Below are 115,343 nucleotides of genomic sequence, written 5' to 3' on the forward strand. Positions count from 1 at the left end.
CCGGTGGAGGGCCTGCCCTGGTTGCCCCGGGCCGAGATGCTCACCGACGCAGAGATCGTCCGGCTGATCACGGTGGCGGTCGAGCGGCTCGGGGTGACGGAGATCCGGTTCACCGGGGGTGAGCCGCTGCTGCGCCCAGGCCTGACCGAGATCGTGGCCGCCACGGCCCGTCTGCACCCCCGGCCACACCTCGCGCTCACGACCAACGGCATCGGGCTCGACCGGCTGGCCGATGGATTGGCCGCGGCCGGGCTCGACCGGGTCAACGTCTCGATCGACACGCTCCGGGCCGATCGGTTCGCCCAGATCACCCATCGCGACCGGCACGCGGCGGTGCTGGCCGGGATCACCGGCGCGGCCGAGGCCGGGCTGACCCCCGTCAAGCTCAACGCCGTCCTGCTGCGCGGGATCAACGACGACGAGGCGCCCGACCTGCTCCGATTCGCCGTCGCCCACGGCTACGAGCTGCGGTTCATCGAGCAGATGCCGCTCGATGCCCAGCACGGCTGGTCGCGGGAGCAGATGATCACCGCCGACGAGATCCAGGCCTCGCTGGCCGCTCAGTTCGACCTGACGCCGGACCCGAGCCCACGCGCGGGCGCGCCGGCGGAGACCTTCCTGGTCGACGGCGGACCGGCGAAGGTCGGCATCATCGCCAGCGTCACCCGCCCGTTCTGCGGTGACTGTGACCGCACACGGCTCACCGCCGACGGGCAGATCCGCAATTGCTTGTTCGCGACCGAGGAGAGCGACCTCCGGAGCGCGCTGCGGAGCGGGGCGGACGACGCCGACCTGGCCGAGCGGTGGCGCGCCGCGATGTGGGGCAAGCGCGCCGGGCACGGCATCGACAATCCAGATTTCCTGCAGCCCGCGCGGGGCATGTCAGCGATCGGAGGCTGAGTGATCACGGTTCGCTACTTCGCCGGGGCCCGGGCAGCGGCCGGGGCGACCGAGGCCGAGTTGCCCGACGGGAGCAGCGTCGCGGAGTTGACCGCGAGCGCCCGTCCGCAACTCGCCAAGGTGCTCTCGGCGGCCAGCTTCCTCGTCGACGGCACCGCCTGGCGGGACCGGGACGAGCCGCTCCCGGCCGGATGCACGCTCGACGTGCTGCCCCCGTTCGCGGGCGGCTGAGCGTGGCGCAGATGGCGTTCTTCCTGATCTTCGCCCTCGGTGTCGCCGCCGCAATCCACTACTACCTCTGGTTCCGGCTGGTACGCAGCACCACCCGGCCCGGCCGGGCCCGCCGGATCGGCACCGGACTCGTGGTGGCGGCCCTCGTCGTCCTCATCGGAGCCCTTGTGCTCACCCGGCTGGACGCGAACCTCGAATGGTTGGCGGTCGTCGGCTACCTGTGGCTCGCCGTGATGTTCTACCTGCTGGTCACGCTCGCCGTCCTGGAGATACCGGCGTTCATCGCCAAGCGGTTGTCGGCGCGGACCGGCCGGGCAGCCCCCGACGCGGGCGCAATCGCCGCCGCACCCGCCCCGGCGGAAGAAGTCACCGATGACGACCGCCCCGCTGGGCGTACCCCTTCGGGCGAAAGCCGGAGGTTGTTCGTGGCGCGCACGGTCGCGATCACCGCTGGGGTCGTCGCGGCCGGGACCGTGGGTTTCGGCGTGACCCAGGCGCTGGGCCGGCCGGTGCTGAAGCGCCGCCAGATCGCGCTGGCCAAGCTGCCGCGCGCGATGGACGGCTATCGCGTCGCGCTGGTCTCCGACATCCACCTCGGACCGCTGGCCGGGCGGAAGCACATCGAGCGGATCGTGGAAATCATCAACGGCCTCGACGCCGACATCGTCACCGTGGTCGGCGACCTGGTCGACGGCACGGTCGCCCAGCTCGGCGACGACGCCGCGCCGCTCCGGATGTTGCGGAGCAAGCACGGCGCCTACTTCGTGACCGGCAACCACGAGTACTACTCGGGCTACGAGGAGTGGATCCAGGAGGTCACCGAACTGGGTTTGAAGCCGTTGCGCAACGAGCGGGTGGCGTTGCCCGGCGGGCTGGACCTGGCGGGGGTCAACGACGTCACCGGGGCGGGCTTCGACGACGGGCCCGACTTCGCGAAGGCGCTCGACGGGCGCGACCCGGCCAAGCCGGTCGTCCTGCTCGCGCACCAGCCGATCCAGGTGCACGACGCGGCCAAGCACGGCGTCGACCTGCAACTGTCGGGGCACACCCACGGCGGCCAGATGGCGCCCTTCAATCTCGCGGTCAAGCTGCAGCAACCGGTGGTGAGCGGCTACGACACCATCGACGGCACGCAGATCTACGTGACCAACGGTGCGGGATTCTGGGGGCCACCGGTGCGCGTCGGGGCACCGCCGGACATCACGCTGGTCGAGTTGCGCGCTCCCTGACGCCTCGCCCAAGCGGTGGACGCCGGGCAGCCAGACTGGAGTCAGACATCTCACGAGCCGGTGTGGCGGCGAGCGCGGCACCGCGCGCGCATGCCAGGATTCACCGCGTGCCCCCGCTCGCGACAGACCCCATCACCCCCTCGTGGGTCGCGGATCTGCACATCCACTCCCGCTACTCCCGCGCCTGCAGCCGCGACCTCGACCTTCCGAATCTCTCGTGGTGGGCGCGACGTAAGGGAATCGCGCTGCTCGGCACCGGTGACATCACCCATCCGGCCTGGCGCGAACACCTGCACGAGGCGCTGGTCGAGGCCGAGCCGGGGCTCTACCAGCTGAAGCCCGACCTCGAGGCGGACGTGAATCGGCGGCTGGCCCCGGTGCTCGCGGCGCGGCCGAGCGCACGGTTCCTGCTCAGCGTCGAGATCTCCACGATCTACAAGGCCGGCGAGCGTACGCGCAAGGTCCACCACCTGATCTACCTGCCGTCGCTGGCGGCGGCCGAACGGTTCGCCACCCGCCTCGGCCGGGTCGGGAACCTGGCCAGCGACGGCCGGCCCATCCTCGGGCTGCCCAGCCGTGACCTGCTGGAGATCACGCTGGAGGCCGACCCGGACGCGTACCTGGTCCCGGCGCACATCTGGACGCCGTGGTTCTCCGCCTTGGGTTCCAAAAGCGGATATGACCGGATCGCCGACTGCTACGAGGACCTCGCCGAGCACATCTTCGCCGTCGAGACCGGGCTGAGCAGCGATCCGGAGATGAACTGGCGGGTCTCCTCGCTCGACCGGTACGCCCTCGTCTCCAATTCGGACGCTCATTCGCCGCAGGCCCTGGGCCGGGAGGCGACCGTCCTGCGGGGTGCGATGGACTACTTCGCGGTCCGGGACGGCCTCCGCGATCGCAGCGCGCTCCTCGGCACGATCGAGTTCTTCCCCGAGGAGGGCAAGTACCACGGGGACGGCCACCGGGCGTGTGGCGTGAACTGGACGCCGGAGCAGACGCGCGCGGCCGACGGCAAGTGCAGCGTCTGCGGAAAGGCCGTCACGGTCGGCGTCCTGGCCCGGGTCGAGGAACTGGCCGACCGGACTCCGGGCGCCTTCGAGGGAGCGCCCGCCGTCGAGCACCTCGTGCAGCTGCCCGAGATCCTGGGCGAGATCGCCGGCGTCGGACCGAAGACCCGCACGGTCGAGACGAAGGCGTCGTCGCTGGTCGCCACGATCGGACCGGAGCTGCACATCCTTCGGCAAGCGCCGCTGGACCAGATCGGCGCCGCCGGGGGATCCGACCTCCAGGAGGCGATCCGGCGGCTGCGAGCCGGCGAGGTACGCCGCATCCCCGGCTACGACGGCGAGTACGGCGTGATCCGGCTCTTCGACCCGGGTGAGCTGGGCGCCGCCGACGCCCTCTTTGAGGTGCCCGTGGTGCCCGCATCCCGGGTGCCGGCGCCGAAGCAGCGTACGCCCCGGGCCGGTCGCGAACCCGTGTCCCGGCCGGTCTCCAGCCCGCCGCCGGTCGTGTCCCCGCCACCACCGCCGCCCGTCTCGCCGCACGAGCCGTTCGAGCCGATGCTGGCCGGGATGGAGGAGGTCGGCACCGGACTGCTCGACCGCCTCGACGCCATGCAACGGGTGGCCGCCTCCGCTCCCGGGGGTCCGCTGCTCATCGTGGCCGGTCCAGGCACCGGCAAGACGCGTACGCTGACCCACCGGATCGCGTACCTGTGCGCCGAGATGCACGTCTTCCCGGAGCAGTGCCTCGCGATCACGTTCACCCGGCGGGCCGCCGAGGAATTGCGCGAACGCCTGAAGGCGCTGCTCGGCCCGGTCTCGGGCGACGTCACCGTCTCGACCTTCCACGCGCTCGCCTTGTCGGTGCTCCGCGAGCAGGACCGTTCGCTGGTGATCGCGGAAACGCCGGACGCACCCGGCGTCACCCTGGACGAGCTCGTCCCGCGCCTCGTCACACTGCTGCGGAGCAAGCCCGAACTCGCCCGGTCGCTGCGGCACCGCTGGCGGTGGGTCTTCGTCGACGAGTACCAAGACGTCGACGAAGATCAGTACGAGCTGCTGCGGCTGCTCGTCCCGGCCGACGGGAACCTCTGCGCCATCGGCGACCCCGACCAGGCGATCTACTCCTTCCGCGGGGCCGACGTGCAGTACTTCCTGCGGTTCGCCAAGGACTTCACCGACGCCCGGCTCGTCCGCCTCACCCGCAACTACCGGTCGTCCGCGCCGATCATCGCGGCGGCCGTGCAGGCGATCGCGCCGACCTCCCTGGTGCCGGGCCGCCGACTCGACCCGGCCAAGGTCGATCCCGAGGCCTCGCTCATCGGCCGGTACGCCGCCGGTTCGGCCGCCGAAGAGGCCGAGTTCATCGCGCGTACGGTGGACGAACTGGTCGGCGGCGTGTCGCACCGGTCGAAGGCCGACACCCGTGGCGTCCAGTCCGTCAGCGTCTCCTTCACCGACATCGCCGTCCTCTACCGGACCGACGCCCAGGCGGCGATCATCGTCGAGACGTTGCACCGCGCGGGGATCCCGGTGCAGAAGCGATCGCACGACCGGCTGCGAGACCGGCCCGCGGTGAGCGCCATCGCGGCCGAGATGCGACTGGCCCCGGCCGGTGAACAGGCCGGACTCATCTCGCGAATGAAGCAGGCCGCCCAGGTTCTGGCCGAACGCCCGGCGCTGGACAGCACGCTCAGCCCAGAGGATCTGTGGGCCGCGGTCGACCTGCTTACACCACTGGCCCGGCGATGTGAGAAGGCCGGCTTGGAGACCTTCCTCACTGAATTGGCGACCGGTGCCGAAGTCGACGCGCTGGACCCCCGCGCCGAGGCGGTCACGCTGCTTACCCTGCACGCCGCCAAAGGGCTGGAGTTCCCGGTCGTCTTCCTCGCCGGCTGCGAGAACGGATTGCTGCCCCTCCGGCTACCGGGCGCCGCCACCCGGCTGACCCCAGACGAGCAGGCCGCGGCGGAAGCGGAGGAACGCCGGCTGTTCTTCGTCGGCATCACCCGCGCGCAGCGGCGACTGTATCTCACACACGCGGCGAAGCGATTCCGCTACGGAGCCGAGCGTGAGGCCAGCCCAACGCCGTTCCTCGATACGATCGACGCCGGCCTGCTCGAATGGCTGGGCGACACCGCCCCCGTACGCCGACGAGATCAGCAGTTGCGGCTGCTTTAACGCACTTGTCCGATCCGGTCAGGACTGGCGTAACCGCACCGGATGAGGCAGGGTGTTCCCAGGATTTCATGATGCGCACTAGGCATCGACCTGGAGGGACGTGGGGATGTCGGTCCGACTGGTCACCGTCGACGCCGTAACGCTGACTCGTCTCGGCTACGCCGCCGCGGTCTCGGCGTACCCGGACATTTCTCTGGTGGGCCAGGCGACCAGCGCGGACGAAGCGGTGGAGCTGGTCAACGCGCTGTCGCCCAACGTCGTCGCGGTCGACACGCACCTGCCGGACGGCGACGGCGTTCAACTCGCCGTCAAACTACGCTCGGAGCACCCGCAGCTGGGCATCGTCCTGACCGGCCCGGCCGAGGACGACTACATCTTCCGGGCCCTCGAAGCCGGGCTGTCGGCGTTCCTGCCCCGCACCGCCACCGTCGAGCTGCTGATGTCGGCAGTACGCCATGCGGCGGTCGCGCCGGCCTCGTTCACCGCGCCCAACCTGGCCGCGGCCCTGGCCCGCCGGCGCGCCCGCGCCGCCGCGCTGAGCCCGCGCGAGGAGGAGATCCTCCGGCACCTCAACACCGGCTCGTCGCTCGCCTCGATCGCGAGCCAGCTGCGGTTGACCGAGTCGACGGTACGGACCTACGTCGCACGGCTCTACGACAAGCTGGGCGTGCACAACCGGGCGCAGGCGCTGATCGTGGCCGCCCAGCACGACCTGCTCTGACCGGTCGCCGGAGGAAGACTGTCCGCGAGGGCGGTGCCTGACCGCATCGACGTTGTCAGGCTGACCGGGTGGGGTTCGCACGACGGTGGGGCTGGGTCCCGCTGGCTCTCCTTCCGCTGGCGCTGCTCCGTTCCGGGACGCTCGCCGAGTCCGACACGTTCTGGCAAATCCGCATCGGGCTGGACGTTCTGCGGACACGCTCCGTCCCGGACGCCGACACGTATTCGTGGACGGCCACCGGAGCGGAGTGGCATCCGAACTCCTGGGGCTTCGACGTGCTGCTCGGGCTGGCGTACCGCTGGGGCGGGCTTGCCTTGGTCGCTCTTCTCTCGGCCGCCTTCATCCCGATCATCTGCGCGGCCCTGGCCACCCTGGCCCGGGCGATGGGTGCCCGCCCTGGGGTCACCGTGTGGGTCGCCGCGACCGGGTTGATGCTGCTCACGGGCTGGCTGTCCGCCCGCCCACAGCTCGTCGACTACGTAGCTGCGCCTCTCGTCCTGGTCTTGTTGGAGACGGCGTTGACGGCCGATCGCCGACAACACCCGATCTTCGCCATCGCGGGTCTAGGCGCGATTCATGCGGTCTGGGTGAACCTGCACAACGCCGCACCGATCGGCGTGATCCTTCTGACCTGTGCCGGGCTGAGCCACATCGTGATGGCACGGACGCTGCGGGTCGGTGCCCTCGTCGCCGGTGCGATCGCGGCAGCGGCGCTCGGCTGCCTCGCCAACCCGCTCGGCTGGACGCTGGTGCAGCAGGCCTGGTCCGTCCGAGCGGCATCGGCCGACATCACCGAATGGCGAAGCATCCTCGACGGAGGACCAGCGGAGATCGCGGCTTTGCTGACGGCGCTGGCCGGAGCCGCCGCAGCGGCTGGTCTACGAAGGTGGCCCGTAGCTGTCGCGGTGGCCGCGATGGCGGCTGCCGGGGCATACACGATCCGCTTGCTACCCATTGCGTGCGTCCTCGGCCTCGCCGCGTCCGCCGCCTGGCTGTCGTCGTGGGCGCCGTCGGCACAGTACTTCTTCCGTCGCCGTAAGTTCTTCAGCGTGTGGTTCGGTGTCCTGCTGGCAGGGCAGGCAGTCGTGGCCGCGAGCATCGGAATGCACCCGGGGCGGAGCACTTATCCGCTGGCGGCGATCGCGCGGCTGCCCGCCGCTTGCCGCCTCTTCAACAGCTACCTGCTCGGCGGTCCGGTGATTCTTCTCCGGCCAGACGTTCCCGTCAGCCAAGACTCACGCAACGACCTTTACGGCGCGGCGGCGTTGGACGAGGCCGCCGCCGTCGAGTTCGGTGACGGCGGAACGTCCTGGCTGGACGAGCAACAGGTCACCTGCGTCCTCACACCCTCGGCGTCGCCGCTCGCTCGGCGGCTGACCACCGATGAGCGTTGGCACATTCTGACCACAGACGGCGACAGCACGGCGTTTGTCCGCCGCACGCCGCCGGCCAGGGCTGTCAACGGCTGAACGCGGCCATGATGTTCATGACGCCGGGACCGAGAATGACGATGAAGAGGGCCGGCAGGAGGCAGAAGACGAGGGGGAACAGTACCTTCACAGGAACCTTGGCGGCAGCTTCCTCAGCGGTCTGCCGTCGTTTGATCCGCATCTCGCGGGACTGCTCACGAAGCACGTCCGCGATCGGCACGCCGAGCTCGGCCGCCTGCACTACCGACGTGGCGAGCGTACGCAGTTCGATGACGGTGGTCCGTCCCGCAAGCGCGCGCATTGCGTCGGCGCGCCGCTGACCCATTTGCATCTCGTGCAACAGCCGCGAGAATTCGCGCGACAAAGCACCCGGCATTTGCTGAGCGACCTGCGAGATCGCGGCGTCGAACCCGAGACCGGCCTCGACGGAGAGAGTGAGAAGATCGAGAGCGTCCGGCAGCTGGCGCCGAATCTCCTGCTGCCGCCGCAGGCCTAGGTTGAGGACGAGGATGAAGGGCAACCAGAAACCGAACGCGGCGGCCAGGACCGTCACGACCACGAGGGCCAGGACCGGCACCCCCAGGCTTAGGCTGGCGACCAAGCCGACGGCCGCAAAGACCAGGAGTCCGAGACCCTGCATCTCCATCAGGCGTTCGGGCGGCCACGCGGCCGGATTTCCGGCGTAGTCCAACCATTTCTGTAGTTTGGTGACCGCCCCTTGCGGCGTCAGTATCCGCCCGAGAGCCGACACACGCTCGACGGCCGGCCCGACTGCCCGCTCGCGCAGATTGTCGTCCGCCGTCCCGCCGGGTGCGTATACGGCGTCGATCGACGCAAGCGCCTTCGCCACACCCGTACGACCCACACTCGCGGAAACGACCGTGAACACGGCGACCACGATGGCGAGAAAGACTGCGCCCAGCCCGGTGAAGAACAGGATCGTAGGCATCGTCTCAAACCTCTACCTTCACAAGCCGGATGAGCCAGAACGCGCCGACGACCATCTCGAGGACCGCTATCACCGACAGCATTACGCCCATCGGCGTTGTGAACAGCGGCGCCATGTACTCCGCTCGGGCCACCAGCATGAAAGCGGCGACGAAAATCGGCAGGCCGAGCAGGATGTACGCCGACAGCCGGCCCTCCGCCGACAGCGACTTGACCTGACGCTTGATCATGGATCGTTCGCGCATCGTCGCGACCGTGGTCTGGAGGACTTCCGCCAGGTTTCCGCCGACCTCGCGTTGGACCCGAATCGCCACGACCGCCCAGCTGAGGTCCTTGCTGTTCATGCGCGCCGCGACCCGGTTGAGCGCGTCCTCGACGTCGACGCCGAGCCTCGTCTCGCCCAGAGCCCGGCCGAACTCCGACGAGATGGGATCGGGGAATTCCCGGACCATCGCGTCCAGCGACTGGGGAAGCGAGAAGCCGGAGCGCATCGAACCGATCACCAGCTGCAACGCGTCTGGCAGTTGCGTCGCGAATGCATCGATCCGCCGGGACGCGCGGATCCGGTGATACAGCGCTGTCCCGACCGCACCCAGCAGTATGCCCAGGATGAGGCCCAGAATCGGATCAAGGAGGACGGCCAGGACAAGTCCCAGCGCAATGCAGATCAACGCCCGTATCAGCAACCACTCGTGCGGGCGAAGCCGCATGCCCGCCCGATCGAGCTGCATGGCGATCCGGCCCTCGACCTTGGCCTGCTTCATCACCTGCTCGGACAAGGCCAGCGCGGCTTGAGCGACGGCATTGTCCGACTCACTTTGGTGCGTGTTCGTGCGGCGTACCGGCGCGGCGAACTGGTTCACCTGCGCCAGCCGACGGCGACGCTCGGCTGCTCCGAACAGCGGCGACAGAATGAGTAAGCCCAACGCCAGCAGACCGAGAAAGACGGCGGCCAGCATGCCGAGACGCACTGGGAGGGGCCACCCCGGCATGGCGGACCCTTGCAGTGGCGTGCCTCCAGTGTCTGGCAGCAGGGTGAGCGCAAGGTCGGTCGAGACAGACGTGGTGCCCAAGCGGACCGCCACCGTCATCGTTACGGACTTGCCCGCCAACTCCCGCGGAATGGCGACCTTGACCAGAGACTGGGCCGAGAACGATCCGGCCGCCTGTGAAAACGCACCGGTCAGCGAGGCTGCGTCGACCGCCGCGAAGAACCGCCCGCCCGTGCCGGCGGACAATCCCGAAAGTACGCCCTTCGTCTGTTCTTCGGTCTTGAAGGCGACGGTGTCGACCGGGATACCCTTGAGATCTTCGGTCGATTTGGGCAGCGTATGCGTGGAGGCGGTGTCCGCACCGTCGGACAGCACCAGCATCCGGCGCTCTCGGTAGTTGCCGCTCTTCAGAAGTTCGGCGGCGGAGCTGATGCCGTCGTACAGAGCCGTCTCGCCGGCCGCGTTGAGCCCCGCGACCGCGTTCTTCGCCTGTGTACGGTCGCCCGTCAGCCGAAGCTTGACGGTGGCCGGTGCACCCGCGGTAACCACACCGACTTGAACGTCCGACGGCAGCGCCGAGAGAAACGCCGCGGCGGCGGCCTTGGCCGCCGTCAGCGGCTCGCCACGCATCGAGCCCGAAGTGTCCAGCACCAGCACGACAGCACGGGTGTTGGTCGGCTTTCCCTCACCGGCCTTCACCGGCGTGACCGTCGCCTGGAGTGCGGTGCCGTCCATCGTGACCTTGAGATTTTCGGCATCGATGGCATTGCCGGTCGGCAGACCCTGCCCCGAAAGGTAGAACTCGACGATCCCGGCGTCCTGCGCGACGCTTGAGATCACGATGGTCGCATCGGCCGCCGACGCCGGAGACGCCAGGACCGCGACACAAGATGCTGCCGCGATGAGACCGAACAGGCGCGTGCGCATCAGGCCCCCAGCCCGGAACGACCGAAGATCTCCGGCGTAATCGCGATGCCTTGATCGGCTAGGACGTCCAGGAACTTCGGTCGCAAACCAGTGCTGCGCAGCTGGCCCTGGTGCCGCCCGTACTGGTCTTGACCCGCGCGGAAGTCGAAGGTGAACAGATCCTGCATGGTGACGACGTCGCCTTCCATGCCGGTGACCTCGGTAATGCTTGTGATCCGCCGCGAACCGTCCCGAAGCCGGGTCAGCTGGATGACGACGTCGACTGCCGAGGAGATCTGCTCGCGAATCGCTCGGACAGGAAGATCCATGCCGGCCATCAACACCATCGTCTCCATCCGGGCGATGGAGTCGCGTGGCGAATTGGCGTGCACCGTCGTCAGAGATCCGTCGTGACCGGTGTTCATCGCCTGAAGCATGTCCAGCGCGGCGCCGTCTCGAACCTCGCCGACGACGATTCGATCCGGCCGCATCCGCAGCGCGTTGCGAACGAGGTCTCGGACCGTGATCTCGCCACGGCCCTCGATGTTCGGCGGTCGCGATTCGAGCCGGACGACGTGTTCCTGGGCGAGCCGGAGTTCAGCGGAGTCCTCGATCGTCACGATTCGCTCGTCGGACGGCAGGAAACTCGACACGACGTTGAGCAAGGTGGTCTTTCCGGTGCCCGTTCCGCCCGAGACGATCACGTCGAGCCGACCCTGGACGCACGCCCGCAGCAGCTCGGCGATGGGCTGCGTCATCGTCCCGAAACGGATCAAGTCGTCGACCCCGTAAGGCTCGGCGGCGAACTTCCGAATGGTCAGAGCGGCGCCGTCGAGGGCGATCGGGGGCACGACGGCGTTCACCCGCGATCCGTCGGGCAGTCGCGCGTCGACCATCGGGCTGGACTCGTCGACCCGTCGGCCCACTCGCGAGACAATCTTGTCGATGACGCGGCGAAGATGCTGCTCGTCCATGAAGGCGGCGTCGACCTCGTGGATGTGACCGTAACGTTCGACGTATATCCGGTCCCAGGCGTTCACCATGATTTCGGTGACCTCGGCGTCCCGGAGCATCGGCTCGATCGGCCCGTGGCCCAGGATCTCGTCGATGATCTGCTGGTAGGCCAGGGCACGGTCACCCGCGCTGAGGACCACCTCCTCCCGGGCGAGCACCTCGGGAAGCGCCTCGCGTACACGCCGCGCAAGCTCGTCGTCGTCGTTCACCGTCTCGTAGAGCTGCGGTCCAAGCAACTCGAGCAACGCCTCGTGCGCCCGGCGCCGCACAGCCGCGAGCGGGTCGTACGCCCTCCGGTGATTACGCCGTACGTTGGACAACACCGACGTGACCGGCACCGACGACACCGGGGCGGCGTACGCCGATCCCGCTTCCTGGGCGGCGACGATGCGTTCCTGCAGCACACCGGCGCCAGCAATGCCCACGGCACGCTGCCCAAGCCGATCTTGCAAGCTCATAGCCGGTTACCTCGATCCCTTGCTGAACAGACCGCGTTTGACCTTGACATCCGGCGCGGTTCGGCGGAACTTCTTCGCGGCCAGTTCCTTGATGGCGAGCGTCACCGGGTGGCTGGCGTGTGAGACCGCCAGTGGGACGCCGACGTTCGCCGACACGGGAACGTCGCGGCTGGACGGGATGTGCGCGTTGATGGGCACTCGGATGACCTTCTCGATGTCGGTATGCGAAAGGCCGACCTTCGAATCAGCCCGGTTCAGCACCACGGTGCGGGCCTCTCGCCGGTAGTCCAGCAGGTCGAACATGTCCAGGACCACCCTGGTGTTCTTCAGCGCCGGGATTTCCGGCGTGGTCACGAGAAGGTAGTGATGGGCGGCATCCAGCGCGGCCAGCATCTGCTCGCTGAACACGCTCGCCGTGTCGATCACGACGTAGTCGAACGAGTCCCGCGCGAGCTGGATCAGATCGCTGATGAGTCCGCGGCCGATGTCCTCGGCCAGCGCCGGCTGCACCGGGGCGAGGAGGACGTCGAGTCCGCTCCGATAGGGGGTGAGCAGTGTCCGGAACCCGGTCTCGTCGATCCGGTCCGCCACCGGCACCGCGTCGGCGATGGTCCGTTCAGGGGCGAGTTGGGTCAGGATGGCTACGTCACCGAAGGCGAGGTCCAGGTCCATCAGGCAGACCTTCCGCTTTCCGCCTTCGGCCAGCAGGATCGCCAGGTTGAGCGCAGTCATCGTCTTGCCGACGCCGCCCTTCGCCGAGAAGACGGTGATGACCTGCCCATCCCGCAGGTCACCCGCCCCGTTCCCGCTCGTCGGCATGACGGCGTGCCCATTGGCATGAGTGTGCTGATTCAGCTGACGAGAGATGTCCTGAGATCTCGCGCAGGCCCCGAGGATGGCGGCTGAGTCGGCGACGTCCACCACCTCGCGTACGCCTGCCCGAAGCGCCTCCGCCATGACGTTGACATCCAGATACTGCCGAAGAAGCACCACCCCGAGCGCCGGCCGGCGTACGCGGCACTGCTCGGCGAAGCCGACCGCCTCCGCAAGCGGGGTGCTGGGGCCGAGGATCACCAGGATCTCGTCCCGGCGGACGTTGACCTCCTCGACGAGCGCATCGGCCGAGCCGACGATCAAGATGTCCTCGCCCAGCAGGGTCGCGAGCTTCTCGGCCTGCTGTTGCCATTGTTCATAGAGGATCGTCATCGGAGGCCCCTCGTCGTGCTCCATGGTTGTTCTGAGCAACTTCACTGCAACGAGGTGCCGTTGTCTATCCCGCCGCCGACTTGCACGACGGAGGAATCAGTCAGGAGGGCAAGCGTCAGCTTGCAGTTGAGGTCGGTCGCGTGCACGAACTTCTCGGCGTCCTGCTGGCTGGCCGCGATCGTCACGATCAAGGTCACCCGGCCTTGGGCGTCGGCTTTCGCGCGGTCGTCGGCCGACTGAGCCGAGGTCTGTCCATCCTCGCCGTACGCGCCGACCGCCAGAACCTCCATCTTCGGCAGGAGCACGAAGGTTGCCATCCGGTCCGTCTCGTTCTTCTTCTTGAATGCCGGGTCGATGACCTTGCACGTCGAGAACACCGCGATCTTGGAGCCCGGCCGGACGAACCCGCCGACTTCGCGCTCGACCTCGAACTTGCCGCTGAGCGCCATCAGCTTCTCCGGTACCGCTATGCCGCCGGAGAGCTTCGTCTGGGAACCGAACATGCCCTTGAGAAGAAGTTGACGCGGCTGCACATCCGAGGTGACCACGAGCTTGTCGAACTCGATGCCGATGTTGATCATTACGTCGTCCGGCAAGGAGCTCTGCGGCATGACCACCTCTTCGGTGAGCCCGCCCGAACGGATGCTGGTGCCGCTGGTGCCAGCGGGGATTCGCGCCCTGGCGACCAGGACGGTGACGCCCTTCTGCCCCTCCTCGACGGTCGTCTTCAGCGAGGTGACATATACCAGCACCGCTGCCGTGCCGACGACTGCCAGCACGATGGCGAGCACGACGCCGATGATTCGCCGAGTCATGATGAGGTGATCCTCTACTTTCCTTCAGCCGATGGTCTTGATGACGGAGAGCTTCAGGTCGCCGTCGACTGCCTCGCCGACCTCGTCCTGAATGGGGGCGTCGAACGGCAGGACGAAGCCGTAGATGCAGGTGTCGTTGCCACTGCAGGGGTCGTCGCCGGTCACGATCGACGGGTCGCTCAGACCCGGCAGGTGATAGCCGGTCACCACGAAAGGCATGTAATGATCGATTTGATACTCGATGTTCGAGCCGGTGCCCCGCTCCCAGCGGTAGACGGGGATCGCGACGATTCGTGCGCTGTCTCGCAAGTCGTCGAGAGCGTCCTTGCAGTCCTGTGAGGGCGGGCTACCGCTGCCCCCGCCGTAGATTCCGTCGTCGCCCAGGACGAACTGACACAGGGAGACTTCGTCCAGCCAGTCGTAACCACCGGGCAGGCTCCACCCGGACGGCGGAGTGCCGGGGTTGCAGGTCCGTCCGGCTGGGCCGTGCACACCGAGGTAGACCTCGCGGCCCCAATCGGAACTCGACGGAGGCCACGGCGAGTAAGGAACGACCTTGTTCTCCGCCGCCAGCGCTTCGCACACATTGATGGTGAAGGCCAAGCCATGCTTCGGCGGTCCATATGCGACACGCGCGCAGGCGCCCACGCCCTTGGCCGTGGTCCCGCCAAGAAGCGTCTGGGCGAACGACGGCGGAAGAATGTAGCGGTCGCTGCTCACGGGACGTTCGGTCCGGACGTAGACCTCGACGTAGTTGATCCCGGAGGCGGGTCTGGAGCCGATGCAGGCCGTCGCGTTGCGCTCGAGATTCATCGCCGAGCAGGGCGGGAGCCAGCCCGTACGATCCTGGCCACAGACCCGAGTCGGGTCCGCCTGACCGTCACGGGCCGTGCGGTTGGCGTAGTCCTCGGCGGTTGCCGAGGCGGCCTGACATTCGCTCACGCGTTTGTGGCTGCAGTCCAAGGCGATCGCCATCGCGGCCGCGTCCGCGCCGTTCTGGAGATCCTCGCGTTCGGCGTACAGCTGGCCGACATCGACGGTGAGCGCCGCCGTGGCCAACAGGACGCCGGTCGCCGCCAGAATCCCGACGATCGAGGCGACTCCGCCGTCGTCTCGCCGGGCGAACCACCACGGTCGGTATCTCAAGCGCGACATGGCATGACTCCTGTGGCCGACAAGTCGAGATTGGCGCCGTAGCCGCCGCCGCCGAAGAAGCTCCCCAGGGCTCCGACCGGCGTGACCCACTTGAACTGGTGGGAGAGGACGACCTTGGCGTCGTCCCCTGCACCGGCCGACGGCGTGCAGAAGGAGCTGGCACCCGAGTTCACCGTCACCGTGCCGATGTTCTGAGCCAGCAGGTTGGCCCGAGACTGGGCCGTACTGGCATTGGTCGCCCGGTTGTCGGTGGGATTGAGCGTCTGCGACCGAGCCGCCTCTCGAGCGGCCTCGGTCAGCGTGATCTGCGCGTTCAAGAGACGCCCGAAGTCGATGACGCCAAAGAGGATGAGGAGCAACACGGGCACCAGAAGTGCCGTCTCGACGGCGGCGGCCCCGCGGTCGGAGTGCCGGCTCCGCCGCATCTTCTTCGGATTCATTCCTGTCCTCTCCTGTCCTTGGCGCGATTCCGGCAGGCATCAGCAGCTGGCTGATGCCTGCCGGAATCGGATCAGCAGGACGTCGTGCCGTTGGTGACGCAGTCCTTGACGCTGTTGAACCGGCTGTTGATCGCGCCGCCGAGGGCGTACGCGCCAACCGCCAGGACAACCGCGATCAACGCCACGATCAACGCGTACTCGACCGCGGTCGCGCCCTCGTCCCGCCGTGACTGGAGCTTGGTGATGAGCTTGCTCATGTCGCGGCTCAGCAGCTCGACGCCGGGGTGGCGACGCACTGCTTGACGCTGTTGAACCGGCTGTTGATCGCGCCGCCGAGGGCGTATGCGCCAACCGCCAGGACAACCGCGATCAACGCCACGATCAACGCGTACTCGACCGCGGTCGCGCCCTCGTCCCGTCGAGACTGGAGCTTGGTGATGAGCTTCTTCATTCGGGTGCACCCCCTGGAACCGCCGGTTCGGGAGGCCCGACCGGTCACTGTGGAGATCTCACCGGCTTGCGCCGACTGCCACGGAGCTTGCGCTTCCGCCGGCTCTTCCGTCAGTCAGTCGTCTCGTTATGGCGTGGCTCCGCACAGCGAGTGGGGGGAGACGGAACGGATGACGCGGTGTCGTACGTCACATCGGCCGATCATCTGAGGAAACGTTTCCCTACGGCCGACCAAAACCACTGGAAACGGGCAATCCCTGCGGCGCCGCGGGTCTCGTATGGCCTTGTTCGGAGCCGGAGTCGGCTTGACGACAGCGCTCCCACAAATGGGCGTACCTGCGCAAACGGACGACAGTTCGGCAGCCGTCTCGGGCGGCCGGGATTCCCCGACCGGTCAGGTCGCGTCTCCGTCCGGTACGCGAGGTCGGCCGAGCCGTCGGCTCAGGACGCCTGATACGCGGCGAGGACCACGGCGACGAGCCAGCCGATCAGCAATGCCGGGCCGAACGGCGATCGTGCTTTGCGGCCTCGGCGGATCAGGGCGATCACTGCGAACGGCCCGTTCACGAGGAACGGCAGGATCGCGCCGAACACTACGGCCGGCCAGCCGAAGTAGCCGAGCACCAAGCCCAGTACGCCCGCCAGTTTGACGTCGCCGAGTCCCATCGGAGCGCCGGGTAGCAGCGCGAAGACCAGGTACGCCAGGAGCAGTGCCACGCCGCCGAGCCAGCCCCTGGCGTACTCGGGCCAGGTGCCGGTGCTGAAAGCGTGCAGCGTGAGCAGCACGGCGGTGCCGACGAAGGTGGTGAGCATGAGGGGATCGGGCAGCCGTTGGACCTTCAGGTCGATCACCGACATCAGGAGGCCCAGGCCCGCCACGTAGAGGCAGGCGAGCAGCAGGAGCGAGGCCGGCAGTGCCCAGGCGAGGAGGGCGAAGGCGGTCGCGCCCGCGATGGCGGTCCACACTGGATGGACGGCCGATGCCGTGTCGCATCCGGCGCACCGATGCTTCAGGCGTACCCAGGTGGTGATGCCGGAACCGCACGTGGCGCAGGCGGCGAGCGGCGGCTCTCCCCAGGCGACGCTGAACCGGTACGCGGGCCAGGCGGTGAGCAGACCGACGATGCCGCCGGCGAACCCGCTCAGCGCGACCGAGGTGGAGGACACGGCGGCACGATACTGTCTGCGCGACGGCGTGCCTAGGGAGGAGGAACGGCCGTGAACGGACCGAACCGGCCGCTGATGATCGTGGCGGTGGTTCTCGCGGCGCTGGGAGCGGGCGCGCTCGCGGTGGTGGCGCTGACGCCGGACGACGAAGCGGTCCCACCGATCGCCGCCACCGGTACGCACGCCGTCACGGCCGGAGCGGTCGGCGCGAGATTCGCCCGAGCGGGGGACTGTCTGATCAACGACGGGACGGAGGCCGAGCCCGTCCTGCGTCTGGTGAGCTGCGGCGCCGGGGCGTATACCGTCCTCGCCCGCTTCGAGGGAGTGACCGACGCGGATCGGGTCTGCGCCCAGGTTCAGGGGTACGAGTACAACTACTCCTACGACAGCCCACTCGACACGGAGCTGGACTTCGTGTTGTGCCTCCGCCCGGTCTGACGTCGCTCGGCGCTGGACGCCACGAAAGCCGCGAACGCCGGGGACGGGCTTGGCACGTTATCCGGCATAACGCGGTGTCCGCGTCACGCAAAGCCGCGCTATCCCGGATAACGCGAGCGAGCAGCCGGAACAGCGCAAGCCGGCAAGGGCGAGAAGCCGCGCGCGACTGCCCGAATTGGGGCAAGATAGCACCATGGCACCCGTACGCGGCATCGCCCGAGCCCTGCTGGGCGGAGTCTTCATCTTCTCCGGCGCGAAGGCGGTCTTGCGGCCGGAGCGCTTCGTGCAGCGGGCTCGCCCGGTGACCGACCGGGTGACGCCGCTGCTCAACAAGGTCGACGAGCGCATTCCCGCCAGTGCGGAGACGCTCGTCCGGGTCAACGGCGCCGCGCAGGTGACCGGCGGCCTCCTGCTGGCCTCGGGCACCGCCCCTCGGCCGGCCGCGGCGCTGCTCGCCGGGACGTTGATCCCGACGACGGTGGCCGCTCATCCGTTCTGGGCGGCTCAGACCAAGGCCCAGTACGACACGGACGTCGTGCAGTTCGCGAAGAACCTGGCGATCTTCGGCGGCCTGCTGTTGGCCGCGGTCGACACCGCCGGGTCGCCCAGCGTCGGCTGGCGGGTCCGGCACTATTTGGACAGCCGCAGGTCCGACGACTGAGGGGCACGACAAGGCCGCCATAACCATCGATGAGTGGCGGGAATCACCTTATCCGGCCAGGCCCCGTTAACCAGCTAGAAATGTCGCTAAACGGCGTGGGATCGGACACAGGCTGATAACGCGGGAGGTACGGGAGTGGCTCGGGGTTTTAGGCTGCTCTACGGACCTGGGAAGAACGTGCCATCACCGGACGGGAGAGCCGCCGCCATGCCTACCGGCCTGCGCGACCGCCTCCGCCTGTTCCAGGGCCACCGGAGCTTGATCCCGGACCGCCGGAGTCTTTCGGCGCGCCATGTCACGGGGACGCTCGTTCGACTCGGCATCGTCGCCGCCGTCTGGGTGGCGGCCTGGTACGCGGTGCAAGAGTTCGGACGGCCGTATGTGTTCTTCGATCTGAAGATCTATCACGGCGCGGTGGCCTTCTGGGCCGACGGCGGAAGCCTGTACGACTACCTCGACCCCGACGTGCCGCTCGGCTTCACGTATCCGCCGTTCGCGGCGCTCGTGATGCTGCCCATGGGTTACCTGCCCATGCTGGACGCGGCCTGGGTCAACGTGGGCGCCAGCCTGCTCGTGCTGACCGCGGTCATGGCCGCGTTGCTGGCCCCGATCGCCGAACGCTGCGGTTGGAAGCACCGCTGGTTCGCCGTGGCGCTCGCGGTGCCGATCGCGGCCGCGCTGGAACCGATGCGGGAGACCTTCGGCTACGGCCAGGTCAACATCCTGCTCTTCGGTTTGATCATCGCCGACCTCGTCGCGCTGCGCTGGATCAGCCGGCCGAAGGACACCTCCGGCCGTTCGCCGCTCGTGCGGCGCTTCCTGAGCGGCAAGTGGGCCGGCGTCGGCATCGGCCTGGCCGCCGCGATCAAGCTGACGCCCGCGCTGTTCATCGTCTACCTGCTGATCAGCCGGCAGTGGCGGGCGGCGTGGACGGCGATCGGCACGCTCGTCGGCGTCACCGCCGTCGGCTTCCTGTTCGCCCGCACGGAGTCGGTGGCGTACTGGACTCGGGTGATCTTCGAGACGAACCGGGTCGGTCAGGCTGACCAGACGCCGAACGCGTCGTTGGCCGGGCTGCTGGCCCGCCTCTACGACCAGTTCACCGCGCCGTCCCTGCTGTGGATCACGTTTACGCTGGTCATCCTGGTCGTCGGGCTGTCCCGGGCGACGCACGCGCACGGCGAGGGCGACGAGCTGACCGCGTTCACTCTGATCGGCCTGACCGCCAATGTGGTCAGCCCCATCTCGTGGACGCACCACCTGGTCTTCGTGATCCCGGCGATCGTCGTGCTCGGGGACGCCGCGCTGCGCCGCCGCGCCGCCAGCCGCGGGATGAAACGCCGCAACGGCTTCTCCCCGTCCGGCCTGGTCACGACCCGGCTCCGCGAACCCATCTGGTTCCCGACCATGGTCGGCTTCCGGCACGCGGCCGCCGCCCTCGGGCTCTTCGTGCTGTTCCTGGTCTCGCCGATCTGGCCGTACGAGCACCAGCTCCCGGCCGTCTCGCACTATGCCGACGGGATGATCGGCGTACTCGCCGAGAACTCGTTCACGATCGCGCTGATCGTGCTGGTCGCGGCGCTGCCGTGGCGTCCGGGCGCGGAACCGGTCTACCCGGGCGAGACGCTCGCGGTGCCCACGTCTCGCCGGCCGGTCACGCTCGCGGTCCGTCCCGCTCAGGTCGAAGGGGTACGCCAGGAGCCGGTTCCGGCGCATGCCGACGACCACGCATAAGGCCCGGCCGACGGCCCGATAGGCTCAGTACGTGGACAAGCCGCCTCAGTTGACGCACGTGGACGCCGCCGGGTCGGCGCGCATGGTCGACGTCTCCGCCAAGGAGATCTCGGTCCGGAGCGCCACCGCGGCGGGCCACGTGCGGACGACCCCGGAGGTGCTGGCCCTGCTGAGCCAGGGCGGTCTGCCGAAGGGCGACGCGCTGGGGGTCGCCCGGCTGGCCGGGATCATGGCCGCGAAGCGTACGCCGGACCTGGTCCCGCTGTGCCATCCGATCGCGATTCACGGCGTCGCCGTCGAGCTGACTCCGGGAGACGACCGCGTCGAGATCACCGCCACGGTGCGTACCGCCGACCGCACGGGCGTCGAGATGGAGGCGCTGACCTGTGTCGCCACGGCCGGCTTGGCGCTCATCGACATGATCAAGGCCGTGGATCCGGGCGCGAGCATCGAGAACGTCCGCGTCCTGCGCAAGGAGGGCGGCAAGACCGGGCTGTGGAGCCGGGAGCAGCCGCTGGCCGGGGTGTCCGCGACCGTGGTCGTCGCCTCGACACGGGCCGCCACCGGGGTGTACGCCGACCGCAGCGGCCCGATCCTCACCGACGGACTCCGGGAGCTGGGCGCTCAGGTGCCCGATCCCATCGTCGTGGCCGACGGCGAGCCGTTGCGTACGGCGCTCGTCGAAGCCCTCGCCGCTCAGCCGGACGTCATCGTGACCAGCGGCGGCACCGGCATCTCGCCGACCGATCGCACTCCGGAGATCACCCGGGAGCTGGTCGACCGCGAGGTCCCGGGGCTGGCCCAAGCCGTACGCACCAATCCGGCGGTGCCGACGGCCGCACTGTCCCGGGGGATCGCCGGCGTCGCCGGGCGGACCCTCGTGGTGAACCTGCCCGGCTCCACCGGTGGGGCCAAAGACGGCCTAGCCGTGCTCGGCCGGGTGCTGCGCCATGCCGTCGACCAGATCCAGGGAGGTGACCACGGGTGACTGCGCTTCCCGTCGACTGGGCATCCGCCCGGCGTACCGTCTATGCCCGCGCCGCCGCCCGGTCGGCCCCCGTCGCCGAGGTCGGCCTGGCCGACGCCGACGGGCTGACGCTGGCCGAGCCGCTCGTCGCGCGTACCCCTTTGCCGGCCTTCACCACCGCGAGCGTCGACGGCTGGGTGCTGCGCGGCGAGGGTCCGTGGCGCTTGGTGGGCCGGGTGCTCGCCGGGCAGCGTGCCCCGGAACTGGCCACGGACGGCACCGCGATGGAGATCGCGACCGGCGCAATGGTGCCGGTCGGCTCGACCTCGATCCTGCGCCTGGAGCACGGTGAGCTGCGCGAGGACGTCGTGAGCGGGACCCCGAAGGCCGAGCCCGAGTGGCGCGTGCCGGGGGAGGAGTGCGCGCAGGGTGACGAGCTGCTGCCCGCCGGTACGCCGATCACCCCGGGCGTGGTCGGGCTGGCCGCCAGCTGCGGGTACGACACGTTGCTGACCCGGCGGGCTCCGCGCGCGGCGTTGCTGGTGTTCGGCGACGAACTGCTCGACGCGGGTCTGCCCGGCGACGGGCGAGTACGCGACGCGCTCGGCCCCTCGCTCCCCGCCGCGCTGCGGCGGCTCGGCGCCCACCTCGACGGCTTCACCCGGGTCCCCGACACGTTGGCGGCGCATGTGGACGGTCTCCGCCGCGCGGTCGACGCGGGCAACGACCTGATCTGCACGACCGGCGGGACGATGCACGGCCCGGTCGACTACCTGCACGGCGCCCTGACCGAGCTCGGCGCGGAATACGTGGTCAACACCGTCGCCGTCCGGCCCGGGTTCCCGATGCTGGTCGCGCAGCTGCCCGGCGGCCAGTTCGTGGCCGGCCTCCCGGGCAATCCGCAGTCGGCGCTGGTGGCGTTGGTGTCCCTCGTCGTGCCGGTGCTGGCCGGGCTGACCGGGCGGCCGTTCCCGGCCCCGGCGCAGGCCGTGCTCGCCGAGGACGTTCCGGGACGCGGCGACTTCACCCACCTCGCCCTCGTACGCCAGGACCATCCCGGCGGCCCGGCGTACCCGGTGTCTCATGTGGGCTCCGCGATGCTCCGCGGATTGGCACAGTCCGCAGGTTTCGCCGTCGTGCCGCCCGGGGAAAGCGGCCGCCGTGGCGACCAGGTCGAGCTGGTGGAGCTGCCGTGATCAGGCTCATCGCCGTGAGCGACAGCCCGTTGAGCATCGCCGAGCACGAGGCGGCGGTCGCCGATCCGCGGGCCGGCGCTGTCGTGTCCTTCGTCGGCGTCGTCCGCGATCACGACCATGGCAGAGCCGTGGTACGACTCGATTACGAAGGCCATCCGTCCGCTGAGGACGTCCTGCGCGAGGTGGCCGAGGAGATCGCCGCGGATCCGGAGGTCATCGCCGTCGCGGTGTCCCACCGGATCGGCCCGCTCGAGATCGGGGACGTGGCACTGGCCGCCGCCGTCGCCACGGCGCATCGGGCCGCCGCGTTCGCGGCGTGCGCCCGGCTGGTCGACCGAGTGAAGGAGAAGCTTCCCATCTGGAAGCACCAGGTCTTCACTGACGGTTCGGACGAGTGGGTCAACTGTCCGTAGGTCAACCGACCGGTCACTACTCTGCGTCATTACAGTTACGCGTGTTGAGCGTACCGAGGCGCGCGTTGCACGATGAAAGATGCACAGCGCGTGATGATCAACTCACATATGGTGATATTTCGGACTATCCCTGCCTAATTTGGGCTTCACCCCTTTTCCCGAGAACTGCCGGAGAATACAGTCGCTTCAACAGCAAGACAAGAGCGACGCGAAGTAGCAGTTACTCATAGCGGAGGTGAACCCGATGTTCCGGACCAAGAAGAACATGCGCGGCTTCGACTGGGGCTGATCCCCTGTTTTCAGTACGCTGGCCTCACCCATCCGCATCGGATTCGGAGACCAGCGTGACGCCCACCCCGACTCGCGAGACCGACTGGCGGCTCAGGCCGATCGTCGGTCTCCTGTCGTTTCTGGCGGCGATCAGCGTCTTCACCGCGGCCGCACATCTCAGCCCGGTCAGTCCGTTCGCCTGGCTGACCCTGGTGACCCTGATGGTCCTCATCGGACTGTCGAATCTGCTGACGCTGCGCATCCGCTCAAACTTCTTCGTCCACTGGACCGACGCCGCCACCTTGGTGGCCGCCGTCGCCCTCCCGGTCCCTTGGCTGATCGTTTTGGTGGCCGTCAGCGTGACGCTGGCCAAGATCATCCAGCGGAGGGAGCCGATCAAGGCGATCTTCGCGGTGGCCAAGGAAACCCTCGTGGCCACCACGGCGGGGCTCATCCTCGCGTCGGCGGACATCGAGACGCTCACCACGACCAGCCAGCTCGCGAACTTCCCGCCGATTCAGACGGTGGGGCTCGCGTTCCTCGCCATGATCGTCATCGACGACCTGGTCTCGGTGCCGGTGATCGCGATCTCCATGGGCATGCCGGTCCTCCAGATGTACCGCGAGAGCCTCAAGCGCCATCTGTCGTTGTCGGTGATCCGCTTCGGCATCGCCCTCGCCGCGCTCGTCCTCCTGCTCTGGGACTCCCGGCTGCTCATCGCCATTCCACCGCTCGTCCTGAGCCTGCACTTCATGCACATGAACCGGCTGCGGCAGCAGGCCGAGCGGGAGGCCTGGCAACGCCTGGCCCGGGCGACCGACGCCCTCAACGAAGTCGACCTCGACAAGGTCCTGCGCGCCGCCGTCGACACCGGCGTGAACATGTTCGGCGCGGCCTGGGTCGAGGTGGACTTCCGAGTCCCGGCCGAACTGGGCCAGGCGGCCGACGTGCGGCATGTGTTCGGCGACTCGTCCGGCATCCTTGAGGAGCGGCCCGACATCGCGGACTCGGAAGGCGAACCGACCGTGGTGGCGTTGGAGGGTCAACGCGACACCGAGGACGTCGGCGAACTCCGGTTGTATTTCGCCCGCCCGACCATCCTCCCCGAGCGGGAGGGGTTCCTGCTGCGTACCTTCGCGGCGTCGCTGGCCACGGCGATCCGGAACGCGTCGGCGTACGGCCTGCTCATCAACGTCGCCGATCAGCACGCGCACGAGGCTCAGCACGATCCCCTGACCGGCCTCGCCAACCGCCGGTTCCTGGTGGAGGAGGGCAAGCAGGCCCTGGAACACCGCCCGACCACCGGCGCGATCGCCCTGCTGACCCTGGACATGGTGCAGTTCAAGGAGATCAACGACGGCCTCGGCTACACCGCCGGCGACGCCGTCCTGGTCGAGATCGGCCGGCGGATGCTCGCGACGGCCGGCGCCGACGCGATCGTAGCCCGGCAGGACGGCGACGAGTTCGCAGTGCTCTTCACCGCGCTGCCCACGCCGGCGCTCGCGATGCACCGGTCACGGGACATCCTGCAGCAGGTCGCCGAGGAGTACGAGGTGGACGGCGTACCGATCACCCTCGTTCCACGGGCCGGACTCGCGGTCGCTCCCGCCGACGGCGACATGACGGAATTGTTGCGGCGCGCCAGCCTCGCCCTCACCGAGGCCAAGCGGACCGGCCAGCGCATCGTGCCCTACTCGCGCAGCCTCGACATCACCGACCTGGATCGCCTGGAGCTGGGCGGCCAGATCTCCCGGGCCGTCGCCGCCAGCGAGTTCACCTTGGAGTTCCAGCCCATCGTCGACCTCGCGACCGGCGAGATCGTCTCGGCCGAGGCGCTGGCCCGGTGGCATCACCCCGATCGGGGCAACCTCGATCCCCGCCGGTTCCTCGACGCGGTCGAACGCTCGGGGCAGCTGACTGCGTTCACCGAGGCGATCCTCGACCAGGCGCTGCAGGCGGCCGGGACGTGGGCCGCCGCCGGTCACCCGATCCCGGTCGCGGTCAACATCTCCCCGCGCAGCCTGCTCGACCGGCGCTTCCCCGCTCTGGTGGAGCAGTTGCTCGACGAGCGCGGCATGAGGTCGGAGTCGCTGGTCCTCGAACTGACCGAGTCGCTCACGTTGTCCTCGATGGAGATCGTCGACCAGGTGCTCGCCGGGCTCGGCCGGCTCGGTGTGGCCATCGCCCTGGACGACTTCGGCACCGGATTCTCCTCGCTGAGCGCGCTGGCTCGCGTACCGGTCCGGGAACTCAAGATCGACCGCAGCTTCGTCACCGACATGGACGCCTCGGCGGAGGCGATGGCGGTCGTCCGGTCGACCATCGAACTCGGTCGCGCATTGGGACTGGCCGTGGTCGCCGAAGGCATCGAACGGGTCGACCAACGCCAGACGCTGTGGAACCTCGGATGCGGGCTCGGCCAGGGACACCTGTTCGCCCGGCCGTTGTCCCACCAGCGTTTCCTCGCCTCGCTCGGCAAGAGCGCGTTCGGCGAGGCGATGGAGGGCCGGCAAGCGCCCGTCGTCCGGCTACCCCGGACAGGTGAGCATTTCGGGTTGCGACGGCGGCCTCGGTCCAGCAACGAGTGACGGAGTCTACCGACGTCGAGTCGGGAATGTACTAAGTCGGTGATTCGCCCGAATTCGTGGCGATTTCCGGGCAGACTTCGGATGTGTTCGTTCGGCGGCTCAGCACCCGCGTGCTCAGCATCGGGCGCCCCGTCGATGTGACGGCGTACGCGCTCGCGGCGCTCTTCTGCGCGTACACCTCGCATTGGTCGAGCCTGGCCCCCCACCGCGCGTGGGCGGCCGTCGCGATCTGGGGCTACCTGGGCGCCGCGAGCATCGCTCTCCTCCTGACCAGCCACCGTGCGCGGACCTGGCTCACCGCCGCGGCCTGGGGCGCGACCGCCCTGCTCCCACTGATCCTCCAGGCGCGCGAGCGAGCCGGCGGACGACTGGACCGGGCCCAGGAGGAAGTCCTCGTCATCGAGGCGGCCGGGGCGCGAATGCTCCACACCGGAACGCCCTACCTGGATCGCGACGCCATCGCTGCGGTGCCGAGCCCCCTGCGCCTGCTCGACTACCTGCCCTATCAGCCCGGCATGGCCATCGCGGGATTGCCCCGCGCCCTCGGCGGCATCGCCTGGTGGACCGACGCCCGAGTCATAATGGCCCTGCTGAGCAGCGCCGCCGTCGCCGCCGCCTGGCTGCTGCTCGACCGCCAGGGCATCACCCGCTTCGGAACCGAGGCCCCGCTGCGGGCGCTCCAAGCGGTCACGATCCTGCCGCTCGCCGCCCTCACCCTGGCCACCGGCGGCGACGACGTCCCCGTCCTGGCCCTGTCCCTCCTCGCCTGCGCCCTCGCCAGCCGCAACCGCTGGGCCGCCGCCGGGCTGGCGATCGGCTGCGCCGGAGCCCTCAAACTCACCGCCTGGCCGGTCGCCGTCGTCCTCGGCCTCGTCGCCCTGGTCCGCCACCGCCGATCGCTCACCCGGTACGCCCTCGGCGCGGCCGGCATACCGCTGCTGGTCCTGGTGCCGACAGTGCTCATCAACGGCCGGGCCGTCGTCGAGAACGTCATCCGCTTCCCGCTCGGCCACGGCCTCGTCCGCAGTCCGGCGGCGTCACCACTACCCGGGCAACTGCTGACGGCGTACCTGCCGGACGGGCGGCAGATCGCCATCGCGCTGCTACTCCTGACCGCGGCGGCGATCGCACTTTCGCTCATCCGCCAGCCCCCGGCCAGCGTGCCGAGAGCGGCGCTCATCAGCGCGACCGGACTACTCCTGGCCATCCTGCTGCTGCCGGCGACCCGGTTCGGCTACCTCCTGTATCCGGTAGCCCTGGCAGCGTGGGCGCCGGTGCTCAGCTCACCGCCATATCGACGAAGCGCGACATGTGCAGCTGCGCCGCTACCGTGACGGTGTCGGTCGGGCCGTTACGGTGCTTGGCCACGATGAAGTCAGCCTCACCCGCGCGCGGCGACTCCTTGTCGTAGTAGTCGTCGCGGTGCAAAAGGATGACGACGTCGGCATCCTGTTCGATCGAGCCGGATTCGCGCAGGTCAGAGAGCTGCGGTCGCTTGTCCGTCCGCTGTTCGGGACCACGGTTCAGCTGACTGACCGCGATCACCGGGCACTCGACCTCCTTGGCGAGCAGCTTCAAGCCACGCGAGAGATCCGCGACCTCCTGCTGACGGCTCTCGGTCCGCTTCGGCGACGTCATCAGCTGCAGATAGTCGACCACGATCAGCTTCAGATCATGCCGCTGCTTGAGCCGTCGCGCCTTGGCCCGGATCTCCATGAGGTTCATGTTGGGCGTGTCGTCGACGAAGATCGGCGCCTCGCTGATCTCGCCCATCCGCCGTGCCAGCTTGGTCCAGTCGTCGTCGGACAACTGCCCGGACCGCAGCACATGCATCGGTACGCGCGCCTCGGCGCTGAGCAGACGGGTGACGATCTCGACCTTGGACATTTCCAGGGAGAAGATTGCGCTGGCCATGTTGTGCCTGATGGCGGCGTTGCGAGCGAAGTCCATTCCAGCAGTTGACTTGCCCAAGCCAGGTCTTCCAGCGACGATGATCAACTGGCCGGGGTGCAGTCCGTTGAGCAGGCGGTCCAGATCGGAGAATCCGGTCGGCACGCCGGCCATGACGCCGCCCTGGGCGCCGACCGCCTCGATTTCGTCGAGTGTCGGCTGCAGGAGGTCGGCGAGGATGGAGAAGTCTTCGCTGACCCGGCGCTCGGTCACGTCGTAGACGGCCTGCTGGGCGAGGTCGACGATATCGTCGACGTCGCGGCCGCCGCCGCTGTTGGTGCCGTAGCCGAGCTGCACGATCTTGGTGCCCGCCTCGACGAGGCGGCGGAGGATGGCGCGTTCGCTGACGATGCGGGCGTAGTACGCGGCGTTGGCCGCGGTCGGCACCGAGTTGAGCAGGGTGTGCAGGTAGGGCGCGCCGCCGACGCGGGTCAGCTCGCCCTGGCCGTCGAGCGCGGCGGCGACGGTGACGGCGTCGGCGGGCTCGCCTCGGCCGAACAGGTCGACCACGGCCTCGAAGATGGTGGCGTGGGCCGGCCGATAGAAGTCACTCGACCGGAGGATCTCGACGACGTCGGCGATGGCGTCCTTGCTGAGGAGCATGCCGCCGATGACGCTCTGCTCGGCCGCGACGTCTTGCGGGGGAGTGCGCTCGTAGGCGGGGGGACCGTCGGCGGACGGCTGCCCGGAGACCGGGAACCGCGCCTGGTCGCGCACCTCGCCGACGGACACCGCACCCCACCCCAAGCACGCTAGATCGTCCCCACCGAACCCCAGGGATACCACCGGGGTCCGACAAGTGTGCCGTCGGTTCCCAGGGTGTTATCGAGGCCGGAGGCTTGACGGTACGAAGCCTGGCCCGGATTCTCAAACACCCCGGTGGACAGACCTGCGGACAACCTGTGGACAACTCGCCTCAGCCTGTGGGTAACCCTGTGCACAGCCTGTGGATAACACGCGGCCTGTTGTCCACAGATGGGCTCTGAGCTGGGCGGATGAAAATCACAGGCTGTGCGTGGAAGAAAGTTCGTCCGGCGTGTCGATCTTGACGGCCCGAATCCGCTCTGGACGCCGGATGTCGGCCATCGGTTCCCGGCCGCCGGTCACGGGCTCGGCTCGAATCGGTCACCGACGTTCACGGTCCGATTGCGGTCCGGCAACGGTGGGAGCGCGCCCGTTCGCCGGGCGGTCGGATCGGCAACTGAATGTTCTAGGTCAGGAGAACTCATGACGAAGCTCATGACCCGGTCGGCCGGAGCGGCCTTCCTGGTGGCGCTGCTGGCGCTCGCCGGGTGCAGCGCGAGCGACAAGAGCGCGGAGTCGGACGCGCCGAACAACAGTGGCGGTCAAGGACCCGGGGTGTCCATCCCCGGCGGCGAGACATCCGTCGACAAGCAGACCCAGTCGACCTTCGCCCTCGACGTCGACACCGCCTCGTACGCGTACTCGGTGCGGCAGTTGCACGACGGCCGGTGGCCGGAGCGGTCGGCGGTGCGGCCGGAGGAGTTCGTCAACTCGTTCGACATGCAGTACGGGCAGCCCAAGGGCGACGGGTTCGCGCTGCACGTCGACGGGTCGGCGATGCCGTCCACGCATCGGTCGCAGTACAGCGACCGGCTCCGGCTCGTGCGCGTCGGTCTGCAGACTCGGGCCGACGATTCGGAGAGCCGCCCGGACGTCGCGTTGACCTTCGTGATCGACGTCTCCGGGTCGATGGCCGAGCCCGGTCGGCTCGATCTCGTCCAGGACGCGCTGCACTATCTCGTACGCCAACTCCGCCGCACCGACTCCGTCGCGCTGGTGACGTTCAACGAGCGGGCGAAGATGGTGTTGCCGATGACTCGTCTGTCGCAGGTGGAGGATCTCGATCGGGCGATCGACTCGCTGAGTGCCGGTGGGTCGACGAACCTGGAGTCCGGGCTGGTCACGGGCTATCAGGTGGCACGGGACGGGTTTCGGCAGGGTTCCTCCAACCGAGTGATCCTGCTCTCCGACGGGCTGGCCAATGTGGGCAACACCGAGTCTTCGCCGATCCTGCGCCGGGTGAAGGCGGAGGCCGACAAGGAGATCTCGCTGCTCGGCGTCGGCGTGGGCAGCAGTTACGGCGACGAGCTGATGGAGAAGCTGGCCGACCAGGGCGATGGTTTCGCCGTCTACGTCGCCGATCGGAACCAGGCCCGGGATGTCTTCGTGCACCGGCTGCCGGCGAACCTGTCGGTCCGGGCGTTGGACGCGAAGGCGCAGGTCACCTTCGACGAGTCGGTCGTCGAGGCGTACCGGCTCGTGGGGTATGACGATCGTCTGCTGGACGCGTCGGCCTTCCGCGACGACCGTGTCGACGGCGGCGAGGTCGGGCCCGGTCACTCCGTCACGGCGCTCTACATAGTGCGGCTACGGCCGGAGGTCCGGTCGTCGGCCAAGGTCGCCGACGTCCGCGTACGCTGGCAGGATCCCGTTTCCCGGGCGGCCTCCGAGGCGTACGAGTCGATCGTGGTGACCGATCTCGCGGGCGGTTTCCGGTCGGCGGACCCGCATCTGCGCGTCGCTTATGCCGCCGCCTTCTTCGCGGAGGCGCTCAAGTCCTCCTCGTACGCCGCCGAGGTGCAGCTGGACCAGTTGGGGCAGATCGCCGCCGACGCCCAGGAGGAGTTGCGCGACCCGAAGGTCGCCGAGCTCACCGAGGCGATCCGGACGGCGGGCCGACTGCGCGGCTGACCGTACGCGACAGGGCCGGCGCGAAGCTCGCGCCGGCCCTGTCGAGTGCCTTACTTGGCGGCCGGAACCACGTTCACGGAGAACTTGGCGACGACGTCGGGGTGCAGCTTGACCTGCACGTTGTAGGCCCCGAGCGACTTGATGACGCTCGGCAGCTCCACCCGGCGGCGGTCGAGGCTGGGGCCGCCCGCGGCCTTGACCGCGACGACGACCTCACCCGCGGTGACCGAGCCGAAGAGACGGCCGCCGTCGCCGGCGCGCGCGCCGAGCTTGACGGACAGCCCTTCGAGCTGGGCCTTGATCTCCTTGGCGTGGTCGAGGTCGCGGATCTCCCGGGCGTCGCGCGCCCGCTTGATCGTGGCGACCTGCTTCTCGGCGCCCTTGGTCCAGGCGATCGCGAAGCCCTGCGGCAGCAGGTAGTTACGGCCGTAGCCGTCCTTGACCTCGACGATGTCGCCCGGCGTGCCGAGACCCGGCACCTCCTGAGTCAGAATGATCTTCATAGGGGTGCCTCCTCTCAGCGTCCGGTGCTCGTGTACGGCAGGAGCGCCATCTCGCGGGCGTTCTTGACCGCACGGGCGATCTGACGCTGCTGCTGGGTGGTCACACCCGTCACCCGGCGGGCGCGGATCTTGCCGCGGTCCGAGATGAACTTGCGCAGCAGCGCGGTGTCCTTGTAGTCGATGTAGGTGACCCCCTCCTTCTCGAGCGGGTTCACCTTCTTCTTCGGCTTGCGAAGAGCGGCAGCCTTAGCCATTGCTCAGTGCTCCAGTGATCTTTAGAAAGGTGGCTCGTCGTCGAAGTTGCCACCCGAACCGCCGCCGGCGGGAGCAGCCGTGGCCCACGGGTCGTCGGCGAAACCGCCGCCGCCACCGCTGTTGCCACCGCCACCGCCGAAGCCGCCACCACCGCCACCGTTGGACCGCGACATCTTCTGAACCTTCGCCGTCGCGTAGCGCAGCGAGGGACCGATCTCGTCGACTTCCAGCTCGATGACGGTGCGCTTCTCGCCCTCACGCGTCTCGTACGACCGCTGACGCAGCCGGCCGGACACGATGACGCGGCTGCCCCGCTGCAGCGACTCGGCGACGTTCTCCGCCACCTGCCGCCACACCGAGCAGTTCAGGAACAGCGGCTCGCCGTCCTTCCACTCACCGGAAGCCCGGTCGAGCGTCCGCGGCGTCGAGGCGACGCTGAACTTGGCGACCGCAGCGCCAGACGGGGTGAAGCGCAACTCTGGGTCATTGGTGAGGTTACCGATGACCGTGATGGTGGTTTCTCCAGCCATGACCTACTCCTCAGGCATTCGCTAGTTCTGACGCACAGGTTGTCACAGCCGTACGACAGCTGCGCGAAAGCGGGTCGGGCGTGCCTTGTGCTCGCGCGTCAGCGAACTTCCGGCCGGATGACCTTGGTACGCAGCACGGACTCGTTGAGTCGCAGCTGACGGTCCAGTTCGGCCACGGCCGCAGGCTCAGCCTGCAGGTCGATGACGGCGTAGATGCCTTCGGCCTTCTTGTTGATCTCGAACGACAGGCGCCGGCGGCCCCAGACGTCGAGCTTCTCCACCGAACCACCCGACGTCCGGATCACGTTGAGGTACGTGTCGAGCGACGGGGCGACGGTGCGCTCCTCGAGAGACGGGTCGAGGATCACCATGATCTCGTAATGACGCAAGACGTGCTCACCTCCTCTGGGCTAGCGGCCACGGTCCTTCCGTGGCAGGAGGTCGTGCGTCGTTCAAGCGACCGCCGTGGGTGCCTTCACCCACGGCGAGTCGAAAGAACCTGACCAGGATACCGGGTAGGGGCATCAGGGCCAAAAGAGCCGCGAGGCGCGCTCTCATCCAGTTCTGCTGGGTGGGACCTGGGGAGGAACGACCACACCGACGAGGTTGGATGAAAGGCGCCTCGCGGAGCCTGTTATAACCACATCATACGCCGTGGTTTGCGTCTTAGGCGAACTCAGTCCGGGTTGCGCGCTGGCTAACAATAGCGCGGATTGCCCCAACCGTGACGCCTACGACACACACTGTAGCAATAATGGCGAGAAGTCCGATTGGTCCCTTGTCTTTCGGCGTGTCGCTCGCCAGCGCAGTGTCCTGGATAACGGACTCTCCACCCGGCGTGACCACCGTCGACCCCGGTTCCAAGCTATCTCCGCCGACAGCGACGCTGCCACTCGGATCGGGCTCCAGAGGGAACAACGGACCATCCTCACTCGAGGACGCGCTCGCCGAGGGGACGGGGGTCCCCGAGGGCTTCGGCTTCGGCGTACGCGTCTTGACGACCCGCGGCGCGCCGGTGGAGTTGCCGCCACTGGTCGGCGACGAGGCGTTTACGTTCACCGTGACGGGCTCGTACGACCCGTTCCCGCCCAGGTTGAGCAGGCAGTCCGGGACCATCGCGATGGCCACCGGCCCCTTGTGGAACTGCACCTCGACGGCCTGGCCGTCGCTGATCGGGCCGCCGTTCTCCCCGTCGATCTGCAGGGTCGCGCCCTGGCCGAGGTTGTTGACGAAGACGACCTTCTGCTCGGACTTGATCGTCACGGCCGGGCGGTCCGGCTTCGAACCGCACAGCAGCAGGCCCAGCCCGCCCCCGTTGAACTCGACCTGCGTACCGGCCTCCGGCTCGGCCAGCGCCGGCTGAGCCGCCAACGGCACACCCAACAGCGCGCCGAGACCGAATCCGGCCAAAGCCCGACAAACGGACATCTTCATTCGAACTCCCAGACGGTGTGCCCCCGCGGGGGTGCGACGGGCGGACGGCCCTTTTCGCGGGCGGTCGACGGACAGGTACCCGGTCACATGGACTTCGGAGGAATCCGGTGGGTCCAACGGATAAGTGCGCGGACGGTGACGCGTGCGCATCCGTCCTTCGTCAGGGTGAGGGACTACGCTCTCCGGCATGCGTATCGGTGCCCACGTCGATCCCGGCGACCCGTTGGCCGAGGCCCACGCCCGCGGCGCGGAGGTCGTGCAGTTCTTCCTGGCCGACCCGCAGGGCTGGAAGGATCCGGCCCCCCGCGCGGACGCCGACCAGATCAAGGCCTCCGACGTGCAGGTCTTCATCCACGCGCCGTATGTCGTCAACGTCGCCACGACGAACAACCGCATCCGGATCCCGAGCCGCAAACTCCTGCTGAGCCATGCCAACGCGGCGGCGACGGTCGGCGCCAGCGGGCTGATCGTCCATGGTGGACACATGCTCAAGGACGACGACCTCGCCACCGGCTTCGAGAACTGGCGCAAGACCTTCGCGTACGCCGCCGAACAGGGCGGTTTCGCCACTCCGGTGCTCATCGAGAACACCGCCAGCGGCGACAAGGCCTGTGCCCGCCGGTTCGACGCGCTGGCCCGGCTCTGGGACGCCGTCGGCGAGTTCGGTGTCGGGTTCTGCCTGGACACCTGCCACGCGCACGCCGGCGGGGAGGATCTGATCGACATCGTGGACCGCGTGATGGCCATCACCGGCCGGATCGACCTCATCCACGCCAACGGCTCCCGGGACGGATTCGACTCCGGTCGCGACCGCCACGACAACCTCCAATCCGGGATGATCGATCCGAAACTCGTCGTGGCGGCCATCCGGGCGAGCGGGGCGCCCGCGGTGGTGGAGACCCCGGGCGGGGCCGAAGGCCAGTCCGGCGACATCGCGTACTTGCGGTCCGAGCTGACCGACTAGGGAACGGTGCTACGAGGATGACGGAGCCGACCACGATGAGTGACCAGCCCGCCGAGGACACCCCTGCGACAGAGGCGTCTGATCGCCCGACGGAGGCCCAGCCCACGGCAGAGAAGACCGCCGACGGCAAAGCAGCCGACGCGACTGCTACGGAGGACAAGCCGGAGACGGATCCGTTCGGGAAGTTCGCGCCCGAGGCGGTCCGTCCACCGGGGCGGCTCCGCCGGATGGCGGTCGGCCTCGGCCGGGCGCTGGTCCACGAGTGGACCCTCGCCGCCCTCGCGTCGCTGGTCATCGCCGCCGCGATGACCTGGCCCGCCCTCGAGTACCCGCTTTACACGATCCCCAAGGACATCTGGGACCCCACGCTCCAGGCCTGGCAGATGGCTTGGGCCGGGCACGCGGCCACCACCAACCCGCTCGGCATCTGGGACTCCAACACCTTCTACCCCGAGCCCTACAGCTACGCGTTCTCCGACACGCTCCTCGGCTACTTCCCGGCCGGGCTCCTCGGCACCGGGCCGGGCGCGGCACTGCTCCGCTACAACATCGTCTTCGTGCTGGCCTTCGCGCTCGCGTTCTTCGGCGCGTACGCCCTGGCGCGGCAGCTCGGGTCGCGCATCCCGGGAGCGGCCGTGGCCGGCGCCGCGTTCGCGTACGCGCCGTGGCGGTGGGAGCAGGCCGGTCACCTGCACGTCCTGTCGTCCGGTGGCATCGCGCTCTGCCTGGCCATGCTCGCCCGCGGCCACGGCTACTCGCTACGCCACGGCTACCGGCCGGAGTTCCGGCGTCCCGGCTGGGCGCTGGCAGGCTGGCTCGTCGCCGCATGGCAGATCAGTCTCGGGTTCGGCATCGGCCTGCCGTTCGCCTACGTGCTGGCCGGCATCGCGGTCGTGGGCGTCATCGCGTACGCGTCGGCGCGGCTGTTCTTCTGGAGCGAGCCCAAGCCGTTCGGCTGGAAGCTGCTCGGCGCCGACGCCCTCGGCGGGCTGATCTTCGCCGCGGTGGGCGCCCTGATGGCGATTCCCTACTTCAAGGTCCTCGAGCTGCACCCGTACGCCGAGCGCTCGATCGAGGAAGTCAACTGGTACTCACCGCCGATCATCGGGTTCTTCACCGCCCCGGACACCGACGTGATGTGGGGTGACGCCCACGCGGTCGCCCGGCAGACGATGTTCGGTCAGTGGGGCAGCGGCGAGAAGACGCTGCTCATCGGCTTCGCCGTGTACGGCTTGGCCGCCGCCGGCCTGGTCTACTCGACCTGGCGATGGTGGCAGCGTGTCCTGCTGGCCTTCGGCGTGGTCGTCAGCGCCGGACTGGCCATGGGGACGCAGTTCCTCGACGGCAAGGTCTACGAAATCCTCTACGACCACCTGCCCGGATGGAGCGCCATCCGTACGCCGGGCCGCCTCGTCATCTGGACGACGTTGTTCGTCGGGCTGCTGGCGGCCGGGGCGATCAGTGCCTTCGGCGACCGTGCCCGCGACCTGACCCGGGAACGCGTGCCGGCCCGGCCCCACGTGGTGCTGACCCTGGCGATGTTCCTTCCGATGGTCCTAGTCCTCGCGGAGGGCCTGCAACGGATGGACTTCCCGACGGTGCCGCAGCGACCGGCTGCCCTGGCACAGCTGTCCGGGCCGGCCATGATCCTGCCGAGCAACCAGCTCAACGACGAGAACGTGATGCTCTGGTCGACCGACGGCTTCGTCCGGATGGTCAACGGCGGCAGTGGTTTCACCCCGCGGTCCCAGGACGAGCTTCGCAAGCTCATGGAGAACTTCCCGGACCAGGCCAGCGTCGACGCGCTGAAGGCGATCGGCGTACGCGAGGTGCTGGTCCTCAAGCACCCGAGTTACGGCGACGTCCCGCAGAATGCGCTGACCGCCGACGGGCAGCAGTTCGGCCTGACGCGTGAGGACCTCGGCGACGGCATCATCTTCCACCTGACTCCGTAGTGCTTCGAGGTGGGACCGATCGGTCGGTCCCACCTCGAAAGCATCAGCCGCGCCCTCGCCGGGTGGGCTCAGTCGTGGGGCAGAAGAAGATCCACTTGCACTTGCCCGGCTTCCGCGGTTCCTGGAGTCCCGGTTCGCCCTTGGTCGGATCACCCACACCGGCCTTGTCCGCGAAGCGCTGCTCGCTCATTCCCTTGCTCGCGGCGTTCATGAACTTCTCCCAGATGTTGCCGGGCAGTCCCGCGCCGCTGACGTCCTTGCCGCTCTTCTCGTAGACCGCCTGTTCCTTGCCGACGTTGCCGACCCAGACAGCTGCGGCGATCTGCTTCGTGGCGCCGACGAACCACGCATGGCAGTTGTGCTTCGTCTGCTGACATTGCCACGTGCCGGTCTTGCCCGTGACGGGACGGCTGCCGCTGAGCGTGTGCCCGCCGGCGCCTGGAATCTTCTGCAGGACGTAGTTCACGTCGTCGGCGACGTCCTGGTCGATCGTCTGCTTCGGGCTGAGCTTCTCGCCGTTGACCAGCTGGAACTTGTCGGTGCCCGCGATCGGTCGCTCGACCTTCAGCACGAAGTGCGGCTTGTTGTACAGGCCGCGGTTGGCGAAGGTCGCCACACCGCTGGCGTGGTCGATGACGGTGATCGGGTACTGCCCGAAGCCGGCGTGGTAGTAGAAGGGCGCGTTGTCGGTCTGCTTGAAGGTCTTGCTCGTCAGGTCGTACGCCTTGCCGTCGCCGGTGTTCCACATGGTGCCGATGCCGGCCGACTTCGCCATCGCGACGACCTTGTCCACTCCCATGAGCTTGGTGACCTTGTAGAACGGCACGTTGTAGGAGTGCACCGTGGCCCACTCGAGGGTGCAGTAGTTCCCACAGGACTCGTCGACGTCACGGCCGGCGTTCTCGATCTCGAAGTCGCCGTCCTTGAACGCGGCCGGATCGAAGTGGGAGTCCAGCGAGTAGCCGTCTTGGAGCGCGGCCGCCAAGGTGTAGATCTTGAACGACGAACCCGCCGGGTGTCCGCCCGTGAGCTGGCCGTTCTCGATGTTCTTCCCGGCATAGTCATGTCCGGTCGCGTCGTCGCCGCCGTAGTACGCCAGGACCCGGCCGGTCTTGGGCTCGATCGCGACGAGGGCCGCCATCACGTTGGCCTTCTGGCCGGTCATGAGCGATCCCGGCGCGCCCCGGCGCGCCGCGCTCTCGGCGGCCGCCTGCGCTTTGGAGTCGATGGTGGTGGTGATCCGGTAGCCGCCGGTCTTCAAGTCGGCGATGCTGTACGGCGCCGCCTTCAGCTCCTCCGCGATGTAGTTGACGACGTTGCCGGTGACCAGGCCGGTCTGGCCGACACCCTTGAGTCCCCACTGCGCGTTGCCGGCGTCCTTCCGGATCGGCAGGATCGTCTTCGGATATTGCTGTGCGGCGCGATCGGCGTCGCTCAGCCAGTCCGCGTCCTTCATGTTGTTCAGCACGTACGCCCACCGGTCCTGGGCCGCCTGCGGATTCAGCTGTGGGTCGTACCCCGCGAAGGTGGCCGTCTCCTCCGGCTGCCGGACCACCGCGCCGAGGACAGCCGCCTCCGCGACCGTCAGATCCTTGGCGTTCTTGTTGAAGTACGTCCGAGCAGCCACCTGCACGCCGATCGCGCCCCGGCCGAAATAGACGTTGTTCAGGTAGAACCCGAGGATCGTCTCCTTGTCGTACTTGTCTTCCAGTTTGCGGGCGAGCACCGCTTCCCGCGCCTTCCGGAAGATCGACATCTCGACGTCCTGCGTCGCGATCTTCACGTATTGCTGCGTGATGGTCGACGCGCCCTGAGTGTCACCACCGGTGATGTTGTTCCAGGCGGCCCGGACGATGCCGCTGATCGACACGCCGTGGTGGTTGTAGAAGTCCTTGTCCTCCCCGGCGATCAAGGCGTGCTTGACCGGGTCCGGGAGGATGCTCATCGGGATGGTTTCCCGGTTCTCGGTGCCCAACTGGGCGAGCTGCGTCTTGCCGTCGTCGGCGAAGATCTTGGTGACCTGCGCGTTGGCCAGGTTCTTCGGGTCCAGCATCTCGACGTTGTCCACGAAGTAGGTCACAACGATGGTGGTGCTGCCGAACAGGATGATGAAGGCCGCGAACGCGATCGTCAGCGCCTTGCGCTTACGGCTCTTGCCGAGTCGCTTGAGGAAGTCCAGCCCGGGGAACGGCCGGCGCCCGGCCGCGGCCGGGCGTTGGGGTCCCGGCTCGGTAGGCGCACCCTCACGGAGCGGCACCCGGGCTCGCCCGGCCGGCGGCGCTTCGGCAGCGGCGTATCGATCCCGCATCCCGCGCACGTAATCGTCGTCGTCGACGCGACCCTGACGGTGCCGGCCTTGGCCGGGCCCGTTGACCGTGGCCCGGCCATCGCCGGAGGGGTGGTCACCGTACGAACTCATGCCCAACAAGGTAAGCGTTCAACGGCGATAACGCAGGTCTGGGCTCAGACCGTCAACGGATCCGACTGCCGGACGACGTCGAGCCGAGGGTTCCGGATCTCCCGGATGACCAGGCCACACAGCACAGCGACGGTCACCCAGCGGGCGATCGAGGCGAAGATGAACACACCTTCCGGCATCACGGACTTTCCGGACGCTCCTAGGAGCTCGCCGTAGAACGTCAGGAAGTACGCCACTTCGGCCACCTGCCAGGCGAGGAAGGCTCCCCAGCGCGGGCGGGCCAAGATCGCCAGCGGCAACAGCCACAGCGTGAACTGCTGCGACCACACCTTGTTGAAGAGCAGGAACGCGGCGACGGTGAGGAAGGCGAGTTGGGTCAGCCGGGGCGGCACCGGAGCCCGCATGGCCAGATAGATGATCCCCAGGCAGGCCACGGCGAACAAGGCGAGGCTGATCCCGTTCAGCAGACTGCGGTTCTCGTCCCGGGACAGCCACTGGAACAGTCCGGAGTCACCCTCGCCGCCGCTCCAGAACTTGGCGTCGACGTATCGGCCGATGTAGTAAAGGACGCCCCAGTCGACGCCACGCTCGTTGTTGAGGTCGATGAACCGGCGCCAGTTGTCGAAGTTCAGCACCATCACCGGCACGTTCACGGCCAGCCACGTCGTCGCGGCCGTCCCGGCCGCGACGAAGAGCGGCGCCCAGCGCCAGGTCCGCAGCGCGAGCGCAAGCAACCCGACGAACAGGAAGCCGGGCCACAACTTCGCGGCGGTGCCGAGCCCCAGGAGAACGCCGGTCAACGCCGGCGCCCAATAGCCGGGCCATTTGCGGCTCCAGGCGTACAAGCCGCCGACCGCGAGGACGATGGCCAGGAAGTCCCAGTTCACCGTGGCTGTCACGAGCAGCGCTGGCGACAGCGCGAACATCGCGACGTCCCAGGGTCTTGTCCGGCGGATCGCGAGCATCATCGCGACGGTGCCGAGCGCGAACAGGAACAGCACCAGAGCGGTGATGTCGTAGAACGCCTGGCCCTGGTTGAAGTCCGGGTGGGTCTGCCCGTACGCGTGCACCGGCAGGCCGATGACGCCCATCATCACGCCGGTGAGGACGGGGTACTCGACGGCGTGATCGACGTAGGGAACCTGACCGTCGCTCAGCCCCTCGGCGTAGTAGAGCGCGAGGACATCGGTGTAACAGAAGTTGGTGTACTGCTTGTAATCCGTCCACGCGCCGTCGCGGCACGGAGACTTCTGGACGAAGTGCAGCGCGAGCGTGAGGCAGGTCAGGGCCAGCACGATCAGCGAGACGAACTTGACCGACCGCCGCGCGACCGGAGCATGCTCGCCCAGCCGACCGCCGATCAGTTCGGCGAGACCGCCGACGAAGCCGTCGGAGCGCGACGGCGCGTCGATGCGCGGGGACGCCGGACGATCCCGGTCGTCCCGGTCCTGACCCACCTCAGCCTGCACGGCTACCGTCCTTCACTCATCACGGGAACTTGCTCTTGGACGTGGACGGCGAAGGCGTCGGGGACTTGGACTGGTTACCGCCGCCGTTGCCTGGGCCGGTCGTCTCGGTCGGGCAGGTGACCAGCGGGATGCAGTTGCCACCTTGGCCGGGATCGGTCGGCATGACCGGCGACGGCGAGACGCCGTTGGCGAAACCGACCTCATCGTCACCGATGCCGGACTTCTCCGCCAGCTTCTCCTTCGGCATCTTCTTCGCGTCGCTGTAATCCTTGATGAACTCCGACCAGATCCGGTACGGCGTCGAGCCGGAGGTGATCGTGCTGCCCGTCTTGGGGTCGATCACCGGGTAGGACCCGGAGGCGTTGCCGGTCCAGACCGCCACTGAGAACTGCTTGGTGAAGCCGACGACCCAGGCGTGCGCGTTCTTGTCGCTCGGCACGGGCTTGCCGTCCTTGCCCAGCGTCGCGCCTTCCCAGGTACCGGTCTTCGCGGCGACGTGGCGGCCGTCCTGCGCTCCCGACCATCCGGTGTGGTCGCCGAACACCTTCTCCATCGCGTACGTGACGTCGTTGGCGACCTGCCGCTTGATGGCCTGCTTCGGATCGGCCTTGTGCCCGACGCCCTTCACGATCTCGTACTTACCGGTGACGGGGTCCTTCTTCTCGACCTTCGTCACGAAGTACGGCTTGTTGTAGACGCCGCCGTTGGCCAGCGTCGCGACACCGGTCGCGTGGTCGAGCACCGTGATGCCGTACTGACCGAAGCCGACCTGGCGGTCGAACGGCGTACGCGCGGTGTCGTTCTGGACGCCCTTGGCCGACAGGCTCTCGATGTTGTCGTTGTTCCACATGTAGCGGACACCGGCCTGGCTCGCCATCTTGACGACCTTGCCGGGGCCGATCTGCCGGGCGACCCAGTAGAACGGCACGTTGTACGACTTCATGAAGCTGTATTCGAGCGTGCAGTAGTCCTTGCAGCTGGTGTTGGGCGAACCGGCGTTACCGACCTTGATCTTGTCATCGGTCGTGAACGGCATCGCCTTCCAGCGCGACTGCAACGACGCGCCGGCGTCCAGCGCCGCGGCCAGCGTGTAGATCTTCATCGACGAGCCCGGCGGGTGCCCGCCGACCAGCGCGCCACCCTGCGTGTTCACCCCGGCCAGGTCGATCGCCGTGCCGTCGAGACCGCCGTAGTACGCGATCACCGCGCCGGAGGTGTGGTCGATGACCACCCCGGCCGACTCCAGATCCTGTTTCTTCTTCGGATCGGTGACGATCTTGCGGCCGTAGAGTTCGGAGCCCTTGATGTCGGGCCGGGCCGCCTGCTCGAGTTCCTTCTGCGCGACCGGGTCGATGGTGGTGTAGACCTTGTAGCCACCGGTACGCAGATCCTTGGGCTCGATGCCCTGCGCCTTCAACTCCTCGTACACGTAGTTCACGACGTTGCCCGTGGCCTTGCCGAGGTTGGTGCCCTCGGCGGTCTTGATGCCCCACTCGGCCGACGTCGTCACCGTCGAGTACTTGATGACCTCGGGGAACTGCGCGGAGGCACGCTCCTCCGCGGTGATCCAGCCCTTTTCCTTCATGTTGTCCAGGACGTAGCCCCAGCGGCCCTTGGCCGTGTCGGGGTGCGCCTCGGGGTCGTAGATGCTCAGCTTGCCGCCGTCGTCGTACGGGTCACGGATGACGGATCCCAGGACGGCCGCCTGCGAGAAGGTCAGGTCCTTGGCGCTCTTGCCGAAGTACGCGTTCGCGGCCTTCTCCACCCCGACGGCGCCCCGGCCGAAGTCGATGGTGTTCAGGTAGAAGCCCATGATCGTGTTCTTGTCGTACTTGTCTTCGAGCTTGCGGGCGAGGACCGCCTCGCGCAGCTTCCGGGCGTACGAGATCTGCGCCTGGTCGGTGGCGATCTTGATGTACTGCTGGGTGATCGTCGAACCACCCTGCGTCTCGTCGGTGGTCAGCGTCTTCCACGCGGCCCGCATGATGCCGGAGTACGAGATGCCGTGGTGCTCGAAGAAGTCCTTGTCCTCACCGGCGATCATGGCCAGCCGGGTCTTCTCCGGGATGGTGAGGATCGGCACCATGATGCGGTTCTCGGAGCCGAGCTGCGCCAGCTGCGTCTTGTTGTCGCCCGCCATGATCATGGTGGTCTGCGCGCTCTTGAAGTTCTCCGGCGTCAGTTCGTCGACGCTGTCGAAGTAGTACGTGCCACCGATGGCGCCCACACCGAAGACGATCAGGAAGGCCGCGAACGACGCGATCAGGATCTTGGTCCGCTTCGCCTTCTTCGCCTTGTCCGACGCCGAACGCTTGGGGCGGCCACCGTCACCGCCGGCGTCGCCGCGATCACGGGGACCCCGTGGACCGCCGGGACCCCGGCCGTCGTCACCCGGTCCGTCCTCGAACCCCCGGGGGCGTACGCTCGCCCGCCCGGCCGGGGAGACCGGTGCGCCGGGAACGCCGGCGCGCCCGGAAGACCCCGGTACGCCAGCCCGGCCCACCGAGGCTCGGCCGGCGGCGCCGGGAACGGGGGCAGATCCAGCCGCACCGGGAACCGATGCCGACCCCACCGAGGCCGAGCCGGACGCGCGACCGTAGCCGCCGCCGTTGTCCGGCCATTCGTCGCGGCGCGCCGAGGGGGAGGGCTGCCCGCCTCGACGAGCGGGGTCGTCGTCGTACTGATAGCCGTAGCCATCACTGTTGACCTGTGCTCGGCCGCGTCCGGCGCTGCCGGAGCCTGCGGGCCGGCTGCCGCCGGCGTCGCCGGGCCAACCGGCGTTGGGGTCGCCGTACGAACTCATCTGTCACACCGTTCCGGTCACGGCGGGGGTTCCGCCTGGTCGGATCGCCGTACCACCCGGGGGTGGCACAGCGGCGGGGGCTTCGACCACTCGGCTCACGCCGTGGCCGCCCGGCCGGGGGAGGCCGGGACAGCTCCCGTTGTCACGTCTTCGGGCGCGGGCGTACCCGCGGTACCCAGCAGGAACTGTTCCACAAGGTGGTTCCAGGAACACCCGCGGCACACCTCTACCACGTAGACCTGGAATTCCCGTAAAGAAGTGGCGAGGGTCGCCAGTTCGGCCCGGGAGCGGGCCTGACCGGCCGACTGCTTCAGTTCGTCACCGTAGATGTAGTGGACGAGCGTGAGGAACTCGCGTCGACAGATGGGGCAGAGCTCCTCAGTCGCCTCGCCGTGGTACCGAGCCGCCGTCTTCAGGTAGGGCGAGGCGTCGCAGACCTCGTAGGTCCCGACGTGGCCGGCGTAGACCTCGCGCAACAGCGCACGGCGCTGTAACGCATAGTCAACTACCTGCCGCTGCGTCCGCATGCTTCAGAAGGGTAACGGCTCCACCGGACGCCCGCGACATCCGTCACGGTGAGTGACCTGGCGACGGCTGGCGTGATCTTTCCGCCACACTGCGCGAGCCCACCGGTTTTCCCGGGATTGCCTCGGGGTATCTTCGCGTTCTAACCTTCGGATGTATCGCGCCGATACATCGGCGCCGAACGCAGTGGGGAAGGAGGGCAAGCGTGCTCGACCTCGCCATTCTCGGCATCCTCCACGAGGCCCCCATGCACGGTTATGAGCTGCGGAAACAGCTTGCTCTCAAGATCGGCCCGATGCGGGCGGCGATCAGTTACGGCTCGCTCTACCCGACCCTGCGGCGGCTGCAGGCCAGCGGCTGGATCGCCGAGGCGGGGGAGAGTTCGGCGGACGACGAGGCGGTACCGCCGCTGACCAGCCGTCGTGGCCGGGTCGTGTACAAGATCACAGCCGAAGGCAAGGAACGCTTCCAGGAACTGCTGGCCCAGACCGGCCCGGAGACCTACGACGATCCGGGGTTCGGCGTGCACTTCGCCTTCTTCGCCCGGACCGACGCCGAGATCCGGCTGCGCATCCTCGAAGGCCGCCGGCGCAAGGTCGAGGAGCGCCGCGAAGGACTACGCGACGTACTCGCCCGCGCGGCGGAGCGCGTCGACGCGTACACCCTGGAACTGCAACGGCATGGACTGGACGCGGCCGAGCGCGAGGTGCGCTGGCTGGAGGAGCTGATCGCGAACGAGCGGTCCGGCCGTGCGCCGTCGCAGCGTGCCCAGGCCGCCACCGATCCCGAGACTTCCGCGGTCCAACCGGGCCACGAAGAAGAACCGCCTGGCCAGACGCCGAGGCGGATGTGAACAAGAAGGAGGCACCCAGATGGGTTCCGTCCGCGTAGCCATCGTCGGCGTCGGCAACTGCGCCTCGTCCCTGGTTCAGGGCGTCGAGTACTACCGCAACGCCGATCCCAGCGAGCGCGTACCCGGTCTCATGCATGTCGATTTCGGCGGTTACCACGTTCGTGACGTCGAGTTCGTGGCGGCGTTCGACGTCGACGCGAAGAAGGTCGGCCAGGACCTCGCCGCGGCCATCGTGGCCAGCGAGAACAACACGATCAAGCTGTGCGACGTGCCGCCGACGGGCGTGACCGTCCAGCGCGGCCCGACGCACGACGGCCTGGGGCAGTACTACCAGGAGATCGTGCAGGAGTCCGACGAGGCGCCGGTCGACGTGGCCGAGGCCCTCCGGGCGGCCCAGGTCGACGTCGTCGTCTCCTACCTGCCGGTCGGCTCGGAAGTGGCCGACAAGTTCTACGCGCAGGCGGCGATCGACGCCGGTTGTGCGTTCGTGAACGCGCTGCCGGTCTTCATCGCTTCCGACCCGGTGTGGGCGAAGAAGTTCTCCGACGCCGGGCTGCCGATCGTCGGTGACGACATCAAGTCCCAGGTCGGCGCGACCATCGTGCACCGCGCGCTGGCGAAGCTGTTCGAGGACCGCGGCGTCGAGCTGCTGCGGACCTACCAGCTGAACTTCGGCGGCAACATGGACTTCATGAACATGCTGGAGCGCACCCGCCTGGTCTCGAAGAAGATCTCGAAGACGCAGTCGGTCACGTCCCAGATCCCGCACGAGATCAACAAGGGCGACGTCCACATCGGACCGTCGGACCACGTGCCGTGGCTGTCGGACCGCAAGTGGGCCTACATCCGGCTGGAGGGTCGCGCCTTCGGCGACGTCCCGCTGAACGCCGAGCTCAAGCTCGAGGTGTGGGACTCGCCGAACTCGGCCGGCGTCATCATCGACGCGGTCCGCGCGGCGAAGATCGCCCTCGACCGCAAGATCGGCGGCCCGATCCTGTCCGCGTCGAGCTACTTCATGAAGTCGCCGCCGGTGCAGTACAACGACCACGACGCGCACGAGGCCGTGGAGGCCTTCATCCGCGGCGAGGTCGAGCGCTGAACCACCCCGCCGAACAGATCGACGGGATAGCATCCTCCCCGGCAAGGTCCATTCAGGATTTTCTGGGGAGGATGCTTTGCGTAGAAGGACAATCTTCAAAGCCGCGGCTGCCGCTGCGGTCGCCGCTCCGGCCGCGGCGGTGCTCGGCGAATCGCCGGCCCAGGCGTACGCCACTTATGACGTGGCCGTGTGCGAGCAGTACCACAACCAGATCCAGATCTACCCGTCCAGCTCGGCGTGGAGCACGTCCACGCTGAAGTGGAGCTTCAGCCCGGGCACCGCGAGCGGCTGGTCGAACCTGTCGGACGTGAAGTTCCGCAATACGGCCGCCTTCGGAGTGGTCGCCCTCGTCACCGCGTCGGGCGGGAAGGTCGGCATCGTCAACAAGACCGACGAGGCCGCGCAGGAACTCAACGACGTCCTCTGGTCGGCGACCCCGGGCAACAACCCGCACGCGATCGAGCGCATCCCCAACATCGGGGCGATCGTCGTGGCCTCCTCCGGCGGATACCTTTATCTCTACGGTCCCACCGCGATCAGCGACCCGAGCACCCTCGCACTGGTTCAGACCATCTCGTTCCCGGGCGCGCACGGCGTCTGGTGGGACGACGTCACCGGCAAGCTGTGGGCCATCGGCCAGGACTACGCGCGGATCTACACGGTGTCGGGCACGTATCGGTCGACGCGGCTGTCGCTGTCGCGCTCGATCTCGATCGGCGCCCACCTCGGGCACAGCCTCGACGCGAGCTATTCGAACAGCAACCTGCTGCTCGCGACCGACGGCAGCAAGGTCATGACCCTCGACAAGACCACGTACGCGGTGACGCAGGCGTACGGCGACAACGCCGTCAAGTCCTACTCGCAGCACAGCTCGGGCGAACGGTTCTGGGTGCAGGCGACCGGCGCGACCTATCACGGGGACACCCGCAACTGGGTCAGCCCCAGCGTCCAGTTCTTCGACGCCACCGGGGCCAAATCGTTCACCCGATCCCTGTCGTACGGGGCGGAGTTCTACAAGGCCCGCCTGTACAACGTGAACTTCCACTGAGAGTCGTCGATCGACTACCGAGCGGGAACCCGGCAAGAAGGCCTTTACCGGATTGCTGGGTTCCTGTCACAGTGGGCTTATGCCCAAGGCACCTGTGCTGGACAAGGTCGCGGTGGATCTCGCCCACGGCCACACCCAGCCCGCCATCCAGCGGCTCAGCAGCCTGGTCAACGCGTACCCGCATGACCTCGACCTGCGCCACCGCCTCGCGGCCGTGCACCGGATGACCGGCAACGCCGTCGAAGCCGGTCGCTGGGACTACCTCAACCCGACCGCCGAACCGGCCGAGACCAGCGCGTTCGAGCGAGCCTTCCCCTCCGCACCTCGCCGGCTCGCCGCACTGCGCTGGCGAGGATCGGCCGATCTCGCGCCGACCGAGCACGCCCGGCGACGGCTGGTCGAGCTCACCGAGGCCGCGGAGCGGGAGGTCGCACCGCCGGCCGAAACGCGGCCGCGTGGCCGCCGCGGCGCGCTCGCTGTCGCGGCTCTGGCGGGTGCCCTCGCGGTGGTCGCCTTGGCCGTCCTGGGCGCTGTGACCGTCCTTCAGGCCTTCTGAAACCTGTGTTGCGGTTTCGTTACATTCGCGCCTAGCATCCACAGTCGTCAACCCAGATCATGTGTGAGTGGCAAAAGCCGATGTCCTCGCCCGGGTCAAACGGGACCTTGCCGCTGGTCATACCTACCTCGCCACGCAGCGGTTACGCACGCTCGTCGCGTCCCACCCCGATGATCTGGAGATCTACCGGCTGCTGTGTTCGGTCTACCGGCAGACGGGCAACCTGGCCGAAGCCGGTCGCTGGGGCTTCCTGACCGACGAGGTACGCCCGGACGAACTGGCCGCCTTCGCCCGAGTCCACGCCGACCCCTGGTCCCGCGTACGCCTCCTGCGGTGGACCGGCGATCCGGCGACGCTGGCCGGGCCGATCCAGGAGCGGTTGACCGAGCTGCTCGCCGAGGCGGAGCGCTCCGGGCCGCCGGAGGTCTGGGTGGGCTCCTACCGGGCTCCGGTGCGTACCCGGGGTTCGCTGGTCCCGTGTCTGTTCACCGCGATCGCCTTGGGCGTCGTCGTGGTGCTCGCCGGGATCGGGGCCGTCCGGGCGATCGTCTGGCTGGTCGAATAGAGGGTGTGAGCAGCGTCGTTCCCATCCGGCGACGGGGTGAACAGCTCGTGCAGCATGTCCCGATTCGCCGTTCCGTCACATACGCTAGGTCGCGTGCCGCCGCCGACCACCTCGCCCGCCGTCACCGCTGACCTGGAGCGCAAGGTCGACGGGCACTACCTGCGGGCCATTCTCGGCGCGCGCGAGTTCCGGCGGCTGCTCACGGTCCGGCTGCTCAGCCAACTCTCGGACGGCTGGTTCCAAGCCGGCCTCGCTGGTTCCCTGCTGTTCAATCCCTCGAAGCAGTCGAGCGCCCTGGCAGTGGCGGCGGGCTTCGCCGTGTTGCTGTTGCCCTACTCACTGCTGGGGCCGTTCATCGGGGTCTTCCTCGACCGCTGGGACCGCCGCGTCGCACTGGCGCTGGCCAATCTGAGCCGGGCCGTCCTGGTCGTGCCGGCCGCCGCCCTCATCTGGGTCGGCGATCAGGGACCACGGTTCGGGCTAGCCGCCCTCCTCATCATCGCGATCAACCGGTTCTTCCTGGCCGGGCTGTCCGCGTCGCTGCCGAAGGTGGTCGACGACTCCCGCCTGGTCACCGCGAACGCGCTGGCCTCGACCGCCGGCACGATCTGCTACTCGATCGGCCTCTTCTCGTCCGCCGCGCTCGTCGCAACCTCGCTCGTCCACACCACCCAGCACGGGTACGCCGGGATCGCCGCCTTCGCGGCCATCGGCTACCTGGCCTCCGGCCTGCTCACGTACGCCTCGTTCGGGCCGGGCAAGCTCGGCCCGGAAGACGAGGAACGGCCGACGATCGGAGTGTGGACCGCCGTCGTCGACGTCGCCCGGGGAATGGTCCGGGGTCTGCGCCACCTCGCCGAGCGGCCGCCCGCCGCCCGAGCCATGCTGCTGACCGGCGGGCACCGATTCCTCTACGGCTACCTCACCTTGGCCGTACTGCTGCTCTACAGCCGCTACTTCGGCCACGGCACGGCGAACCACACGACACAATCCCTGTGGTCGTTGGGGCAGGTCGTGATCGCGGGGGCCGCCGGCGCCGGGATAGCCGCCGTGATCACTCCGGCCGCCGGCCGGCGATTCGGGCCCCAACGCTGGATCACCCTGCTGCTCGCCGGGATCGCGGTCGCGATCCTCGCCCTCGGGCTGCCCTTCGTGGCGCCGTTGCTGCTGATCGCGGCCGCACTGATGAACATCGCGTCGCAGAGCATGAAGATCATCGTGGACGCGACCTTGCAACACGAGTGCGAGGACGATTACCGAGGCCGCATCTTCAGCCTGAACGACACCGTCTTCAACGCGATGATGGTGCTCGGGCTGTTCCTCGCGGCGCTGACCCTGCCACCGGACGGCAAATCGGCGGGCGCCCTCATCGGCATCGCGACCGGATACGCCCTCCTCGCCGTGTGGTTCGGCGGCGGACTGCGGCGGCGGCGCGCCGAACCGGCCCCGTCCGAGGAGACGACCTAGAGGTTGTCCTCGGCCCAGGCACGCAGTTCGTGTTCAGCCTCGTCCCGGCTGAGCGGGCCGCGCTCCAGGCGTACCTCTTTGAGATGCTTCCAGGCCCGGCCCACCAACGGACCCGGCGGCAGGCCGAGCAGCTCCATGATCGCGTTGCCGTCCAGATCGGGCCGGACCTTGGCCAGGTCCTCCTCGGCGGCGATCCGGGAGATGCGCTCTTCCAGAGCGTCGTAGTCGGCGGCGAGTTGCGCGGCCTTGCGCCGATTGCGGGTCGTGCAGTCGGACCGGGTCAGCTTGTGGAGGCGGGGGAGCAGCTCACCGGCGTCGTGGACGTAGCGGCGGACGGCCGAGTCGGTCCACTCGCCGCGGCCGTAACCGTAGAAGCGCAGGTGCAGGGAGATCAGACCGACCACCGGGCTGATCACGTCCTTGGGGTATTTGAGCAGCTTGAGCCGGTGCTTGGCCAGCCGCGCGCCGACCAGCTCATGGTGGTGGAAGCTGACCCGGCCGTCCGCACCGACCGCCTTGGTCGCTGGCTTGCCGATGTCGTGCAGCAACGCCGAGAGCCGCAGCACCAGGTCGGGTCCGGTGTCGGCGGTGTCGAGGTCCACCGCGTTCTGCACCACCGTCAGGGTGTGCTCGTAGACGTCCTTGTGCTGGGCGTGCTCGTCGATCTCCATCTTCAGCTCGGTCAGCTCCGGCAGGAAGATCTCGGCCAGTCCCGTCTCGACCAGCAGACGCAGCCCGGTCACCGGGTCCTCGCCGAGCATCAGCTTGCTGAACTCGTCGCGTACGCGTTCCGCCGTGATCCGGGTGAGCTGCCCAGACATGTCGGACATGGCGCGGATGACCGGCTCGTCGACGACGAAGCGCAGCTGAGCGGCGAACCGGGCGGCCCGCAGCATCCGCAGCGGATCGTCGCCGAAACTCTGCTCCGGCGCCTTGGGCGTACGGATGATCCGGTCGCGCAGGTCGTCGAGTCCGCCGTAGAGGTCGGTGAAGCGGTGATCATGCAGGCTGACGGCCATCGCGTTGATGCTGAAATCGCGGCGGCTCAAGTCGTCGCCGAGGGAGGTGCCGTACTGCACCGCCGGATTACGGCTGACCCCGTCGTAGGACTCCGCCCGGTACGTCGTGATCTCCAGACGCAGCCCGTCGCGGAACGCTCCGATCGTGCCGAACTCGCGCCCGGTCTCCCAGGTGGCCTCGGCCCAGCCCTTCACGATGCGCAGCGTCTCGTCCGGATGCGCGTCGGTGCAGAAGTCGAGATCGTCGCCGAGCCGGCCGAGAAGCGCGTCGCGGACGGAACCGCCGACGAGGTGGATGTCGTGTCCGGCCTGGGCGAACCGGCGGCCCAGCTCGTCGGCCACGGGAAAACGCGCCAGCAGCGCGTGCACGGCATCGCGCTGGGCGGTGGTCAGGGCATTCGTGTTCGACATCGGTCAGCCAGCCTACCGGGCGGGTCACACATGCTCGCGGCCCGGATCGCTTTGATCATCGCCGCGACGACGTTGTTACGCCGGACATTTCGCCGCGCGAAACAGCATGGCTGGCGCAATGATCACGCCACGCGGCAGGCAAGCGGCGCAGCAAGCGGCAGGCAGCGGCAGCCGAGCGGCGGGCAAGCGGCAGCCGAGCGGCAGGCGAGCGCAGGGCAAGCGCCGGGCAAGCGTCAGCAGGCGCGACAGCGATGGTCAGGGCGAGCCCCGGCCAGGAGCGGCGCGGAAGCGCAGCACAACTGGAGCCGTTAGGGTGGCGCGGTGAGCAGAGATCCCGAGCACGACTGGTTCCCCTGGGACGAGACCGGGTCGTTTCCCCGGATCGACCCGGATTCGACCGTGTTGATGCCCCGGATCAATGATCCGTCTCCGGCGGGGGAGACGGAGGCTGCCGCCGAGCGGACGATGATCGTCCCGCAGGTCCGGCCGACCCGGCCCTACCCGCCCGCCACGCCGCCGACGGACCACCAGCCGACAGGCACACGGCCGACGGACCACCAGCCGACAGGCACACGGCCGACGGACCACCAGCCGACCGGCATACGGCCGACGGGCACCCAACCGGCGGAGGCCCAGCCGACGGAGAGCCGCCCGGAGGGCGCGAAGCCGGCCGAGGGCAACACCGCAGCCGGCAACTCCGCCCTGATGGCGATCGGGTCGCTGGTCAGCCGCGGCACGGGCTTTCTGCGTACGGCGATGATCGCGGCGGCTCTCGGCGGAGCCGCGTTGGGCCTCGGCGACGCGTACACGGCCGCGCAGTTCTTCCCGGGCATGGTGTACGAGTTCCTCATCGGCGGCGTGCTGTCCAGCGTCGTCGTGCCGGTGCTCGTCCGGGCCCGTGATCGTGATCCCGACGGGGGAGAGGCGTACGCCCAGCGGCTGCTCACGCTGGCCGCCCTCGTGCTCGGCGGCGCGGCCGTCATCGCCACGCTGTGCGCGCCGATCCTCACCCTCGTCTTCACGAAGGCCGAGACCGGCCAGGACTACCGCGATCTCGTGACCGCGCTGTCCTACTTCACCCTTCCCGCGATCTTCTTCTTCGGCGTGTCCGCGATCCTGGCGGCCTACTTGAACACTCGCGGGAGCTTCGGCCCGCCGATGTGGACGCCGATCCTGAACAACGTCGTGGTGATCACGACGTGCGCGCTGTTCATCGTTTTCTTCGGCGCGGTGGCGCGGAAGGCGGGCGACGTCAGCCCCGGCATGGTGGTTCTGCTCGGCGGTGGCACCCTGCTCGGCATCATGGTCCAGACGGCGGGTCTGCTGCCGGCGCTGCGGCGGGCCGGGTTCCGCTGGCGCGCGCGGTTCGACTTCCGGGCGCTGGGGTTGCGGCACCTGGGCCATCTCGGCGGCTGGATGTTCTGCTACGTCGCGGTCAGCCAGGTCGGCGTGCTGGTGCTGCTCCGTCTGCTCAGCGGCAACAGCCTGCTGATCTACAACAACGTCTTCCTGCTGATGATGATGGCGCACGGGATCGTCGCCGTCTCGATCGTCACCGCGCTCATGCCCCGCATGTCGGCGGCGTCGGCGGCCGGGCGCTTCGGCGACATCGTGGACGATCTGGCCAAGGGGGTCCGCACGACCTCCGCCGTCCTCGCGCCGATCGTCGTGGTCTTCGTGTTCCTGGCCGGTCCCACGATGACCGCCCTGTTCGTCCGGGGCGCCTTCACCGCCCAGAACGCGAACGACGGCGCGGCGGTGCTGGTCATGGCCGGCATCTCACTGATCCCGTTCTCCCTCAGCCAGCTGTTCACGTTCGCGTTCTACGCGCTGCCCGACACCAAGACCCCGGCGATCCTCAACATCCCGGTGGTGCTGCTCCGCATCGTCGTGCAGGTCGCGCTGTTCGGCGCGCTCGCCGCCGGTGGCGTGATGCTCGGCAACGGCATCTCCTACGTGCTCGCGATCGGCCTCAGCGCCTGGCAGCTGCGCAAGCGCATCGGCCCGCTCGGCCTCGGCGGCACCGCGATGGTTCTCGCCCGCGTGGCGGCGGCCATGGTGGCGGCCGGGCTCGTCGGCTACGGCTCAACGCTCGGCCTGCGGGCCGCGGGCATCGACAGCGCGTGGGTCCAGCTCATCCTGGGCGGCGCACTGATCGTGGTGACCTACCTGGCGGCCGCGAAGGCGCTGCGGATCCGCGAGATCGACGAGGTCTTCGACCTCCTTCAGCGCGTACGCCGAAAGCTGATCCGCCGCTAGTCGCCCAGAGCACTGCTCACTTCTTGGCTCGGCGAGCCGTCCCGAAGATGGAGCGGACGATCGCCGCGCCCGCGGCGGCAGCCGCGCTCTTGATCAGGTTCTGCGTCGTCCGGGACTTCAGCACCTGCTCGACCATGCCTGGATCCTGCTTCGCCGCCTTGGTCGGCTTCGGTGCCGGAGCCTGTGGACCACCCTGTGGATAACTGCCTTGTTCAGGCGTGGTGACCTGTGGATTCAGCCGCGCCAGCAGCATCTCGTACGCCGATTCCCGGTCCACCGCCTGGGCGTACTTCGAGTAGAGCGGGGAGTTCTTCGTGTTCTCCTCCAGCAGGGCGGCCGGGGCTTCGGCCATCAGCGACCGGGGCGCCCGCAGCCGGGTCCACGCGACCGGCGTCGGTGCGCCCTTCTCACCGAGCACGGTGACGATCGCTTCGCCGGTGCCCAGTTGAGTGAGCACCTCTTCGAGGTCGTACGCGGATTTCGGGAAGGTCGAGGCGGTCGCCTTCAGCGCCTTCGCGTCGTCCGGTGTGTACGCCCGCAGCGCGTGCTGGATCCGGTTGCCGAGCTGGGCCAGGACGTCCGGGTGCACGTCCTTCGGAGTCTGGGTCACGAAGAAGACGCCGACGCCCTTCGACCGGATGAGCCGGACCGTCTGGGTGATCGACTCGAGGAAGGCCTTGGACGCGTCCTTGAAGAGCAGGTGCGCCTCGTCGAAGAAGAAGCAGAGCTTGGGCTTGTCCGGGTCGCCGACCTCGGGCAGGTCCTGGAACAGGTCCGCGAGCAGCCACATCAAGAAGGAGGAGAACAACGCCGGCTGCTGGACGACGCCGGGCAGCTCGAGGATGGACACCACACCCTTGCCGTCCTGTGTGGTCCGGAGCAGGTCCGAGGTGGCGAACTCGGGTTCGCCGAAGAAGTCCTCCGCGCCCGCGTCGGAGAAGGCGATCAGCTCGCGCAGCAGCACGCCCGCGGTCTGCTTGGCCAGGCCGCCCAGGCTCTTCAGCTCCTCGGCGCCCTCGTCGGAGCCGAGGAACTGGATCACGGATCGCAGGTCCTTCAGATCCAGCAGCGGCAGGCCCTTCTTGTCGGCGTAATGGAAGACCAGGTTGAGTGAGGACGCCTGGACGTCGGTCAGGCCGAGGACCTTGCTGAGCAGGATCGGCCCGAAGCTGGTCACCGTCGCTCGAATGGGCGTTCCAGTACCCCGCCCGCCGAGGGTGAAGAACTCGGCCGGGTACGCCGTCGGCGTCCACTCCTGACCCATCTCCCGCATGCGAGCGGTGATCTTGTCGGTGGCCTCGCCGGCGACGGCCATGCCACTCACGTCGCCCTTGATGTCGGCCAGAAACACCGGTACGCCCGCAGCGCTCAACTGCTCGGCCATCACCTGCAGTGTCTTGGTCTTGCCGGTGCCGGTCGCCCCGGCGACCAGCCCGTGCCGGTTCAGCATGGCCAGCGGTACGCGGATCGGGGCCGACGGGTCGACCGCGGAGCCGTCCACGACGAGGGCGCCGAGGTCCAGCGCCGGCCCGTCGAAGGCGTACCCGGATGTGACTGCCGCCAACTGTTCAGCGCTCATGCTGCCCCCTTCTACCCGGCTTCATCCCAGTTTTCCGGATCTAGGGGCTTTACAGGTCCAAATACGACATCTTCGGCATGATCCACCCGCCGGAGGACGGCAAGGTGTCGCGAGTTTGTTTCAGAGCGGTAAGGTCGCACCCAGTGTGCGCCGAGAGCGCTTAGGCTACGAGATGAGCGAGACCGCCAGTCCGCAGATGGCCCAGCACCGAGGGAGGACGGGGTGACCCAGGTCGACGAAGGTCAGCCGGTGGCGGAGCGGGAACGCCGCCCAGCAGACCAGCCGCCTGCGGAAGCCACGCCGGGGAGCGGCCGCGCGAGCCGCCAGGAGTTCGATCAGGACGCCGCCGACGCGGACGCCGACTCGGACAGTCCACCCGCCGCCGTGCGGGCGGCCGCCGTGGGCGAGGTCCTGGCCGAGCGCTACCGCCTCGAGGAGCACATCAACGACGACGCCGCGGGCCGGCAGGTCTGGCGCGGTGTGGACATCATGCTGCTGCGCCCGATCGCCGTCGTGCTGCGCGCACCGGGCGGCGACGCCGCCCAGGAGATGCTGGCCGCCGCGGTGACCGCGAGCCGGGTCGTGCACCCGAACCTCATCGGCGTCTACGACGCGATCGACGAGGTCGACCGGGCATACGTCGTCCGCGAGTGGATCGAGGGCCACTCACTGCGGCAGATGGTGGAGTCCGACGGCGCACTCGACCCCGACCGGGCGATCAACATCAGTCACTCGGTCGCCGACGCGACGGCGGCGTTGCACGCCAGTGGCATGGCGCACGGCAACATCCACCCCGGCACCGTGCTCATGGCCGACGACGGCCGCGTGGTGCTGACCGACGCCCGTGCCGGGTCGGCCACCAACGACGGCGACGTCCGGGCCATCGGCGGACTGCTTTACTACGCGCTGACCGAGCAGTGGCCGCAGCAGGAGGCCGGGCCGACCGCCCTGCCCGACGCGGTCCGCGACGAATACGGCGTACTGGCCGCTCCCCGTCAGGTGCGAGCGGGCATCCCGACGCACATCGACGACCTCGTCTACGACCTGCTCGATCCGAAGGTGACGCTGCCGAGCGCCGACGTGCTGGCCGCCGAGCTCGGCCGTCTCGACGTCGGCCCCGAGGAGCGCAGCTACGGAACGCTCCGGTTCAGCGACTCGCTGCCCGAGCCGACCCGGCAGGCGCCCCGCCGGCTCATGTACGGCGTCGCCGCGGCGGTCGTCCTGGCCATTGTCGGCCTCACGCTCAGTGCCAAGGCCCTGACCAGCAAGGACGAGCAGGGCGGCAGCGGGCCGACGGCGAGCGCCGGTCCGTCCAGCGCCGCGACGCCGGTGGTGGACCCGGTGGTCTACACCCTCTCGGGATCGCAGGTCGGCCTGTTCGACCCCTACGGCGGCAAGGACGAGACCGACGGGCTCGCCAGCGCGGTCGACGGCAAGAAGAGCACCGGCTGGAAGACCGACCACTACAACCAGAACTTCGGTCCCGGCGGGATCAAGCCCGGCATGGGCCTGGTCATCGACCTCGGCGCGGCCAAAGCGGTCGCCGACGTCACCGTCGTGCTGTCCGACAACGGCGCCTCGGTGAAGCTGCTCGGCGGCAACACGGTGCCCGACCAGGGCGCACTGACCTCCTTCACGCAGATCGGCGGCGCGCTCGAGGAGTTCAACGGGACCAACATGGTGTTCAGCACCGAGGACGCCGCCCAGGTCCGCTACCTCGTGCTCTGGATCAGCGGCATTCCGCGCGACCCCGAGGACGGCTCGAACCGGTACCAGATCGGCGTTCAGGAGATCACGGTCCGGGTGAAGTGATGCTGCCGCTGTCGGACGAGGATCTGCTGGCCGCACACGTCGCCGGAGATCGGGAGGCCTTCGCCGAACTCGTCCGGCGGCATCGGGACCGGCTGTGGGCCGTCGCCGTGCGTACGCTGCACGACCGGGAGGAAGCGGCGGACGCGCTCCAGGACGCGCTGCTCAAGGCGTACCGGTCGGCTGGGGGCTATCGCGGCGAGGCGGCGGTGACCACCTGGCTGCACCGCATCGTCGTGAACTCCTGCCTCGACCGCGTACGCCGCCGGCAGGCCCGGCCGACCGTTCCGTTGCCCGGGGAGTCGGCGGAGGACGAGGGCCGTCGCCGTCCCGAACCCGCCTCGCCGGTCATCGACCACGACACCCACCTCGTCGTACGCCAAGCGCTGGCCCAGCTCCCCGAGGAGCAGCGGGCCGCCTTGATCCTCGTCGACGTCCAGGGCTATCCGGTCGCCGAAGTCGCCACGATCTTGGGAGTGGCCGAAGGTACCGTGAAGAGTCGCTGCTCACGCGGGCGAGCCAGGCTCGCGACGATGCTGAGTGACCTACGCAACGGTGGGAACCCGGCAGGTCACGACGACGTCTCAGGCATATCACGGGCAGGGCTAGATCAGGCGGGAGGTCGGTCGGCATGAGCCCCATCAACCAGCCCGACCTGGATCTGCTCGCCGATTACGTCGGCGGCGCCCTCGACGGCACCCCGGAGGCCGACCAGGTCAGCGAGCGGATCCGGACCGACATCACCTGGGCCGCCGCGCACGCCGAACTGGTCGCGGCCACGGACGACGTTCAGGGGCGGCTGCGTGGCCTCGCCGCCGAGCCGGAGACGATGCCGGACGACGTCTGGGGCCGGTTGGAGGCCGCTCTGCTGGCCGAGCCGCCGATCGGCGCACCCGACCCGACCGCCCCGACCCGCCCGCTCGACAACCGGCCGGCCGACAATCGGGCGGCGGACAACCGCCCGGGCGGGCGCGCAGGTTCGCGGCGTCGCCGCTGGGCGCCGGTCCTGGTCGGCATCGTGATCCTGGCGGCGCTCGGCCTCGGCATCTCCGCGCTGCGTCCGTTGACCGACTCGGCCACCGACAGTGGCGGAGGCAACGAAGTCGCTTCCGCCCCGAACTCCGCGACGATCGCCACCGCACGGTTCGCCACCGGACGTGACTACTCCGCGACCACCCTGGTGCTCGCGACGGACTTCGGCAACGCGAACACGCTGTCCAGCCGGTCTGCCCCGAGCGGCGGCGACCAGGAGAAGGCGTCGAGCGCGCCGGCTCCCTTCTCCTCGTTCGCGTCGCCGGTGCCGGACCAGCTGTCCCGGCTGCTCGATGAGGGGACCTTGAGCCGCTGTCTGACCCTGCTCCGCGGGACCGGCTTGCCGGGCGACGTGGTGGGCGTCGACTACGCCCGATACGCCGGGTCGGCCGCGCTGATCGTGGTGACCCGGACGGCCGACGACGCCCGCTGGGTGGCGGTGGCGGGGCCGGGCTGCGGCGCCGGCAACGACGCCGACCTCGTGGTGAGCAAGCGCGTCGCGTGACCTCGCGCACGCCTGCGCGGCCCGGGAATTCCACATCCGTACGATGACGTTTCTAGGGTCGGTGACGCGGTCCGTCCCCATGGCAGATGCCCGAGGAGCAACTGTGAGCGACGTCAGGAACTTGATCATCATCGGATCCGGTCCCGCCGGGTACACGGCGGCGATCTACGCGGCCCGGGCGAACCTGAATCCGCTCGTGATCGAGGGTTTCGAATCCGGCGGCGCGCTCATGACCACCACTGAAGTCGAGAACTTCCCCGGCTTCCCGGACGCGATCATGGGTCCCGAGCTGATGGACCAGATGCGGAAGCAGGCCGAGCGGTTCGGCGCCGAATTCCTGACCGACAACGCCACCCGTGTCGACCTGACCGGTGACGTCAAGAAGGTCTGGGTCGGCGAGACCGAGTACGCCGGACGCGCCGTCATCCTCAGCACCGGGTCGGCCTGGCGCCCGCTGGGCGTACCGGGGGAGCAGGAGTTCCTCGGCCACGGTGTCTCGTCCTGCGCGACCTGCGACGGCTTCTTCTTCCGCGGCCATCACATCGTGGTCGTGGGCGGGGGCGACTCCGCGATGGAGGAGGCGACCTTCCTGACCAAGTTCGCCGAGACCGTGACGATCGTCCACCGTCGCGACGAGTTCCGCGCCAGCAAGATCATGGCGGAGCGGGCGCTGGCGAACCCGAAGATCAAGGTCGCCTGGAACTCCGCGATCGACGAGATCTTCGGCTCCGACGGCAAGGTCACCGGCATCACGCTGCACGACACCGTCACCGGTGAGCAGCGCAAGCTCGACGTGACCGGCGTCTTCGTGGCGATCGGCCACGACCCCCGCAGCGAGCTGTTCCGGGGCCAGGTGGATCTGGACGACGACGGCTACGTCGTGACCCAGGGCCGCTCGACCTACACGAACCTGCCCGGCGTCTTCGCCGCCGGCGACCTGGTAGACCACACCTACCGTCAGGCCATCACCGCGGCCGGCTCCGGCTGCGCCGCCGCGCTCGACGCCGAGCGCTGGCTGGCCCACCACCACTGATCAGCAGCAACCGCAAAGGAGACCCCCATGGGTGCCAAGGTCGTCACCGACGACACCTTCGTCAGCGACGTGCTCCAGTCCGACACGCCGGTTCTGGTGGACTTCTGGGCCGAATGGTGCCAGCCGTGCCGCAAGGTGTCGCCGGTGCTGGAGGAGATCGCCAACGAGATGGGCGACCGGGTACGCATCGTGAAGGTCAACATCGACGAGAACCCGGAGACGACGCGGGCGTACCGAGTCATGTCGGTTCCGACGCTGACCATCTTCAAGGGTGGCCAGCCGGTGCAGTCGGTGGCCGGCGCCAAGCCCAAGGGTGAGCTGGTCCGGCTCATCGAGTCCGCCCTGTAATCCCCGCATCGCAGTCGTTCCTCGGCCCCGTCGGCGCTCGCTGACGGGGCCGAAGCCGTTTCGTGTGACGATTTCGCCGATGCGCACGGTACGCTCCCGGGGGCCTTCTCCTCGCACATCCGGCAAGCCGGACACGTCGCCTCTGGTTAGGGCGGCCGCGGTGGGGGGATGGTCCGGGGAAGGTTTCGGCAGGAGGTGGTCTGTGCGTCCGATCCGGCGAGGCGACCGGGGTGCGGCGGTGCTCGAGATCCGCGGCATCCTCGCGGGCATGAGCTTGGCCGACGAGAAGCCCGAGAACGATGCCGCCTCCTTCACGGACGACGTGGAGCGGGGCGTACGCGCCTTCCAGCAGAGCCGAGGGCTGTCGGTCGACGGCGAAGTGGGTGACGAGACGTGGCGGGCGTTGCTGGCCGCGCAGTGGCACCTGGGCGCCCGGACCCTCTACCACGCCGTGCCCGACGCGCTGACCGGCGACGACGTACGCCAACTGCAGGAACGCCTGCTGGAGATGGGCTACGACGTCGGCCGGGCCGACGGGGTCTACGGGCCGCGTACGGCGCGGGCGGTGGCGCAGTTCCAGCGGGAGGTCGGCCTCACTCCGGACGGCGCCTGCGGCCCGCAGACGCTGCACGCGCTGCGCCGGCTCGGCCGGAAGGTGACCGGGGGCGCCCCGCTGCGTCTGCGGGAGGAGCAGGTCTTCCGGGCGTACGGGCCGGTGCTGGTCGGGCGGCAGATCGTCATCGACCCCGGGCACGGCAGCGCCGATGATCCCGGCGTCACCGTCCCGGACGGTCCGCTGCGCTGGTCCGAGGCCGATCTCGCGTACGACCTGGCGGCCCGGTTGGAGGGCCGGTTGGCCGCCTGCGGCATGCGCGTCCACCTGACCCGGGGGCCCAACCCGCCGACGGAGGTCTCCAGTTTGCAGCGGGCGCAACTCGCCAACGACCTCGGCGCCGACCTGCTGATCTCCATCCACATCGACGGGCACAAGAATCCGGCCGCCGACGGGGTCGCCGCGTTCCACTACGGCACCGACAACGGCGTCACCTCGACGATGGGGGAGCGGCTGGCCGGTCTGGTCCTGCGCGAGATCGTCGCCCGAACCGGCCTGCGCAACTGCCAGGTGCACGCCAAGAGCTGGGACGTCCTCAAGCTGACCCGGATGCCCGCCGTACGCGTGGACATCGGCTACCTGACCTCGCCGTCGGACCGCGAGCGGCTGACGGATCCCCGGTTCCGGGACCGGGTCGTGGAGGCCATCGTGGCGGCCGTGCAGCGGATGTACTACCCGGTCGACGCCGACGTGCTGACCGGCTCGATCGACGTGAGCGCCCTACGAGCCGAGCTGGCCCGATAGCGATCGGGTCGCCGGGCGTACCGGGCGCAGCAGGCCCTCAGGACTCATCGAGCCCAGGAGCTTCTCGAGGGCGTACTCGACGTCGGACTTCCACGAGAGCGCTGTTCTCAACTCCATGCGCAGGCGGGGGAAGCGCGGGTGCGGGCGGACGGTCTTGAAGCCGACCGCGGTGAAGAAGTCGGCCGGGGTCACGCAGCCCACCGGGCCGAGCTCGGAGTCGAGTTCGCCGAACTTGGCGTCGCCGAACGCCTCGATCGCCTTGATGCCGCGCTTCATCAGGTCGCGGGCCATGGCCTGGACGAGCATGCGGCCCAAGCCGCCCCCGGCGAACGGCGCGACGACGTTGGCCGTCATGAAGAGGGCGGCGTCGGGGGAGACCGGTGAGGTCGGGAAGGCGTGACTACGCGGCACGTACGCCGGTGGCGCGTACATGACGAACCCGGCCGGCATGCCGTCGACGTAGACGATCTTGCCGCAGGATCCCCACTCCAGCAGCGTCTGGGAGACCCAGGCCTCCTTCTCCAGCCCCGGATCGCCGTTGGCGCACGCGCGCTCGGCCGAGACCGGATCCAGCTCCCAATAGACGCAGCCCCGGCAACTGCGGGGCAGGTCTTCCAGGGTGTCCAGGGTCAGATTGACCACGCGTCGCGACATGGCGTGCCCGCTCTGGGTAGTGATGCTGGAAAATGCCGACCTCTCGAAAATACGCGCTGTAACGACCAAACGCGAGGAGATCCGGGCACGATCCGCCGTTCGCGTCCATCTACCGGGACGAAGAGCCACCTTCCGGGAACTGGCCGGGACCGCGGTACCCACGCGCCGTTACTATCGAAACTTGTATGCGCGCCTCGCCAGGGGCGCAAGGAGGCGAGGCTGGCATGAGCGGCTGGGGTGACAGCAGCGGAACGACGCTGGACGACTACACCGGGGTGTACGCCCAGCGCGTCGCCGGGATGACCGCCAGCGAGATCCGAGCACTCTTCGCCGTCGCCAACCGTCCCGAGGTCGTCTCCCTGGCCGGTGGCGCCCCCTACACCTCCGCCCTGCCCCTGGACGCCATCGGCGAGATGCTGCGCGATCTCATCGCCAACCAGGGCTCGCAGGCCCTCCAGTACGGCATCGGCCAGGGCCTGCCGGAGCTGCGCGAGCAGATCTGCGAGGTGATGGCCGACAGCGGCATCGACGCGGCCATGGGCGCCTCGCCCGACGACGTCGTCGTCACGATCGGCGGTCAGCAGGCGCTCGACCTGGTGGCGCGGCTGTTCCTCGACCCGGGTGACGTCGTGCTGGCCGAAGGCCCGACCTACGTCGGCGCGCTCGGCGCGTTCCAGACGGCGCAGGCCCGCGTGGTGCACGTCGCCATGGATGACGACGGGCTCATCCCGGCCGCGCTCGAAGAGGCCATCAAGGCGACCGCCGCGGCCGGACGCCGGGCGAAGTTCCTCTACACGATCCCGACCTACCAGAACCCGGCCGGCGTCACCCTCACCGAGGAGCGCCGTGAGCAGGTCCTCGACATCTGCGAGCGGGCCGGACTGCTGGTCATCGAGGACGACCCGTACGGCAAGCTCAGTTTCGGCGGCCAGGCCCCGCGCCCGCTGCGCGCTCGCCGCCGCGAAGGGGTCTTCTACCTCTCCACGTTCTCCAAGACGATCGCGGCCGGGCTGCGGGTCGGCTGGATCCTGGCTCCCCACGCGGTACGCGACAAGCTGGTGATCGCCACCGAGGCGCAGATCCTGTGCCCGCCGCACTTCTCCCAGTACGCCGTGAGCACCTATCTCGCGACGATGCCCTGGCGGGAGCAGATCAAGACGTTCGCGCAGCTCTACTCGGAGCGCCGGGACGCGCTGCTGGAGTCGTTGACCGACCTGATGCCGGCCGGGATGACGTGGACCAAGCCCGAGGGCGGACTGTTCGTCTGGGCGACTCTCCCCGAAGGCATGGACGCCAAGGCGATGGTGCCGCGCTCGATCGCCGCCCGGGTGGCATACGTGCCCGGAACCGGGTTTTACGCCGACGGCACCGGCCAGCGGCACCTGCGGCTGAACTTCTCGTTCCCGCCCGCTGAGCGCATCCGTGAGGGCGTACGCCGCCTCGCCGGGGTCATCGAGCAGGAGATGGCGATGCGGGCCGTCTTCGGCTCCACCGGCGGCCTCGGCGCCGCTCCGTCGTCGGGGTCCCGTTGGCCGGGGGCCGACAACCCCGGGCTGGCATGATCGAGTCCATGTCGCGTACCGCCCAGGTCGGCCGAGTCCTCGTCCTCGCCGGAGGCCTCTCCTACGAACGGGACGTCTCGCTGCGCTCCGGCCAGCGGGTGATCGACGCGCTGAAGGCGGTCGGCGTCGACGCCGAACTGCACGATCCCGACGTCACGCTGCTGCCGTCGCTGCGCGAGGACCCGCCGGACGCCGTCGTCATCGCCCTGCACGGCGGGATCGGCGAGGACGGCAGCCTCCGCGGCGTACTCGACCTCTGCGGCGTCCCCTACGTCGGCTGCGACGCCCGGGCCGCCCGGCTGGCCTGGGACAAGCCCTCCGCGAAAGCAGTGCTCTCGGAGGCTGGCATCCCGACGCCGGAGTGGGTCGCGCTGCCGCACGAGCGGTTCTCCGAACTCGGTGCGGTCGCGGTGCTGGACCGGATCGTGGAGCGCCTCGGGCTGCCGCTGATGGTCAAGCCCGCGCAGGGCGGCTCCGGCCTCGGCGCCACCGTCGTGCGTACGGCGGACGCGCTGCCGGCCGCGATGGTGGGCTGCTTCGCGTACGGGCCGACGGCGCTGGTCGAGCGCTATGTCGGCGGGGTGGACGTGGCCGTCTCGGTGATCGACCTGGGGGAGGGGCCGTTGGCGCTCCCGGCGGTCGAGATCGTGCCGAACAGCGGGGTCTACGACTACGCCGCCCGCTACACGGCGGGCGTGACGACGTGGCACACCCCGGCCCGGCTCAAGCCCGAGGTCGCCGAGCGGGTCGCCGACGCGGCCCTGGCCGCACACCGGGCCCTGGGGCTGCGGGACCTGTCCCGGGTGGACCTCATCGTCACCCCCGACGGCGAGTGCACTGTTCTCGAGGTGAACGTCGCGCCGGGGATGACCGAGACGTCGCTCCTGCCGATGGCGGTGCAGGCCGCCGGCCTGGACTTCGGCCAGGTGCTCGCCACGCTCGTCCAGCGCGCTGCGGTCCGTTAGTCGCCGACGGCGGTCGCTGCTGTCCGCGTACTCGTGAAGAGCAGAAGACCGGCCAGCGCGAAGAGCGACGCGCAGACCTCCACCGGGATCACCGATCCCGCCGCGCCCCGCAGAGCCGCGACCACGAGCGGCACGGTGGTCGCCCCGATCGCGGCGGAGGTACTGAGCATGCCCGCGACCGTGCCGAAGTGCCTGGTCCCGAAGTGCTGGGCGACCAGCGCGGGCCGGGTCACCGTGGCGACGCCGAAGCCGAGACCGACGGTGACCACGCAGAGCACCGCGCCCACGGTCGCGCGGCCCACGAACGGCAGCAGCCCGAGCGCGAGCCCCTGCACCACGAACAGGCCACACACGACGCCGATCGGCTGGGTCCAGCGCTGCAGCGCGGTGATGGCGATCCGCCCGGTCACCGAGAGCAGCCCGATGAGCCCCGCGATGCTCGCGGCGACCGTCGTGGAGTGCCCCAGGTCGCGCAGAATGCTGACGAGCTGGATGCCGAGCGTGGTGACCACGGAGCTGTTGGCGGTGAACGCTACCGCGTAGAGCCAGAAGCGCGGCCGCCGCAGGGTTTCCGCGATCACCGCCTTGCTTGGGTGGTGCTGGTGCCGGCTTGTCGCCGGGCCGTCGGGCACCGCGACGAAGTGCAGGGGGATGGTGACGACGCCCAGGATCGCGGCCAGCCAGAGGAGCGTCTCGCGCCACCCCAGATGCTCCACGAGCGCGCCGGTGAGCGGCAGGAAGATGGTGCTCGCGAAGCCGCCCACGACCGTCACCGTCAGCAGGGCCAGGGCGCGGCGCTCGGCGGGCAGCCGCGGGACGATCACCGCGAAGGCCGGCTCGTAAAGGACCAACGCCCAGGTCACGCCGATTCCGGCCCACACGAGATAGAGGGTCATGAGATCGTCCACTTGGGACGCCGCTGCCAGCAGGAGGGTCGCGCCGATCGAACCCGCGGTCATCAGCCCGCGGCCGCCCCGCCGATCGATCCACCGCCCCGCCAGCACCGCGGTGCCCGCCGACGCCAGGGTGCACAAGGTCATCGCGAAGGTCACCCGGGTGGGGCTGGCGCCGAGATCGCGCGCCATCGGCGTCAACAGCACCGAGTACGCGTAGAAGAGGCAGCCGTAGCCCACCAGTGAGGTGACGGCGAGCGAGCCGACCAGAACCCTGCCTCGCGCGCCCACCCGCCCAGCGTACTCAATTCACGATCTTGGCTTGCCTCTCCCGAATCTCCCGCATCGCCCGCCACGACGGCGATCCCGGCTCGGTGGTGTAGACGATCAGGCGCTGATCCCGATCGGGGATCAACAGCACCTCACAGTGGAAGTCGACGGCGCCGACGACGGGGTGCACGAAGCTCTTCTTCATCCCCCGGCGTACCTGCACCTCATGGTCGGCCCACAACTCCCCGAACTCCGGGCTCATCCGCAGCAGCTCGTCGACGAGGCTGTTGAGGCTCTCGTCGTCGGGATAGCGGGCCGACGCGGCACGCAGGTCGGCCACGGCCGATCGGACGAAGACGCTGTGGTCGAGGTCACACAGGTACTCGGCCAGATGGGGCGACCGGAAGATCCAGCGCAGCATGTTGCGCTCGACCCCAGGGGCGCTCAAGTCGCCGATGAACTCCGTCGCCAGGTCGTTCCAGGCCAGGATGTCGTACTTGACGTCGATGACGTATGCGGGCTGGTCCGTCATCGCGGCGATCATGTTCTGGATGCCGCGCGGGACGTCTCCCGCTGGACGGCTGGCGGGGGAGACCGTCTCGCCGGCGAGGTGGAACAGATGCGCCCGCTCGTCGATGCTCAGCATCAGCGCCCGGCCCAGCGCGTTCAGGATCTGCCGGGACGGCCGGGGACCCCGGGCCTGCTCCAGTCGCGTGTAGTACTCGACCGACATCCCGGCGAGCTGAGCCACCTCCTGGCGCCGCAGTCCAGGCGTACGCCGCCGGCCGTTGTCCGGCAGCCCGACGTCGATCGGCCGTAGCCGGGCTCTTCTGGCTCGCAGATACTCGGCGAGATCGGCACGGTTCATGCCTCCAGTTTCCTCTCTTCGGGAGGGACGAACCAGGTACCGGCGATACCACCATCAGCCGGGCCTCCCAGGTGGCCACCGGACGGGCGACTGTGGATCTCATGACTTCGATCGCACTCATCACTGGTGGCAACAAGGGAATCGGGTACGAGATCGCTCGGGGCCTCGGCACGGCGGGCCACACGGTTCTGGTCGGCGCCCGAGACACCGCGCGGGGCACCGCTGCGGCCTCGGCACTATCGGCCGAAGGACTGGACGCGCACTTCGTCCAGCTGGACGTGACCGATGCGGCCTCGGTGTCCGCCGCCGCCAAGCACATCGAGCACGAGTACGCCCGACTCGACATCCTCGTCAACAACGCCGGGATCGCCCGAGCCGACGGAGACGAGCGGGCGGCCGACCCCGCCGCCTGGGCACCGAGCGGCCAGAGCGCCGACTCGATCCGGGCCGTGTTCGAGGTGAACGTCTTCGGCCTCGTCACCGTCACGAACGCGATGCTGCCCCTGATCCGTCGCTCGGCCGCCGGCCGCATCGTCAACGTCGCGAGCGAGGTCGGCTCGTTCGGCCTGACCCTGGACCAGTCCAGCCCGTACTGGTCCCTCGTGAGCCTCGGCTACCCGGTGTCCAAGACGGCGGTCAACATGATCACCGTCCAGTACGCCAAAGAACTCTGGGACACGCCCATCAAGGTGAACTCGGTCTGCCCGGGATACACCGCCACCGACCTCAACGGGAAGTCCGGCTTCAAGACGCCGGAGGAAGGGGCGCGAGTGGCCGTACGCCTCGCCCAGATCGGGGCGGACGGGCCGACCGCTCAGTTCTTCAACGAAGCGGGACAGTTGCCCTGGTAGTTCTGAGTTGCTGTCCCCGTTTCACGTGAAACGGGGCGGCCTCGCGTGGGCGGGTGTGCTTTCTGCTTCGCGTGGGCGGGTGTGTTTTCTGCTTTCACGTGAGCCGGTCTGTTTCTGCTTTCGCCTGAGCGGGTCTGCTTTCGCGTGAATGGGCCTGCTTCGCGTGAGCGGGCCTGCTTTGGCGTGAACGGGTCTACGGGACGGCGGCTGGTTTCACGTGAAACCAGCCGCCGTTTCTGTTGCTGTCCCTGGTGTGCCCTGTAGTCGGCAGCCGGCTGCCTACTGTCCGGTCGGGGGCTATCCCGCGGATCCTGTTGGCTGCTGTCCCTCGGGCCCGGTTGGCGGCTGTCCCGCGGATCCTGTTGGCTGGGGCGCTGATCCCGTTGGCGGCTGTCCTGCGGGCCCGGTTGGCGGTTGTCCCACCGATCCCGTTGGCGGCTGAGCCGGATGCTGCGGAGCGGCCGTGGACTGTCCCGCGATTGTGCCAGGCTCGCCAGCGACCGCTACGGACTGTCCTGCGGAGGCTGTGTGCTGTCCCGTGGCGGCGGCGTGTTGTCCGGGACGGGGGACTGAGGCCACTCCGACCGCTGCGCCGCTCGGCTTCTCCGTCTCCGGGCTCTTTTCCACGCCCTCGGACACCTGGACCGCCGGCTCTGCAGGACTTGCCTCGCTCCCACCGGCCCCGCCGTCGCTCTCCTTCTCGTCGCTCAGAACGCCGAGGCCTTCGACGAAGCTCGACGGCGCCTGCCATTCGATCCGGGGCGGCTGAGCCAACGCCGTGCCGCCGAACTCGGCGAGCCAGGCGGCGACGAGCGCAAGGTCCTCCCGCCACCTGCGCTCCTCGACCGGCGGCAGAATGTCGTCCCACATCGGCAGGAAAGAGCCACGCAGTTGCAGCTGACCCTTCGGCCGCGCCATGAACCAGAGGTGCAGGTGCGCGGCGCCGTCTCCCCAGCGGTTCACGTGCACCCTCGCGACGTCGTCGAGCGACCGGATCGCACGCTCAACGCGGACGGTCATGACGCCCAACTCGGCGGCGAGCAGGTTGGGCAGATCGCCGAGGTCCAGATGCGACCGCGGCTCCAGGATCAGAATCATCGGCAGGCCGGTCGGGCGGTCCATGGAGCGCACCCGCCAGCGCTCGTTGACCCAGATGTACGAGTCGTCGCCGGACTGGCAAGCCTTGCAGTCGGCGATCTCCTCACCCTTGCGGGCGGGCTCGACGTCGACCGGCGCATCCAGCGCCTTGACCTTCAGATCGCCCTCGAACGGGAACGTGTCCCAGGAGGTGAAGGCCGGGAGGGGGAGGGGTGTTTCAGCCACGAGGGAACCCTATCGGAGCGGGTCATCGGCTGTCTCCCCTCCGGGCGTGCCCTCACCCTCCCAGCGGCTCCCGCGCGCTCCCGCCACCTCCATGGCGCTCCCGTTTCACGTGAAACCGGCTGGCGTCGTCCACAATCCACAGAGTTATCCACCGGTACACACACCGCCCTGTGGATAACTCTGTGGAGAATGGGTTCCACCGTGTGTCACCCGGGTCCGGTCTGGGCCCGGGCGTACCGCGTACCGTCCCAAGAAATGGCCCGTCAGCGCAGGTTTTCAGCGCTCACGATCGGCTCCGGAGGGTAACCGTGACCGCTTTTCACGGGGTGTTTCACGTGAAACGGGACCGGTGGATAACTCCATCAATCTTGTGGATAACTTCGCCCGGCCTGGGGATTTCGCAGGTCCCGGGCATCTCCAGACTTCCGTCATCCACAGGTTGGCCTGGCTTGTTCCACAGGCCTGACGGCGCCTTTCATGGGTCGCCGGAGATCAAACGTGTGTACGAGCGCTGCCGCACTTGGGCGGTCTCGGGCCTGGTGAGGCTGCCCGCCGTACCACGCTGCCGGCTCTGCGAACACTGCCGGCCTTGCCGCGCTGGCAGCCTGCGGGCAGCCCTCCTTGCCATGCTGCCCGCTTGCCACGCTGCCGGTCGTCCCACACTCCCGGCCGGGCTACACTGCCCGCCGGGCCACACTGTCGGCCGAGACCCCAGTTCGCACTGCCTCGACACGGCTGACCTGGAAGTGCTTGCGCTCGGCGCGCCGTCCTGTCGCCCTAGCTACCCTCGCCGTCCCTGCGCCGTCCTCGCCGTCCTCCCCGTCCTTGCCGTCCTCCGTCCCTGCGGCGTCCGTGCGTACTCGCCGTCTGCCTTCGTCCTCACCGTCCACTGCGTTCTCGCCGTCCATGCGGCACCCCACGGCCTTCCTGCGCGGTCCCGCCGGCCTGTGCCGTCCTGGCCGCCCTGGCGGTGGTGCGCTGTCCTGGCCGGCCTGCGCCGTCCTTGTGTCCTCGTCATCCTGCGCCGGCTCGGCGGGCGCTCAGCCCATCCTTGGGTTGCTGCAGGGATGGCTGCTGTCCCGCCCCGGGTTGTCGGGGTGATGCCGAGTTTGCGGGGCACTCGCCGCAATACCAGCGACTCGCCCCCGGCGCCGCGCCGCGAAGCTGCCCTGCGCGCCGAGCGCCGACTGGACGGCGACCCGTTCGTCGCGGGCGATCCCGGACTCGGCGATCGCCCGGCCGACGCCTTCCCGCTCGGCCGGCATCGGCATCGCGGCGCCGTTTGGGGCTGCAGGGCGTTGTGGGCGCTCGGTTCGACTCCGACGAGGTCCCCTTCGCTGTGCACCTGGCGCGGCGTGATGCACAGAGTCAGGTCGCCTTGGCGCGGGGCTTGGTGACCCAGCTGCTGATGGTATGTGGACCTGAACCGCGGTCATATCTGTCTGCTCCGCGGCGCGGGCCTTTCTCTGACGCACTCATCTCGGCCCCGGAGGAGATCGCCTGCGGTGCCGCAGCCCGACTTCTTCACGATCACGAAGCGAGCTGACGCTGGGCAACTCCGCACTCGGCTTCGGAAGGAGTTGGTCATAGCCGACCCCGATACCGCACGGGCCGGCTATGAACATTCCGTCGAGGACCGCCAGGTATGCCCGCGCCGAATGATGGCACCACCGCGTGCCTCTCTGGGATCTTTGCCGCCGACCAGAGCAGCGGCCACCTTCCAATGGTCGACACCCTCGCCTGAGGATTGCGCCCCCGATGCTCTGCGCTCTGCTCCGGGCTGGACTGTGGTGCCACACCCGTCGCTTGCCCCGATGGCGTTCAACTTCTTGTTCCGGCGGAACGCCCGCGGGGGCCTGACGACCCCGACGGATCTCGCAGGTACGGACTCGTGGTCGTCGACATCGCCCGACAACTGGTGGCACAGCAACCCGGCAAGTCGTCACACAGCTAACCGGCAACTCGAGGCGCAGCAACCCGGCGAGTCCTGGCGCAGCAAAGCTCGGGGGTGGTGGCGCCGCAACCCGGCAAGTCGTGACAACGCAAGCCCCGCGTCTCGTTGCACAGCGAGCCGGCATGTCGTTGCGCGGCAAATAGAACAGGAAGAAGCGCATCGCCAAACAGCAGCCGCCGCAGCCGAACACGGTGAAGGGATGGGGAGTGGCCCGCCAGCCGTGGCGCTACCGGGTCTACGACGGCGACGGCCAACTCCTGCACTCCGGCACCACTACCGCCAACTTCTGTACGTCGGTGCCACTCGGATTCGCCCCAGCACGGCGCCCCCCAATCGCCTCGGAGCGGCTAGCGGCACACCGGCACAGTACGTGTCACGGCCTACCGGCCTGGCGCGTGTGGCGGCGTACCGGGCGGGGCGTGTTGTGGTGTACCGGCGGTGCGGGATGCGGCGTACCGGTTCGGCGCATGTTGTGGTGTGCCGCAATGAGCCGGTCGAGTCCGGCGTACTGCGTTTGCGACCGCTCGATCGGGCCCGCCGAAGTCAGCCAATCCCGAGGTGCGATTCCCGGACGCCCACCACTGGCGATGGGCCCCGCGGACGACACCGCGTGCCATGCACCCGGATGCAGCCATCCGGCGCACCTGCCACACCGACCACACGGTCGACCGTTCGATACGCGGGTTGAGACCCGATGCGGATCCGGTCGGCTCTGCCGACGTCACCGCCTGGCACACGAGGGCGACTACCGGATGCATCACTACGCCCCGGCCGCTCCGAGCGGGGAGAGCGCCCGACAGCCGCTCCTGCCGACCGGCCCCGATCCGCGCCGTGAAACGACGGCCGCGGGCCATGTTTCACGTGAAACACGAAGATCCACTCGCCGACCCGGCGCTCGCCGCAGACCGTCGCTTGGCTGGAGGCTGGCGCGGGCAAGCCCGGATCGATTCGCCCGCGCTCCGGCATCGGCTCGCGGAATGGAGCTGCGTCCGCATCACGGCCGGAGGCGTACGGCTGACGTTGGTAGCGTTCGCGGGCATGGAGTCGCGGACGATTCGAGTTGGAGACACCTCATTACACGTCGGCGTGACGGGCCAGGGTCCTGATGTTGTGGTCCTCACCGGCGGACCTGGTTGTGTGCAGTATCTGGAACAGGACGGGATCGCACCGCTGCACCACCGCGCCTGGTACCCCGAGCCACGCGGAGTCGGCCGCTCGGGCGGAGGCCCCCACGGCATGGAACGAGCGATCGCTGATCTCGAAGGAATCCGTGCGGCGGTCGGAATCGACACCTGGATCGTGGTAGGCCATTCGTGGGGCTGCGACTTGGCTGTGCGCTACGCCGTCGAACATCCGGAGGTGGTGGCCGCGGTGGTTGGCGTCGCCGGCCGGGGTCCACAGCGCGACCGCACCTGGTCTCAGGCGTACGAAGCGGGGAAGGCCACCGCACCCTTCGTGGACGTCGACTGGGTGCCCGAAGTCCACGCGGCCCTCAGCGATTCGTTCACCGACTGGATCCATGGGCCCGCGCTCTGGCGTGGACTGGCCGACTGCGCCGTGCCGATGCATTTCATCGCCGCTGGGGACGACATCCGCCCGTCGTGGCCGCTGGCGCAACTGGCCGCGCTCGTTCCACGCGGACGATTCTCAACGGTGCCAGGTGTGCCGCATGACTTCTGGTTCACTCACCCCGAGCTGTGGACCAAGACCGTCACGGCGGCGTGCATCGCTGCGCAAGGCGATCGGCGGCCGTGAACCGCTCGCTTCAATTACCGGCGCCCGTGGCCGCCATGCGCACAGACCGCGGTAGCCCGCGAGGTCTTCGGCCGCGCGAGGTCTTCGGCCGCGCGAGGTCTTCGGCCGCGCGAGGTCTTCGGCCGCGACGACGGCTAGGCCGTGTCGCGCAAGAGGCGAGCGCACCCAGCGAGCCCGACACACTCACGAGCCGGGGGTTGACGCAGAAAGCCGCGTGCTGAGGGTCGAGCGCGGAGCCGCGAGCGCAGAGCCGGACGCCGCCGGTCGAGCGCGGAAGTCCAGCGCGGAAGTCGAGCGGGGGGAACCGAGGGGAGGAGAACCGAGCAAAAGAGAGCCGGGCGCGGAGCCCCGAGCGCAGAGCTGGACGCCGGTAGTCGAGCGCAGAGAACCGCGCGGAGAAACGAGTAGAGAAACTAGCGGAGGCTGAGCGGAGAACCCAGCGGCGTAGAGCTGGTGAACTCCCCAGCGCCAACGCCGCTCACGTCGCGCAGCCACTCACCCTCTACAGCCGGCCGGCCCGGCGTCGCGATGTTTCACGTGAAACACGGAGATCCACAACGAGAACGGCCCGGCCGCGCGAAGCGACCGGGCCGTTGCCGTGAATGTCGGACTACTCCTGGCGGTCCACGCCGATGATGCCGACGATGCGTTCGAGGTCGTCCACCGTCGCGAACTCGATCGTGATCTTCCCCTTCGAGCGGCCGATGTCGACCTTCACCCGCGTATCGAACCGGTTGGAGAGACGATCGGCCAGGTCTGTCAGCGCCGGCGCGTGCGGCTTCGAACGGCGGGCAGCGGGGGACTTCTCGGCTGGCGTACCGTCAGACACCGCGAGCGTGACGAGTTCTTCGACCGCTCGCACGGAGAGACCCTCGGCGACGATGCGCGTCGCCAACTCCTCCTGCCTCGCCGAGTCGTCCAGACCCAGGAGTGCCCGCGCGTGCCCGGCGCTCAGTACGCCTGCCGCCACCCGGCGCTGAACCGGCGCCGGGAGGTTCAGCAGCCGGATCGTGTTGGAGATCTGGGGGCGGCTGCGGCCGATGCGACGAGCCAGCTCTTCATGCGTGGCGCCGAACTCCTCCAGCAGCTGCTGGTACGCCGCCGCCTCTTCGAGCGGGTTCAGCTGTGCGCGGTGGATGTTCTCCAGGAGGGCGTCCCGGAGCATGTCGTCGTCCCGGGTGTCCCGGATGATCGCCGGGATGAGGTCCTTGCCGACCGCCTGGGCGGCCCGCCACCGGCGCTCGCCCATGACGAGTTCGTACTTGTCGGCGCCGAGGTCGCGGACCACGATTGGCTGGAGGAAGCCGACCTCCTGGATCGAGATCTTCAGCTCCTCCAAGGCCTCCTCGTCGAAGACCGTTCGGGGCTGCTTCGGGTTGGGGACGATCGAGTCGACCGAGATCTCAGCGAACCGTGCACCCGGAACCGGAGCCAACTCACGCGTGTCAGGTGCGGCCGGGGCAGGGCGAGCGGTGGGCGGTACGACTTCGGCCGCCGGCGTACTCTGCCGAGGCGCGGCGGGTGCCGGCTCCTCAGGTGCGGCGGCGGGCGCCGGTCCGGTCGGGATCAGCGCGCCGAGGCCACGCCCCAGCCCGCCCTTCGGCCGTGCAGCGGCACTCATGCGGTGACTCCGATCTTCGCGCCGCGTTCGGCGATCTCCTGGGCTGCCTCGAAGTAGCTCGTCGCCCCACGGGAGCCCGGGTCGTACGTCATCACGGACTGGCCGTAGCTGGGCGCCTCGGACACCCGCACGTTGCGGGGGATCACTGAGGTGAGCACCTTGTCCCCGAAGTGGTTGCGCACGTCCTGCTCCACCGCGTCGGCCAGGCGCGTACGCCGGTCGTACATGGTCAGGAGGATGGTCGACACGTCCAGCGTCGGGTTCAGGTGAGCCTTCACGAGGTTGATGTTGTTGAGGAGCTGGTTCAGACCCTCCAGCGCGTAGTACTCGCACTGGATCGGGATCAGCACCTCCTGCGCCGCGACGAGCGCGTTGACCGTCAGCAGGCCGAGTGAGGGCGGGCAGTCGATGAACACGTAGTCGAACTCGTTCGGGTACGCCTGGATGGCCCGCCCGAGGCGGGACTCCCGCGCGACGACCGAGACGAGTTCGATCTCCGCACCGGCGAGGTCGATCGTCGCCGGTACGCAGTGCAGGTTCGGGATGCCCTCGACCGGCTGGGCGACATCGGCCAGCGGAACGTTCTCGATGAGGCAGTCGTAGACGTCCGGGATGCCGGCGTGGTGGGGGACGTTCAGCCCGGTGGAGGCATTGCCCTGTGGGTCGAGGTCGACCACCAGTACGCGGTTGCCGTGCAGGGCGAGGGCGACCGCCAGGTTCACGGTCGTGGTGGTCTTGCCCACGCCGCCCTTCTGGTTGGCCACACACATGACGCGCGGCCGGGCCGGGCGAGGCATGGTGATCTCGCCGCTCGGGTTCAGAATCTGCACGGCTCGCATAGCCTCCATCGCCAGCGGCGGGTCGTCCTCGCGCGGCTCTGCCGCGACTTCCTCTGCACCGTACGTGTTCGCCACGGGGACCTCGGTTTCGACATGCGCAGCGTTGGTCGCGGTCGCGCCGGGGACCGCGCTGACAGGACGGGGGGACGGGCTCGGACGGGTGCCGGGCGGATTCGGGGGAGCGGGGGCGTACCCCGTCACGGTTCGCGGCGGCTCTTCGGCGCGCCGCGGCGCGGCCTCGGCCTCGTTCCGGGCGCCCGATTCGGCGTACTCGGGTGCTAGAAAGGTCGGTGTCCGCGGCTGCGGCACCGATGTTTCACGTGAAACATCGTTCTGCACGGTCACATCCCTGCCCCTGATGGATGACGGCTCGACCGCGTCGTTGACCCGCGCCAGAAGGGGGTCCACACAAACGACGCGCGGCCAGCCTACGGCGCTGGCGCTCGTGATTCCAGTTGAGTCCACCGGTCGGGCATCGTCAACGGCACGAACCGGCGGGGTGAACACCGCCAGTCCATTCACCAGCAGCAGGCGACCGGCCATGCGCGGCGATCCCGCTGTGGGCCATCCCACACCCTGAGACTTAAGGCCAGGGGCTGCGACGGGAGCGCCGGGGCCGGACGTGAAAGACGTTCGACGTCGGCCAAGCTTGTCGGGCGCCGACCCCCGCGTACCGCCACTTCGACCCCCATGCGCGCCTCGCGCCCGGGGCCAGATCACCGCCGCGACCGCGCCCCCGAGCGAGCCGCCTTGCGTGACGGCTTCGACTTCATCCGCGCGACGCACTCCACCTCGACCACGGTGGTCGGCGGCTCGATCAGGCCTTCACCGCAGCGCACGACTACGGCGGGACCGCCGCCGAGGCGGGTAACCGCCGCCTGGTGCTCGGCGATCTCCTCCGCGGCGGAGGAGCCCTTGAGCGCCAGCATGCGACCGCCGATCCGGGCCAGCGGAAGGCACCACGCGGCCAGCCGATCCAGCGGTGCGACCGCTCGGGCCGTCACCACATCCGCCTCCGCGCCGGTCGCCTCCTCGGCCCGTCCTCGATGGACGGTCACGTTGCCGAGTCCGAGCGCCTCCACCACCTCGGTGAGGAAAGCGGTGCGTCGCGCCAGCGGCTCGATGAGGGTGACCGAAATGTCGGACCGAGCCACTGCGAGCACGATACCCGGCAGACCGGCCCCGGAGCCGACATCAATCACCGTTTCCCCGGAGGAAATCAACTCGGCCACCACCGCGCAGTTGAGCAGGTGGCGATCCCAGATCCGGGGCGCCTCCCGCGGGCCGATCAGTCCGCGTACCACTCCTTCGGTGGCGAGGAGCCGCGCGTAGCTGGTGGCAAGGTCGAGCCTGGGCCCGAACAAGCGCGTGGCCGCAGATTCCAGAGAAGCAGGAACCCCGCCGGCCGAAGAGTCCGGCGCGGCGGGGTCGTGGGTCATGTGATCCATTATCTCGGTCGTCACACCGGGTGGACGACGATCCGGCGGTTCGGCTCGACGCCCTCGGACTCGCTCTCGACGCCCTCCGCCGCATTGACCACGTCGTGGACGCACTTGCGCTCGAACGCCGACATGGGCTCCAGCCGGACCGGCTCGCCGTGCTCGCGAACCTTCTCGATCGCGTTCTTGGCGACCGCGACGAGTTCCTTCTTGCGGTTGGCCCGGTACCCGCCCACGTCGAGCAGCAGCCGGCTCGGCGAGCCGGTCTCGCGGTAGATCGCGAGCCGGGTCAGCTCCTGCAGGGCCTCGAGGGTGGCGCCGCGCGGGCCGACGAGCGCACCCAGACGCTCACCGACCACCTCGACCATCGGGCGTCCCCCCGAGACCAACTCGTCGATGTCGCCGTCGAAGTCGAGGATGTCCAGCAGACCCTCGACATAGTCGGCCGCGATCTCACTCTGGTGGAAGAGCTCCTCGTCGCCGGCCGGTTCCGAACTCTGCTGCTCCGCCTCCGCGGTCGCCGCCACGTCCGCCTGCTCTTCGGCGGCCAACGCCTCGGTCTTCGTCTCGGTCACGCTGCTGTCTCCGTTGATTGTTGCGATGGCTTAGGGGGACGAGGCTCAGCCGACCTTCGGCTTCGAGCCGCCCTTCTTCGGGTTCGTCGGCTTCGCGCCCACCTTCGGCGCGAGCGCCTTGCGCTGCGCCTCGATCAGGTCGAGGTCCTCGTCCTTCTTCGCCTTGGCCTTCGGCTCGACCGGCTTGCCGTTGACGAGCGGCGGGTACTTCTTGAGCACCCAGAACTGCTGGCCGAGCGAGAACAGGTTGGTCGTGGTCCAGTACAGGATCAGACCGAGGGGGAACAGCGAGACGGAGAAGATCATCGTCAACGGGATGCCGTAGAGCATCAGCCGCTGAACCATCTTCTGCTGGGGGTCCTCGCTCCAGCCGGTCTTCAGGATCATCTGACGGCTGGTCATGTAGGTGGTGGCGATCATGATGATGCCGAAGATCACGCACAGTGCGGTCGCGAGCCCGCCGGCCTGGAGCGTGGCACCGATCGAGACGCCGAACAGCTTCGCCTGCGTCGCGCTCTCGAACTGGGCGGTCGTCCACCCGTAGAGCGTCGGGTCGTGCGGCTTGCCGTCGAGGCGGCGGATGATGTGGAAGGCGCCGAGGAAGATGGGCATCTGGATCAGCAACGGAAGGCAGCCCATGAGGGGGTTGGCCTTCTCGGTGCGGTAGAGCTCCATCATCTCCTTCTGGAGCGTCTCCCGGTCACCCTTGTGCTTCTCCTGCAGCGCCTTCATCTTGGGCTGGATGGCCTGCATCGCCCGCTGGGAGCGGATCTGCTTGACGAAGAGCGGGAAGAGGACGCCTCGGACGGTGAGCACCAGGAAGACGATCGAGAGGACCCAGTCCCAGTTCGTCGACAGCCATTCGCCGACGCCGATCTCGTCCCAGACCCAGTGCCAGGAGAGCATGACCCACGACACCGCGTAGTAGATCGGATCAAGCATTAGGGTTGCGCTCCAGTCGCCTCGTTACGGCGGTGGGCGGCCGGCGGAACCGGATCGAACCCACCAGGGTGGAAGGGGTGACACCGCCCGATCCGCCGGATCGCCAGCCAGCTACCCCGCAGCGCGCCGTGGACGGCGAGCGCCTCCAGCGCGTAAGCACTGCAGGACGGGTAGAACCGGCAGCGGGCCGGCAGGCCCGGACTTATCCAACGACGGTACGCGATAACCCCCAGCGCCAGCACGCGACCGGGGAGTGTCGCAGGTCGCGCCACGCCAGGCAGGGTCTTCACGACGCCTCCCTGGTCCGGCGCGGGCGAGCCGCGGCCGCGAGCGCGGCGTCCAGGTCCGCGCTCAGCCGGTCGAACGTCGCGTGGGCCGCTGCCGGCAACGCGCGCACCACCAGAGTGGTGCCCATCGGGTACGCCGAGAGGCGAGCCGCGACAAGGTGACGTAGCCGACGTTTGACCTTGTTCCGGACAACCGCCCCGCCAACCGCCTTGGATACGACAAAGCCGACCTTGGGGCCGCTCATGTCACAGTCGGCGCGGGGGGCGGACGTGACACAGCCCGAGAGCTCCCGGCTCTCGGGCTGGTCGATGCTGGTCTTCAAGTGGACGACCACGGTGCCCCGGCCGACACGTCGACCGGCGCGGACGGCGTCAGCGAACTCGCGGCTGCTCCGCAGACGATTCGCGGCCGGCAGCATGCGGCACCGCCCCGCTCGGCTCAGACGGCCAGGCGGGCGCGACCCTTGCCCCGGCGGGCGGACAGGACGGCACGGCCGGCACGGGTGCGCATGCGCAGCCGGAAGCCGTGGGTCTTGGCGCGCCGACGGTTGTTCGGCTGGTACGTGCGCTTGCTCACGTCAGGCTCTCCTGCGGTCATCCCCGCCCCTGGACGGCGGCGGGGGAGGTCTTCTCGACGGTCTCTCGACTGTCTATTCGGCCGCCACCCTAGCATCCTTCTCAGGAGCGCTGGGCAGCGGAGCAACCTGTCCAGGGTACACGCTGCGTCGATCTGGGACCAAAGCGCTGTGGTCTTGTGGTCGCTGCCTCGTTATCCTGCTGGGACCCGGATGGGGGCCGGGGAGTGCTCGCCCGAGCCGCCAGGAGTGCGGTCAGTGTCACGTGGCCGCCCCGGGGCCACACGGCGCCGGGGTTGTGGATAACTTAGCTCGATGCCGTTGTGCGCAGAGTCCGCGCCGCGGGCGTCCGGGGAGAAGGTTGGGGGGCGAGAAGAGTGGGAGACCTCGACGCGGTCTGGGTGAACGCCGTCAACGATCTCGCCGACCAGATCATCTCGCCGCAGCAGCGGGCGTACCTTCAGCTCACTCGGCTGCGCGCGATCGTCGAGGACACCGCGCTGCTGTCGGTGCCGGACCCGTACACCCGGGACTTCATCGAAAGCCGGATGCGGCCGCAGATCACCGACGCGCTCTCCCGGAACCTCGGCCGCCCCATCCAGGTGGCCGTGACCGTCCGTCCTCCGGAGGACGACACCCAGCGGGCTCCCCTCTACATGGGCGGCGGCTACGGCTCCCCGGCACCCGCGAGCACGCCGGTGCCGCGCCCGATGCCGGTGGAGGAGCCACGTCCGGATCTTCAGCAGGCGCTGTCCTACCCGAGCGGGGCGTACCCGCCGGTGGCGATCACTCCGCCGCCGGACGGAGAGGACGCGTTGTTCGCCGTCCCCACTCAGCCCGTGCCCCGGGAACCCGTCCACGACGGGGCGCCCGAGAGTGGCCCCGGCCGCGCCGGTTCCCCGAGCGCGCCGACGCCCTCGGTGTCGCCGGCCGAGGGACGTGGGCCGCTGGGAGCCCGGCAGGCCGCCGCCGAGACCGGTGGCAACAAGCTCAACCCGAAGTACATGTTCGAGACGTTCGTCATCGGGTCCTCGAACCGGTTCGCCCACGCCGCCGCCGTGGCGGTCGCCGAGTCGCCGGCCAAGGCGTACAACCCGCTGTTCATCTACGGCGGCTCCGGGCTCGGCAAGACGCACTTGCTGCACGCGATCGGCCATTACGCCCAGCAGCTCGGCAACGCCCGCGGCGTGCGATACGTCTCGACCGAAGAGTTCACCAACGACTTCATCAACTCCCTGCGCGACGACAAGCAGAGCGCGTTCCAGCGCCGTTATCGGGACGTCGACATCCTGCTGATCGACGACATCCAGTTCCTCGAGAACCGGGAGCGTACGCAGGAAGAGTTCTTCCACACCTTCAACACCCTTCACAACGCGAACAAGCAGATCGTGATCACCTCCGACCGGTCGCCCAAGCAGCTGGCCACTTTGGAGGATCGACTGCGTACGCGGTTCGAGTGGGGCCTGCTGGCCGACATCCAGCCGCCCGACCTGGAGACGCGGATCGCGATCCTGCAGAAGAAGGCGGCACAGGACCGGTTGTTCGCCCCGCCCGAGGTGCTGGAGTTCGTCGCCTCGCGGATCTCCAACTCGATCCGGGAACTCGAGGGCGCGCTGATCCGCGTGACGGCGTACGCCTCACTGTCCCGGTCGCCGGTGAGTCTCCAGATCGCGGAGGAGGTGCTCCGCGACTTCATTCCGGACGGCACCGCCCCGGAGATCACCGCCGACCAGATCATGGTGTCCACAGCGGACTACTTCGGGGTGAGCCTGGAGGACCTCCGCGGGCACTCCCGCTCGCGCGTGCTCGTGAACGCGCGCCAGGTCGCCATGTACCTGTGCCGGGAGCTGACGGCGATGTCGTTGCCCCGGATCGGGTCGGCCTTCGGCGGGCGCGACCACACCACGGTGATGCATGCCGAACGGAAGATCCGGCAGCAGATGGCGGAGCGACGCTCGCTCTACAACCAGATCGCGGAACTCACCAACCGGATCAAGCAAACGCCCTGACCTGCACAAAGGACACTTCGACGGGCGGTGTGACCACAGGGTCGCGCCGCCCGTCGCTGTATATCGACACTCGTCGTCAAGTTATCCCCAACCGGTGGACGGAGGTTGTGGATTGCCTGTGGATATGTGTGGACAAAAAATTGTCCCTGTGGATTCAGTGTGGACAACCGACCAAGATCCGTGGACAGGTTTCCATGATCCGTGGATATCCCTGTGTACAAGCCCCTCCGGGCGGTCCGCCCGATCGGTGGATAACCCGGTGGATAACCTGTGGAAGTCTTGTGGGGAACGTGTGGGTAAGAGTGGACATTGTGTGGACACCGAATGTCCTGTGGATGGAAGAGCGGTTTTTCCACGGCTTCATCCACCGGTTGTCCACCGGCTGTGAACCAGGGTGAGCAGCGAAAACGGCAGTTATCCCCAGTTTCCACAGGCCCTACTATTACGACGGTAGAGATTTCTAAGAAGAAGAAAAACCAATCTTCGCGGTGTGGATGTTGGTGGGCTGCCGGCGGGCCGACCCCACCGAGCACCCGCACCGGAGAAGCCATAGGGTGGTTCACCGTCACACCTCGCCGTTAGGGTCGATAGTCCGTACGAAGCTCTCGCTGACCCGACGCCCTGACATGAGATCCCCGGAGGCCTCGCATGAAGTTCCGTGTTGAGCGCGACGCGCTTGCCGACGCCGTTGCGTGGACCGCAAAGAGCCTGCCCAGCCGGCCGTCGGTGCCGGTCCTCGCAGGTGTGATGCTGCGCGTCGCCGACGGCCGCCTGCACGTCTCCGGCTTCGACTACGAGGTGTCCAGCCAGGTCGACGTCGAGGTCCAGGCGGACGCCGACGGCGCGGCCCTGGTCTCCGGCCGCCTGCTCGCCGAGATCACCAAGGCGCTCCCGGCCAAGCCGGTGGAGATCGCCGCCGTCGGCTCGCACCTCGAACTCGTCTGCGGCAGCGCGCGGTTCACCCTGCCGACGATGCCGGTCGAGGACTACCCGACGTTGCCCGAGCTGCCGCAGAGCGCCGGCACCGTCGACGCGGCCACCTTCGCCGCCGCCGTCGCCCAGGTCGCCATCGCGGCCGGCCGGGACGAGACGCTGCCCATGATGACCGGCGTACGCCTGGAGCTGTCCGGTTCCACGATCGCGCTCCTCGCCACCGACCGTTACCGGTTGGCCGTCCGGGAGATCAGCTGGGAGCCGGGGTCCGACGACGTCGAGACCACCGCTCTGGTGCCGGCGCGGACGCTGGCCGACACCGCCAAGACGCTCGGCCCGCTGGGCGGCAGCGTGACCGTCGCGCTGGCCACCGCCGGCGCGGGCGAGGGCATGATCGGGTTCGCCGGCGGCACCCGAAAGACCACCAGCCGCCTGCTCGACGGCCAGTCCTACCCGCCGGTGCGGTCGCTGTTCCCGGCGTCGTTCAACGCCGAGGCGCGGGTGCCGGTGAGCGCCCTGGTCGAGGTCGTCAAGCGCGTGTCGCTGGTCGCCGAGAAGGCCACCCCGATCCGGTTGTCCTTCACCGAGGAGGGCCTCGTCGTCGAGGCGGGCGGCACCGAGGAGGCTCGGGCGAGCGAGGCGATGGAAGCCACCTTCACCGGTGAGCCGTTCACGATCGCGTTCAACCCGCAATACCTCATCGACGGACTGGGCGCCCTCGGTGCGGCGACCGCCGTCTTCGGGTTCACCGACGCCTTCAAGCCGGCGGTTCTCATGCCGGCCGGCGACGACGGCGAGGTTGTGCCGGGTTACCGCTATCTGATCATGCCGATTCGGGTCGGGCGCTAGCCTGAACCTTCAGGGGGCGGGCCGCGCGCCGAAGATCGCCGCGTCCGGCGTCCGTCTCGAACACGGCAAGCACACCTGAGTGGAGTGACCATGCAACTCGGACTCATCGGCCTCGGCAAGATGGGCGGCAACATGCGTGACCGCCTGCGCGGGGCCGGTCACGAGGTCGTCGGCTTCGACCGCAACCCCGACCTGTCGGACGCGGCGAGCCTGGAAGAGCTGGTCGGCAAGCTGCAGGCGCCGCGCGCGATCTGGGTGATGGTGCCCGCCGGTGTCACCGAGGCGACCATCGACGCGCTCGCCTCGTTGCTGAGCGAGGGCGACATCGTCATCGACGGCGGCAACTCCCGGTTCTCCGACGACGGTCCCCGGGCCGAGAAGCTCGCCGAGTCCGGCATCGGCTACATCGACGCCGGGGTCTCCGGTGGTGTCTGGGGCAAGCAGAACGGCTACGCACTCATGGTCGGCGGCTCGGACGCCGACGTCGCCCGGCTCATGCCGATCTTCGAGTCGCTGAAGCCCGCAGGCGAGTTCGGATTCGTGCACGCCGGTCCGGTCGGCGCCGGTCACTACGCCAAGATGGTCCACAACGGCATCGAATACGGCCTCATGCACGCGTACGCGGAGGGCTTCGAGCTGCTGGAGGCGTCGGAGCTGGTGCAGAACGTGCCGGGCGTCTTCCGGTCGTGGCGCGAGGGCACGGTCATCCGGTCCTGGCTGCTGGACCTGATGGACAACGCGCTCACCGCCGACCCGCACCTCGACCAACTCAAGGGCTACGCCGAGGACACCGGCGAGGGCCGCTGGACGGTCGAGGAGGCCATCCGCCTCGCGGTGCCGATGCACGTCATCGCCGCCTCGCTGTTCGCCCGGTTCGCCTCCCGGCAGGACGACTCCCCGGCGATGAAGGCGATCGCGGCGCTCCGCAACCAGTTCGGCGGGCACGCCGTCACCAAGAGCTAGCTCCGTCATGTACGTTCGCCGGCTGGAGCTCGTCGACATCCGCTCGTACACGCGGGTGGCCGTCGACCTCCAGCCGGGGCCGAACGTACTGGTCGGCCCGAACGGGGTCGGCAAGACCAATCTCGTCGAGGCGATGGGTTACGTTGCCACCCTGTCCAGCCACCGGGTCGCCACAGACGCGCCACTCGTCCGGGCAGGTGCGGCCAGCGGCGTGATCCGCTGCGCGATCGTGCACGAGGGTCGCGAGCTGCTGGTCGAGTTGGAACTCGTGCCGGGCAAGGCCAATCGCGCCCGATTGGGCCGGTCTCCCGTACGCCGGGCCCGGGACGTCCTCGGCGCGCTGCGCCTCGTCCTGTTCGCCCCGGAGGATCTCTCCCTCGTCCGAGGGGATCCGGCCGAGCGTCGCAAGTATCTGGACGAGCTGCTCGTCCTGCGGCAGCCTCGGATGGCGGCGGTCCGATCGGACTACGAGCGGGTGCTCAAACAACGCAACGCGCTGCTCCGTAGCTCCTACCTGACCCGGCGGGTCACCAAGTCGGCCGGCGACCTGTCGACCCTCGACGTCTGGGATCAGCATCTCGCCCAGCACGGCGCGACACTGCTCGCCGCCCGGCTGGCGCTGGTCGACGCGTTGGCGCCGCACCTGGCGAAGGCGTACGACGCGGTGTCGGGCGGCGGCGCGCTGCCGGGAGCCGCCGCGAGCGCGGTATATCAGGGCACGGTCGCCGAACCCACGCCGGAAGCAGTGCTCTCGGCGCTGAAGGACGCTCGCCAGTCCGAGGTCGACCGGGGCATGACGCTGGTCGGCCCGCATCGGGACGAGCTCGCTCTGTCCCTGGGGCAGCTGCCCGTGAAGGGATATGCGAGTCACGGCGAATCGTGGTCCTTCGCCCTGGCGTTGCGGCTGGCGGCGTACGAGTTGTTGAGAGCGGACGGCCTGGAGCCGGTCCTGGCCCTGGACGACGTCTTCGCGGAGCTGGACAGCGGCCGGCGCCAGCGGCTGGCCGCGCTGGTCGGCGACGCGGCCCAGGTGATCGTGACGTGCGCCGTCGCGGCCGACGTGCCCGACGAACTCGCGGGCGTCCGCTTCACCGTCACCCCGGGAGAGGTGCACCGTGAGTGACGAGGAACTCAAAGGCCCGGAGTTGGCGCGGGCCGTGCTGGACGCGGCGAAGGCCAAGCGGGTGGCGCGCGCGGCTCAGCCGCGCAAGTCCCCGGAGGAGTATCGCCCGCGTGGTTACAGCGGGCCTGGCCCCGACCCGCGCGATCCGGCGAAGTTCGGCGACGTGCTGGCCCGGCTGATCAAGGCCCGCGGCTGGCAGAAGCCCGCCGCCGAGGCGACGGTCTTCGGCGCGTGGGAGAAGGTGGTCGGCCCGGAGATCGCGGCCCGCTGCCGCCCGGTCAAGCTTGAGGAGAAGGAGCTGACGGTCGAGGCGGAGTCCACGGCCTGGGCCACGCAGTTGCGCGCGATCGCGCCGACGATCATCAAGCGGATCGCCGCCGAGGTGGGCAACAACGTCGTGGTGCGGGTCCGCATCCACGGCCCGGCCGCGCCGTCCTGGTCCAAAGGTCCTCGACGGGTACGCGGACAGGGGCCGGGCGACACCTACGGCTGAGCCGGCGCGCCCGTCAGAACTCGGCGTAGACGGCGAAGCCGCGGTCGGCGCAGCGCCGGTAGAAGCTGGCGAGCACGGCCAACTCCGACAGCGGGAAGCTCCATTGCGGCGCCCCACCGTCGTCGTCGCGCAGCGCGTCGAGCCGTCCTTCCAACCATTTGAGCTGCTGCTCGGCCAGCCGACCCTCCGAGAGCGCTGTTCTCAGCACTTCGGCGACGGTGTCGAAGGTGACCGTCGCGCCTAGGCCGGCGTGACCGGTGACGAATTTCTCCAGACCGCCCGCGATCCACGCGCAGGTGTCCGGGTCGATCACCGGGTCCTCGTCCTCGGCGGCCGCGTCAGTGGCGTAGAGCACGCCTTCGAGCCCCAGCAGCAGGTCGATAAGCTCGGTGTACGCCGTGGCCCGGACGGTGCCGGTGCGGGCGATGTGCCCGGCCAGGGCGGCGGTCGGGGCCTCGGTCGAGGGCTTCTCCGCGATGCCGGCGAAGTCGACGAACTCGGCCGGGGCGACCGGGTCGTAGAAGCGGCCGGTCGCCGGCCACTGCACGGCGACGTTGTCCAGCCCCATCGTCAGTCCCCTTCGGTGTGGTCGTCCGGCCAGGAGTGCCTGCGCCGGACGTGATTGCCGACGGCCTCCCGGCGGCAAGGCATCACAGCCACGCGGGCAACCTACGGCATCCCGCCGACACTGCGCTATCCCGCGCGGGGTCTGTGATTCGGGCGGCTGTCCGGTGCCGGACAGGGCGACCGGACGCGGCCGGTTTGAGCGCACCCGCGTAGGGGGAGTTGCGGACGGGCGTGTTCGGGCCGCTACGGAGCCGTCAGGTACGCCTTCGGAGCCATTCAGATGCGACTCGGCGGGTGCCGCGCAAGCAGGATGTCGGTGTCACCCAGTAGGATTGCGGAGGCAGTCGCTCGGCTTGGATGGGCACGGCTGCCGACAGGCATTAACGGAAGGACGAGCGTGGCCGCGTCTAACAAGCAGGATTACAACGCCGCATCACTCACTGTTCTCGAGGGTCTCGAAGCGGTGCGCAAACGGCCCGGCATGTACATCGGTTCCACCGGTGAGCGGGGCCTGCACCACCTGGTCTGGGAGATCGTCGACAACGCGGTCGACGAGGCGTTGGCGGGCTACGCCGACACCATTGACGTGGTGCTCCTGGCCGACGGAGGGGTGCGGGTCACCGACAACGGCCGTGGTCTCCCGGTCGACATCCACCCCAAGATGAAGATCCCCGGCACCGAGGTCGCCTTCACCCAGCTGCACGCGGGTGGCAAGTTCGACGGGAAGGCCTACGCCGTCTCCGGTGGTCTGCACGGTGTGGGTGCGGCTGTCGTGAACGCCCTGTCGACCCGGGTGACCCTGGAGATCCGTCAACAGGGACACGTCTGGCGGCAGGAGTTCGTGCGCGCCAAGGCCGGACCACTGGAGAAGGGGGAGAAGGCCACCGACAGCGGCTCGGCCGTCACCTTCTGGCCGGACGGCGACATCTTCGAGACCACCGAGTTCTCGTTCGAGACGATCTACCGTCGGCTGCAGGAGCGCGCGTTCCTGAACCGCGGTCTCAAGATCAGCCTGCGGGACGAGCGCAAGGAAGAGGCCGAGCCGACCGAGGTCACCTTCCTTTACAAGGGCGGCATCGCCGACTTCGTCCGGCACCTCAACGCGACCAAGACGCCGATCCACAAGTCGGTCGTCGAGTTCAACGCCGACGGAGACGGACACGCCGTCGAGATCGCGATGCAGTGGAACGAGTCCTACGGCGAGTCGGTCTACACCTTCGCCAACATGATCAACACCCATGAGGGCGGTACGCACGAGGAAGGCTTCCGGGCCGCGCTGACCACCGTCATCAACAAGTACGGCATCGACAAGAAGCTGCTCAAGGGTGACGACAAGCTCTCCGGTGAGGACATCCGGGAAGGCCTGACCGCCATCGTCTCGGTGAAGGTCGCGAACCCCCAGTTCGAGGGCCAGACGAAGACCAAGCTGGGCAACACTGAGATCAAGAGCTTCGTCCAGAAGGTCTGCAACGACCGGCTGGCCGACTGGCTGGAGCGCAACCCGGCCGAGGCGAAGACCGTCATCACCAAGGCGTCGCAGGCCGCCCGCGCCCGTATCGCCGCCGCCCAGGCGCGCAAGCTGGCCCGGCGTAAGTCGCTGCTGGAGTCCGGTTCGATGCCGGGCAAGCTGGCCGACTGCCAGTCCACCGACCCCCGTGAGTGCGAGCTGTTCATCGTCGAGGGTGACTCGGCCGGCGGCTCGGCGAAGCAGGGCCGCGACCCGAAGATCCAGGCCATCCTGCCGATCCGCGGCAAGATCCTGAACGTCGAGAAGGCCCGCATCGACAAGGTGCTCAAGAACAACGAGGTCCAGGCGCTGATCACCGCGCTGGGCACGGGCATCCACGACGACTTCGACATCGAGAAGCTGCGCTACCACAAGATCGTGCTGATGGCCGACGCCGACGTCGACGGCCAGCACATCCAGACGCTGCTGCTGACCCTGCTGTTCCGGTTCATGCGGCCGCTGGTCGAGCTGGGCCATGTTTACCTGGCGTCCCCGCCGCTCTACAAGATCAAGTGGAACAAGAAGGGCGACGACGCGCAGTACGCGTACTCCGACCGTGAGCGCGACGGACTGATCGCGCTGCGCCAGGAGAAGCGGGCGAACGCCAAGCCCGACGACATCCAGCGGTTCAAGGGTCTGGGCGAGATGAACTACCCGGAGCTGTGGGAGACCACGATGAACCCGGCCACCCGGACGCTGCGCCACGTCACCCTCGACGACGCGGCAACAGCGGACGAGCTTTTCAGCGTCCTGATGGGCGAGGACGTGGAGGCGCGGCGTTCGTTCATCCAGCGCAACGCCAAGGACGTGCGGTTCCTGGACATCTGACCCCCACCCCGACCTCGCAGGCTGACTACGCAAGGACATCACAGAAGTGACTGAGACTCCGTTCGAGGAGAACGCCGAAGAAATCGCCGCAGAGGCGACGGAACGGAACCGCATCGAGCCCGTCGGGCTCGAGGTGGAGATGCAGCGCTCCTTCCTTGACTACGCGATGAGCGTGATCATGAGCCGGGCGCTGCCGGACGTGCGGGACGGCCTCAAGCCGGTGCACCGCAAGATCCTGTACGCGATGTACGACTCGGGCTACCGGCCGGACCGCGGCTACGTCAAGTGCTCGCGCGTCGTCGGCGACGTGATGGGTCAGTTCCACCCGCACGGCGACAGCGCGATCTACGACACCCTGGTCCGGATGGGCCAGCCGTGGTCGCTGCGGTACCCGCTGATCGACGGCAACGGCAACTTCGGCTCCCCGGGCAACGACCCGGCGGCCGCCATGCGGTACACGGAGGCGCGCCTCTTCCCGCTGGCCATGGAGCTGCTCCGGGACATCGACGAGGACACCGTCGACATGGTCCCGAACTACGACAACCGCACGACCGAGCCCACGATTCTGCCGGCCCGGTTCCCGAACCTGCTGGTCAACGGCTCTGAGGGCATCGCGGTCGGCATGGCCACCAAGATCCCGCCGCACAACCTGCGGGAGATCGCCGAGGCCGTGCAGTGGTGCCTGGCGAACCCGGAGGCGGACGAGGCCACCACTCTCGACGAGCTGATCAAGATCGTCAAGGGCCCCGACTTCCCGACGCACGGCTTGATCGTCGGCGTCGCCCCGATCGAGGAGGCGTACCGGACGGGTCGCGGCTCGATCCGGATGCGGGCGGTGGTCGAGGTCGAGGAGGACAAGCGCGGGCGTACCTGCCTCGTCGTCACCGAGCTGCCCTACCAGGTGAACCCGGACAACCTGGCCGAGCGGATCGCCGACCTGATCAAGGAGGGCAAGCTCGCCGGCATCTCCGACATCCGCGACGAGTCCTCCGGGCGTACCGGTCTGCGGCTGATCATCGTCCTCAAGCGGGATGCCGTCGCCAAGGTCGTCCTGAACAACCTCTACAAGCACACGCAGTTGCAGGAGACGTTCGGCGCCAACATGCTGGCGCTCGTCGACGGCGTACCGCGGACGCTCAACCTGGCCCAGTTCGTCCGGCACTACGTGGCGCACCAGATCCTGGTGATCCAGCGGCGTACCGCCTTCCGCCTGCGCAAGGCGGAGGAGCGCGCGCACATCTTGCGTGGTCTGGTCAAGGCGCTCGACCAGCTCGACGAGGTCATCGCCCTGATCCGGCGGTCGCCCACGGTCGAGGAGGCTCGCAACGGCCTCATCCAGCTCCTGGACATCGACGAGATCCAGGCCACCGCGATCCTCGACATGCAGCTGCGCCGCCTGGCCGCACTGGAGCGTCAGAAGATCATCGACGAGTTGGCCAAGATCGAGATCGAGATCGCCGACCTCAAGGACATCCTGGCCAAGCCCGAGCGGCAGCGGAAGATCGTCTCCGACGAGCTCACCGAGATCGTCACCAAGTGGGGCGACGAGCGCCGGACGAAGATCGTCCCGTTCGACGGCGAGGTCTCCATGGAGGACCTCATCGCGCGCGAGGACGTCGTCGTGACGATCACCCGCACCGGGTACGCCAAGCGGACGAAGGCCGACCTCTACCGCTCGCAGAAGCGCGGCGGCAAGGGGGTGTCCGGAGCGACGCTGCGGCAGGACGACATCGTCAGCCACTTCTTCGTCTGCTCCACACACGACTGGATCCTGTTCTTCACGAACAAGGGCCGGGTCTATCGGGCCAAGGCGTACGAGCTGCCGGAGGCCTCGCGGGTGGCCAAGGGCCAGCACGTGGCCAACCTCCTGGCGTTCCAGCCGGAAGAGCAGATCGCTCAGGTCATCGAGATCCCGAACTACGGCGTGGCCCCCTACCTGGTCCTCGCCACCAAGAACGGTCTGGTCAAGAAGACCGCGCTGACCGAGTTCGACTCGAACCGGTCCGGCGGCATCATCGCGATCAACCTGAAGGACGACGACGAGCTCGTCGGCGCGGCGCTGGCCGGGTCGGAGGACGACCTGCTGCTCGTCAGCAAGCACGCCCAGGCCATCCGGTTCAAGGCGACCGACGAGGCGCTGCGCCCGATGGGCCGGGCCACCTCCGGCGTCATCGGCATGCGGTTCGGCGACGGCGATGAGCTGCTGGCGATGGAGGTCGTCCAGGAGGGCATGGAATTCGACGTTCTGGTCGCCACGAATGGCGGTTACGCCAAACGGACCCCGATCGACGAATATCCTGTACAGGGTCGCGGCGGAAAGGGAGTTCTCACCGCTAAGATCACCGAGCGCCGTGGCGGACTGGTCGGCGCGGTCGTTATCAGCCCGGAAGATGAACTCTTCGCCATTACGAGCAACGGCGGAGTTATACGAACTCCGGTGAAGCCTGTACGGCGGACGCGCGATCGGAACACAATGGGTGTGAAGCTCATGGACCTCCCAGAGGGCGTAACCATCGTCGCGATTGCTCGCAATGCCGACGAACCGGACGAACAGGACTAATGGATGACGGAGACACAGGCGATGTCGGGTGCCGCGGGGGCCTCGGCGAATCCGGTCGATGAGGGTGACGCGGAGGCGAACGCCTCGGCTGCCCGGACGGCCGTCGGTCGCGCGACAGTCCCCGCAGACACCATCACGTCGGCCGGTGAGGAAACTCCAGCGGGCTCCGGAGACACCGCTCCTGGGCGGTCCCCGTCCGCTGAGGCTTCCAAGGCCGAGACCACAGGCAGCAGCACGACGAGTTTCACCCGCCCGCCGGGGATGACTCCGCCCGCGGAGCGTCCGCCGGCCGGGGCGCCGCCCCGCGGCGCGGCGACCGTCGGCCGTACCCCGCTGAAATCGGTCCAGGCAGCCGGTCAGCTGGGCGCGGCCCGGGTGACCGAGGCTGTCCGCGCGGCCCGATCCAACGTGAGCGCCGCCGCCTCCCGCGGCCCGCGGCGCGCGCGTCTGGCGGTCAAGCGGATCGACCCGTGGTCGGTGATGAAGTTCTCGTTCGCCGTGTCGCTCGTCCTCTTCCTGGTCGTGATCGTCGCGACCTCCGTGCTCTACCTGGCGCTGAACGCGATGGGTGTCTTCGACTCCATCAACAGCAGCATCGGTGAGCTGGCCAGCTCCAGCGGTGGTGGTTCGACCGCGGGCGACTTCAAGATCACGGCGGGTGGCGTCATCGGCACCGCGGCCCTGATCGGTGCGGTCAACGTGGTGCTGTTCACCGCACTGGCCACGCTCGGCGCGTTCATCTACAACGTCTGCTCCGACCTGGTCGGCGGCATCGAGGTGACGCTCGCCGAGCGCGACTGACCAACGAAACGAACGCGGCCGGGTGGCATCCATGACCACCCGGCCGCGCCACACCGATACCGATTTGGGTCGGACCCAGATCGTGCGGTAAGGTTCGTTGTCGCTGAGGGGCTATAGCTCAGTCGGTTAGAGCGCAGAGCTGATAACTCTGAGGTCGCTGGTTCGATTCCAGCTAGCCCCACCCTTCACCCCATGGCACGAGCGCCGTCTCGACGAGCACAAAGGTGTGCATCATGTGGAAGAAGCTTCTGATCATCGCTGGTGTCGTCGGCGCGGCCGCGCTCATCGCGAAGAAGGTCAAGGACGCCAACCACGATCGGGCGGTCTGGCACGAGGCGATTACCGCCACGGACGCTCGCTAGCCCGGGGGTCGACCTGATCCGCTGTGGTAGAAATGCTCACAGCGTCGGGGCCTTAGCTCAATTGGCAGAGCACCGCCTTTGCAAGGCGGGGGTTAGGAGTTCGATTCTCCTAGGCTCCACTCCTCACCATCCTGATCAGACGGCTGATCGGCGATCTTGCTATTCGGCAACCGTCGATCGTTTTGATCAAAACTCGGCGTTTCCTCGGCGACAGGGCCGAAGGTCTCCCGCACGCGGCGGTCGTAGTCGGTCGGCGCGTGCGTGTAGAGGTTGAGAGTCGTTGTCGCCTTCTCGTGGCCCATGATTCGCTGCACGACGTTGACCGGCAGTCGGTCGAGCACGAGCCACGTGGCGTACGAGTGCCGGAGATCGTGGAAGCGCAGACCGCCCGACGCCTTCCGTGCGATGTGCGCCACCGCTTCCCGTTCGGTGTAGAACTCGGCCGACCACTCGATGCCCTCAGCGTCCGGCCAATGGGCGACATAGCGGTGAGCGCCGCTCTCCACGATCCGGCCCAGCAGCCCGGCGCGAACGAGCAAGGGCCGCCAGACTTGCCGCCGGAAATTCGATCGCCGGTACGCCGTCCCGTTGGCCGTCGTGAAGACGAGATCACCCGCCGAAGGCTGGTGCCGATCGAACAGGGCGTGAAGCTCCTTCACCACGAACGGTGGAAGCGGGATGGTGCGCACGCCCGCACGGGTCTTCGGGTACGGCTTGATCGTCACTTCCTCCGCCGTCTCCACCGCCACCTGTGACACCCGCAGCGTGGCCGCATCAAGGCGGCCCTTGCGGGCCGCGTGCGCCGTCGCCAACGGGGGCCGGGCCAACGGCCGGCCGCTCGCCGGGAACGGGACTGCGGCCCTGGGGGCCTAGCCCGCCCGGCGGCGGTGTTAGCCCCCGCGACGGCGCGCAGCAGCAGGCGGCCCGCATCCGGAGGCGATCAGCATCACGGCCGACGAGTCACGGACCAGCGTGACCGGCTCCGACCAGCTCAACCGCGATCACGCGGGAGCGGACGGATTCGGCCGGCAAGGGCGCTGCCTCCGGCGGGAGCGCTCGGGCTCCAGGATGGCTGAGCACATCCCGTCACCGACGACCCAGGCGGAGCCGACCCGGAACCTGCCCTCCTGGTCAAGGTCGTTCTGCAAGTGTGGAGCTCCACCTTGACCAGGAGGGCAGAACCCGGGTCCACGGTGTGTGGGTCGACGGCGACGGGATGGCGTACGCGAGCGCAAGGTGGAGTTGACGTACTCGCCAGCGCTGGCGAGCAGGCCGACTGCGTGGCTATTGACCTGTGCCGGGACAATTCACGTCATGGCTGACGAGGACTTCATCACGCGTGGGGGAGTCGCCTACGTCGGCATTCGAGACAGGTGGCCGTTCTATTTGCGGGGCAAGTACGCGAACTGGCCGCTCGCCGAACTCCGCGTTGGCGACGACGAGATCATGATTTCCTCGCTCTTCGGGAAGTCCGTTGTCACCCAGGCCAATCTAGTTTCGATCTCCCGCTTTGGCCGCATCCCCGTCTTCTCTGACGGCTTCAAGTTCGTTCTCCGAGATAGTCGCGAGGCGGTCGTCTTCTGGGCGTTCTGGGGGCCAACCGTACGTGGCGCGTTGCAGAGCCGAGGCTGGAACGTGGTCGGATAGTGGGGCTAACCACGAATTGCAGGCTCGGCGGAAACTCGGCGGGAGGGTCGCCGAGCGCCCACGACAGACGGCAGCGGACGACAACGGCGACCCAGCGTCAGACGCAGAGACGCCCCCGATGATCAAGGTCACCGGAGGCGGTCATCGTTTGCAAGGCGGGGGTTAGGAGTTCGATTCTCCTAGGCCCCACTCCTCACCTCGCGCGGAGCGCCGCCATTCCCGCCGGGACGGCGAGAATGGCGATCTCCACTCCGAACAGCATCCGCTGCAGCAGTCCGTCGATCGGGTACTGCTGAAGGAATTGGGCGACGCTCCAACTCGGAGCCATGTCCGGCAGGCGACTCGCCAGGCAGCCGAGCATCAGTACGCAGCCGGCCACCGACAGCAGCCGTACCGACGTCGCCGCTCGCCCCGAACCGGTACGCAGCCGCCCCGCCAGGAAGAGTCCGGCGATCGGGAGGATGCCCAGTACGCCTACGGCCGCGAACCGGTGAATCCAGCCCGAGGTCGACGTGACCGCGGCACCGGGATCGGTCGGGAACAGCGCCACGAGGACGACCGAGACGATCCACGCGCTCATCAGTGTCGCAGGCATCCCGCGGAGGCGTACGCCGATCCGGCGGGCCCCGGTGACGACTGCGGTTCCGGCGAATGCCAGCGCGAACACCGCTCCCGTGAACAATGTGGCCGCCCCGGCTCCGGCGTAGACGTAGAGGCTGGCCGGTGTCGCGAAGGGATTCACCTCGTCGGTGTACGCGAAGATCAGCACCAGCATCGAGATCGCCGACGCCGCCAGGGTGAGGAGAGCGGCCTTGCCGTTGCCGACGACATCGACAATCGTGTCCGTCGGTCGCCGGTAGATCTCGGGGTACGTCGCGTAATTCGCCATGGATCAAGGCTCGAAGATTCGGCCCTTTTTCCGAATCCGGCGGCCTGGAGACTTCGAGGTCGGGGTAACCCCACCCGGTTCCTGCGGCAGCCCCGAAGGCGACGAAGACAGTGAGGGCGCCCCCGGCCGGGGACGCCCTCACTGTGGTGGTGCTTGATCAGTTGGTCAGCGGACGTGCCGGGGCACCGCCGACCGTCGTGGCTCCGGTGGATCCGTTGCCGGTCACTCCCTGGACACCGGCGACTGTGGCGCTCGCGGTACCCGGGTAGAGGTAGTAGGTGCCGACGACGTCAACCACGAGGTTGATCGTCCCCTGGAGGTTGTGGACGTTGAACGCCTGGTTCGCGTCGACCAAGGTGATCGCGGCGTTCGAGACGATGGTTCCCTTCGCCGGGTTCAGGTTGCTGACCCCGGGCCGAGACATGTCCGCCGACCAGACGGTCAGCACCGTGTTGAGGGTCGGGAGGATGCCGGTGACGTTCAGCGCGAGCGCTTCCGTCGTGTTCGGGGCGACCGCGTCCGGCGTGGTGATCTTCGCGACGCTGTTGGCGCCCAGGGCACGCGGCGTGCCCTGGCCGATGCGGCTGTCCGCGATCCGGGTGGGAGCCATCGGCGTGAACCGAAGGCCGTCGGACAGGGAGCCGTCGTCGATGATGCCGACGAGGTCGACCACGACGTGCGTATTCTGCGAGGTGTAGACGCCGAATCCGGCGACGGATCCGTCGGATACGCAGTCCCAGCACGTGTAGGTCGGAACGACCGCCAGGTTGGGCACGACCTTCCCGGCCGCGTAGTTGACCGTCGAGGCGTTCGGCAGGCTCGAGTTGCTGTCCCACGCGGTGAGGAAGCCGGCCCGAGTCGGCGTGACGGCGGTGATGTTGAGGACCACTGCCGTGATGTGCGTGTTGAGGCTCCGGTTCACGTAGCCCACCCACAGCGGCAGGTAGTAGCCGGCGGGAAGCATGCCGCCCGCCGACCGGGTGTCGAAGATGCGCTTCGGGGTGGTCGGCTGGTACTGCCCGCCGATGTGGCCGGTGCTGGCGAGCGGGTCGTTGTTGGCCGCGTAGTAGCCGCTGACGTCGACGACCACGTGGGTGTAACCGGAGTTGTTGTAGATGGTCACCTTGCCACCGGTGCCGACCTTGACCGTCACCGAGTTGGAGCCCAGCCAGCCCTTGGCGAAGTTGACGGAGGAAGCCGTCGGGCGGGCGACGCCCGTCGGGTAGACCGTCAGGTAGCTGTTGGCGGTCGGTCCGGTCACGGTGACGTTGAGCACGACCGACCCGACGCCCGTGGCAGGTACGCCGCCCCGGCCGGTCACCTGCAGGTTGATGACCTTGCCCGGACCGAGTGGCGCCTTTGCCGCGCCGTTGCCCGTACGCGTGTCCAGGATCCGGGTCGGCGACAGGGCGTAGTAGGTGCCCGCCGCCCCGATACGCCCGTTCACCGTCAGGTTCGTCTGGCGGTGGCCCAGCGCGGTGTTATCCGGCAGCGTGAGCGTCGCGGACTGCTGGTACTGCTTCAGCGGCGTGGTACCGATCGTCACCGTGCAGCTGGCGCCCGGCTGGAGGGTGGTGCCCGAGCAGCCGTCGGTCACGATCTTGAACGACGTCGCGCCGGTTCCACCGAGGGCGGCGGTGCCGAGGACGACTGGATCGCTGCCCTTCGCGGTGACCGTGTACGGCAGCGTCGTCCCAGTGCTGCCGATGTCCCGGGTCCCGAAGTCGAGGTTCGACGTGTTCGTCGAGGCCGCGACGTAACCGATGCTGGAATTCCAGCGGACCTCGCCCGTGATCGGCTGACCGGACAGCTCGCAGTCGAAGCTGTAGGTCGCCGCGAAGGAGGTCAGGTTGTGAGTGTCCGCGTCGCGAGTCACCTGCCGAACGGTGATCGATCCGCCGCTCTGGTTGCAACCGTGCCCGTTGGACGACATGTCCAACAGCGCATGGGTGCTGTCGGCGAACCGGGCGGCCGGATAGGTCTGGCCTTCGGTCCAGGTCTGGTCCGTCGGCGGCTGGGCACTGAGGGAACCGAAGCCTTCGCCGGTCACCGGATCGGTGGCCCAGATGCCGAAGCCTTCGCCGCTGACAGTGGTGTGCACCGTTGCTCCGTCGTAGACACCGGACTTCTCGACGGGCCAGCCGCCGTTCTGTCCGAGGTCGACCACGAACACGGTGTAGGGCGCGGCCGCGGCGACGCTCGCTGGAGTACCGAGTACGGCAGTCGCCGTGACCAGGGCACCAGCAAGCAGGGTGCGCGAGAATCGCATGATGACCCCGTGAGTCTGGTAGAGGGTTGGTGGATAAAAGCAACACAAGATAAGCCCCGCCCTCAGCGTCAGGCAATCGATCATCGCGGCCGAGATTCACCGCATCTGGCCGCCGGTGTGAAGCTCGGCTGACTCCGTCACGTCTCATCCGGATGGAATCTGTCGGGAGGAGGCGGCAACCTCGACAGCACGGCGGACGTCTCTCACCATGGAGACACCAGCACCCTGAAGGGGGTTGATCGCCGTGGGACAGTTGACCGCCGTCCGGCCGGATCAGGCTGAGCACGTCGACGAGTTCGACGCTTTCGTCCGCGCGCGCAAGCCCGCGCTGCTGCGGGCGGCGTACCTGCTCACCGGGGATCAGCACCTGGCTGAGGACCTCGTGCAGACTGCTCTCGCGCGGACGCACGGCTCCTGGAACCGGCTGAACGACAGCGGCAACGCCGAGGCGTACACCCGGAAGGTGATGTATCACCTGCAGGTGAGCTGGTGGCGGCGGCGCCGGGTGGCGGAGGTGCTGCCCGGGGAGTTGCCGGACCGGCAGCGTAGCCGGATCGCGGAGGATTCCGGCCAGATCACGCTCCGGATCACCCTGCGGGCGGCGCTGTTGCGGTTGACGGCGAAGCAGCGGGCAGTGCTCGTCCTGCGGTTCTTCGAGGACCGCAGTGAAGTGGAGGCGGCGGACGCCCTCGGGGTGAGCGTCGGAACCGTGAAGTCGCAGACCTCCAAGGCATTGGCTCGCCTACGGGAGATCGCGCCCGAGCTCGAAGGTCTGATGATCGGCGGCTCGTCGAAGTGAGCGAAGTGAGTCAGGTCGACGACACCTTGCGAATCCTGCTCCGAGATCTGGCGAAAGAGTCCGCGCGTCCGACGATCAGGTCCGGGCGCCGGATCTCGACACGGCATGGCACAGTGTCCGCCATGCCGTCCCTGAGTACTCGAATCATCGTCGCCCTGTCCGTCGTCTATGGCGGTGCCGTCGCGGTCCTGGCGATTCTCGGCTCCGACGCCGTCGGGACGGTGGCCGCCATCGGCGGCGTGGTGATCGGCGTTCTCTGGGTCCTACGCGGGCTGTTCTTCAAGAACGAGACTCGCGCCTGACGGCTCAGCACGAGACCCGAGCCTGACGGCCAAGAAACGAGAATCGGGCCTGACGGCCAAGAAACGAGAATCGGGCCTGACGGCCAAGAAACGAGAATCGGCCTGACGGCCAAGAAACGAGAATCGGGCCTGACGGCTCAGGCGGCGCAGCTGTCGTCGTCGCAGGTGGCACCCTGCGGAGCCAGCACGGTCAGCGGCGATCGGCCTTCCCGGCGCAGCACCTCGTCGAGGACCTCTCGGAGCGTGGACGGGTCCTGGGCGCCGCTGATGGCGTACTTGCCGGCGAAGACGAACGTGGGAACGCCGGTGATGCCCAGTTCGCGGCCCATCGCGAGATCTTCCTGGACCTCTTCGAGACCACCTGGGGACTCCAGGAATTCGCGTACCAGCTGGGAATCGTGACCGAGCCCCGCGGCGACCGACACGAGGGTGTCGAGCGAGCCGATGTCCTGGCCGTCGGTGAAGTGGGCCTGGTGCAGGGCCTCGACCATGGGCCGCTGGTCGGCGCCGTCGCGGCCGGCCCACCAGATCAGCCGGTGGGCGTCGAGCGTGTTCGCGCTGATGGCCTGGTCGAAGTTCATGGTCAGCCCGACCTCGCGGCCGACCGACGTGACCTGGGTGAACATGCGCTTGGCGTTGTCCTCGCCGCCGTAACGACGGCCCAGCCACTGGACCAGCGGGATGCCTTCCGAGGTGGCGCTCGGGTCGAGCTGGAACGCCCGCCAGCGCAGCTTCACCGGTTCGCCGGTGTCCGTTGTGAAGCCGGACACAGCGGCCAGCACCTTCTGCTCGCCGATCCAGCACCACGGGCACACGACGTCGGAAAAGATCTCGATATCCACGCCACACTCCAACGACCCGCCGGTTACCGCGATTCCCGGGTGTGGGACAAACTACTACCGGGTACGCGGAAGGAGGCCGGGACGGTGGCGTGGCAGCGATACGTGGCACTCGGTGACAGTTTCACCGAGGGGCTGGACGATCCGGATCCGGCCGCGCCGGGGATTTTCCGGGGTTGGGCCGATCTCACCGCGAGTGAGCTCGCTCGCACCACCGAGGACTTCCGGTACGCCAACCTCGCCATCCGCGGCCGCCTCTACGACGCGATCGTGGCCGAGCAGGTGGATCCCGCGCTCGCGATGAGCCCTGACCTCATCAGCTTCGCCGCCGGCGGCAACGACGTCCTGCGCCGTTCCTGTGATCCGGTGGCGCTGATGCAGCGGTTCGACGCGACGATCGGCAAGCTGCGGGCGACCGGCGCCGACGTGCTGGTCTTCCGTTTCGCGAACCTCGTCGACCGGCTGCCGGGCGCGAAGCTCATCGGTCCCCGGGTGCGCTACCTGAACGACGCCGTCGGCGAGGTGGCCGCCAAGTACGACGCCCGTCTCGTCGATCTGTGGAACGACCGCGAGTTCGACAATCCGGCGATGTGGAGCATCGACCGGCTGCACCTCGCCCCACGCGGTCACGAACGCGTGGCGGCGCACGTCCTGACCGCCCTCGACGTCAAGCCGCCCGCCGAGTGGTGGGAATCTCCGGCATACCCGCGGAAGCGGTCGTGGCCGATCGCCCGCGCCCACGACGTCCGCTGGGCCGGCACGCACCTCGCGCCCTGGATCAAACGGCGGCTCACCGGCCGTTCGTCCGGTGACGGCATCACAGCGAAGCGGCCCACACTGTCGTCGCTGTAAGTCCCAGAATTCCTCTGCAACCGCTGCCCGCCGTCGCGCGTGATGTCGGCACAACCGGGACGGACCCGGTTGGCGCAGGGGAGGAAAGGGGCCATGGCGGCCGTGACCATGTACGGGGCCGACTCACCACCCATCGGGGTGGAAGTCGAGGCGGGTGCGGACTTCGACGGGCTGTACGCCGCGAGCTTTCAAGGGCTCACGTTGCAGCTCTACGCGTACCTCGGTGATCTGGCGGAGGCGCAGGACGTCGTCCAGGAGGCGTTCTGCCGAGCGTTCGGCAAGTGGAAGCAGATCCGCCGCTACGACGACCCGGTCGCCTGGGTACGCCGAGTGGCCTGGAACTTGGCGACGAGCCGGTTCCGCAAGCAGAAGACGGCGCTGAACTTCCTGCGCCGCCAGCGAGAGGAGCGGACGGCCGAGCCGTCGCCCGACCGGGTCGCGCTCGTCCGGGCGCTGGCCGAGATCCCGCCTCAGCAGCGACGCGCCGTCGTCCTGCACTACATGGCCCAGCTTTCCGTGGCGGAGATCGCCCAGCAGGAAGGCGTCGCCGAAGGAACCGTCAAGTCTTGGCTTAGCCGGGGGCGTGCCGCCCTCGCCGGCCGCCTCTCCGACCCGGCCCAGAAGGGATTCTGATCATGAACGAGTTCGACCAGGACGCCCTGCTCACGGGCGCATTCTCGGAATTCTCCGCAGTGTCTGCCCCGGCGGTGCGCCCGCTCGGCGCGCAGGCCGTACGCGGTGAGGTGGCGCACCGGCGCAAGGTGCGAGCAGTCGCGTTGGGCGTCGTCGCCGCACTCGTCATCGCGCTTCCGGTGGCCGGGTACGCAGCCTTCGGACGTGAGTCCCAGGCCCCGCCGACGCCCGGGACCAGCATCTCGCCGACGCCGTCGGAGACGGTGACCGAGTCGCCGAGCCCGTCGGCCAGCCCGGCGCCCGACGGCCGTATCACGATCGCGCAGCTCACGGCGGGCAAGGTTGACGTGCCCCGCTGGGGCGACTCCGGCAAGAGCCCGGACGGAAAATGCAACGACGGCCGGACCACTCTGCGGAAGCCGGGCACCACGACGAGTCTGGTCACCTATGTCGTAGAGGTGGCATTCGCCAACCTGGACGACGACCTGGCACTGGAGACGGCGGCCATCCTGATGTGCCGGACCGGTGAGACGGGGCCGTCGATGATCGTGGCGTATGACCGCGACGCCGCCGGTCAGATCGTCTCCCTGGGGACCGTCGTCCGGGCGTCGGCCAAGATGCAGGGCATCTGGCACGTCAAGCCGGCTGACGGCGGCGTTGGCGTGAGTGCCGACGTGAGCGACATCGTGGCCTGCTGCGACACGTCCGTCGACAACGAGTTCCACCAGTGGCGGACCTACGCGTGGAACGGCACGGCGTTCGTCCAGACGGCGGGCCGGACCGACTTCTCCAACAAGCCGCTGTACACGGACCTGAAGCTGACGCTGGACAAGGTCACGAGCGCCAAGAACGCCAACGGCGACCGTGACTTCAGCATCGAGATGACGATCAGCAACATCGGCAAGGTCACCTCCGCGCCGATGGCGGTCGACGTCTGGAGCGAACCGGGCGAACTCATCGCGCGTGACTGGGTGGGCCGCGCCGACGAGTGCCACCTGGGTACGGTCAAGTGCCACGCGGCGTTGAAGCCCGGCGAGTCGTTCACCATGACGGTGCACGTCATCATGGGAAAGACCTTGGTGGTCGGGCCCGACGCGATTCACATCCGGGTCGACGCCGCCGGGCGTACCGGTGGCACGATCGCGGACCCGAACTCCAGGAACAACTACGCCGAGGTCCTCATGACGGCGGAGCTCTGGAACATCATCTGACCGGCGAACCGAGTGAAGGGGCGGCCACCGATCGCGGTGGCCGCCCCTTCACTCATCCCCCGTAGGGCATCTTGGGTCGGCATTTGTCCGGCGACGCCGGTACCCTCTGGCGCGTGAGTCACTCGTTCCAGGTGGACCTCCGGGGCATCGTCGACCTGTTGAGCCACCACCTCTACGGCAGTCCCCGGGTCTACGTCCGGGAGCTGCTGCAGAACGCGGTCGACGCGATCACCGCACGTCGAGTGGCCCATCCGGGTGTTCCGACGTCTGTGTGGATCGAGACTCCGAAGCGGACGCCGGACGGCACGCTGCGCGTACACGACACCGGGGTCGGGCTGACCGAGGCGCAGGTCCACGAGTTGCTGGCCACCATCGGCCGTAGCGGTAAGCGGGATGAACTGGGTTTTTCCCGGCAAGAGTTTCTCGGCCAGTTCGGCATCGGCCTGCTCTCGGCCTTCCTGGTCGCCGACGAGATTCGGGTGCAGACCCGGCACGAGGGAGCGCCGACGGTCTACTGGACCGGCTACTCCGACGGCCGCTACGCGGTCGAGTCCGGGCCGGAGCGCGCCGAGGTGGGCACGACGGTGACCCTGGTACCCCGGCCGGACGCCACGGACTGGCTGGCCGCCGAGCGCGTGGTCGAACTGGCCCGCACGTTCGGCGAGATGCTGCCGGTCGGCGTACGCGTCGACGGTGAACTGATCACTGTGGAGTCTCCGCCCTGGGACCTTGGGCGGGCGGAGCTGTTCGCGTACGCACAGGAGACCTTCGGGTTCGTGCCGTTCGACGTGATCGAGGTGAAGGTGCCCGAGGCCGGGCTGCGGGGGGTGGCTTTCGTGCTGCCCCGGCCGGCGAACCCGGCGGCCAAGGCCGGGCATCGGGTGTACCTCAAGCGGATGCTGCTCGCCGAGGGCGCCGAGGGTCTGCTGCCGGAGTGGGCGTTCTTCGTGCGCTGCGTGATCGACGCGAGCGAGCTGCGCCCGACGGCCAGCCGCGAGGCGCTGTTCGAGGACGGTCTGCTGGAGTCGGTGCGCGAGCAACTCGGCGACCAGTTGCGCGGCTGGATGCTGGCGATGGCCCGCCGGGAGCCGCAGCGATTGCAGCAGTTCCTCTCGGTGCACAACGTCGGCGTGAAGACCTTGGCGCTGCACGATCTGGAGATGTTGCGCCTGGTCGACGAGTGGTGGCCGATGGAGACCAACATGGGCCGCATGCCGCTGGCGGAGTTCCGGCGGCGCTACTCGACCGTGCGCTACTGCACCACTGTGGACGAATTCCGGCAGCTCGCGGCGGTGGCGGCGGCGCAGAACCTGGCCGTGGTGAACGCCGGTTACGTCTACGAGCCGGACATCATCGAACGGCTGCCGCTGCTCGATGCGGAGGTGCTGGTCGACCGGCTCGACCCCAGCGATCTCGCGACCCGGTTCGACACCCTCGACCCGGCGACCGACCTGGCGTTGCGGCCGTTTCTCACGATCGCCCAGCGCCGGATGGACCCGCTGGGCTGCGAGATCGTCGTGCGGGCCTTCGACCCGCCCGGTCTGGCCGCGCTGTATCTCGTGGACCGCGAGTCCACTTTCCAGCGCCAGCTCCGCGAGACCCAGGAAGTCGTCGACGAGGTCTGGGCGGGAGTCCTCGCGGCGTTCGAGCGGGCCGAGGCCGCGACGCGGCCCCAGCTCGTCCTCAATCATCGCAATCCACTGGTACGCCGAGTGACCGCGTTGCCGTCGCCGGAACTCGTCGGGCTGGCCGTGGAGTCGCTGTACGGGCAGGCGTTGCTGCTCGGGCACCATCCACTGCGCCCGGCCGACTCGGCCTTGTTGAACCGGTCCTTCCTGGGCCTGCTGCAGCAGGCGGTGCCGGCCGTCGGGCCGGCCTCGGCCGAGCAGCCGGCTCCGGAGGCACAGCCGGAGGGGGAGGACTGAATGGCGAGCGAGGACGAGATCCGCGGGATGATCGCCGCGGCTTGGGACGCGCCGGAGGGCGCCGGGCAGATCGCGCTGGTGGAGGAGGCGATGCTGCACGCCGAGGCGAGCGGGAACGCCGAACTCGCCTTCGACGCCCGGATGGTCGCGACCAACGCGTTCCACCGCGGTGGTGAACCGGCGAAGGCGTTCGTCACGTTCGCCCGGTGCCTGAAGGAGTACGACGAGAACCCCGACCGCCGCAACGGTCAGGACGAGCATCTGCTGCTCTGGTTCTTCAAGTACATCGTCTCCTCGATGGCGAAGTTCCCCGAGGTGCCGTTGGAGCGTACGCACGCCGTCCTGGACGACATGGAGCGCCGCTACCGATCGGGCGGGCACAGCCTGCACGCCGTGTACGCGTACCGGTATGTCGTGGCGTCCCATGTGGGCGACGCCGAGCAGGCCGACCACTTCTACGGACTGTGGGACGCCGCCCCGCGTGACGAGAACTCCGACTGCGCCGGGTGCGACCCGACGTCCAAGGCTTATCACCTCGTCTGGCGCGAGCGGTACGCCGAGGCGATCGCCCTCGCCGAGCCGGCCTTGCAGGGCCGGTTGACGTGCTCGGAACAGCCGCAGTCCATCCTGACCGCGCTGATGATCCCGTATCTGCGGACGGGCCGGCTGGAGCAGGCCCGGGACGCGCACCGGCGGGCGTACCGGGCTTTCCAGACCAAGCCCGCCGACCTGGGTTCGGTCGCCGATCACGTCGAGTTCTGCGGGCTCACCGGCAACGAGATGCGCGGTTTGGAGCTGATCGAACGGCACCTGACCTGGCTTGAGAAGCCGCCGACGCCGAAGGCCGAGATGGAGTTCGCCTCGGCCGCCGCGCATGTGCTGCGCCGGCTGACCGCACAGGGCAAGGGCGACCTGCCGATCCGGTCGGGGTGGACCGTCGCAGAGCTGGCTGGGAACCTGGCGGATCGGGCCGCCGCCCTCGCGATCCGCTTCGACGAGCGCAACGGCAACGCGTACCAGAGTGAACGGATCGCGCGGCGCCTGGACGCCGAGCCGATCGTCGACTACCTGCCGCTGTCGATCACCGCGGCCCATCGGTCCCAGGTCGCTCCGGTGGAGCCGGACGAGCCGGCGATCGCCGAGCCCGATCTGAGCTCCGCGCCCACCACCTTGAGTCTGGACGAACAGCTGGACCTCGCCGAGAACTGGCTGCGAGAGCAGGATCCGCGCGGTGATGCGCTGGCGGACCGGGTGCTCGGCAGCTGGCGGTCGACGGTCAGCGGGACGCTCACCGCCGAACAGCAGGGCCGGATCGCGATGCTCCAGGTGAGCCGGCTGCCCGACGACGACCTCGTGGGCATCCAAGCGGGCCTGATGCAGGCGGCGAGCGGCTTCGCCGAGGCAGGCGACCTGGCCCGCGAGGCGGCCTGCCGGGTGCAGCTGGCGATCGCGCAGTTCCAGACCCAGCCGTCGGAACCGGCGCTCGGCGAGCCGGTGGAGCTGACGATGGCGCGACAGGCCGCCGAGGAGGTGCTGTCCGCCACGACCGACTCTGTGTTGCGCCGGGTGACGCTGCTGCGGGTGGCGTACCTGGAGACCATCGCCGGGCAGACCGACGCCGCGCTGGCCTCGATCGACGCCGCCGACGCCGAGCCGGGGCACGTCCCGCTGCGGCACCGGGTGCAGAGCCTCATGATGCGGGCCGGTCTGGTGCACGCCCTGGACCGGATCGACCAGACGCGCGACCTCGTCGGGGCGGCGGTCGAAGCCCTGCGTCCGCTGGGCCGGTCGAACGAGCTGGCCTCAGCCCTGTTCACGTACGCCAACCTCGTCGGCGGCCTCGGCGATCACTCCGGCGCGCTCGCGGCGTTCGAGGAGGCGGCGGCCGTCGCGATCGACCCCGAACTCCGCCGGAGCGCTCGAGCCAACGCCGGGTTCATGCTGGTCAACACCGATCGGGCCGACGAGGTCATCGACGACATCGTCGAGCACGTCTGCCTCATGGCGGCCGAGGGCGAGGACCGGGCGGCGGCGTACTCCCGGCATCGGCTGGCTGTCGCACTGGCCACCACGCGCCGATTCCGGGAGGCGGCGGAGGTGGCCGAGGAGGCGTTGGCGTACTTCGCCGACGAGGCCGAGGAGGAGCAGGTCATCGCGGACGAGTGCCGGGATCTGCTCGCCCGGGTCTACGACGAGATGGGTGAACCGCTCGCCGCGCTGGCCCAGCTGGAGGCGCTGGCGGCCGGCCGGGGTGGCTTCGACGACGCCGGATATCGGGCACATCTGCTGGAACGGATGGCGGAGGTGCTCTACCGCGTCGATCGGGACCGCGAGGCGGGGCTGCGCTACGGAGAGGCCGCCGCCGGCTATCAGGCCGCCGGAGAGCGGCCGGCCGCCGCCCGCGCGCTGCGGCGACGCATCCTCGCCCTGCATTACGGGCGTGATCCGGAGTCGGCGATCGAAGCCATCGATCAGGCCACCGCGTACGCCGCGGGCGCCGATCCGGAGCAAGAGCCGGGCATCGTCTGGGAGCACGCGATGGCCTGCTACGACGGCGCATTCGTGCTGGCCGACCACCGCTCGTACGCCGACGCCCTGGCGATCGCCGAGAAGGCGCCCGAGCTGTTCCGCTCGATCGAGGCGTTCGAGGAGGCGGCCTTCGCCGAGCTGCGGCACGGTGAGATCCTGGTGGCGGCCGGCGACCCCCGGTCGGGCGAGCGGGTGCTGCGGCGGGTGATCGAGGGGCTGCCCCGGGATCATCAGGCGCGCGCGGAGGCGGCCTGGTGGCTGGCTCGGGCGCTGGAGGAGCAGGGCGAAGCAGAGAAGGCCCGTGAACTCCGCAAAGCGTACGATCTTCCGGAACGCGACTAAACGGGCGTTAAGTTTCCGAGTTGACTGGCGAGTAGGCTGACCGAGTGACGATCGAGCAGCAGGTAGACACCCCCCGCAAGCGCTCGCGCCGTGACGAGATCCTCCAGATCGCCGTCGGGCTCTTCGCTACTCGCGGCTACCACGGCGTTTCCATGGACGACATCGGCAAGGAAGCCGGTGTGACGGGACCCGCCCTCTACCACCACTTCGCCGGCAAGGACGCCATGCTGGTCGCGGCGCTCAAACCGGTCAGCGAGGGCCTGTTGTCCGGCGGCCGGGAGCGGGCCGAGGCCCACCGGGGCGAGCCCACGGCCGCTCTGGAGGCGTTGGTCGACTTCCACGTGGAGTTCGCGCTCGCTCACCCGGCTGTCATCGCGCTGCACCTGCACGAACTGGATCGGCTGCCCGAGGAGCCCCGGCGGGAGATCCGCCGGCTGCAGCGCCGATACGTGGAGGAGTGGGTGACGGTGCTCACCGCCGTGCGGTCGGAGCTGACCGACGGCGAGGCCCGGGTGCTGGCTCACGCGGTGTTCGGCCTGATGAACTCGACGCCGTTCCTCGGCGGCGAGGTCGACCGGGGTCGCCGGGCCGTCCTGCTTCGGGCGGCCGCGCTGTCCGCGCTCAGCGCCTAGGTGCCACCTTAACGATCGATAAGGTAGCGTCCGAGGGGTGTCTGAGATTGAGTCTCTCCTCGTCGCCAACCGCGGTGAGATCGCCCGGCGGATCATCCGTACGGCGAAACGCCTGGGTATCCGCACGATCGCCGTCCACTCCGACGTCGACGCCGGCCTGCCCTTCGTCCTGGAAGCGGACGAAGCCGTGCTCATCGGCCCGGCCAATCCTGCCCAGAGCTATCGCAACGCCGAGGCCGTTCTCGCCGCCGCCAAGCAGACCGGCGCGCAGGCGATCCATCCCGGATACGGCTTTCTCTCCGAGAACGCGGAGTTCGCCCGGCAGGTCGAGGCGGCCGGGCTGATCTGGGTCGGCCCGTCGGCGGAGGCCATCACCGCGATGGGCGACAAGATCAACGCGCGCAACCTGATGGCGGCTGCGGGCGTACCGGTGGCGCCGGGGACCACCGACCCGGCCGGGTCGGTCGACGAAGCGCTGGCCGAGGCGGTCCGCATCGGCTTCCCGGTGATGATCAAGGCGGCGGCCGGCGGCGGTGGCATGGGCATGGCCCCGGCCAAGGACGAAGCCGCGTTCCGCACGGAGTACGACAAGGTGCGCGGTTTCGCCGAGCGCATGTTCGGCGACGGCTCGGTCCTGATCGAGAAGTACTTCCCGAGCGTGCGGCACATCGAGGTGCAAATCCTCGGCCTCGCCGACGGCCGGGTGGTCGCGCTGGGCGAGCGGGAGTGCTCGGTCCAGCGGCGTAACCAGAAGCTGGTCGAGGAGTCGCCCTCGCCCGCGAGCATGCTCACGCCGGAGCGGCGGCAGGCCCTGCACGCCTCAGCGGTACGCGCGGGGGAGGCGGTCGGCTACCGCAACGCGGGCACAGTCGAATGCCTGCTCGATCCGGCGACCGGGGACTTCTTCTTCCTGGAGATGAACACGCGACTGCAGGTCGAGCACCCGATCACCGAGGCGGTCTTCGGCATCGACCTGGTCGAGGCCCAGCTGCGGATCGCGGCCGGTCTGCCGGTCGAGGTGCCGGCGCAGTCCACCGGGCACGCGATCGAGCTGCGGATCAACGCCGAGGATCCGAAGCGGTTCCTGCCCGGCCCGGGTGCGGTGACGGTGTGGGAGGAGCCCGCCGGACTGCCCGGGATCCGGGTGGACTCCGGGTACGCGGCCGGTACGACGGTCACCCCGAGCTACGACTCGCTGATGGCGAAGCTGGTGGCGTACGGGGCGGACCGGGCGCAGGCGATCGAGCGGCTGCGGGCGGCGGTCGCGGCGTTCCAGATCTCCGGCCCGAAGAACAATCTGCCGTTCTTCGCCGAACTCCTCGAGAACGAGGAATTCTTGAGCGGGGACTACGACACCGCCATCGTCTCCCGGATGAGGTGACCACCGATGACGCGAGTAAGCATCCGTGAGGTCGGCCCGCGCGACGGCCTGCAGAACGAGGACCCGGTCCCGACTCCGGCGAAGGTCGAGCTGATCGACGTCTTGAGCGGCACCGGCGTGGGCCGGATCGAGGCGGTCAGCTTCGTCCACCCCAAGGCGATCCCGCAGATGGCCGACGCCGACGAGGTGTGGGCGACGATCACGCGGAATCCCGGGGTCCGCTACAGCGCCCTCGTCCCCAACGTACGCGGAGCGCAGCGCGCGATCGCCGCCGGTTTCACCGAGGTCGAGGTGGTGATCTCGGCGTCGGACACGCACAACCGGCGCAACATCAACCGCGGCACCGACGAGTCGTTGGCCGAGTTGCCGGAGCTGATCGAGACGTTGCACGCCGGGGACGCGACCGCCGAACTGATCATCGCGACGAGTTTCGGCTGCCCGTACGAGGGCGACGTCGACCCGGCCCGAGTCGCCTCCATTGTGGATAAAGCGGTGGGGATGGGCGTCGACCGCGTGGCCTTCGGCGACACCACCGGCATGGCCACGCCTCGGCGCGTACGCGACGTGCTCGATCGGGTGACCCGGGACAAGCCGCTGCTCTGCCACTTCCACAACACACGTGGCACCGGGCTCGCCAACATCCTCACCGCGTTGGATCTCGGTGTGACGGAGTTCGACGCCAGCGTCGGCGGCCTCGGTGGCTGCCCGTACGCCCCCGGCGCGACCGGCAACGTGGCGACCGAGGAAGTCGTGCACATGCTGCACGACATGGGTTACGAGACCGGCATCGACCTCGACAAACTCGTCGAGGCGGCGGAACTGGCCCAGCGGATAGTGGGTCGCGAGCTGCCCAGCGGCGTGCTCCGAGCCGGACCGCGATATCGGACAATTGCTTGATTTTTCCTAATACTCACGTGTCCGGCCTATGCGGGAATCGTTGTCCATAGCGGAGTTTCCACTACCGCTGAAGGGCGACCATGACCAGAACCCGGAACAGCCGGTTCACGCGCGCGGCACTGCGCGCGCTGACCGTCGCCGGGTTCGCCACGGCCGCCTGGTTCGCCGGAACGGCTGCCGCGCACGCCGCTGAGCAGCCGGAGGCTCCGTCCGGATCCGAGACGGCTTTCGGCGAAGCCCACGCCGTCGGCGGACCAGCCGATGAGGCACCGAACACCGGCGAGGACCGCGTTCAGCCGGACCTGGTCACCGCGCTGCTCCGGGTCGCTCCGGAACTCGACGTCCAGCGCGTGGTGGCAGGCGTCGACGCGGTCCTCGCCGTGCCGGGCGACCTGTTGGGCATGCCCGCACCGGATGATCCGGACAATCCCGACGCGCCGCGAGTGCAGCGCCCTCGGGAACAACAACCCAAGCCACACCCCGGGCCGTCCGCCACCTGCGGTGAACACGACCCGCTGCTCGCCCTGGTGCGCCAGGTGGTCCAGCCGGCCCGTCGCATGGTCGCGGCGGCCGCCGGTCCGGCCTTCCGCGCCATTCCCGTGGGCGTGCTGCCGCCTCACAAGTCCACAGTGGTACGCGCAACGGCGCAGCCCCTCTCGGGCAGCGCCGTCGACCACCGTCCCGACGGCGGGGACGACTCTGGGCGTACCCCTGTGCTGGGCGATTGCGCGCCGAGCACGACGCCGGCGGGCAACGCCCCCAACGGAGGCAGTGCGCCCGCCGCTACCTTGACGGCGGTGGCCGTCCTGACCGCGCCGTTGGCCCGGGCCTTGCGCCGCGCAGCGGACAGTGCCCTGCGGCGGGCCGACGCGCCGCGCCCCACCAGCTCGCCTGACTGAGCGAGTTCGCTCCGCGCGCTGAGCGCGCCCTCGATCCCCAGGTACGCGGACGGCTTCCGCGCGCCTGCGGCGGGTCCAGTGTCTGCGACCGGACCCGGCACATCTCGGCACATCACTGCACTCGCGGACCCCCCGGTCTGCAACACCCGAAAGGCAATGAACCATGAACTCGTGGGCTCGTAAGTCCCTGAAGGCCGGTGCGATCTCGGCCGGTTTCCTGCTGGCCGGCGCGTCCGCCGCACACGCCAGTGACCTGACCACGTCGAACAACGTCGGGATCGGCAACGGTACGCAGGTCGACGCGCACATCCAGGCGCCGATCAACGTCTGCGGCAACGCGATCTCGGTGCTCGGCAGCGCCTCGGCGGGCTGTGTCGGCGGCGCGTGGGCGAACCACACCGGCGAGCTGGGCGACCTGACCAGCTCCGACAACTTCGGCCTGCTCAACGGTACGCAGATCCGGGCGCTGCTCCAGGCTCCGATCGACGCCTGCGGCAACGCGATCGGCGTCGGCGGGTCCGCGACGGCCTGGTGCACCGGCGGTTCGTGGGCGAAGCAGGAGTCGGCCAAGACCGAGAGCGGCACCCTGACCAGTACGCAGAACGTCGGTCTTCTCAACGGCACGCAGGTCCTGGCTCCGATCCAGATCCCGATCGACCTGTGCGGCAACGCGATCGGCGTCCTCGGTGGGGCCTCCGCGGGCTGCGTCGGCGGCTCCCACGCGTCGCTGGACGCGGAGAGCCTGCCGGACGCCTGGACCGGGCTGAACTTCGGCATCGGCAACGGTACGCAGCTGATCCCGCTGATCCAGATCCCGATCGACATCTGCGGCAACGCCGTGGCGGTCCTCGGCAGCGCGACCGCCTCGTGCCAGGGCGGTGCGGACGCGGTCATCGGCGACGGTCCGAGCGGGCACGGTCCCGACACGTACGTCAAGGACAAGCCCGTCCACCACAACACCAACAACATCAAGAAGAAGCACGTCAAGGGCGGCAAGAAGACCGAGGGCCTGCCGCTGGTCGGCGACCTGGTCGGCACCCTGTCCGGCCTGACCGGCAACCTCGCCGGCTCCGGCGCGCGTACGCTGCCTGCCCCGGCGGCGAAGCACGGCGGCTACGGCCACGACGGCGGTTCGTGCGCGAACCTGACCAGCGCCATGAACGCCGGCATCCTGAACGGCACCCAGGTTCTCCTGCCCGTCCAGGCGCCGATCGACATCTCCGGCAACGCAGTGGCCGTGGGCGGCAGCTCGGTAGCGCACAGCACCGGTGGTGCCACCGCCACGCTCACCTGCTAGCCGGCGTCTGTACCCGCTCGTTCCGCGTACGGCGGACGGCGTCCACATAGAACCGGGGCCGGGCGAGAGATCGCCCGGCCCCGGCCACTGTGTTTCACTCGGCGGGCTTGGCCTTGATGGCCTTGCGCGCCATCGGCTTCGTCTCGCCGTTGGCCGACGGCACGTCGGACGAGTCCGCCGAGACCCCGCCCAGCTTCGCCAGCAGGCTCGCCAGGTCGATGCCGGTCAGATCGGTACCGAGCTGGAGGCCCTGGGCGACGTTGGAGGCGACCGACTTCGTCAGCGAGCTGGCGCCGTCGGTGGAGATCACGGTCATCTTGTCGATGGACCGCATCGGGTCGCTGGCCGCCGCGACGACCTCCGGCAGCACCCGGACGAGCAGGTCGAGGATCGCGGCCTCGCCGTACTGCTGGAAGGCTTCGGCCTTGAGGCGCATGGCCTCGGCCTCGGCCTGACCCCGAGCCAGGATCGCGGCCGCCTCGGCCGAACCCTCGCGCTCGGTCGCCTCCGCGATCGCGGTACGCCGACGCTGCTCCGACTCGCCTTCCTTGGCGCCTTCGATCGCGTTGGCCTCAGCCAGCGCGGCCCGGCGCGCACGCTCGCCTTCACCGGTCAGGCGAGCCTGCTCGGCGGAGGCCTGCGCACCGGCGATCGTGGTCTGCCGGGCGGCGTCGGCCGCGAGGACCTGGGCGTTGCGAGCCGCCTCGGCCTCCTGCTCGACCTTGTACCGGGCCGCGTCGGCGGGCTTGCGTACCTCGGTGTCGAGCTGGCGCTGCTTGAGTTCGGCGTTGCGCTCGGCGACCTTCTGCTGCTCGGCGAGGATCGCCTGGTCGCGTTCGGCCTGGGCGAGCGGGCCGGCCGCGGCCGACTTCGCCTTCGCGGCGTCGATCTCGGCCTGGATGCCGGCCTTCTTGAGCTCCAGGTTCCGCTGGGCCTCGGCGATCGCCTCCTCGGCGAGCAGCCGAGCCTGTTCGGCGGACTGGCGGGCCTGCGCCTCGGCGATCGACGCGTCCTTGAGCACGCGCGCCGCCTCGGGCCGGCCGAGATCCTGCAGGTAGTTGCCCTCGGCGATGATGTCCTGCAGCTGGAAGGTGTCGAGGACGAGACCCTGGTTGGTCATCGAGTGCTCGGCCTCCTCCGCGACGGCCGAGGCGAACGCGGCCCGGTCGCGGATGATCTCCTCGACGGTGAGGCGGCCGACGATCGAGCGCAGGGCGCCGGCCAGGACTTCGCGGGCGAAGCCGTCGATGGCCTGCTGCTGGTGGAGGAACCGCTGGGCGGCCGCGCGGATCGCGTCCTCGGTCCCGCCGACCTTCACGACCGCGATGCCCTGGAGGTTGGCCCGGATGCCCTGCTTGCTGACGGCCCCGGTGACCTCGACGTGGATGCCGCGGCTGGACAGGTCCATGATCTGGAGCTTCTGGACGACCGGCAGGACGAAGACCGACGCGCCCATGACGACCTTCTGGCCGGACAGGTCGGTCGAGCGGGTGCCGTCGGCGGCCTCGACCCGCCGGCCCTTGCGGCCGGTCACGATGAAGGCCTCGTTCGGGCCGGCCACCTTGATGCGTGACAGCACGAAGAAGAGCAGGACGAGGACGAAGACCACGCCACCGGCGATGGGTAGGAGAAGGGGAAGCATCAGTTCCTTTCTGGATCAGTGAGACGGACCTTGACGCTGGTGTCGCTGGGGGCCTCGACCACCAGGACGTGGACGCCCGCCGGAATCGGCTCGTCGGCGAGGGCGTTGAGCTTGACCTGCTGGCCGCCGATGCGTACGCGGACCTCGCCGTAGCCCCCGGCCCGGATCTCGGTCACGACGACCCCCGGCCGGCCGACGAGGTCGGTCCGATTCGGGGTCGCATCGGTCGGCATGTTCCGAGCCCGGCCGGTGAGCAGCCAAGCCAGGTACGCCACCGGCACCGCGGCGATGGCGCCGATCGCGGCGACGAGGGCGAGCGGAAGGTCGACGCCCGGCAGCGCGCTGACGAAGGCTGCGGTGAAGCCGAAGCCGGCCAGGACGGCCGCCACCACTTCGACGGACAGCACGGAATCGGCCCCGTCGAGGCCGAAGAGCTCGCCGCCCAGCATCGCCACGGCGAGCAGGCCCAGCCCGATCGCCCCGACGATGATGAAGAGGATCGTCGCCCATCCCATGGCCGCCAAGGTAGGGAATCCCCGCAAGGGGCGCAGCCCCGAGCTAGGGAGACAGCCGCCACTCGAGCGCGAGGTATGAGCCGTACCAACCGGAAAGGACGGCCAGGACCACCAGTAGGGCGATCTGAAGTCGCCGATCGAGCTTGATCAGCGCGGCCCCGATCGGGATGAGTAACGGGAAGTCGGAAAGCAGGAACCGCCCTTTCGCGTGGAAGTAGCCGCCGCCTTGGAGAACGACCAGCAGCACCGCTCCCGCGGCGAAGAGGGCGAGCGGCCACGGGGCCTGGCGGCGTACCAGGAGGACCACGAGGAGAGCGATCGAGATGAGGAGCACGGCGGCTGTCACGACGTAGCCCAGCCGCTGCTGACCGCGCACGACCTTGACCAGCGAACGAGCCGTGTCGGCACCGAAGTCGAATTCACTGTGCCAGCCGGCGTTCTGCATCCAGAACCACGCGTCGAGCCGCTGGAGCTTCGTCGCGCACCAGCCCCAGAAGGCCACCAAGCCCAGCGGAGCCAACACCCAGCCCGCCCAGGGCCGCCAGCCGTCGGCCCGGCGTACCACCGCGACGAGGCAGGACAGCCCCACCGCCAGTACGAGGACCACGGCGGTCGGTCGGGTGAGCCCGGCGGCCAGGGTGAGCACGCCGGCGAGCAGCCAGCGGCGAGTCAGGACCGACCACAGCGCCCAGGCGCACAACGCCGTGAACAGCGATTCGGCGTACACCATGTTCTGCACCAACGCGTGCGGCAGGACTCCCCAGAGAGCGGCGAGCATCACGCCGAGCCGAGGGCTGTGGATCTCCGCACCCACCCGGAAGATGCCCCAGGCCGCTGCGACCCCGCTGACCGCGGCCAGTGCGATCCCGGCGTACGCGGCGGGTACGCCGATCGCCGCCAGGGCCCGGATCAGCTCCGGAAAGAGCGGGAAGAAGGCCACGTTCGTGCGGACGAGCTGGCCACCGGCGTACGTGATGGAGGTGTTGTAGCCGTTCGTCGCGATGCCGAGATACCAGCCACCGTCGTATGCCGACAGCAGCTTGACGACCGGCCGGTGCGCGCGATGGGCGAGGACCGTCAGGACGGCCAGACCGGTGGCGCGGACGGCGAGATAGGCGGCCAAGGCGGGAAGGGCCTGGCGCACCACTCCCGACCTGCGAGGGGAGTCTGTGGCAACGGCGGTGCCGAGCGTGAGCACCGCGGGATGCTAGCAGCGGCGCAGGCCGTACCGTCGCCTCGACCGGACCTGGTAGCCTAACGTTCGTTCAGGTGAACGCTCGTTAGGGAGGCCGCGTGAGCTGGGATGAGGTCAAGGAGCGGATCGCCGCCGGTGGGGCGGCCCGCTATCACGAGGCCAACGCCAAGCGCGGGAAGCTGTTCGCCCGGGAACGCATCGCGCGACTCGTGGACGCCGGTTCCTTCGTCGAGGACGGGGCGTACGCCAACGCCCTGGCCGACGGGTTGCCCGCCGACGGCGTGGTGACCGGTTCGGCGATGATCGACGGCCGTCCCGTCTGCCTCATGGCCAACGACTCGACCGTGAAGGCAGGCAGCTGGGGCGCGCGGACGGTCGAGAAGATCATCCGGATCATCGAGCGCGCCTACCAGACCGGTGTCCCGATGGTCTACCTCGTGGACTCGGCGGGCGCTCGGATCACCGACCAGGTCGACCTGTTCCCGGGCCGTCGGGGCGCTGGGAAGATCTTCCACACCCAGGTCCGTGCCTCCGGCTCGATTCCGCAGGTCTGCGCCCTGTTCGGGCCGTCGGCCGCCGGCGGGGCGTACATCCCGGCCTTCTGTGACGTCGTGGCGATGGTGGACGGCAACGCCTCCATGTACCTCGGCTCCGACCGCATGGTCGAGATGGTCACCGGCGAGAAGACCACGCTGGAGGAGATGGGCGGGGCGAAGGTCCACACCGAGGTCTCCGGCGTCGGCCACTTCCTCTGCAAGGACGAGGACGCCGCCCTGGAGGTCGTGCAGGCCTACCTCTCCTATCTGCCGGCCAACTGGACCGCCGAGCCGCCCGCGAGCGAGCCGAAGGCGGCGCGGGGCGGGATCGCCGCCCTCATCCCGGAGAGCGAGCGCCGGGCCTTCGACATGCGCCAGGTGGTCAAGCGCCTGGTGGACGAGGGCAGCTTCCTGGAGATCCAGGAGAAGTGGGCGCGGGAGCTGACCGTCGGATTCGCCCGCCTGGAGGGCCAGGTCGTCGGCATCGTGGCGAACAACTCGCTGCACAAGGGCGGTGTGCTGTTCGTCGACTCGGCCGACAAGGCCACCCGGTTCGTCCAGCTCTGCGACGCCTTCAACGTCCCGCTGATCTTCCTCGCCGACGTGCCCGGGTTCATGGTCGGCTCGGCCGTCGAGCGGCAGGGGATCATCCGGCACGGCGCGAAGATGATCAGCGCCATCAGCGAGGCCACCGTGCCGAAGTTCTGCGTCGTCGTGCGGAAGGCGTACGGCGCGGGGCTCTATGCCATGGCCGGGCCGGGCTTCGACCCGGACGCCACGATCGCGCTGCCCACCGCCAAGATCGCCGTGATGGGGGCGGAGGCCGCCGTCAACGCCGTGTACGCCAACAAGATCGCCGCCATCGAGGACGAGACCGAACGGGCCGCCTTCGTCGAGGCCAAGCGGGCCGAGTACGAGGAGGACATCGACCTCCTGCGGCTGGCCAGCGAACTCGTCGTGGACACCGTCGTCGAGCCGGACGACCTGCGCGGCGAACTCGTCCGGCGGCTGGCCGCCGCGCACGGCAAGGACCGCAGTTTCTCGCGACGCCGCCACGGCGTCACACCCGTCTGATCTCCGCCCGCCCGATTCAAGGGAGCGTCATGGACCACTTCGGACTCAGCGAAGACCTCGCCGAGCTTCGGGAGACCGTCGCCGCCTTCGCCCGCGACAAGATCGCGCCGGTGATCGGTGACTTCTACGCGCGGCACGAGTTCCCCTACGAGATCATCGCGCAGATGGGCTCCATGGGCCTGTTCGGATTGGCCTTCCCGGAGGAGTTCGGCGGGATGGGCGGCGACTACCTGGCCCACTGCCTGGCCATCGAGGAGATCGCCCGGGTCGACTCGTCGGTCGCCATCACTCTGGAAGCGGCGATCTCGCTCGGGGCGATGCCGATCTTCAAATGGGGCACCGAGGAGCAGAAGCAGCGGTGGCTGCCCGATCTGGTGGCCGGCCGGAAGCTCGCCGGCTTCGGCCTCACTGAGCCGGGCGCCGGCTCCGACGCGGGCGGTACGCGGACGACCGCGAAGCTGAGCGACGACGGCCGCGAATGGATCATCAACGGCACCAAGTCGTTCATCACCAACTCCGGTACGGAGATCACCGCTCTCGTCACCGTCACGGCGCTCACCGGACCCGACGAGATCTCCACGATCATCGTCCCGTCCGGTACGCCCGGCTTCACCGTCGCGCCCGGCTACGACAAGGTCGGCTGGTGCGCGTCGGACACCCATGAGCTGTCCTTCGACAACGTCCGGGTGCC

The 115,343-nt window shown here is 68.9% G+C and carries 100 protein-coding genes and 2 tRNA genes (2 of these 102 only partly in view); 60 read left to right on the forward strand and 42 right to left on the reverse strand.

Going from position 1 to position 115,343, the window contains the following annotated elements; genetic code table 11:
* The 6 genes from moaA to AB0H43_RS00890 all read left to right on the forward strand — a co-directional run.
* Positions 1-900 carry the 3' portion of a GTP 3',8-cyclase MoaA gene (gene moaA, locus AB0H43_RS00865; protein WP_359994440.1) on the forward strand. 96 nt of this gene lie to the left of the window's left edge, so the window shows 900 of its 996 coding nt (coding positions 97-996); its start codon lies beyond the left edge, outside the window; its stop codon occupies positions 898-900.
* Positions 901-1,131: a MoaD/ThiS family protein gene (locus AB0H43_RS00870; protein ID WP_359994443.1), complete on the forward strand. Its 231-nt coding sequence runs from the start codon at positions 901-903 to the stop codon at positions 1,129-1,131.
* A gap of 11 nt (positions 1,132-1,142) precedes the next feature.
* A complete protein-coding gene (locus tag AB0H43_RS00875) occupies positions 1,143-2,360 on the forward strand; it encodes a metallophosphoesterase (protein WP_359994446.1) in 1,218 nt (405 codons plus the stop codon).
* A 107-nt stretch (positions 2,361-2,467) separates the two neighbouring features.
* Positions 2,468-5,548 carry a UvrD-helicase domain-containing protein gene (locus tag AB0H43_RS00880; protein WP_359994449.1) on the forward strand — a complete coding sequence of 1,027 codons (3,081 nt, stop codon included), beginning with the start codon at positions 2,468-2,470 and terminating at the stop codon, positions 5,546-5,548.
* Positions 5,549-5,654: 106 nt separating this feature from the next.
* Positions 5,655-6,269, forward strand: coding sequence for a response regulator transcription factor (locus tag AB0H43_RS00885; RefSeq protein WP_359994452.1), 615 nt, complete (start codon positions 5,655-5,657; stop codon positions 6,267-6,269).
* Between the two features lie 68 nt (positions 6,270-6,337).
* Positions 6,338-7,738 (forward strand): hypothetical protein, encoded by a 1,401-nt coding sequence (locus tag AB0H43_RS00890; protein ID WP_359994455.1) that lies wholly within the window; start codon positions 6,338-6,340, stop codon positions 7,736-7,738.
* Here AB0H43_RS00890 and AB0H43_RS00895 read toward each other — a convergent pair.
* The 10 genes from AB0H43_RS00895 to AB0H43_RS00940 all read right to left on the reverse strand — a co-directional run bounded on the left by AB0H43_RS00895 (position 7,728) and on the right by AB0H43_RS00940 (position 17,250).
* A complete protein-coding gene (locus tag AB0H43_RS00895; RefSeq protein ID WP_359994458.1) occupies positions 7,728-8,648 on the reverse strand; it encodes a type II secretion system F family protein in 921 nt (306 codons plus the stop codon). The two genes, AB0H43_RS00890 and AB0H43_RS00895, sit on opposite strands and share 11 nt — an antisense overlap.
* Positions 8,649-8,652: 4 nt before the next feature.
* Positions 8,653-10,566 (reverse strand): VWA domain-containing protein, encoded by a 1,914-nt coding sequence (locus AB0H43_RS00900; RefSeq protein ID WP_359994461.1) that lies wholly within the window; start codon positions 10,564-10,566, stop codon positions 8,653-8,655.
* Positions 10,566-11,984 carry a CpaF family protein gene (locus tag AB0H43_RS00905; RefSeq protein ID WP_359994464.1) on the reverse strand — a complete coding sequence of 473 codons (1,419 nt, stop codon included), beginning with the start codon at positions 11,982-11,984 and terminating at the stop codon, positions 10,566-10,568. Before AB0H43_RS00905 ends, AB0H43_RS00900 begins: the two co-directional genes overlap by 1 nt.
* Positions 11,985-12,023: 39 nt before the next feature.
* Entirely contained in the window at positions 12,024-13,223 is a 1,200-nt protein-coding gene (locus tag AB0H43_RS00910) for an AAA family ATPase (protein WP_359994466.1), read from the reverse strand.
* A 41-nt stretch (positions 13,224-13,264) separates the two neighbouring features.
* Positions 13,265-14,038, reverse strand: coding sequence for an RcpC/CpaB family pilus assembly protein (locus AB0H43_RS00915; protein ID WP_359994469.1), 774 nt, complete (start codon positions 14,036-14,038; stop codon positions 13,265-13,267).
* Positions 14,039-14,062: 24 nt separating this feature from the next.
* Positions 14,063-15,193 (reverse strand): pilus assembly protein TadG-related protein, encoded by a 1,131-nt coding sequence (locus AB0H43_RS00920; protein ID WP_359994472.1) that lies wholly within the window; start codon positions 15,191-15,193, stop codon positions 14,063-14,065.
* Entirely contained in the window at positions 15,181-15,633 is a 453-nt protein-coding gene (locus AB0H43_RS00925) for a TadE/TadG family type IV pilus assembly protein (RefSeq protein ID WP_359994475.1), read from the reverse strand. The genes AB0H43_RS00920 and AB0H43_RS00925 overlap by 13 nt, the downstream gene beginning before the upstream one ends.
* Before the next feature lie 71 nt (positions 15,634-15,704).
* The gene (locus tag AB0H43_RS00930) at positions 15,705-15,929 is read right to left on the reverse strand and encodes a Flp family type IVb pilin (RefSeq protein ID WP_359994477.1); all 225 of its coding nucleotides are present in this window, start codon (positions 15,927-15,929) and stop codon (positions 15,705-15,707) included.
* Positions 15,899-16,084: a Flp family type IVb pilin gene (locus AB0H43_RS00935; RefSeq protein WP_359994480.1), complete on the reverse strand. Its 186-nt coding sequence runs from the start codon at positions 16,082-16,084 to the stop codon at positions 15,899-15,901. Before AB0H43_RS00935 ends, AB0H43_RS00930 begins: the two co-directional genes overlap by 31 nt.
* Before the next feature lie 440 nt (positions 16,085-16,524).
* Positions 16,525-17,250 (reverse strand): A24 family peptidase, encoded by a 726-nt coding sequence (locus AB0H43_RS00940; protein ID WP_359994483.1) that lies wholly within the window; start codon positions 17,248-17,250, stop codon positions 16,525-16,527.
* A gap of 51 nt (positions 17,251-17,301) precedes the next feature.
* Between AB0H43_RS00940 and AB0H43_RS00945 the strand changes: the two genes are divergently transcribed.
* The 8 genes from AB0H43_RS00945 to AB0H43_RS00980 all read left to right on the forward strand — a co-directional run bounded on the left by AB0H43_RS00945 (position 17,302) and on the right by AB0H43_RS00980 (position 26,851).
* On the forward strand, positions 17,302-17,688 hold the full coding sequence (locus AB0H43_RS00945) for a hypothetical protein (RefSeq protein ID WP_359994486.1): 387 nt from the start codon (positions 17,302-17,304) through the stop codon (positions 17,686-17,688).
* Between the two features lie 193 nt (positions 17,689-17,881).
* Positions 17,882-18,349: a DoxX family protein gene (locus tag AB0H43_RS00950; protein ID WP_359994489.1), complete on the forward strand. Its 468-nt coding sequence runs from the start codon at positions 17,882-17,884 to the stop codon at positions 18,347-18,349.
* A gap of 207 nt (positions 18,350-18,556) precedes the next feature.
* On the forward strand, positions 18,557-20,083 hold the full coding sequence (locus AB0H43_RS00955) for a glycosyltransferase 87 family protein (protein ID WP_359994492.1): 1,527 nt from the start codon (positions 18,557-18,559) through the stop codon (positions 20,081-20,083).
* Positions 20,084-20,114: 31 nt separating this feature from the next.
* Entirely contained in the window at positions 20,115-21,071 is a 957-nt protein-coding gene (moaCB, locus tag AB0H43_RS00960; RefSeq protein WP_359994495.1) for a bifunctional molybdenum cofactor biosynthesis protein MoaC/MoaB, read from the forward strand.
* Entirely contained in the window at positions 21,068-22,246 is a 1,179-nt protein-coding gene (locus AB0H43_RS00965; protein ID WP_359994498.1) for a molybdopterin molybdotransferase MoeA, read from the forward strand. Before moaCB ends, AB0H43_RS00965 begins: the two co-directional genes overlap by 4 nt.
* Positions 22,243-22,659, forward strand: coding sequence for a molybdenum cofactor biosynthesis protein MoaE (locus AB0H43_RS00970; protein WP_359994501.1), 417 nt, complete (start codon positions 22,243-22,245; stop codon positions 22,657-22,659). The genes AB0H43_RS00965 and AB0H43_RS00970 overlap by 4 nt, the downstream gene beginning before the upstream one ends.
* 344 nt (positions 22,660-23,003) lie before the next feature.
* Positions 23,004-25,517: a bifunctional diguanylate cyclase/phosphodiesterase gene (locus AB0H43_RS00975; protein WP_359994504.1), complete on the forward strand. Its 2,514-nt coding sequence runs from the start codon at positions 23,004-23,006 to the stop codon at positions 25,515-25,517.
* An 83-nt stretch (positions 25,518-25,600) separates the two neighbouring features.
* Positions 25,601-26,851 carry a glycosyltransferase 87 family protein gene (locus AB0H43_RS00980; RefSeq protein ID WP_359994507.1) on the forward strand — a complete coding sequence of 417 codons (1,251 nt, stop codon included), beginning with the start codon at positions 25,601-25,603 and terminating at the stop codon, positions 26,849-26,851.
* Here the strand turns inward: AB0H43_RS00980 and dnaB are convergent.
* Positions 26,796-28,184, reverse strand: coding sequence for a replicative DNA helicase (dnaB, locus tag AB0H43_RS00985; protein ID WP_359995705.1), 1,389 nt, complete (start codon positions 28,182-28,184; stop codon positions 26,796-26,798). The genes AB0H43_RS00980 and dnaB overlap by 56 nt on opposite strands.
* Before the next feature lie 510 nt (positions 28,185-28,694).
* On the opposite strand from dnaB, the gene AB0H43_RS00990 reads away from it, so the two are divergent.
* Positions 28,695-30,182, forward strand: a complete 1,488-nt coding sequence (locus tag AB0H43_RS00990; protein WP_359994510.1) for a von Willebrand factor type A domain-containing protein — start codon at positions 28,695-28,697, stop codon at positions 30,180-30,182.
* Positions 30,183-30,232: 50 nt separating this feature from the next.
* Here AB0H43_RS00990 and rplI read toward each other — a convergent pair whose 3' ends face one another.
* The 5 genes from rplI to AB0H43_RS01015 all read right to left on the reverse strand — a co-directional run bounded on the left by rplI (position 30,233) and on the right by AB0H43_RS01015 (position 32,904).
* The gene (gene rplI, locus AB0H43_RS00995) at positions 30,233-30,685 is read right to left on the reverse strand and encodes a 50S ribosomal protein L9 (protein WP_359994513.1); all 453 of its coding nucleotides are present in this window, start codon (positions 30,683-30,685) and stop codon (positions 30,233-30,235) included.
* A gap of 14 nt (positions 30,686-30,699) precedes the next feature.
* Positions 30,700-30,939 carry a 30S ribosomal protein S18 gene (gene rpsR, locus AB0H43_RS01000; protein ID WP_027342873.1) on the reverse strand — a complete coding sequence of 80 codons (240 nt, stop codon included), beginning with the start codon at positions 30,937-30,939 and terminating at the stop codon, positions 30,700-30,702.
* 21 nt (positions 30,940-30,960) lie between these two features.
* Entirely contained in the window at positions 30,961-31,470 is a 510-nt protein-coding gene (locus tag AB0H43_RS01005) for a single-stranded DNA-binding protein (protein ID WP_359994515.1), read from the reverse strand.
* 98 nt (positions 31,471-31,568) lie between these two features.
* Positions 31,569-31,859, reverse strand: a complete 291-nt coding sequence (gene rpsF / locus AB0H43_RS01010) for a 30S ribosomal protein S6 (RefSeq protein ID WP_359994518.1) — start codon at positions 31,857-31,859, stop codon at positions 31,569-31,571.
* 277 nt (positions 31,860-32,136) lie between these two features.
* A complete protein-coding gene (locus tag AB0H43_RS01015; RefSeq protein ID WP_359994521.1) occupies positions 32,137-32,904 on the reverse strand; it encodes a hypothetical protein in 768 nt (255 codons plus the stop codon).
* Between the two features lie 187 nt (positions 32,905-33,091).
* Here AB0H43_RS01015 and AB0H43_RS01020 point away from each other — a divergent pair, with 187 nt between their 5' ends.
* Both AB0H43_RS01020 and AB0H43_RS01025 read left to right on the forward strand, forming a co-directional pair.
* Complete coding sequence (locus tag AB0H43_RS01020) at positions 33,092-33,868, forward strand: deoxyribonuclease IV (RefSeq protein WP_359994524.1); 777 nt, start codon at positions 33,092-33,094, stop codon at positions 33,866-33,868.
* Positions 33,869-33,885: 17 nt separating this feature from the next.
* Positions 33,886-35,823 carry a hypothetical protein gene (locus AB0H43_RS01025; RefSeq protein WP_359994525.1) on the forward strand — a complete coding sequence of 646 codons (1,938 nt, stop codon included), beginning with the start codon at positions 33,886-33,888 and terminating at the stop codon, positions 35,821-35,823.
* A gap of 43 nt (positions 35,824-35,866) precedes the next feature.
* Here AB0H43_RS01025 and AB0H43_RS01030 read toward each other — a convergent pair whose 3' ends face one another.
* The 4 genes from AB0H43_RS01030 to AB0H43_RS01045 all read right to left on the reverse strand — a co-directional run bounded on the left by AB0H43_RS01030 (position 35,867) and on the right by AB0H43_RS01045 (position 43,041).
* Positions 35,867-38,242 (reverse strand): transglycosylase domain-containing protein, encoded by a 2,376-nt coding sequence (locus AB0H43_RS01030; protein ID WP_359994528.1) that lies wholly within the window; start codon positions 38,240-38,242, stop codon positions 35,867-35,869.
* A 44-nt stretch (positions 38,243-38,286) separates the two neighbouring features.
* The gene (locus AB0H43_RS01035; RefSeq protein WP_359994530.1) at positions 38,287-39,711 is read right to left on the reverse strand and encodes a glycosyltransferase 87 family protein; all 1,425 of its coding nucleotides are present in this window, start codon (positions 39,709-39,711) and stop codon (positions 38,287-38,289) included.
* A gap of 19 nt (positions 39,712-39,730) precedes the next feature.
* Positions 39,731-42,514 (reverse strand): transglycosylase domain-containing protein, encoded by a 2,784-nt coding sequence (locus tag AB0H43_RS01040; protein ID WP_359994532.1) that lies wholly within the window; start codon positions 42,512-42,514, stop codon positions 39,731-39,733.
* A 95-nt stretch (positions 42,515-42,609) separates the two neighbouring features.
* Complete coding sequence (locus tag AB0H43_RS01045) at positions 42,610-43,041, reverse strand: DUF5318 domain-containing protein (RefSeq protein WP_359994534.1); 432 nt, start codon at positions 43,039-43,041, stop codon at positions 42,610-42,612.
* 203 nt (positions 43,042-43,244) lie between these two features.
* Here AB0H43_RS01045 and AB0H43_RS01050 point away from each other — a divergent pair, with 203 nt between their 5' ends.
* From AB0H43_RS01050 to AB0H43_RS01075, 6 genes are all read left to right on the forward strand, one after another.
* Positions 43,245-43,892 (forward strand): PadR family transcriptional regulator, encoded by a 648-nt coding sequence (locus tag AB0H43_RS01050; protein ID WP_359994537.1) that lies wholly within the window; start codon positions 43,245-43,247, stop codon positions 43,890-43,892.
* 19 nt (positions 43,893-43,911) lie between these two features.
* Complete coding sequence (locus tag AB0H43_RS01055; RefSeq protein WP_359994540.1) at positions 43,912-44,991, forward strand: inositol-3-phosphate synthase; 1,080 nt, start codon at positions 43,912-43,914, stop codon at positions 44,989-44,991.
* 76 nt (positions 44,992-45,067) lie between these two features.
* Positions 45,068-46,039: a hypothetical protein gene (locus AB0H43_RS01060; RefSeq protein WP_359994543.1), complete on the forward strand. Its 972-nt coding sequence runs from the start codon at positions 45,068-45,070 to the stop codon at positions 46,037-46,039.
* 79 nt (positions 46,040-46,118) lie between these two features.
* Positions 46,119-46,595: a DUF6584 family protein gene (locus tag AB0H43_RS01065; protein ID WP_359994546.1), complete on the forward strand. Its 477-nt coding sequence runs from the start codon at positions 46,119-46,121 to the stop codon at positions 46,593-46,595.
* A 67-nt stretch (positions 46,596-46,662) separates the two neighbouring features.
* On the forward strand, positions 46,663-47,160 hold the full coding sequence (locus AB0H43_RS01070) for a DUF6584 family protein (protein ID WP_359994548.1): 498 nt from the start codon (positions 46,663-46,665) through the stop codon (positions 47,158-47,160).
* 93 nt (positions 47,161-47,253) lie between these two features.
* Positions 47,254-48,627, forward strand: coding sequence for an MFS transporter (locus AB0H43_RS01075; RefSeq protein WP_359994551.1), 1,374 nt, complete (start codon positions 47,254-47,256; stop codon positions 48,625-48,627).
* On the opposite strand, the gene AB0H43_RS01080 is transcribed toward AB0H43_RS01075, so the two are convergent.
* Positions 48,624-50,057, reverse strand: coding sequence for a CCA tRNA nucleotidyltransferase (locus AB0H43_RS01080; protein WP_359994553.1), 1,434 nt, complete (start codon positions 50,055-50,057; stop codon positions 48,624-48,626). The genes AB0H43_RS01075 and AB0H43_RS01080 overlap by 4 nt on opposite strands.
* A 321-nt stretch (positions 50,058-50,378) precedes the next feature.
* Here AB0H43_RS01080 and murJ point away from each other — a divergent pair, with 321 nt between their 5' ends.
* Positions 50,379-52,316, forward strand: a complete 1,938-nt coding sequence (gene murJ, locus AB0H43_RS01085; RefSeq protein ID WP_359994556.1) for a murein biosynthesis integral membrane protein MurJ — start codon at positions 50,379-50,381, stop codon at positions 52,314-52,316.
* A gap of 16 nt (positions 52,317-52,332) precedes the next feature.
* On the opposite strand, the gene AB0H43_RS01090 is transcribed toward murJ, so the two are convergent.
* The gene (locus AB0H43_RS01090; protein WP_359994558.1) at positions 52,333-53,895 is read right to left on the reverse strand and encodes a helicase HerA-like domain-containing protein; all 1,563 of its coding nucleotides are present in this window, start codon (positions 53,893-53,895) and stop codon (positions 52,333-52,335) included.
* Between the two features lie 222 nt (positions 53,896-54,117).
* On the opposite strand from AB0H43_RS01090, the gene AB0H43_RS01095 reads away from it, so the two are divergent.
* The 6 genes from AB0H43_RS01095 to AB0H43_RS01120 all read left to right on the forward strand — a co-directional run bounded on the left by AB0H43_RS01095 (position 54,118) and on the right by AB0H43_RS01120 (position 59,979).
* On the forward strand, positions 54,118-55,707 hold the full coding sequence (locus AB0H43_RS01095; RefSeq protein WP_359994561.1) for a protein kinase family protein: 1,590 nt from the start codon (positions 54,118-54,120) through the stop codon (positions 55,705-55,707).
* A complete protein-coding gene (sigM, locus tag AB0H43_RS01100) occupies positions 55,707-56,339 on the forward strand; it encodes an RNA polymerase sigma factor SigM (protein ID WP_359994563.1) in 633 nt (210 codons plus the stop codon). The genes AB0H43_RS01095 and sigM overlap by 1 nt, the downstream gene beginning before the upstream one ends.
* On the forward strand, positions 56,336-57,241 hold the full coding sequence (locus tag AB0H43_RS01105; RefSeq protein WP_359994566.1) for a hypothetical protein: 906 nt from the start codon (positions 56,336-56,338) through the stop codon (positions 57,239-57,241). Before sigM ends, AB0H43_RS01105 begins: the two co-directional genes overlap by 4 nt.
* Positions 57,242-57,344: 103 nt before the next feature.
* Positions 57,345-58,274, forward strand: a complete 930-nt coding sequence (gene trxB / locus AB0H43_RS01110; RefSeq protein ID WP_359994569.1) for a thioredoxin-disulfide reductase — start codon at positions 57,345-57,347, stop codon at positions 58,272-58,274.
* Positions 58,275-58,301: 27 nt separating this feature from the next.
* Positions 58,302-58,622 (forward strand): thioredoxin, encoded by a 321-nt coding sequence (gene trxA / locus AB0H43_RS01115; protein WP_359994572.1) that lies wholly within the window; start codon positions 58,302-58,304, stop codon positions 58,620-58,622.
* Between the two features lie 202 nt (positions 58,623-58,824).
* Entirely contained in the window at positions 58,825-59,979 is a 1,155-nt protein-coding gene (locus AB0H43_RS01120) for an N-acetylmuramoyl-L-alanine amidase (protein WP_359994575.1), read from the forward strand.
* On the opposite strand, the gene AB0H43_RS01125 is transcribed toward AB0H43_RS01120, so the two are convergent.
* Positions 59,956-60,633, reverse strand: a complete 678-nt coding sequence (locus AB0H43_RS01125; RefSeq protein ID WP_359994578.1) for a GNAT family N-acetyltransferase — start codon at positions 60,631-60,633, stop codon at positions 59,956-59,958. The genes AB0H43_RS01120 and AB0H43_RS01125 overlap by 24 nt on opposite strands.
* 224 nt (positions 60,634-60,857) lie before the next feature.
* Here AB0H43_RS01125 and AB0H43_RS01130 point away from each other — a divergent pair, with 224 nt between their 5' ends.
* A complete protein-coding gene (locus tag AB0H43_RS01130; protein ID WP_359994580.1) occupies positions 60,858-62,195 on the forward strand; it encodes a PLP-dependent aminotransferase family protein in 1,338 nt (445 codons plus the stop codon).
* 8 nt (positions 62,196-62,203) lie between these two features.
* Positions 62,204-63,160: a D-alanine--D-alanine ligase gene (locus tag AB0H43_RS01135; RefSeq protein WP_359994583.1), complete on the forward strand. Its 957-nt coding sequence runs from the start codon at positions 62,204-62,206 to the stop codon at positions 63,158-63,160.
* Here the strand turns inward: AB0H43_RS01135 and AB0H43_RS01140 are convergent.
* Positions 63,157-64,344 carry an MFS transporter gene (locus AB0H43_RS01140; protein ID WP_359994586.1) on the reverse strand — a complete coding sequence of 396 codons (1,188 nt, stop codon included), beginning with the start codon at positions 64,342-64,344 and terminating at the stop codon, positions 63,157-63,159. The genes AB0H43_RS01135 and AB0H43_RS01140 overlap by 4 nt on opposite strands.
* A gap of 13 nt (positions 64,345-64,357) precedes the next feature.
* The gene (locus tag AB0H43_RS01145; protein WP_359994588.1) at positions 64,358-65,191 is read right to left on the reverse strand and encodes a helix-turn-helix transcriptional regulator; all 834 of its coding nucleotides are present in this window, start codon (positions 65,189-65,191) and stop codon (positions 64,358-64,360) included.
* A gap of 101 nt (positions 65,192-65,292) precedes the next feature.
* Between AB0H43_RS01145 and AB0H43_RS01150 the strand changes: the two genes are divergently transcribed.
* Positions 65,293-66,042: an SDR family oxidoreductase gene (locus AB0H43_RS01150; RefSeq protein ID WP_359994591.1), complete on the forward strand. Its 750-nt coding sequence runs from the start codon at positions 65,293-65,295 to the stop codon at positions 66,040-66,042.
* Between the two features lie 297 nt (positions 66,043-66,339).
* Here AB0H43_RS01150 and AB0H43_RS01155 read toward each other — a convergent pair whose 3' ends face one another.
* On the reverse strand, positions 66,340-67,365 hold the full coding sequence (locus tag AB0H43_RS01155) for a hypothetical protein (RefSeq protein ID WP_359994593.1): 1,026 nt from the start codon (positions 67,363-67,365) through the stop codon (positions 66,340-66,342).
* Between the two features lie 2,992 nt (positions 67,366-70,357).
* On the opposite strand from AB0H43_RS01155, the gene AB0H43_RS01160 reads away from it, so the two are divergent.
* Complete coding sequence (locus tag AB0H43_RS01160; RefSeq protein ID WP_359995707.1) at positions 70,358-71,074, forward strand: alpha/beta hydrolase; 717 nt, start codon at positions 70,358-70,360, stop codon at positions 71,072-71,074.
* A 610-nt stretch (positions 71,075-71,684) separates the two neighbouring features.
* Here AB0H43_RS01160 and AB0H43_RS01165 read toward each other — a convergent pair.
* The 8 genes from AB0H43_RS01165 to rpmH form a co-directional block, all read right to left on the reverse strand.
* Positions 71,685-72,695 (reverse strand): ParB/RepB/Spo0J family partition protein, encoded by a 1,011-nt coding sequence (locus AB0H43_RS01165; protein WP_359994596.1) that lies wholly within the window; start codon positions 72,693-72,695, stop codon positions 71,685-71,687.
* Positions 72,692-73,735, reverse strand: a complete 1,044-nt coding sequence (locus AB0H43_RS01170; RefSeq protein ID WP_359995710.1) for a ParA family protein — start codon at positions 73,733-73,735, stop codon at positions 72,692-72,694. The genes AB0H43_RS01165 and AB0H43_RS01170 overlap by 4 nt, the downstream gene beginning before the upstream one ends.
* Before the next feature lie 515 nt (positions 73,736-74,250).
* Positions 74,251-74,973, reverse strand: coding sequence for a 16S rRNA (guanine(527)-N(7))-methyltransferase RsmG (gene rsmG, locus AB0H43_RS01175; RefSeq protein ID WP_359994599.1), 723 nt, complete (start codon positions 74,971-74,973; stop codon positions 74,251-74,253).
* 20 nt (positions 74,974-74,993) lie between these two features.
* Complete coding sequence (locus AB0H43_RS01180; protein ID WP_359995713.1) at positions 74,994-75,500, reverse strand: R3H domain-containing nucleic acid-binding protein; 507 nt, start codon at positions 75,498-75,500, stop codon at positions 74,994-74,996.
* Between the two features lie 93 nt (positions 75,501-75,593).
* Positions 75,594-76,490, reverse strand: coding sequence for a membrane protein insertase YidC (yidC, locus tag AB0H43_RS01185; RefSeq protein WP_359994602.1), 897 nt, complete (start codon positions 76,488-76,490; stop codon positions 75,594-75,596).
* A complete protein-coding gene (gene yidD / locus AB0H43_RS01190; protein WP_359995716.1) occupies positions 76,490-76,732 on the reverse strand; it encodes a membrane protein insertion efficiency factor YidD in 243 nt (80 codons plus the stop codon). Before yidD ends, yidC begins: the two co-directional genes overlap by 1 nt.
* Positions 76,733-76,776: 44 nt before the next feature.
* Positions 76,777-77,196, reverse strand: coding sequence for a ribonuclease P protein component (rnpA, locus tag AB0H43_RS01195; RefSeq protein WP_359994605.1), 420 nt, complete (start codon positions 77,194-77,196; stop codon positions 76,777-76,779).
* A 20-nt stretch (positions 77,197-77,216) separates the two neighbouring features.
* Positions 77,217-77,354, reverse strand: a complete 138-nt coding sequence (rpmH, locus tag AB0H43_RS01200) for a 50S ribosomal protein L34 (RefSeq protein ID WP_020522716.1) — start codon at positions 77,352-77,354, stop codon at positions 77,217-77,219.
* A gap of 375 nt (positions 77,355-77,729) precedes the next feature.
* On the opposite strand from rpmH, the gene dnaA reads away from it, so the two are divergent.
* The 5 genes from dnaA (at position 77,730) to AB0H43_RS01225 (ending at position 83,722) form a co-directional block, all read left to right on the forward strand.
* Positions 77,730-79,361 (forward strand): chromosomal replication initiator protein DnaA, encoded by a 1,632-nt coding sequence (gene dnaA / locus AB0H43_RS01205; RefSeq protein WP_359994608.1) that lies wholly within the window; start codon positions 77,730-77,732, stop codon positions 79,359-79,361.
* A 648-nt stretch (positions 79,362-80,009) separates the two neighbouring features.
* Positions 80,010-81,143, forward strand: a complete 1,134-nt coding sequence (dnaN, locus tag AB0H43_RS01210; RefSeq protein WP_359994610.1) for a DNA polymerase III subunit beta — start codon at positions 80,010-80,012, stop codon at positions 81,141-81,143.
* 90 nt (positions 81,144-81,233) lie between these two features.
* Positions 81,234-82,106, forward strand: coding sequence for a phosphogluconate dehydrogenase (NAD(+)-dependent, decarboxylating) (gene gnd / locus AB0H43_RS01215; RefSeq protein WP_359994613.1), 873 nt, complete (start codon positions 81,234-81,236; stop codon positions 82,104-82,106).
* Between the two features lie 7 nt (positions 82,107-82,113).
* Positions 82,114-83,229 (forward strand): DNA replication/repair protein RecF, encoded by a 1,116-nt coding sequence (gene recF / locus AB0H43_RS01220; protein ID WP_359994616.1) that lies wholly within the window; start codon positions 82,114-82,116, stop codon positions 83,227-83,229.
* On the forward strand, positions 83,222-83,722 hold the full coding sequence (locus AB0H43_RS01225) for a DciA family protein (protein WP_359994618.1): 501 nt from the start codon (positions 83,222-83,224) through the stop codon (positions 83,720-83,722). The genes recF and AB0H43_RS01225 overlap by 8 nt, the downstream gene beginning before the upstream one ends.
* A 13-nt stretch (positions 83,723-83,735) precedes the next feature.
* Here the strand turns inward: AB0H43_RS01225 and AB0H43_RS01230 are convergent, their stop codons facing one another.
* On the reverse strand, positions 83,736-84,290 hold the full coding sequence (locus AB0H43_RS01230; RefSeq protein ID WP_359994621.1) for a hypothetical protein: 555 nt from the start codon (positions 84,288-84,290) through the stop codon (positions 83,736-83,738).
* A 396-nt stretch (positions 84,291-84,686) separates the two neighbouring features.
* Between AB0H43_RS01230 and gyrB the strand changes: the two genes are divergently transcribed.
* From gyrB to AB0H43_RS01260, 6 genes are all read left to right on the forward strand, one after another.
* The gene (gyrB, locus tag AB0H43_RS01235; protein WP_359994624.1) at positions 84,687-86,624 is read left to right on the forward strand and encodes a DNA topoisomerase (ATP-hydrolyzing) subunit B; all 1,938 of its coding nucleotides are present in this window, start codon (positions 84,687-84,689) and stop codon (positions 86,622-86,624) included.
* A 37-nt stretch (positions 86,625-86,661) separates the two neighbouring features.
* The gene (gene gyrA, locus AB0H43_RS01240) at positions 86,662-89,184 is read left to right on the forward strand and encodes a DNA gyrase subunit A (protein WP_359995719.1); all 2,523 of its coding nucleotides are present in this window, start codon (positions 86,662-86,664) and stop codon (positions 89,182-89,184) included.
* 3 nt (positions 89,185-89,187) lie between these two features.
* Complete coding sequence (locus AB0H43_RS01245; protein ID WP_359994626.1) at positions 89,188-89,985, forward strand: DUF3566 domain-containing protein; 798 nt, start codon at positions 89,188-89,190, stop codon at positions 89,983-89,985.
* Between the two features lie 107 nt (positions 89,986-90,092).
* A tRNA-Ile gene (locus AB0H43_RS01250) sits at positions 90,093-90,166 on the forward strand.
* 52 nt (positions 90,167-90,218) lie between these two features.
* Complete coding sequence (locus AB0H43_RS01255) at positions 90,219-90,347, forward strand: DLW-39 family protein (RefSeq protein WP_359994629.1); 129 nt, start codon at positions 90,219-90,221, stop codon at positions 90,345-90,347.
* A 46-nt stretch (positions 90,348-90,393) separates the two neighbouring features.
* A tRNA-Ala gene (locus tag AB0H43_RS01260) sits at positions 90,394-90,466 on the forward strand.
* On the opposite strand, the gene AB0H43_RS01265 is transcribed toward AB0H43_RS01260, so the two are convergent.
* Complete coding sequence (locus AB0H43_RS01265; RefSeq protein ID WP_359994631.1) at positions 90,440-91,096, reverse strand: tyrosine-type recombinase/integrase; 657 nt, start codon at positions 91,094-91,096, stop codon at positions 90,440-90,442. The two genes, AB0H43_RS01260 and AB0H43_RS01265, sit on opposite strands and share 27 nt — an antisense overlap.
* 565 nt (positions 91,097-91,661) lie before the next feature.
* Between AB0H43_RS01265 and AB0H43_RS01270 the strand changes: the two genes are divergently transcribed.
* Positions 91,662-91,994, forward strand: a complete 333-nt coding sequence (locus AB0H43_RS01270) for a hypothetical protein (protein WP_359994634.1) — start codon at positions 91,662-91,664, stop codon at positions 91,992-91,994.
* Positions 91,995-92,187: 193 nt separating this feature from the next.
* On the opposite strand, the gene AB0H43_RS01275 is transcribed toward AB0H43_RS01270, so the two are convergent.
* Together AB0H43_RS01275 and AB0H43_RS01280 are read right to left on the reverse strand one after the other, a co-directional pair.
* On the reverse strand, positions 92,188-92,883 hold the full coding sequence (locus tag AB0H43_RS01275) for a DUF998 domain-containing protein (RefSeq protein WP_359994637.1): 696 nt from the start codon (positions 92,881-92,883) through the stop codon (positions 92,188-92,190).
* A gap of 157 nt (positions 92,884-93,040) precedes the next feature.
* A complete protein-coding gene (locus AB0H43_RS01280) occupies positions 93,041-95,152 on the reverse strand; it encodes a hypothetical protein (RefSeq protein ID WP_359994639.1) in 2,112 nt (703 codons plus the stop codon).
* Positions 95,153-95,396: 244 nt separating this feature from the next.
* On the opposite strand from AB0H43_RS01280, the gene AB0H43_RS01285 reads away from it, so the two are divergent.
* Positions 95,397-95,951 (forward strand): SigE family RNA polymerase sigma factor, encoded by a 555-nt coding sequence (locus AB0H43_RS01285; protein ID WP_359994642.1) that lies wholly within the window; start codon positions 95,397-95,399, stop codon positions 95,949-95,951.
* A gap of 122 nt (positions 95,952-96,073) precedes the next feature.
* The gene (locus tag AB0H43_RS01290; protein WP_359994645.1) at positions 96,074-96,253 is read left to right on the forward strand and encodes a hypothetical protein; all 180 of its coding nucleotides are present in this window, start codon (positions 96,074-96,076) and stop codon (positions 96,251-96,253) included.
* Between the two features lie 137 nt (positions 96,254-96,390).
* On the opposite strand, the gene AB0H43_RS01295 is transcribed toward AB0H43_RS01290, so the two are convergent.
* Positions 96,391-97,095: a DsbA family oxidoreductase gene (locus tag AB0H43_RS01295; RefSeq protein ID WP_359994647.1), complete on the reverse strand. Its 705-nt coding sequence runs from the start codon at positions 97,093-97,095 to the stop codon at positions 96,391-96,393.
* An 84-nt stretch (positions 97,096-97,179) separates the two neighbouring features.
* On the opposite strand from AB0H43_RS01295, the gene AB0H43_RS01300 reads away from it, so the two are divergent.
* The 10 genes from AB0H43_RS01300 to AB0H43_RS01345 all read left to right on the forward strand — a co-directional run bounded on the left by AB0H43_RS01300 (position 97,180) and on the right by AB0H43_RS01345 (position 109,690).
* Complete coding sequence (locus tag AB0H43_RS01300) at positions 97,180-97,944, forward strand: SGNH/GDSL hydrolase family protein (protein ID WP_359994649.1); 765 nt, start codon at positions 97,180-97,182, stop codon at positions 97,942-97,944.
* Between the two features lie 108 nt (positions 97,945-98,052).
* Positions 98,053-98,577, forward strand: coding sequence for a SigE family RNA polymerase sigma factor (locus AB0H43_RS01305; RefSeq protein ID WP_359995722.1), 525 nt, complete (start codon positions 98,053-98,055; stop codon positions 98,575-98,577).
* A 2-nt stretch (positions 98,578-98,579) separates the two neighbouring features.
* On the forward strand, positions 98,580-99,788 hold the full coding sequence (locus AB0H43_RS01310; RefSeq protein ID WP_359994652.1) for a hypothetical protein: 1,209 nt from the start codon (positions 98,580-98,582) through the stop codon (positions 99,786-99,788).
* 113 nt (positions 99,789-99,901) lie between these two features.
* Entirely contained in the window at positions 99,902-101,713 is a 1,812-nt protein-coding gene (locus AB0H43_RS01315) for an HSP90 family protein (protein ID WP_359994655.1), read from the forward strand.
* Entirely contained in the window at positions 101,714-104,584 is a 2,871-nt protein-coding gene (locus AB0H43_RS01320) for a hypothetical protein (RefSeq protein ID WP_359994657.1), read from the forward strand.
* Between the two features lie 44 nt (positions 104,585-104,628).
* The gene (locus AB0H43_RS01325) at positions 104,629-105,216 is read left to right on the forward strand and encodes a TetR/AcrR family transcriptional regulator (RefSeq protein ID WP_359994660.1); all 588 of its coding nucleotides are present in this window, start codon (positions 104,629-104,631) and stop codon (positions 105,214-105,216) included.
* Between the two features lie 46 nt (positions 105,217-105,262).
* On the forward strand, positions 105,263-106,597 hold the full coding sequence (locus AB0H43_RS01330; RefSeq protein WP_359995725.1) for a biotin carboxylase N-terminal domain-containing protein: 1,335 nt from the start codon (positions 105,263-105,265) through the stop codon (positions 106,595-106,597).
* A gap of 6 nt (positions 106,598-106,603) precedes the next feature.
* Positions 106,604-107,494: a hydroxymethylglutaryl-CoA lyase gene (locus AB0H43_RS01335; protein WP_359994662.1), complete on the forward strand. Its 891-nt coding sequence runs from the start codon at positions 106,604-106,606 to the stop codon at positions 107,492-107,494.
* A gap of 80 nt (positions 107,495-107,574) precedes the next feature.
* Positions 107,575-108,393 carry a hypothetical protein gene (locus AB0H43_RS01340; RefSeq protein WP_359994664.1) on the forward strand — a complete coding sequence of 273 codons (819 nt, stop codon included), beginning with the start codon at positions 107,575-107,577 and terminating at the stop codon, positions 108,391-108,393.
* A gap of 163 nt (positions 108,394-108,556) precedes the next feature.
* Complete coding sequence (locus AB0H43_RS01345) at positions 108,557-109,690, forward strand: chaplin family protein (RefSeq protein WP_359994667.1); 1,134 nt, start codon at positions 108,557-108,559, stop codon at positions 109,688-109,690.
* A 94-nt stretch (positions 109,691-109,784) separates the two neighbouring features.
* On the opposite strand, the gene AB0H43_RS01350 is transcribed toward AB0H43_RS01345, so the two are convergent.
* The 3 genes from AB0H43_RS01350 to AB0H43_RS01360 are packed head-to-tail and all read right to left on the reverse strand — an operon-like array spanning position 109,785 to position 113,045.
* Positions 109,785-111,332 carry an SPFH domain-containing protein gene (locus AB0H43_RS01350; RefSeq protein WP_359994670.1) on the reverse strand — a complete coding sequence of 516 codons (1,548 nt, stop codon included), beginning with the start codon at positions 111,330-111,332 and terminating at the stop codon, positions 109,785-109,787.
* Positions 111,332-111,847: an NfeD family protein gene (locus AB0H43_RS01355; protein WP_359994673.1), complete on the reverse strand. Its 516-nt coding sequence runs from the start codon at positions 111,845-111,847 to the stop codon at positions 111,332-111,334. Before AB0H43_RS01355 ends, AB0H43_RS01350 begins: the two co-directional genes overlap by 1 nt.
* 43 nt (positions 111,848-111,890) lie before the next feature.
* Entirely contained in the window at positions 111,891-113,045 is a 1,155-nt protein-coding gene (locus tag AB0H43_RS01360) for a hypothetical protein (RefSeq protein WP_359994676.1), read from the reverse strand.
* Between the two features lie 95 nt (positions 113,046-113,140).
* On the opposite strand from AB0H43_RS01360, the gene AB0H43_RS01365 reads away from it, so the two are divergent.
* Together AB0H43_RS01365 and AB0H43_RS01370 are read left to right on the forward strand one after the other, a co-directional pair.
* Positions 113,141-114,652: an acyl-CoA carboxylase subunit beta gene (locus AB0H43_RS01365; RefSeq protein ID WP_359994679.1), complete on the forward strand. Its 1,512-nt coding sequence runs from the start codon at positions 113,141-113,143 to the stop codon at positions 114,650-114,652.
* 29 nt (positions 114,653-114,681) lie between these two features.
* On the forward strand, positions 114,682-115,343 hold the 5' portion of the coding sequence (locus tag AB0H43_RS01370) for an acyl-CoA dehydrogenase family protein (protein WP_359994682.1). It continues 484 nt past the right edge of the window; 662 of the gene's 1,146 nt are visible here — the first part of the coding sequence; the start codon lies at positions 114,682-114,684; its stop codon lies beyond the right edge, outside the window.

Source organism: Hamadaea sp. NPDC050747 (assembly GCF_040654195.1).
Taxonomy (GTDB): Bacteria; Actinomycetota; Actinomycetes; order Mycobacteriales; family Micromonosporaceae; genus Hamadaea.

Bases quoted from the DNA above. Each gene is read 5' to 3' on its own strand.
- AB0H43_RS01020 (WP_359994524.1), top strand. From the start codon at position 33,092: ATGCGTATCGGTGCCCACGTCGATCCCGGCGACCCGTTGGCCGAGGCC.
- AB0H43_RS01040 (WP_359994532.1), bottom strand. From the start codon at position 42,514: ATGAGTTCGTACGGCGACCCCAACGCCGGTTGGCCCGGCGACGCCGGC.
- AB0H43_RS00875 (WP_359994446.1), top strand. From the start codon at position 1,143: ATGGCGTTCTTCCTGATCTTCGCCCTCGGTGTCGCCGCCGCAATCCAC.
- AB0H43_RS00925 (WP_359994475.1), bottom strand. From the start codon at position 15,633: ATGAATCCGAAGAAGATGCGGCGGAGCCGGCACTCCGACCGCGGGGCC.
- AB0H43_RS00915 (WP_359994469.1), bottom strand. From the start codon at position 14,038: ATGACTCGGCGAATCATCGGCGTCGTGCTCGCCATCGTGCTGGCAGTC.
- AB0H43_RS00885 (WP_359994452.1), top strand. From the start codon at position 5,655: ATGTCGGTCCGACTGGTCACCGTCGACGCCGTAACGCTGACTCGTCTC.
- AB0H43_RS01255 (WP_359994629.1), top strand. From the start codon at position 90,219: ATGTGGAAGAAGCTTCTGATCATCGCTGGTGTCGTCGGCGCGGCCGCG.
- AB0H43_RS01340 (WP_359994664.1), top strand. From the start codon at position 107,575: ATGACCAGAACCCGGAACAGCCGGTTCACGCGCGCGGCACTGCGCGCG.
- AB0H43_RS00955 (WP_359994492.1), top strand. From the start codon at position 18,557: ATGCCTACCGGCCTGCGCGACCGCCTCCGCCTGTTCCAGGGCCACCGG.
- AB0H43_RS01305 (WP_359995722.1), top strand. From the start codon at position 98,053: ATGTACGGGGCCGACTCACCACCCATCGGGGTGGAAGTCGAGGCGGGT.
- AB0H43_RS01090 (WP_359994558.1), bottom strand. From the start codon at position 53,895: ATGAGCGCTGAACAGTTGGCGGCAGTCACATCCGGGTACGCCTTCGAC.
- rsmG (WP_359994599.1), bottom strand. From the start codon at position 74,973: ATGACCCACGACCCCGCCGCGCCGGACTCTTCGGCCGGCGGGGTTCCT.
- AB0H43_RS01335 (WP_359994662.1), top strand. From the start codon at position 106,604: ATGACGCGAGTAAGCATCCGTGAGGTCGGCCCGCGCGACGGCCTGCAG.
- AB0H43_RS00990 (WP_359994510.1), top strand. From the start codon at position 28,695: ATGACGAAGCTCATGACCCGGTCGGCCGGAGCGGCCTTCCTGGTGGCG.
- AB0H43_RS01135 (WP_359994583.1), top strand. From the start codon at position 62,204: ATGTCGCGTACCGCCCAGGTCGGCCGAGTCCTCGTCCTCGCCGGAGGC.
- AB0H43_RS01125 (WP_359994578.1), bottom strand. From the start codon at position 60,633: ATGTCGCGACGCGTGGTCAATCTGACCCTGGACACCCTGGAAGACCTG.
- AB0H43_RS01030 (WP_359994528.1), bottom strand. From the start codon at position 38,242: ATGAGTTCGTACGGTGACCACCCCTCCGGCGATGGCCGGGCCACGGTC.
- recF (WP_359994616.1), top strand. From the start codon at position 82,114: ATGTACGTTCGCCGGCTGGAGCTCGTCGACATCCGCTCGTACACGCGG.
- AB0H43_RS01130 (WP_359994580.1), top strand. From the start codon at position 60,858: ATGAGCGGCTGGGGTGACAGCAGCGGAACGACGCTGGACGACTACACC.
- AB0H43_RS01080 (WP_359994553.1), bottom strand. From the start codon at position 50,057: ATGTCGAACACGAATGCCCTGACCACCGCCCAGCGCGATGCCGTGCAC.
- AB0H43_RS01165 (WP_359994596.1), bottom strand. From the start codon at position 72,695: ATGAGTGCCGCTGCACGGCCGAAGGGCGGGCTGGGGCGTGGCCTCGGC.
- AB0H43_RS01310 (WP_359994652.1), top strand. From the start codon at position 98,580: ATGAACGAGTTCGACCAGGACGCCCTGCTCACGGGCGCATTCTCGGAA.
- gnd (WP_359994613.1), top strand. From the start codon at position 81,234: ATGCAACTCGGACTCATCGGCCTCGGCAAGATGGGCGGCAACATGCGT.
- AB0H43_RS00935 (WP_359994480.1), bottom strand. From the start codon at position 16,084: ATGAAGAAGCTCATCACCAAGCTCCAGTCTCGACGGGACGAGGGCGCG.
- AB0H43_RS00910 (WP_359994466.1), bottom strand. From the start codon at position 13,223: ATGACGATCCTCTATGAACAATGGCAACAGCAGGCCGAGAAGCTCGCG.
- AB0H43_RS01230 (WP_359994621.1), bottom strand. From the start codon at position 84,290: ATGGGGCTGGACAACGTCGCCGTGCAGTGGCCGGCGACCGGCCGCTTC.
- trxA (WP_359994572.1), top strand. From the start codon at position 58,302: ATGGGTGCCAAGGTCGTCACCGACGACACCTTCGTCAGCGACGTGCTC.
- AB0H43_RS01160 (WP_359995707.1), top strand. From the start codon at position 70,358: ATGGAGTCGCGGACGATTCGAGTTGGAGACACCTCATTACACGTCGGC.
- AB0H43_RS01055 (WP_359994540.1), top strand. From the start codon at position 43,912: ATGGGTTCCGTCCGCGTAGCCATCGTCGGCGTCGGCAACTGCGCCTCG.
- AB0H43_RS01145 (WP_359994588.1), bottom strand. From the start codon at position 65,191: ATGAACCGTGCCGATCTCGCCGAGTATCTGCGAGCCAGAAGAGCCCGG.
- AB0H43_RS00920 (WP_359994472.1), bottom strand. From the start codon at position 15,193: ATGTCGCGCTTGAGATACCGACCGTGGTGGTTCGCCCGGCGAGACGAC.
- AB0H43_RS01345 (WP_359994667.1), top strand. From the start codon at position 108,557: ATGAACTCGTGGGCTCGTAAGTCCCTGAAGGCCGGTGCGATCTCGGCC.
- rplI (WP_359994513.1), bottom strand. From the start codon at position 30,685: ATGAAGATCATTCTGACTCAGGAGGTGCCGGGTCTCGGCACGCCGGGC.
- AB0H43_RS01350 (WP_359994670.1), bottom strand. From the start codon at position 111,332: ATGCTTCCCCTTCTCCTACCCATCGCCGGTGGCGTGGTCTTCGTCCTC.
- AB0H43_RS01105 (WP_359994566.1), top strand. From the start codon at position 56,336: ATGAGCCCCATCAACCAGCCCGACCTGGATCTGCTCGCCGATTACGTC.
- sigM (WP_359994563.1), top strand. From the start codon at position 55,707: ATGCTGCCGCTGTCGGACGAGGATCTGCTGGCCGCACACGTCGCCGGA.
- AB0H43_RS01015 (WP_359994521.1), bottom strand. From the start codon at position 32,904: ATGAAGATGTCCGTTTGTCGGGCTTTGGCCGGATTCGGTCTCGGCGCG.
- rnpA (WP_359994605.1), bottom strand. From the start codon at position 77,196: ATGCTGCCGGCCGCGAATCGTCTGCGGAGCAGCCGCGAGTTCGCTGAC.
- rpsR (WP_027342873.1), bottom strand. From the start codon at position 30,939: ATGGCTAAGGCTGCCGCTCTTCGCAAGCCGAAGAAGAAGGTGAACCCG.
- AB0H43_RS01065 (WP_359994546.1), top strand. From the start codon at position 46,119: ATGCCCAAGGCACCTGTGCTGGACAAGGTCGCGGTGGATCTCGCCCAC.
- yidC (WP_359994602.1), bottom strand. From the start codon at position 76,490: ATGCTTGATCCGATCTACTACGCGGTGTCGTGGGTCATGCTCTCCTGG.
- dnaN (WP_359994610.1), top strand. From the start codon at position 80,010: ATGAAGTTCCGTGTTGAGCGCGACGCGCTTGCCGACGCCGTTGCGTGG.
- AB0H43_RS01320 (WP_359994657.1), top strand. From the start codon at position 101,714: ATGGCGAGCGAGGACGAGATCCGCGGGATGATCGCCGCGGCTTGGGAC.
- AB0H43_RS00900 (WP_359994461.1), bottom strand. From the start codon at position 10,566: ATGCGCACGCGCCTGTTCGGTCTCATCGCGGCAGCATCTTGTGTCGCG.
- AB0H43_RS01275 (WP_359994637.1), bottom strand. From the start codon at position 92,883: ATGGCGAATTACGCGACGTACCCCGAGATCTACCGGCGACCGACGGAC.
- AB0H43_RS01270 (WP_359994634.1), top strand. From the start codon at position 91,662: ATGGCTGACGAGGACTTCATCACGCGTGGGGGAGTCGCCTACGTCGGC.
- AB0H43_RS00950 (WP_359994489.1), top strand. From the start codon at position 17,882: ATGGCACCCGTACGCGGCATCGCCCGAGCCCTGCTGGGCGGAGTCTTC.
- AB0H43_RS01280 (WP_359994639.1), bottom strand. From the start codon at position 95,152: ATGCGATTCTCGCGCACCCTGCTTGCTGGTGCCCTGGTCACGGCGACT.
- AB0H43_RS01290 (WP_359994645.1), top strand. From the start codon at position 96,074: ATGCCGTCCCTGAGTACTCGAATCATCGTCGCCCTGTCCGTCGTCTAT.
- AB0H43_RS01245 (WP_359994626.1), top strand. From the start codon at position 89,188: ATGACGGAGACACAGGCGATGTCGGGTGCCGCGGGGGCCTCGGCGAAT.
- AB0H43_RS01150 (WP_359994591.1), top strand. From the start codon at position 65,293: ATGACTTCGATCGCACTCATCACTGGTGGCAACAAGGGAATCGGGTAC.
- AB0H43_RS01355 (WP_359994673.1), bottom strand. From the start codon at position 111,847: ATGGGATGGGCGACGATCCTCTTCATCATCGTCGGGGCGATCGGGCTG.
- AB0H43_RS00895 (WP_359994458.1), bottom strand. From the start codon at position 8,648: ATGCCTACGATCCTGTTCTTCACCGGGCTGGGCGCAGTCTTTCTCGCC.
- AB0H43_RS01005 (WP_359994515.1), bottom strand. From the start codon at position 31,470: ATGGCTGGAGAAACCACCATCACGGTCATCGGTAACCTCACCAATGAC.
- AB0H43_RS01045 (WP_359994534.1), bottom strand. From the start codon at position 43,041: ATGCGGACGCAGCGGCAGGTAGTTGACTATGCGTTACAGCGCCGTGCG.
- AB0H43_RS01025 (WP_359994525.1), top strand. From the start codon at position 33,886: ATGACGGAGCCGACCACGATGAGTGACCAGCCCGCCGAGGACACCCCT.